This window comes from Novosphingobium sp. UBA6272 (genome assembly GCF_002440635.1).
GTDB lineage: Bacteria > Pseudomonadota > Alphaproteobacteria > Sphingomonadales > Sphingomonadaceae > Novosphingobium.
This window is the reverse complement of the sequence record NZ_DJUW01000015.1, coordinates 1-113,259: the sequence shown is the minus strand read 5'-3', so window position 1 is coordinate 113,259 and position 113,259 is coordinate 1. Positions and strand designations below refer to the sequence as shown.

The window sequence follows — 113,259 nt, the reverse complement described above, 5'->3', positions numbered from 1 at the left end:
GAAGGGCAGCTCTATTCGGGCGATCCGCTGCAATTCAAAAAAGACCTGGAACGGACCGCCAGCCTGACCCCGGGCGAAGTCCAAAGCGCGATGCAGCGCTGGCTGGGCCGGCCTGTCTTTGCGCTGGCCGTCAGCCCGGGCGAACGGACCGAGCAGGGCGACAAGATGGGCGGCTGGGGCGATGAGGCCCTGTCTCCCCCGCCCAAGCCCGACGCGAAGAAGCCCGCCGCCAAGCTGGCGACCGGGCCCAAGCGCGAATTTCCGCCGGTCGATCCGGTCGGCGATCTCGATTTCCCCAAGGTTGAGCGCGCTTCCTTGTCGAACGGGATCCCGGTGGTACTGGCCCGGCGCAGCAGCGTGCCGACGGTGCTGGTAAACCTGAGCTTCGATGCCGGTTATGCCGCCGATGCGCAGGATGCCCCCGGCACCCAGCGCTTGCTGCTCGACGTGCTCGACGAAGGAACCGAAAGCCGCGACGCCACCCAGATCGCCGAGGATCAGGAGCGGTTGGGCGCAAGGATCAACACCAGCACCGGGATCGACAGCTCGACCGTCTCGTTGTCCGCCTTGTCGGCCAATCTGGCCCCGTCGCTCGATCTGCTTGCCGATGTGGTCCGTCGGCCAGCTTTGCGCGACGCAGATGTGGCCCGGGCGCGCGATCAGCAACTGGCCGATATCGCCCAGGCCAATGCCAGCCCCTCGGCGCTCGCCAGCCGCTCACTCACCCCGATCCTGTTTGGCCCCGACCATCCCTATGGCCAGCCGGCCGACGGGCTGGGGCAAGCGGGTTCGGTCAAGGCAATCAATTCCGCCAAGCTGAGGATCGCACAGGCCAAGTGGCTACGACCTGACAACGTTACGATCACCGTGGTCGGGGACATTCCGATGGACCGCCTGCTGCCGATGCTCGAAGCCTCCTTCGGAGACTGGAAGGCCCCGCTCAGCCCGCGTGCGGTCAAGTCGCTCGATGCGGCAATCCCCGCTCCGCGCCCGCGGGTGGTACTGATCGACCGGCCCGGTTCGCCGCAATCGGTGATCGTCGCCGGGCGGGTCCTGCCCTTCACCGGACGGCAGCAGGGGATGGAAGCCCTTGACCTCGCCAATGAAGTGCTGGGCAACAACTTCCTGAGCCGCCTCAACCTCGACCTGCGCGAGGACAAGGGCTGGTCCTATGGCGTACGCAGCCTGGTTCGCAGCCCCAGGGGACCGCGCAGCCTGGTGGTGATTGCCCCGGTGCAGAGCGACAAGACCGGCGCCGCAATCACCGCGATCCGCGGGCAGATGGCCGGTTTCCCCAACAAGAAGGGGGTCGACCAGACCGAGTTCAACCGCGCTACCGACGGCAATATCCGCGGCTTGCCCAACCGCTATGAAACCAACAGCCAGGTGCTGGGCGCGCTGGTTTCCAACCAGCAACCGGGCCGTCCGGACGATTACCAGGCGACCCTGCCGAGCCGCTACCGCGCGGTCGACGCCAAGGCGATGGACGCGGCGGCGGCGCAGTACTTGCAGCCCGATGGTCTGGTCTATGTCGTAGTCGGCGATCGCAAAAGCGTCGAGCCGCAGCTGCAGCCGCTCGGCCTGCCGATCGAGGTCGTAACCCCCGTTGACAGCGAGGCGGCAAAGGGCGAGTGATTGGACAACTTACCCCACTGTAAGTTGCACACGATTCAGGAGAGAAGACATGTCTGTTGCCGGCACTTACGAATGCGTGACCAAGACCCCGATGGGCGACCAGAAGAGTGACGTGACCATCGTCGTCGATGGTGACACCTTCAGCGGCACCAACGCCGGGGCGATGGGTTCGATGGAAATGGAAAACGGCAAGGTCGATGGCAACAAGCTGACCTGGACGATGAAGATGACCGTCCCGATGCCGATGACGCTGGAAGGCGAAGCCACTGTCGATGGCGACACCATCACCGGCACCGTCAAGGCCGGCGCGTTCGGTTCGTTCCCGCTGAGCGGCACCCGCAAGGGCTGAGCCCGGACATCCGTCAATGCAAAGGGGCGCCGGAGGATTACTCCGGCGCCCCTTTTTCGCTTTCGCTCCCTTCCTCTCAGGGGAAGGGCTATTGGCAATTCAGAAGGTTCGCGCTGCCTTCAGCCCAGCTTCGCCCGCAGCACCTGGTTGACCAGCTGCGGGTTGCCCTTGCCCTGCATCGCCTTCATCGTCTGGCCGACGAAGAAGCCGAACAGGTTCTCCTTGCCGGCCTTGTACTCGGCGATCTTGTCGGCATTGGCGGCCAGGATCGCGTCGACTGCGGCCTCGATCGCGCCGGTATCGCTGGTCTGCTTGTTGGCCTCGATCTCAGCCGCAAGGTCGACATCGCCGGTCAGATAGGTCTCGAAAATCTCCTTGGCCTTGGAGCCTGAGATCAGCCCGCTTTCGGTCGCGACGACGATCGCGGTGTTGGCTTCGATCGTGTTCTTGGCGTGATCCGAACCGACCCCGGCGGCGCTCAATACGCCCGGCTGTTCGGACAGCATCCAGTTGGCCACCCGCTTGGCCACGTCGGCTTCGCCCTTGCCACTGGCCGCGGCGACCGAGGTCAGCAGCGCCTCGAACTCGCGCGCGGTCTGGACATCGGCGGTCAGCGCATTGGCATTGTAAGGCGAAAGCCCCAGCGCGGTTTCATAGCGATGGCGCTTGGCATCGGGCAGTTCGGGCAGGCTGGCGCGGCAATCTTCCAGGAAGGCGTCGTCCAGTTCCAGCGGCAGCAGATCGGGATCGGGGAAATAGCGGTAATCGTGCGCGTCTTCCTTGCTGCGCATGCTCCGCGTTTCGTTCCGGTCGGGATCGTAAAGCCGGGTTTCCTGCACCACCGTGCCGCCGTCCTCGATCAGATCGACCTGGCGGCGCGCCTCGCTTTCAACCACGGCCATCACGAAGCGGACCGAGTTGACGTTCTTGGTCTCGGTCCGGGTGCCGAATTCATCGCCCGGGCGGCGCACCGATACGTTGACGTCCGCGCGCATCGAGCCCTGGTCCATGTTGCCGTCGCACGAGCCGACGTAGCGCAGGATCTGGCGCAGCTTGGCAAGGTAAGCCCCCGCCTCGGCCGGCGAACGCATGTCCGGGCGGCTGACGATTTCCATCAGCGCCACGCCTGAGCGGTTGAGGTCGACATAGGACATGGTCGGATGCTGATCGTGCATCAGCTTGCCGGCATCCTGCTCAACGTGGATCCGCTCGATCCCGATGGTCTTGGTGCTGCCTTCCGGGTCCTTCTCGTCCAGGATCACCTCCAGCGCGCCCTCACCCACCAGCGGGTGGTAAAGCTGGCTGATCTGGTAGCCCTGCGGCAGATCGGCGTAGAAGTAGTTCTTGCGGTCAAACCGCGACCATTTGTTGATCTGCGCGCCGACCGCCATCCCGGTGCGGACCGCCTGGCGGATGCATTCGCGGTTGGGCACCGGCAGCATCCCCGGCATGGCCGCGTCGACCAGGCTGACCTGGGTGTTGGGCTCTGCCCCGAAAGCGGTCGCCGCGCCGGAGAACAGCTTGGAATTGGAAGTAACCTGCGCGTGAACTTCAAGGCCGATGACGACCTCCCACTCACCGGTTGCGCCCTGGATGCGATAGGCCGTGTTGCTCATTTCAAAGTTTCCTGGCGCCGTGCCGACGCACAAATCCGCTGAACATTCTGGCAAGGGCAATTGGTAACCCAAGAAAGGCCATGGAGTATCGAGGACCGGCCATTGCACGAATTACATCGTCGCGTTCGAGTTCCGCATCAACTTGTTCGCCGAGTCGGCGATCGCGATGCGTCTCCAAAGGTTCAGTCACCACCACCGCTCCGGCTTGGCCGAGAAATGCGCTCGCTGCTCGATCACCAGCCCGGCATTCAGCACGCCCTGCTCATCGAACGGACGACCGACGATCTGCAAGCCCAGCGGCAGCCCTTCGCGGTTCAGCCCAGCCGGAACCGACATCGCCGGCAAGCCGGCCAGCGAAGCCGGTACCGCAAACACATCGTTGAGGTACATCGCCAGCGGATCGTCGCTCTTTTCGCCGAGGCCGAAGGCGGCAGTCGGAGCGGTCGGGGCCAGGATCACGTCGCATTCGGTAAACGCGTTCTTGTAATCGTGGCTGATCAGCGTGCGGACCTTCTGCGCCTGGGTGTAATAGGCGTCATAGAAGCCGGCGCTGAGCACATAGGTGCCGATCAAGATCCGGCGCTTGACCTCTGGCCCGAACCCGGCAGCGCGGGTGGCGGCGTACATGTCCTGCAGGCCGGCCCCATCGGGCAGATCGCGCAGGCCATAGCGGACCCCGTCATAGCGGGCGAGGTTGCTTGAGGCTTCGGCCGGCGCGATGATGTAATAGGCCGGCAGTGCATATTTGGTGTGCGGCAGGCTGATTTCGACGATCTCGGCCCCGGCATCCTTCAGCCAGGCGATCCCCTGATCCCAGCTGGCGGCGACATCGGCGTCCATTCCGTCCATCCGGTATTCGCGCGGAATGCCGACCTTCTTGCCCTTCATGTCGGCGCTGAGCCCGGCTTCCCAGGCGGGCACCGGCAGATCGAGGCTGGTCGCATCCTTGGGATCGAACCCGGCCATCGCCTCCAGCATGATCGCGCAATCGCGCACGTCGCGCGCCATCGGCCCAGCCTGATCGAGGCTGGAGGCGAAGGCGACGATGCCCCAGCGGCTGCAGCGGCCGTATGTCGGCTTGATCCCGGAAATGCCGGTGAAGGCGGCCGGCTGGCGGATCGAGCCGCCGGTGTCGGTCCCGGTCGCGGCCGGTGCGAGCCGCGCGGAAACGGCTGCGGAGCTGCCGCCCGAGCTGCCGCCCGGGGCCATCGCCGCATTGCCGCCATCGTTGCGGCGCCAGGGGCTGATCACGTTGCCGAAGTAGCTGGTCTCGTTCGACGAGCCCATCGCGAACTGATCGAGGTTGAGCTTGCCCAGCATCCCCGCCCCGGCATCCCACAGCTTCTGGGAAACGGTGCTTTCGTATTCGGGCACGAAGCCTTCGAGGATATGGCTGGCCGCGGTGGTCTGCACGCCCTTGGTGGCGAACAGGTCCTTCATCCCGATCGGCACGCCGCCCATCTTGCCGAGCGGCTGGCCCGCTGCGCGCCGGGCGTCGGTGGCCTGAGCGGCCTCGATCGCGCGTTCCGGGGTGGTGACGATGAAGGCATTGAGCGCAGCCGCGGCGGCGACATTGGCGTTGAACGCCTCGGCCACTTCGACGGCGGTGAAGTCTCCGGCGGCGACCCCGTCGCGGATCGCGGCGACGCCCAGATTGGTGAGATCAGTCATGCTTTCTCCCCTCCCGCAGGCGGGAGGGGTTGGGGGTGGGCCTTGCGGCCCAGCGAGACCTGCGGCCTCGCGCCCACCCCTAGCCCCTCCCGCCTGCGGGAGGGGGACTTGAAGGAAGCCTGCGTCATCATCACTCAATCACCTTGGGCACGCCGAAGAACCCGTCCTGGCGGGCCGGGGCATTGGCCAGAACGCCTTCGCGATTGTCTCCGCCGGTCAGCGGATCGGCATTGATCACGTCATCGCGCAGCCGCAGCTGGTTTTCGATCACCGCGGTCATCGGTTCGATCCCGGTGACATCGACTTCGCCCAGCTGTTCGACCCAGGCCAGAATCCCGTTGAGTTCGGGCACCATCGCTTCCAACTCGGCCTCGCTCACCTTGATGCGGGCCAGCGCGGCGATTTTGGCCACCGTGGCAGTATCGACCGACATTGTATCAATTCACCTCGATTGGATTATTCGGGCTTGGCCGGGGCTTCCCCGCTGGCATCCTTGGGCATGCCGCCCGGAGGAACGCCGGTGCCGCTCTTCTTGCCGCCCTTTTCGGCGGCAGCAGCGGCTTCCATCGCCTTCATCTGTTCGGCCTGCATTTCCGCTTCGGCCTGGGCGCGGCCCTGAACCTTGATCAGTTCGATTTCGAAATTGAGATCGGTGTTCGGGGCGATGCCGGGCGCGCCTTCCTTGCCATAGGCCTTGGCCGCCGGGATCATCACCTTGTACTTGCCGCCCGGCTTCATCTGCTCAAGCGCCTCGACAAAGCCCGGAATGATGCCCTGCATCGGCAGCTTGGCGCCCTGGCCTTCGTCGAACACTTTACCGTCGGGCAGCGTGCCCTTGTAGTTGATCGTCACGACATCGGTTTCGGTCGGCGAGGCGCCGGCGCCTTCCTTGACCACTTCGACATCGACGCTGGGGGGCAGGCTGGACCAGACGACCGCGCCGGCGGCAAGCGCGGCGGCGGCAACGCCCAGCCAGAGCTTGGTCAGCGCGCCCTTGGCAATCGGCTGGAGCGGTATGCGAGTGATTTCGGTCATCGGGATTCCCTGTCTGGTAGAAATGCAAAAGGGCGCGGAAGCCTTCCGCGCCCTCATGGCTTATCGCAAGCCGAGGTTCAAGCTTGCAGACCGCGTTTTACTTGACGCCGTCACGCTCCATCCGCTTGCGCTCCATCTTGCGGGCGCGGCGCACGGCGGCAGCCTTTTCACGGGCGCGCTTTTCGCTGGGCTTTTCATAGTGGCGACGCAGCTTCATTTCGCGATAGACGCCTTCACGCTGCAGCTTCTTCTTGAGCGCGCGCAGGGCCTGCTCCACATTGTTATCGCGAACCATGATTTGCATAAATTAAGCCACCTCACATGCAAAAGGCCAGAACCCCGCTGTTGTCCGTTGCGGGGGAGCACCTTTTAATCCGAAAACCGAAAGTGCGCCGAATCCCTTGGGACACGGCTCGAACCGGCGGGCGGCTAGCAGAGTCGCGCACCCAAGGCAAGTAGGCAATGGCCAAGTCCGGGCCAATTGCCTCCCCCGTCGATCTGTGGTGAGTGGCTAGCCGAAAGGGGGCCGCTTGCACACCAGTTTCACCACGATCGATTGGGCCGTGCTGGGCCTCTATGTGTTGTTGCTGGCCGCAGCTGGCTGGCTGACCACGCGGCGGGGCATGAAGAGCGAGGACTATTTCCTGGCCGGGCACCACGCCCCGACCTGGCTGGTCGCGGTCTCGGTGCTGTCGACCGTGCAGTCGGCGGCGACATTTCTGGGAGTGCCGGACAACAGCTATCGCGGCGATTACACCTATATCGGCGGGGTACTGGCGGCACTGATCGCGGCCTGGATCGTCGCCAATGTGCTGATCCCGCGGTTCTACGCGCTGCGCGTGACCACGGTCTACGAACTGCTCGAAGCCCGATTCGACGCCCGCGCTCGCCGCGCGGCGGCGGCGATGTATCTGGTCGGGCGGATCTTCGCCAGCGGGGCGCGGCTCTATCTGGCGGCGATCGCGGTCTCGATGATCCTGTTCCTTGACGTGACGCCCCAGCACATCGCGTTTGCCGCGTTCGGGCTGCTGATCTTCGGGCTGGTCTTTACCTTCATGGGCGGGCTCGAATCGGTGATCTGGAGCGATCTGGTCCAGGTAGTGCTCTATGTCGGGGCAGCGCTGCTGGTCGCCTGGCACCTGTGGAGCGGGCTCGACATGACCCTGGGCGAGGCCATGACCGCGCTGGGCCCCAAGCTGTCGCCGGTGAACCCGACCCTTGATCTTTCCGCGCCCTGGGGGCTGTTCGCGGTGCTGAGCGGCGTGATGCTGCTCAACCTCGCCAGTTCCGGACTCGATCAGGACATCACCCAGCGGCTGCTGGCCTGCGAGGACGCGAAGAAGGGCGCTCGCTCACTCTACGCCTCGGTCTGGATGAGCCTGCCGGTGATCCTGCTGTTTCTGGTGATCGGTTCACTGCTCTATCTGCATTACCAGGGCGCGGCGGCGGGATCGTTCCGGGGCGAGAAGGTGACCGTGTTCATGCATTACATCCTGACCGAGATCCCGCCCGGGCTGCGCGGACTGGTCACCGTGGGGGTAATCGCGGCGGCAGCGATCAATTCGGGGCTGATCTCGATGTCGGCGGTGCTGGTCGGCGATCTCTATCGGCCCTTTGCAGGGGATAAGAGCGAGGCGCACTTCGTCCGGATGGGCCGGATCGCCAGCCTGGTGCTGGGCCTCGCGCTGTTCGCCATGGCGATCCTCTCGTACTATTGGCAGCGCTATGCCGACTCCGCGCTGCTCGACTTCGTGCTGGGGGTGATGGCTTTCGCCTATTCCGGGTTGATCGGGGTTTACGGCGTGGCGCTGTTCACCCGCCGCGGCAATTCCGCCAGCGTGATCGCCGCTTTCGCCGCTGGGTTCCTGACCGTGCTGGCCTTCCAGCCCTATGTGATCGACAGCCTGGCCCTGCCCGCTGCGCTGAAAGCCGTGGCCTTCCCCTGGCAACTGGTGCTGGGCAGCGCGGTCGCGGCGCTGGTCTGCCTGATCCCGGCTGGCAAGGGAGTGGCGCCCGCAGGCATCAGCCGCTAAGGCGCGAACCATGACGACCGGTTCCTTCTTTCAACATTCCGCCCTGGTCGCGCTTGGCGGCGCGGTCGGAGCCTGGCTGCGTTATCTGACGGGGCTGGTCTGGCTGCGCGCGATCGGCCCGGTCGCCGCCACGGCATTCCCCTGGGCGACGCTGAGCGTCAATCTGCTGGGCAGTCTGGCGATGGGCCTGCTGGCCGGCTGGCTGGCGCGGCACGGGCATGATGGGGAGCAGTGGCGCCTGCTGCTCGGCGTTGGCGTGCTGGGGGGCTTCACCACCTTCTCTGCCTTCAGCCTGGAACTGGTAAATCTGGCCCAGCGCGGCAGTCTGACCGGCGCGGCACTTTACGGCGCGCTGTCGCTGGCCGGCGGGATCGCAGGGCTGATCGCCGGATTGGCTCTGGCAAGGAATTTCGCATGACATCGCGCGGCATCATACCGGCGGATACCGTCCGCCAATTCACCGTCGCTGCCGACGATGACGGCGTCCGGCTCGATCGCTGGTTCAAGCGCCACCTGCCGCAGGTCGGCTTTGCCACGGTCAGCCGCTGGGCCCGCACCGGGCAGATCCGGATCGACGGCAAGCGCGCCGACGTGGCCGACCGGCTCAGCACCGGCCAGGTCGTCCGCGTGCCGCCCGGCGGCGACACCCCGGAGAACCAGGTCAAGACCCGCAAGCCGCTGACAGCGGAGCAACTGACGCTGGCAGAATCGATGGTCATTTCGAAAGACCGCGCCGCGATCGTGCTCAACAAGCCGCCGGGTCTGGCGACCCAGGGCGGCAGCGGCACCTTCCAGCATGTCGACGGACTGCTCGATGCCTATGCTGACGAGGGCCCGCGCCCGCGGCTGGTCCATCGGCTGGACAAGGATACCTCGGGTGTCCTGCTGATTGCCCGCACCCCGGGCAGCGCGGCTTACTTTTCGAAGCGCTTCTCCGGCCGCTCGGCCCGCAAGATCTATTGGGCGCTGGTAATCGGGGTGCCCGATATCGACGACGGGATGATCGACCTGCCGCTGGCCAAGCAGCCCGGCAGCGGCGGCGAAAAGATGATGGTCGACAAAAGCGGTGAAGGCCAACCCGCGCGCAGCCGCTACCGGGTGATCGACCGCGCCGGCAACCGCGCCGCCTGGGTCGAGCTGCAACCGCTGACCGGGCGCACGCACCAGCTGCGCGTTCACATGACGGCGATCGGCCATCCGATCGTCGGCGACGGCAAGTACGGCGGGCCCGAGGCCTTCCTTTCAGGCAGCATCAGCCGCAAGATGCACCTCCACGCCCGCCGCCTGATCATCGACCATCCCGATGGCGACCTGATCGATGTCCGCGCTGACCTGCCCGAGCACTTCGCCGCCAGCCTTGAGCAGCTGGGCTTTGACGAAGCCGACGGCGATGCGCTGGAAGTGGTGCTGGCCAAGCCCGAACCGGACCGCGAGGTCAAGAAGGCCATCGCCAAGGCCCATGCCAAGCAGGTCCGCAAGGAACGCCGGGGCGAGCGCCGTGGCCGCGCTACCGGTGCCACCCCGACCCGCAAGCCCTCGACCAAGCGCGGCCCGACCAAGGGCAAGGGCAGCGCAAAGCCGGCCACACCGAAGAAGCGCTGATGCATCCCAATCCCGCGTTCCGCAGCGACGACCGCGCCCTGCTTGAAGCGCTGATCGAAGAGATCGGCTTCGGCATGGTCTTTGCCACAACGCCCGAAGGGCCGCGGGTGGCGCATACGCCGTTGCTTTCGACCGGGGACGGCGCGGTGCAGTTCCATATCTCGCGCGGGAATGCGCTGAGCAAGTTCCTCGACGGAATGACCGCACTGGCTCTGGTCAACGGCCCCGACGGCTATGTCTCGCCGCGCTGGTATGCCGACACCACCCGGGTCCCGACCTGGAATTATGTCGCGCTCGAACTCGAAGGGCGAGTCCGGCGGATGGATGCCGATGGGCTACTGGCCTTTCTCGATGCGCTCGGCGACCGGCATGAAGGCGGGATCACCGAAGGCACCTTCTGGAAGATCGACAAGGTGCCCGAGGCAAAGCTGCGCGGGCTGCTGGCCGGGATCGTCGGGTTCGAACTGGAAGTGCAGGCCTGGCGGCCGACCTTGAAGCTCAGCCAGAACGCTCCGGCCGATGAGCGCGAGCGGGTGATCGCCGGGCTCGAAGCGCAGGGCAGCTTCGGCATCGCCCGGCTGATGCGGGACCTGGCGGAATGACCCTGCGGCTGGCGATCTTCGATTGCGACGGGACGCTGGTCGATGGCCAGGCCGGGGTGGTCAATGCGATGGAAGCGGCCTTTGCCGGGCTCGGGCTGGCTCCGCCCGACAAGCACACGGTGCGCCGCGCGGTTGGGCTGAGCCTGCCCCAGGCGATCCGCCTGCTCGCCCCCGATGCTGCCGAACAGACCCGCACGGCGCTGGATGCCGCCTACCGCGACGCCTTTCGCAGCGCGCGCGAATCCGGCTCGCTGGTCGAACCACTTTACGATGGGATCGCCGAACTGGTCCGAGGCCTGTCAGCTGCCGGATGGCTGCTGGGGGTCGCCACCGGCAAGAGCCAGCGCGGGCTTGAGCATTGCCTCAATATCCATGGTCTGGCCGCCCATTTCTGCACGCTCCAGACCGCTGACAATCACCCGTCGAAGCCGCATCCCTCGATGATCGAGACCGCGCTGGCCGAATCCGGCGGCGATCGCGCCGCAACGGTGATGATCGGCGATACCCAGTACGACATGGCCATGGCGGTCAACGCCGGGGTGCGCGCAATCGGGGTCGACTGGGGCTATCACACCGCGCAGGAACTGCGCGAAGCCGGGGCCGAGGCGGTCGCCCGCGATCCGGCCCATCTGATGGAGTTATTGGGATGAACCAAGCAGACGAAGCCCTCGCCAAGAAGCGGTTCATGGCGATTTCGCTGATCCGCCTGAGTGGCGCCGTGTTCATGACGCTGGGGTTGTTGGTCCTCGGCGGCAAAGTGGACCTGCCCCAGGCCGCTGGCTTGGCCTTTGTGGTGATCGGCTTGATCGACCTGTTGGTCGCACCGGTCTTCCTCTCACGCCGGTGGAAATCGCCCCGGCCATGAAGCGGTTCTACAAGCAAGTTGCCGTCGCGACCGAGGCGGCGGGCTGGCGGGTCACGCTCGACGGGCGCGGGGTCAAGACCCAGGGCGGATCGCCGCAGGTCGTTCCCAGTGAGGCGCTGGCAATGGCGCTGGCAGCGGAATGGGCGGCGCAGGGCGAGGAGATCGATCCCGCCGGCTTCCTGCTGCGCGACATGGCCGACTATGCGATCGACGTGATCCCGCCGGACCGGGCGGCCGCGATCGCGGGCGTGCTGCGCTATGCCGAAACCGATACGCTGTGCTATCGCGCCGATCCCGACGAGCCGCTCTATCCGCGCCAGCGCGCGGTGTGGGAGCCGCTGCTACTGGCGGCCGAAGCCCGCTGGCAGGTGCGCTTCGTTCGGGTTTCGGGGATCATCCACCGCGCACAGCCGGTGGATACGCTGAGCCGGATCGAAGACATACTGGCGGCGCATGATGATTTCGCGCTGGCTGCGCTCAACACCCTGGCCAGCCTCTCCGCCTCGCTGGTAATCGCGCTGGCTGCGACCGAGCCCGGGGCCGATATCACCGCACTGTGGAACGCGGCCGAGCTGGAGGCCGACTGGCAGGTCGAGCAATGGGGCGAGGACTATGAAGCCACCGCCCGGCGCGAACGGCGCCTTGCCACCTTTGTCGCTGCGGCACGGTTTGCCGCGCTGTCAGCTGCGACCTAGGCCCCCATCCACGCCGCGACCTGGGCCGCGACGTCGTTTGCGGCCTTGTTGAGCGCCGGGCCGACGGCGACCGGATCGGGGGTTACGCCGGGAACCACGCTTTCGAACCGCTTGGTCTGAACATCGCCCTTGGGACCTGTCCGGATCGCATCATAGCGGACCACGACCGAACCGGTCCGAGCATCGTAACCCATCGCGATCAGACGGCCCGCCAGCCGCTCTCCGCCGACCGGCACCGTCGCCTGGCTGTCTTCCAGCACCAGCCGCCCGCCCTTGGCGCGCAGGGTTTCGGCGAGCAGAGCTCGGAACAGCCGCGCCGGCTTTTCCACCCACAGCGCATTCTGGAGATAGGCGATATTGGCGTCGTCGACCTGGACCGGGACCCGCAGCGCGGCCAGCGCCTGATCGGTTTCCGGTTCCATCACCATCAAGGCCTCGGCCGCGCTGGCACTGGCGGTGCTGCCGGCCGGGGCGCTGACCGCTGGCGTCAGCGTCAGCAAGGTGGCCGGGACCTTGCCCCCGCCGCCCAGGCTGACACAGGCCGAAAGTGCCAGCGGCAGGGCGGCGATCGCGCCGATGCGCAGCAGGTTGCGGAGCATCATCAGTTCCCCCGTGGCTTGTAATCGGGCAGCTTCTGGCCACCCAGCAAGGATCCGGCGCCGCCGCTGTTGACCTTCTCGGTCAGGTCGCGCAGCGACTTGGTGGTGGCGCGCAGATCGCGGATCGCGGCTTCGGCCTGCGGCAAGGTGTTGGCCTTGAGCTCGCGCGCGGCCGGCCGGGTATCGCCGATCAGTCCGTTGAGATTGTCGGCGGCGACTTCGATCGATTTGAGCGACTGGCGAAACTGCGCCAGCATCTGCCGGGTTTCGCCGTTGAGCACGTCGTTGGTGGTGCCCGCCACCTGCTCGAACCCGACCAGCGCCTTGCGCGCATCGGCGAGGGTCAGCTGCAGTTCGGCCAGGGTGGCGCGCATCTGCGGGGTGGTGTCGGCCAGCCCGGCGCTGGCGCGGTTGGTATTGGCCAGAATCCCGTCGATCGCAGCCAGATTCTTGTCAGAGAAGACCAGGCTCAGCCGCTCGGTCAGGGTTGCCAGCCGTTCGAGCAGGACCGGCGCGGAATTGAGCAGTTCGCCCAGCCCGCCGCGCTTGGTCGGGATCACCGGCACACCTTCGGGGCAGGCCCCGGCCTGTTCGCCCTTGCAGGTCAGTTCGGGTGCGTCCTTGTTCGCCCCTTCGAGCTGGATGTTGGACACCCCGGTAAAGCTTCCCTGCATCGTCGCGGTAGTGCCGACCCGGATCGGCGTGCCCTTTTCGACCGCGATCCGAACCCGGACGAAGCCCGGGTCCTTGGTCCACAGTTCGATTTCGGTGACCTGCCCGACCGCGACGCCCTGGAACGAGACCGCCGAACCCTTCGACAGGCCATCGACCGATTGCTTGAAAAAGATGTCGAACTCCCGCTTGTTGCCCTCGTTGAGCCGCGCGATCCACACGATCACCGCCAGGATCAGCGCCAGCAGGCCCAGCGTGACCGCCCCCACCCAGACATGTTTGGCCTTGGTTTCCATCGCCTGCGCTTATGCCCCCCTGCCCGCCGGATTGTCCATCGCCTTGACCCGGTCTTGTGCTGCCTGTGCCGCCCGGCCGCGCGGGCCGTTGAAATATTCCTGGATCCACGGGTGATCGAGCTGGAGCAGGTTCGCGATCGTATCAACCGCGATCACCCGCTTGTCGGCCAGCACCGCGACCCGGTCGCAGATTTCGTGCAGCGTATCGAGATCGTGCGTGATCAGGAACACCGTGTGCCCCAGCGTCTCCTGCAATTCGCGGGTCAGCTTGTCGAAAGCGGCCGCGCCGATCGGGTCGAGCCCGGCGGTCGGCTCGTCGAGGAACAAAAGTTCGGGATCCATCGCCAGCGCGCGGGCCAGCCCTGCGCGCTTTTTCATCCCGCCCGACAGTTCGGACGGAAACTTGTCAGCGGCTTCTTCCGGCAGGCCCGACAGCATCACTTTGTAACGAGCGATCTCGCGCCGCAGTTCCGGCGATATCTCCGGATAGAACTCTTTCAGCGGAACCTCGATGTTCTCGGCCACGGTCAGGGTCGAGAACAACGCCCCGCCCTGGAACAGCACGCCCCAGCGGCTGCGGATGTCGATATCGTCATCGGCATGAGCCCCGGCGATCTCCTCGCCCAGCACCTCGATCCGCCCTTCGGAAGGTTCCTGCAACCCGATGATCGAGCGCATCAGCACCGATTTGCCGGTGCCCGATCCGCCGACCACGCCGATGATCTCGCCGCGCCGGACCTTGAGGTCGAGGTTCTCGTGAATCACATGCTCGCCGAAGGCATTCTTCAGCCCCTCGACGATGATCGGATAGTCGCCGGTATAATGCGGCGTCCGTTCGAACTGGCCGGATTCGCTCATCCCCAGCCCACTTCGGTGAAGAACACCGCGAAGAAGGCATCGAGCACGATCACCGCGAAGATCGCCTGGACGACCGCCATGGTGGTCTTGATCCCGACCTGCTCGGAATTTCCTGAAACCTGCATGCCCTGATAGCAGCCCGCCATCGCGACGATCAGGCCGAACACCGGCCCCTTGATCAGCCCGACCCACAGATCGTGGTCCGGCACCACTTCCTGGATCCGGCTGAGGAAGGTCATGAACGGAATATCGAGCGAATACATCGAGATGAACGCCCCACCGAAGATCGCCAGGATCGAGGCGTAAAAGCCCAGCACCATCAGCATGAAGGTTGCGGCCAATATCCGCGGCACGACCAGCGCCTCCATCGGCGATACCCCGATCGTGCGCATCGCATCGATTTCCTCGGTCAGCTTCATCGTCCCGATCTGCGCGGCGAAGGACGAGCCCGAGCGGCCCGCGACCATGATCGCGGTCATCAGCACACCCAGTTCGCGAAACGAAAGCCGCCCGGTGAGGTTGATCGTGTAGATCTCCGCCCCGAACTGCTCGAGCTGGACCGCGCCCTGCTGGGCGATCACGATCCCGACCAGAAAGCTCATCAATCCGACGATCGGCAGGGCCTGGACCCCGACCAGGTCAAGCTGGCGGACCAGCGAGGTCCAGCGCATTCGCCCCGGATGGCGGATCAGCGTGCCCAGCGCAGTCAGCAATTCGCCCAAAAAGCCAAGGAATCCTGCAATCCCCTTGCCATAGCCGATCACGAAATTTCCGGTTCTTTCGGCCAAGCCCTCAGGCGAAAGCAACTCCGCCTCGCGCTCGTCCTCGTCCTCTTCCTCCAGTTCGGAGCGGTGGACCGCAGCGATCAGGCGCTGGGCCTTGTCGCTGGCCCCGACGATATCGGCCCCGGTATCGCGGGCAAAACGCCAGACTGTCCAGGCGCCGACCGTATCGACTTCGCCCACCGCGCTCATGTCGATTTGCGCCAGCGAGCCGTCGAAGCCGCGCCATTCGGTGTCGATCCGCCCGATCGAGGATACCACCAGCGTCCCGCTCAGCCGCGCGGTGCGGGCGCCGTCTTCGCCTTCGGCAATCGTGAATTCGGCCCATTCGCGCATCACGGGCTGTCTGCGGGAAAAATGCGGCTACGGCAAGGCGGGGCAGATTGGGTTCACGCAGAGGCGCAGAGAAGAAGTAGAGGCGCAGAAAGGTTGCGCCTGCGGCGAAGCCGCTTTCCAATCCTGGAGGGGTGACAGAGGCAAAATGCCGGATTACATCCGCCAAGAGCACCCCAGAGCGCGCTACTGAACTCTATCTCTATGAATGCAGGCCAAAATTCCGGATAGGAACTACGCCAGAGCACCCCGTTTGTGGCCGGTCATTTCTTCCCGCCCGCTTACATTGTGCGTACATTGCCAAGGACTCCGGCTTGTGTAAGCAAAATGTCCGAAAGGACAAGCCGGCATGGCCAAGCTCACCAAGACTGCAATCGACGCGCTCGCGATCCCTGCGAAGGGACAGGCTTTCCTGTGGGATTCAGAGCTGCGTGGATTTGGCGTCCGCGTCATCCCGTCAGGTCTCAAGGCCTTCGTTGTCCAATACCGGAACGAGGAAGGGCGCAGCCGCAGGATCGTGATCGGACGGTATGGCGTGCTCACCGTGGAGCAGGCGCGCAAGCAGGCGATCCTGAAGTTGGCGGCGGTCGTCGGCGGTGCCGACCCGGCCGAGGAGCGGGCGCAATCCAGGGCGGCCATCACCATCCGCGAAGTCTGCAACTGGTATCTTGAGAACGCTGAAGCCGGGATGATCCTCGGGCGCAAGCACAGGCCGATCAAGGCTTCTACGCTGGCCATGGATCGCAGCCGGATCGAAACCCACATTGTCCCGCTGATCGGCGCTCGGCAGGTCCGTGCCTTGCGCATCGCCGACATCGAGAAGATGCAGATGGACATCGTTGCAGGGAAGACTGCCAAGCCGCGGAAGGAAGGCGGGCGCGGGGGCAAGGCTGCCGGTGGTCCCGGCGTTGCCGGTCGCGCTGTCTCAACGCTGCAAAGCCTTCTGTCCCACGCGCTTCGCTATGACATCGTCGAGAACAATCCCGCGGCGGGCGTTCGCAAGATCGCCGGCAAGCCACGCACGCGTCGGCTCAGCGCGACTGAAATCCGCGCCCTTGGCGAAGCGATGGAAATCGCCGAGCGGAACGAAGAGAACCCGACGGGCCTTGCCGCAGTGCGAGCCTTGCTCCTGACCGGCTATCGCATCTCCGAGGTCATAGGGATGGAGCGGTCCTGGCTCCATGCCGACCGCGGATATGTCCACTTCCCCGACACCAAGACCGACGGGCAAGTGCGCCCAATCGGTCAGGCAGCGATCCGGTTGCTCAAGGCGCTGCCTGAGAAGCGCGGCCTATCGCTGTTTTTCCCATCGGACTTTGTAGACCGGCCATATTCGGGCGTTCCTGAAACCCTGCGTGCCTTGTGCGCAATCGCAGGGATCAAGGGCGTCACGCCGCATGTGCTGCGGCACACCTTCGGCAGCGTCGCCGGCGACATGGGCTTTTCGGAACTGACCATCAAAGCGCTGCTCGGCCATGGCGCGCGGGGCTCGACGCAGAATTACGTCCACATCGATGAAGCTCTACGTTTGGCCGTTGAGCGCGTTTCGTCGAAAATTGATCAGCTGCTCAGGCGCGAAACCGCTGTCATCCTGGACTGGGCCGCCTGATGTTGAAGTCGGGTAGCTAGGCTGGCCGGACTTCTGCGAGACCTACCCTCAGACCAAGCGGGACGAGGACGGTCGAGATGAGCCGCGCCTGGCTTGCGTGCATCGAGTCGCCGGGTGCCTTGACCTCGACAAAGCGGACTTCATCATCTCGCCAAAGCGTCAGGTCCGGCCATCCAGCGCGAAGGTCATAAGAAGCCGCCGCGAACAGCTCGGCAATCGGGCGCAGACCTGAACCACCCAGACAATTGAACAGCCCAACTACGTGATCGCGTTGCACCTGCGGGTAGAACCTTGGAGTGTCGCCGGCGCTTGCAGCGATGACCGCCCAATTGCGCTCGATCTGCTCCGGTGAAGCCTGCTCGATCGCTGCAAGAAGTTCGCTGTGCTCAAATCGATCCTCGGGGAAGGCCACGTTCTTGGCGTAGAGCGCTTCGATAAAGGTGTCGGCATGGCGGACCGGCAGCGCCTTGAACGATGCGGCCTTGATCAAAGTCAGAATGAGGCCGCCCTCGGCGGCACAACCGTGCCAGCCATCGGCTTGGTAGTGGTCCAGGACAGCTAACTCGACCGGCTTGTAGGCATCCGACCGATGGAAACGCCAGTCCTTCCCGCCGCCGTCCAACTGAACCACTTCGTGCTCGATGCCAAATCGCTGTGCCTGCTTTTCGAAGCGGCTGCTCTTCATGATGGAAGGCTTGGAACCCTTCGGCGATTTCGGTTGCTGGAGCTTTGCCAATTTCCTGGCCACTCCGACCTGAGGATCGAGCGTCAGCGCTTGGTCGTAGGCATTAATCGCGGCCTCCAGCTCCCCGGCCTGTTCGTGCATCTCTCCTCGAATTCGTAGTGCTCGCGCCTGCCTCCAGGCTTCGCCAGAAGCCAAGGCAACATCGAGCCCAGCGAAGAGGGCGGCACGCAGGTCCGGTGAAGGATTTTGGTCCAGCGACCCTGCAACCGAACGAATGACATCGATGTCGCCGATTGCGATCCTGCTGCGCTGCCACCCTTCGCGGTCGAGCATTTCGCCATCGAAGCCGTATCCTACGCGCTCATCGTCCTGACCGACCAGGACGACACTCCGGTTGGCAGAATCGATCTCGTAGGAACTGGTCCAACCGGTCTCCTGCATCCAACTCGCGATCTCTTGCCCCACCTCGAGATCGAACAGAAAATGGCGATTGCTGTCAGGGCTACCGGGGGCATGGGCGGTCTGGCAGATTGCGAAACGGCCATCGCTTGAAATCCCGCTGGATCCCAGGTTCGCCGAAAACTCGCGCTCGAGGAGCTTTTGTCCGTCGGCACGGAAGGCGCAAAGGCGGCCATTCAATCCATCACCGAACATCCAATCGCTGAGGATGAACGTGCCGTTGTCGGCAACATGACCATCCTGCGGTCGCTCGAGACGACCCGTAGCCGATGTCGCGCCACCATCGCCCAACAGAGTCCATGTCCCATGTCCCTCATACCGATGACCGCCAGTTGTGCCCTCGGGGTTTCTGTCCAGCCAAATGAGGTGAAACCTGCTATTTGACGATGCGGCGTGGGGGCCAAAGAAGTCGAGTGCAGGGATCCTTACCAGGCCATGGGAAAAGGGTTTGATTTCCAGCGGACTGGCGAACCCTAGCTGCGCAGGCGTCTTGTCACTCGGACCATCGCCGCCGAACAAGCGCTGGAGGAACCGCTTCATGCGGCCGCGTTCAAAGAATTTTGCAATTCGGCAATCGTCTCGACGACCGCATCAAAGGGCGGCGGCTCGCCGAATATCATGGTGCTCATGGCGCGATAGTCCTGGCGCAAGACATCCGTCATCCCTCCTTCCGGGCACAAGGCAAATGTCGGGGCCTGCGCGGTGGCCAGATCGAAGTCCGGGCGATTGAAGAACATGCGGGCATGGGCGACGCAGTCTTCACCAAGCGCGCGGTTTGCCAGGGCCGCTTGGCCGATCTCCGATTGGAGCAGGCGGAACAGGTCGTAATAGTGGCGAGAAATGCGCTGACCGTCGCCCCGCAGCTGCCCTCGGATTTCGAACCACCGCCTCAGGCCATGCAGGATGACGACCTTGTCCCAGAAGGTCCGTTCGGCATCGGCAACTGTAATACCCGGGACGGCGAGGTCGAGGTCGACGGCGTCAGCGTCGACATAGGGCACGATGGTTCGGACCGAATTGGGATCGAGCGCCGACTTTGCACCCGACTCAATCTTCACCGACTTGGCGATGTAGGCGTCCTCGGGCGTGATGCTGGGATAAACTAGGAGCAAGGTCTGGGCATCCCGGGCGTCGGCCTCGACCCGAATTGACTGCGCTTCGAGGCCTGCGCGCGCGCAGGTATCGGCGCAGATTTGCGCGAGGCCCGCACTCATTGGTCCGTTGATATGGGTTTCGCAGGCATCCTTGATTGCATCGAGCGCGGCCTCCCGCTTCTTGCGGCTCAGCGCAGCCAATTCCGCGATGGTCGCCGGAACGCCAAGATCATCGCGGAAGACCGTAACGTCGATGTCTTCGGAGAACCGCTCGATCAGCCCGAACCCCTTCGACAGCGAAGTTCCGCCTTTGAACAGCAGCCGGGGTCCGTCCTCGATCCCGTTGAACAGCGCATCGAGGGTCCAGCAGACCCAGAAATCCTTTTCGACGTTCTGTGGGGTCGTGCCGAGGCGTTGCGCAGTCGCCGTATAGAGCCCCGTGCGGGTGGTCGTGTTTGCGCGCAGCACTTCGTCGAAGGCGAGGTTCATTCGCCGGACGCTTCCGAGATGAGCGGACGGAGCAGCTCCTGCATCCATGCCGGGAGTGTTGGCAGCCCCTCGGCAAGGTCAGCGCGCAAAGCTGCGCCGTGGGTGGGATTGCCGAGAAGGACCGCAAGGCGCTGCCGCCATTGTCCCGTGTCGTCTGTCGACATTGTGTCACGCAGCCAGTGCAGCGCCTGGACGATCCTCATGGCCGGGCGTCCCGCCCAATAGAGTTTGCTTGCCGCGGTCATTTTGAACTCGATGGTGAGATTACCCAGCTTGATCGACTTGGGCCGCGCTTCGCTGTGCACCACGATCTTCGCCGGTACGGCATTGGTGAAGCCGAGATCGTTGGCGGCCGTCATTCCGTCGACCAGGACGCGGATCTGATCACGCCGCGCGACGGCGTCGATGACCGCGCGTGGATCGGCGGCATTGTTTTGGTGGGTCAGGCTGTTGAACTGCGGTTTGTCATAAAGTCCGCGATCGATCCGGCGCAGTTCGCCCCATTTGACCAAACGCTGGAGGGTCTTGTCGACCGCATCACGACCGGCGAGGTCGAGGAAGTCGGCCGGTGTCCAGACAGTGTTCGCCGCCGCTCGGCTTACGCGGTCGAGAATTTGCGCTTTCAGTCCGGGCGGGATTTTGTCCATGTCCGAAATATGTAGCATAACTTCGGACACGATCCAAATCGCCTTTGTCCGAAAAATGTAGACGGATTTCGGACCTGCCACATCGTGGATCTAAGTTTGGGAGAGAGGGACCAGCGCAGCGTTATCACCTCGCACTGGTAACCCTGCCGGATCATGCCTTGCGCCACGTCCGAGCAGTTGACACGAAACTCTTTAACGATTAAACGAATTTGTGCTTCGCAGGAAAAATGACCAAGGGCCAGATTCGCATGGACGCTTATGAACGCCTTCGGGCAACGGCAATCACCATGATTGTCCGGGACACGCCGGCCCAGTTCTGGATCGACCTGCGCGAATTGTCGAAGATCACCTATGCTGATGTGTTCGCAGATGTAGCAACCGACCGCAACGTCCTGCCGGATCAGAAGATCGATGACCTGCTCCAGCGACGGCATTTTCGCATGGAAAAGCTCTTGATCGATCTCGCCGCCAAGTACGGCATGTCGCATTCGATGAGCTTGATCGTGCAGAACAATCGCCGCCATGCCTATGTCTTCAAGGACGAGGTCGCCATGACCCAGTCCTACGTCCAGGCTATCGGCTCGATGCCGCAGCCCGCCAAGTTCCGCGAACGCCTCGCCAATGCAATGGATCTGCCGCGCCTTGATCTCGGTGACGAACCCGACGGGGCATTCATCATGCCGAACGTCTATGGCGTCATCGCCCACAATCCGGTTGGCCGACGATTCAATGCGGACGAGCAGAAGCTTGGGACGATCCAGCTCTGCGTGCCGGCACGCGATTTCAAAGCTTGGGCAGTCGAATTGAGCATCACCGAGATTCTTGCGGCTTATCCTGAAGCGCCCAAGAAGAGTGCGCCGAAGCGTTCGCTGCGCTGGAAAAAGCCCAAGGATGATGAAGGTACCGGAACGGACGGCCAAAAATGAGCATCATCGCCCAGGGATTCGTGGGTGCGCGTCTGACCGAGGCGCGCAAGGCGCGGGGAATCAGCGCAACCGACCTCGCTGATATGGTCGGCGTTAGCGTACAGTCGATCTCCAAATATGAGAATGACAGGCAGAGTCCCAAGCTGGACGTCGTTCACAACCTCGCCGCCACCCTCAAGTTTCCACACGACTATTTCCTGCGGCCTGCGCCGGAACGCGACGAGCGGCCGATCTTTTGGCGCGCTCGGCTATCAGCGCCGCCGCTTGCGCGCGACCGGGCTGAAGTGCGTCTGGAATGGATGAAGGAACTCGTCGATTATCTGGCCTCCTTTTTCGAGCTTCCTGCTCTGAACATTCCGACAATCGAATTTTCTGAAGAGAGTTTTGGCAGCTTCGATTTCGTTGAGCGGGTGGCTAAAGAAATCCGCGAGTTCTGGGACATTCGTCCTGGCCCAATGCCGGACACGGTCGAGCTTTTGGAAAACAATGGCATTCTCGTATCCCGGATTCACGTGCGCGCAGACAAACTCGACGCCTTTTCGCAATGGTCCGATCGCTTCGGAATTCCTTTCGTCGTCCTCTCGCGTGACAAGGCTAGTGCCTGCCGTCAGCGTTTCGACGTGCTCCATGAACTGGTTCACATCGTTTGCCATGCCAACATCCCGCAGCGGCGGCTGAATGACCGTGCCTTCTACAAGGCGGTCGAAAAGCAGGCCGATCAAATCGCATCCGCCATGCTTCTGCCGGAGGCTGATTTCACGGGCGAGCTATATGCACCGTCGCTGGACGGCTTCCTGACGCTGAAGGAGCGCTGGGGTGCTTCTGTCGGTGCCATGATCATGCGCAGCAAACAGCTGGATCTTATCGACGACGACGATGCTCGCCGTCTTTGGATCAACTACAATCGCAGGGGATGGAGAACCGGCGAGCCGTTGGACGGCAAGCTCGAAGTCGAGGAACCCCAGCTCATCCGCCGCAGTTTTGAAATGCTGATGGAAGAAGGGGTGCAATCGGCGAGCCAAATTCTAAAAGCTCTGCCACTTCCCGTCGCCGACCTCGAAGAGCTGGCGGACCTGGAACCAGGCGCACTTTCAGGAATCAGTGAGCGTAGGGCGGCACCGGTCCTGAAGGATGAGTTCAGGCAGCAGTCCAACGTGGTGTCGATCTTCGGTGACAAGGTCTGAACGGCCCAGGAAGCTTGACCCAAATGGGGGAGCACCTTTGCGACGTTATGGAATCAGGACCAGCCCGTGGCACAAACTGTATTCTGGTCCTGGCAAAGTGACCAACCGTCCCGCGAGACCAGAAGCCTGATTCGTGACGCACTGATCGCGGCGCTGGACCGCATCGCGGTCGACCTGGAGGAGGCTGATCGACCGGAGATCGATCACGACACCAAAGACATGCCCGGTTCGCCAGATATCGTGGCGTCGATCCTGGCAAAGATCGAGGCGGCAGCGGTCTTCATCGCTGACGTCACTCCAATTGCTGTAACTGATGGCGGAAAGCACGTCGCTAACCCGAATGTATTGATCGAGCTTGGCTACGCCAAACGCGCCCTGGGAACCGAGCGCGTTATCACGGTGTGGAATACGGCACTGACAGGTGCCAAGCCCGAGGACCTGCCCTTCGACATGCGGCATCGCCGCGGCCCGGTCGCGTTCCACTTGCCAATCGGTGCGCCCACTGTCGAGCTACGCAAGGTGCGCACTGATGTTTCGTCTGAACTCGAACGGCGTATCCGTGCGTCGCTTCAGGCTGCAGGCCAAGCTGCAATCGAGCGCAACGACTGGAAAGATTCAGAGCCTGATATTCCGGGCATCTGGAAAGACGGAGGCACCCCGTTACCCGTAAACCTTGGTTACGGCGAAGGCGCCAAAATTCGACCCGAGGGGGCGCCGTTCGGATTCGCAAGGCTTCTTCCAACGGTTTGGGTCTGCGCGGACAATTGGGCAGCAATCATTGATAGCCCGACGGGCCATCCTCTTCCACTCGGTCGCTGCAGCGGTATGGACTACGGTTCTACGACCGGCGGCTTCCTCATTTTTCGTTCAAGCGAGACTGTTCGGGAAAGCGGCGTGACGCCGACCGCAACCCGCTGGTTCAAGGACACCGGTGAACTTTGGGGTGTTGCCTCGAGTTTCTTCAACAGCGGCAGCGCGAAGTCGGTGTTCGCAACACAATATGCGATTCAGCGATGGTCTGGCTGGATCGCCGGCAATGCTCGCGTCGCTATGGCCCTTGGCGGAAAAGGACCATGGCGCTTTCGGTTGGGTGCAGAAGGTCTATCCGAGACAAGTTGGCCGAATCGCTTTGGAAGCGACGGCGGCGCGTTCGCCCTCGAAGGCAGGGTCGAACGAGAAATCGAACTTGCCGAGATCAACGAGGACACGGTGGCCGCCGCGGTTCGAGAGGTCTTCAATGCGATGGCCGAAGCCTACGGGCTGCCGCCATTGACAATCGAGCAGTTCAGAATTGCCGCTGGACAATAGCCCAACAACTCGATTGGATCCGCACTTCCGGCTTGAATTTATTGCGGGACAGCGGATGGTCCTTTGATATTCGCTGCGCAGGGAGAGCCGCTTGTCATCGTTATTTGCTAATGCCGTCGCTTCGATCCGCATGGGCGTCGAAGACTTTCAGCAGCAGGACCATGATCGCGACATTTCGGCTGTGCGGAATTTTTATGCCGGCGTGCTGCTGCTTGCCAAGGAAGCACTGGTTCGTGCCGCACCAGGGGCGGACCCCAACGTCGTCATCGGTGCGAAGCTCAAGCCGATTCCCGATGGTCGGGGCGGCATTGCAATGGAGCAGATCGGCCACACCACGGTTGATTTTCAGCAGATCGGCGATCGCGCCCGCGACTTCGGCATTGCGATCGACCACAGCGCCCTCAAGAGCCTCAACAAGATCCGCAACGATATGGAGCATCACTATACGTCCGAGTCCGCGGCAGCCATTCGCGCCGCGATCAGCAAGGGCTTCCCGGTCGTGGCTTCACTCTTCCGTCAGTTGGATGAGGACCCGCTGGCGCTGCTTGGCAATGCCTGGACAGTCATGCTGGAGACGAAGGATCTCTACGATCAGGAATTGCAGGCAGCCCGGAAGACACTGGCGGACGTGGCCTGGCACTCGCCCTCGGTTGCTGGCGCAGGGCTGCGATGCCCGAGTTGTCAGTCAGAACTTATTGAGCAGGTCGATGGAGATAATGAGGCGCAAGATTGCATCGAGTTTCGATGCCGCACCTGCGGCGCCAAGCCGGAAGCAGGCGATGTCATCGAACAAGCACTCGACGACCTCTACGCTTCCAGCGCCTATGTTCGGTACAAGGAGGCAATGGAGGACGGTCCTCTCTACCAGTGCCCGGCTTGCGACAGGCATACCTTGGTTGAGGGAGAGGATTGCTGTGCAAATTGCAGCGAGCCACTCGACTATCGATCCGAATGCTTCCGGTGCGGCACCGGGATCGGCATTCAGGACTATCTGGACGGGCTGGACGAGGGGCTCTGTTCCTACTGCGCCTATGTCGCCCAAAAGGTGATGCGGGAAGATTGATGCCAAATCCAGATCCGATCCAAGCTGTAAACCCATGGTCTGGCGCCCTCTTCGAATGGAAGGCGCAATCAACCTGGATCGGACGAACGGCAAAATGGCTGGAGCCGCGACTGACTGCGGATGCTTGCACCATTTTGGCTACGCCGAGCACGACAATCGATGCCATTGATGATTCAGCATGGGTAGACAGAGTCTGCTCAGTGGTTGGCGAGGATGCCGAACAACTGACGGAAAATCTGGCGGCCGCGATCGAAGAAGCCCGGATAGTCGCCTATCACGGTTGCAGACCTGTCGACGCGGGAGTGTTCCACGCTGAGGGCATCAAGTGCAATGATCCGGTCGTTCTTGCTGAACATGCCCGCGGCCTAGTTGCCGATTTGCCCGGCCTTGCGATGCTTCGCCCCCAAATCGAAGCACGCCTGGCTGCATTTGATGATCGAGATCGGGACGCTGGTCAGGTCTACCTCATCGCCGACGACAGGTTACTTCCCAATGGATGCGGGCACTATCTTCTCTACGGTAGTGAATGGCTTCAAGTTCTACTTGGCTGGGAAGCACATGCCGCCCTCAGAATGCATGGCGCGCCGACGATCATCGAAGTGCATCTCCCGTTGAGCGCAATCGCGCCTGAAACCCGCAAGGAACTTGCCTGGTGCCTGCTTCGTGAATGGAGCCGTCAGATGGCGACCAGGGATAACCTTGTTCCAGAACTCGATTTTTCTTTTGTATTGCGCCGTGACATTCCACCTGAATGGATCGCAGGACATACCCACCCAAGCGCGATCACAGACCCGTTCTATAGCAAGATCGTTCGACAAAACCCTTTTCGAACCTGTCCGCACTGCGACGACCCGGTCTTGACCGGATCTCTGGTATAACAGGGGAAAGCCTTCCTCTAGGCTCTGCGCTGTCTCCGACTACAGCCTCTACGAAACGGTCAATGTTACGCGGGGCTACTCATGGTCTATCCGCGAGCAGGCATATAACTCGCATCGAGACGGCGATGGATCAGCGAAACCAGCGTCAAAAGGTCCTGCGCGTCCCCCTTGGATATCGGCCAACAAATACGGGGCTCGTGGGCCGTCGGATTGCGGAACATGCCGAAAGTTCCCTTCACGAGATTAGCGAAGCCGCGTTGTTCGCCCCGTTCGCTTTCGCTTGAAAGCGGGTTGATCGCGATCATTGGAGGAGTCCCGCATAGGGCGCGATCCACCAGCGTCGCACCATCATCGGTCAAGCCGGTCTTCGTTCGCATCTTTGCCGCGACGCTCTTCACGGCCTCCTGAACCGCATGAAAATAGTCGTCCGCCACCAGTTCGGCGCGGCAGAAAACGAGCACATCCGCATGGACACCTCGCGTTTCAAGGTCGCACCGCAATTCGTTTGCCCGGCGCTGGGCTTCGGTCAGTGTCGTTGCGACAGGGACGGATTCGAGTGCGCCGGCCTCGGATACGACTAGCCCGGCAAACGCCAATGCGAAGTTCAATTTTGTCCGCATCGGCTCGAAGCGCTCGGGTTCGCGAATATAGCGCGCCGGCTTCATGGCATGCCGAATGAACCCGAGTACCCGTGTGCGATCCCGTCTCTGGTTCTGGCTGTCCGCAAATGCGTTGTAGATTCTTGTGCGCTTGGTGATCGGTCCAGGATCGATCATGCCGCACGTGGCAATCAGCAGTTCGATCTCCGCGCCCTTCAAGCCTGTGTCGGTATCGCCGAGCGCACCGGCGATCGCTTCGAGTTCCGCCTGCGAGAACAGCGGCTTCATTGCGCGGCCGCCAGGTCGACGATCGGCACTTTGGCGCTTGGAGATGCCCAACATGGCAACTGCCCCAGATCGTCAAGCTCCGCCCTGACCAGGCCATCCAGCACTTCCGGGAACAGGCGTGCCATGGCTCGCCACAGCGGATGATCCTCATTGACCTGAACGTCCGTCGCCTGAGCTTCTGCGATTATCCGCTTGAGCGAGGGCTTTTCGAGCAAATCCGACAATGCCGTTGCTCGAACGAAGGTCTCGATCAGGCTGGCGCAATGTTTGAAATCCGCCCCACTGAGCTTGCTGTTCAGCATCGACAACACAGCGCTGTCGCCGGAGAACTTGGTGATATGAAGGATAGGTCGCCCGGCCTCCGCGCTGTGCGCAATCGAACACAAGATCGCGTAGAGCACTGCGGTATGGGCTCGGGCACGGTGGGACCGCTCTGTCCAAAAATCTCGCTCCCACTGCCACAGACCGGGAACAGCGGCCTTCATGTCGGCCCAGCCATCTTCATGGTGTTCGCTGTATTCCGGCGAGTTCGGCCGTTCCTTGCCAGCCTTTTTCATGGCATCCCACCAACGCGACCGATGCTGCTTGCAACGCTGTTTCAAGGCCTCTGACCGACAGTCCTCCACAAAGGCTGACCGTCCTGCGCCCGTCTGCAACTCATCCAGTCCGATCATTCTCGGCTCACGCCAGCCGCCAAGACCATCTTCCAGGAAGCATTTCAGGACCAGCGTCCCACGCTCGATCGATGCCGCCTCTGCCTCGTCGTCGAAAACGAAAGCATTGCCGCGCTGCATGACGACGACATCATGGAATCCTTGTGGCATAGGGTCTTCAAGGGAGTTGAATATCCATACCAGGGCGACGCCTTCGGCATCATAATGGACATGGCGGGCCGCGATTTCCGGTGCAAACGGCTTCGACAGCTGCACTTCAAGCGCAAAGCGCCCGAGGTCGCTCAGGTCAGCGTAGACATCCGGCCAGCGACCACGTTTGTGGATTTCGGGGCGCAAGTATGTGTTCACGGCAGTGTGCGTGCAACGCGGATCGGCTTTGACCAGTTGCTCGATTGTTGAGCAGAGTCGGCGGTGCAGCGCGGATTCCTGATGACCCTGGTATTGAGCCGCTCGAGCGTCATCGGGGCGCAGACTATTACCTTCGTACCAGGGGCACTCCCTGTCCGCTTCCGGGTAGTGCGCGTACATCGGGATGTGTCCATCCCTGGTCGCTTGCACCCTGATGAAAACGCCGCCCTCGCAAATCCTGCACCGAGCTAACGGTCTGGAACGTTCCTCGCGTCGCCGCACGTTGATCTGTGATCGCAGGTGTCCCCATCCGGCGCGGGGCATTGCCATCAACTGCTCGATGGTGACCGCACCTCGAGGCAGCTCGAAATCGGCGATCAGGATGGTGCGCTGATGACGGCTCACGATCACATCATTCAGGGAGTTCGGGCTTGGCAATCCAGTCCAAGGCCTCAAGACCGGATGCGACTTCACCTCCAAATCGCCGAATTCGAACCACGCGGTAAGTGTCGACCTGCTCCAGTCGAACCAGCCCGTCCTTTTCAAGGCGATCCAGTAGATCGGCCATGGCGCGGCTCGCCGCCGCGAGGCCAATCGTAGCGAGCCATGTCTCCAGCAACCTGCTGTTCGCTCCGCCTTCTTTGGCAAGCACATCGAGAATCGCCCTGGCCTGAAGACTCGTGCGTATGGCTTCGAGCGATGAGGGAAGATTGGGCCGACTTGTCATTGGGCAACCATAATTGAATGACACAAGAAGGCAAACATAACAGGAACGAAATCCCCAAACGGAGGGGAAAGCTTTCCCCTGAGCCGGAGCCGCTACGCAATCTCCGTCTACCCCTTCTGCGGGGACACCCCGCAACGCCCCGTGAAGCGGAGCGGGGCTGTTGACGCGCTCGGTCCCGCACGCCCTTCCGGCGCGCTCCTGCGGGCGCGGCGTTCGATGGGGCAGGCCCCGCACGCACATTGAACCGGCGGTCATGGTTTCATGCGCAGGCTCGGAAAGCCGACAAGCCCCGTCTTGCCGCCTGCATGCGCAACGTCGGGAATCCCCGCCTCACTTCAGGGTGCGATTTCTGGTCGTGGCAAATTCGCTGGCCGCTCGTGCGACCTGTAGTGGGAGCACGGGAGAGTGAGAGGATGGCGGGCTTCGCCGTGACGGGATGAGGGTCGAGAGAGAGGCTCCCGGCCGCCCGTCATGGAGATTTCCCATGAACATGCAGGTTCTCGATGCGCGCCGTGACGTCAGCGGCAGCTACAAGGTCGACGTTTCTCGCGGCGAGCGCGTAGGTCGGGTTTCGTCGGAGTGGTTCTCGCGGCCCGACGATGAGCGTTTTCTCTCGCTTGGCGATCTCGCCCGCTCGGTTCGCGGGCGGTCGGAGCGCAGCCGGACCCGCGTCGTCGAAAGCGCGCTGATCCACGTCGAAGCAAACCGCAACGATCCCGAACGCCTGGCACTGGTGCTGCCCGGTGCGGATGCACCGGTGACGCCGACCCACTGGAGCTTCGGCCAGCTCGCAAGCCAGGTCGGCGCGCCTGCGGCTTACCTCCGCCAGCTTCCGGCACCACTGGCGGCAATCAACCTGCAGTACGGCCTGACCTCGAACCGGACCGAGCAGATCAAGACCCTGGAAACCGGCGATGCTGGTTCCGGGGGCCGTGTCGAACTGCGCGCCGTCACCGGCCCCGATTATGGCCGCATCTACGACCACGAACTGGTCGAAGCCGTGCAGAAGATCGCCGGAAACGGCACCGGCGACACCCGCTGGAAAGTGCCGGGCGTGCTCGACTGGTCGACCGGGATCTACAATCCGCGGGTCGATATATCGAAGGATACGACCACGCTCTACGCCTCGGACCGCGACGTCTTCCTGTTCCTGGTCGACGATCTCAACCCGATCGAAGCCGGGCGCCTGCCCGACGGATCACCCGATCTCTTCTTCCGCGGGTTCTACTGCTGGAACTCCGAGGTTGGGGCCAAGACGCTGGGCATGGCGAGCTTCTACCTCCGCGCCGTATGCCAGAACCGGAACCTGTGGGGCGTGGAGGATTTCGAGGAAATCTCCATCCGGCATAGCAAGTATGCCGCAAACCGCTTCGCCCACGAAGCAGCGCCGGCGCTGGAAGGCTTCGCCGACTCCTCCCCGCTGCCCTTCGTCAATGGCATCAAGGCGGCGCGCGAGCGGATCGTTGCCCGCACCGACGAAGATCGCAGCGACTTCCTGCGGGCGCGCGGCTTCTCGAAGGCCGAAACCGGCAAGATCATCGAGACCGTGCTCGCCGAGGAAGGGCGACCGCCGGAATCGATCTTCGATTTCGTGCAGGGGATCACCGCGCTTGCTCGCGATAAGACCCACCAGGACGCCCGGCTCGACATGGAGGGCAAGGCGAAGAAGCTGCTCGACCGGGTCCACTGAGCTTGGGTCATCCCGGCATTGCTCAAGCGTTGCGCTGCCTTCTCAGAGTGAGAGGGCGGCGCTTCGCTTCGTGACGGGTGGAGGTTCGGGAGAGAGGCTCCCGGACCGCCCGTCATGGAGAATTGCCATGTCGAAGTCCCTTCCCAAGCTCGTGCTCAGTTCCTCGCGCGACATTCCCTTTTCCCAGCTAGTGCTGAGCCAGAAGAATGTGCGTCGCTTGAAAGCGGGCCTCTCGATCGAGGATCTCGCCGAAGACATCTACCGTCGCACCCTGCTCCAGAGCCTCAACGTCCGCGCCATGGTGGACGATGATGGCAAGGAAACCGGCCAGTTCGAGGTTCCCGCCGGTGGCCGCCGCTTCCGCGCTCTCGAACTGCTGGTGAAGTCGAAGCGGATGGCCAAGGACCAGCCGGTCCCCTGCGTGGTGCGCGAGGCCGGCATCGCGGAGGAAGACTCGCTCGCCGAAAACGTCATGCGCGAGGGGCTCCATCCGCTCGACCAGTTCCGCGCCTTCAGCGCGCTGGTCGAGGCAGGTCTGTCCGAGGAGGACATTGCGGCCCGGTTCTTCGTCTCGGTTTCGACCGTGCGCCAGCGCCTACGGCTTGCTTCGGTCGCGCCCAGTCTGCTCGCCGTCTATGGCGAGGACGGCATGTCGCTCGAACAGCTCATGGCTTTCTCGGTCACCGACAACCATGCGCGGCAGGAGCAGGTATGGGAACAGGTCAACCAGGGCCAACACGTTCCCGCCTATCACATCCGCCGTCTGCTGACCGAACAGGCCATTGCCGCCAGCGACCGCCGCGTGCGGTTCATCGGTATTGACGCTTACACCGAAGCCGGCGGCTATGTGATGCGAGACCTGTTCTCGACCGACGATGATGGCTGGTTGCAGGATCCGGCCTTGGTCGAACTGCTGGTGAACGAGAAGCTCAACGAAGCGGCACAGGAAGTCGGCGCCGAGGGCTGGAAGTGGGTCGAGGCCGCCATCGACCTGCCCTACGGCTGCGAGCGCGGCAAGCGCCGGATCACCGGCACGACGGTTCCCCTGACCGACGAGGAACAGGCGCGGCTCGATGCACTGGTCGAGGAATACGATGCCATCGGTGACGAATACCGCGATGGCTGCGACCTGCCCGATGAAGTCGATACCCGACTGGCCGAGATCGACGCCGAACTGACGACATTGAACTGCCGACCTGTGACCTTCGATGCGGAGGAACAGGCACGCGCCGGCGTGTTCGTCTCGCTGGCACATGACGGGCGGCTGCGAATCGATCGCGGCTATGTCCGGCCCGAGGACGAGCCAGTTGTCGAGGGCGAAGTCGTGCCGGTCGATGCTGAAGCTGGCCAGCAGGGAACTGGCCCGGCGATCAGCGTGGGCGGGCAGGTCCAGGATGAGCATCAGGCGGACGACGAGGACGATGCCATCCGACCGCTGCCCGACCGGCTTGTCTCCGAACTGACGGCGGTGCGCACGGTGGCGCTGCGCAATGCTCTTGCCCAGGATGCGGGGGCGGCGTTTATTGCTGTTCTCCACGCGCTCACCCTGTCGGTGTTCCGTTCGCACGGCACCCACGGCTGCGTGCAGATCGGCGTCACCCAGGCCTGGCTCGGCAATGTCGCCCCGGATCTGCGGGAAACGCCGTGGAGCCTGGCGATCCAGGAACGGCACGAGCAATGGGCGGCGCGCCTGCCTGACGAGCCGGGTGCGCTGTGGGACGCGCTGGCGGCGCTGGCGCATGAAGACCAAATGGCGCTGCTCGCCCACTGCGTCTCGCTCGGCGTCAATGCGCTGTTCGAACCGGTCAAGGGCTACGGCGGGCAGATTTCGGCACACGGCATTGCCTGCAGGATCGCTGCGGCCGACGCCCTGGCGTCCGTCGTCGGGCTCGACATGGCCGAAGCGGGCTGGACGCCCACCGTCGACAACTACCTCGGCCGCGTGACCAAGCCCCGCATCATCGAAGCCGTGCGCGAAACCAGGGGCGATGCCACCGCCGTGCTGATCGAGCACCTCAAGAAGGGCGACATGGCCCGCGAGGCCGAACGGCTGCTAGAAGGCACGGGCTGGCTCCCCGAACCGCTGCGGCTACCGGTTATCGAAGTTGCCGAGCAGGAAGCGCCCGACACTGACCTGCCCGACTTCCTCAACGATGAGGATGGCGAGTTCGATCCGATGGCGATCGCAGCTGAATGAACCGGCGCGCGGGGCGGCTCCGGTCGCCCCGCAACCCGCCAATCTCTGACACATCAGTCGCTGCGCCTTAGCGACCCAATTCCGAAGGAAATCGACATGACCACCGACCAACCGGCCCTCCCGGAACCTAACGTCACGCCTTATCGCTTCGACCATGAAGCATGGCTCATCGAAGTCGCCAAGCGCCGCGCGGAATTTGCCGAGGAAATGGCTGCGCTCAAGACCCGCCTGTTCGACACCCTCGCATCGCACGGCATTGTCCGCGTGACCGTCAATTTCGACGGCTGTGGCGACAGCGGCCAGATCGAGGACATCATCGCTTTCGATGAGCACGGGCAGGTTGAATTGAAGGGCCTCGTGCTGCCTGCGTCAGACAGCGGGCCTGGCATTCCCGACACTGAAGCGCCTGAACCAATCGAGGATGCCATAGAATCCCTCGCCTATGACCTACTCGAAAGCGAGCATGGCGGGTGGGAGAACAACGACGGCGCCTACGGCGAGTTCACCTTCGACGTCGCGACGCGGAAGATTACGCTCGAACACAACGAGCGCTTCACCTCGTCCGAACTTTACACGCACGAATGGTGAGGGAGGCGACGATGGGACATTGTTATCACCATGCGCTCTCAAGCGTGCGGCAATGGGGCGGCGAGCCGAACGACTATCTCGCACTCCATCAATGGTTCGACGAATCCAAGTCGATCACCGCCGATTTCCGCCACCGGGCATTGCGCCACCATGCCGAGGGCATCTTCATGCTCGAACGCTTCTTCGGCGCGACGATCACGGTGTCGTCGGGGCGCGTCGTTCCGGTGAGGCTGATCGGCGAACGCCATGTGATCGAGGACCTGGGCTTCATCCCGAGCTTTGCCGACTGGGTGCGCTGCATCCGGCCGGAACCCTGGATGGGCCGCGCGCAACCGATCCACAAGCTGGTCGACCCCTTCGAGGCTGTCGCGGCCTGATCGCCAGACCACCACTCGTTTCAATCAACCCGACGCCCCGGCCGCAAGCTGGGGCGCATTGCCATCAATGAGCCATGTCATGGCCGATTATTACACGCCCACTGTCGTCGATCCGGTGATCCCGGTCTCCGCAATTCTGCCGGTAGAGGCGATGTTCCTCGCCCAAGTCTTCAACGAGGACGTCGAGAACGGCATCGCCTATTATTACAGCGAGGATGGTGCGAGCGACCTGGTCTGTTTCGATCCGGCGGAACTGCGCGAAGCACTCGAAACCGCCGACCATTCCTCAAGCCGATTGGTCGCCAAGCTGCTCGATGAACACGCAGAGGCGATCCAGGGCGCCGAGGAAATCGAGCTCGATATGGCCGGTGACCTCTGGCCCGACGTGCTGCAGGATATCGTGCGCCGCGCGCCCGATTTGCAGGAACTGACGGTCACGATGGCGTTCACCTGCTCGAAGATGCGTCCCGATGGCTTTGGCGGGCTCGCCATGCTGATCACTGCAGACAAGATCCGGTCGGAATCGACCCACATGCTGTTCGACCGCTTCTACAAAGAAGCCGCGGCCGAGGGGGAGATCCATCATGGCGATTCCTGACTATGCCCGCACTAATTTCAACACTCTTCTCAGGGCTGCCAAGGACGGCAACCTGGCGCTGATGGAATGCACCGAGGTCGGCAGCGGCGAGACCCGCTACGTCCTGTGCGCCGTCGGCCGTGGCACCGATGAAGATGTGGGCGATTACGTGATGACGCCGTTCGGTCATCTCGCTCCGGGCAACCCCTATGAGGCCTACATTCCGCCCGCCTGAACGCTGGCAGGCCTCTCCACACCTCCAATCGAAGGATCAAATCCATGACCAACTCGCCTTTGGCGGGTGCCGCCGTGCGCTCGCTTGCTTCCGCTCGTCCGGAGCAGACTGCCCATTTCATCATCGAAGCCGCCCAGGACTTGCTCGGCCACCTTGCCGCCGGTCGCCGGATCGACAGCAACGCCATCCGCACCGCGATGCAATCGGCATTTCGAGGCAGCGATGCCGGCGGCGCCTGGGACTGGAAGACCGCCTACGAAGCGGTCGAGGTCGCCCAGTTGCTGTTCATGCGGCGCTATGGCCCTGCGATCCATGCCAGGACGACCGATCCGTTCGAACGGCTGAAACTGGTCGAGCGGATTGCCCGACTTGCACCCACCCAAACCCGGCGCAGCGAGGACATGGTGCAATACCAGCAGTTCTCGACGCCGCTTGGCCTCGCCTGGGTCGCGGGCTTTGCTGCCGCCGTCCAGCCCGGCGAACTGGTGCTCGAACCATCGGCGGGCACGGGACTGCTCGCCATCCAGGCCGAACTGTGCGGCGCACGGCTTGCCCTCAATGAAGTCGCCGACACGCGGCACGCATTGCTCAAGTCCCTGTTCGGCGACGCAAACATCACTAACCACGATGCGGCGCAGATCCACGACCGGCTCGATCCCAGCTTTGCGCCCAGTTGCATCGTGATGAACCCACCGTTTTCGGCCGCGCTGGGCGTCGAGACCCGCGTTGCCGATGCGGCTTTCCGGCACATTGCATCGGCCTTGGCCCGGCTTGCCGAGGGTGGACGGCTCGTTGCGATCACGGGGAGCAGCTGCGCGCCAGATCATGCGGCCTGGCAGGGCAGCTTCGTTCGGTTGCAGGAAACAGCGCGCATCGCGTTCACCGCGCCGATCGCAGGCAGCATCTACGCCAGTCACGGGACGACCTTCGAGACCCGACTGACGGTGATCGACAAGGTGCCTGCAGACGATGTCCTCTGCTTTCCCCCATCGCACGAGATGGCCACCGATCTGCCAAGCATGCTGCGAATGCTGGTCGATGCACTGCCAGCGCGGGCACCAGCAGCCGTGTCGCCCGCCATCGCACCTTCAGGAACGGCGGTCAGCACCAGTCGCCGCGCCGCAGCACCCAAACCTCGCCTGGTCGCCGTGCCGTCGGTTGAACCTGCCGGAGCCGTGCTGGATTACGAGATCGCCGACTGGACCGCGACCGCGAATAGCCAGCTGAACGACGCGCTCTACGAACCCTATGCGCTGCAATCGCTGCGCATCCCCGGCGCGCAACCGCACCCGACCCGTCTCGTCCAGTCCGCCGCCATGGCATCGGTCGCGCCGCCCAAGCCCAGCTACCGGCCTCACCTGCCCGAGGGCCTGGTCGAACAGGGTCTACTCTCCGACGCCCAGCTCGAATCCGTTATCTATGCGGGTGAAGCCCATTCGGCCCACTTGGCGGGGAACTGGGCCGTCGATGGCACATACGACAAGGTCGAAACCGCACCCGACGATTGCGATACCGCCGTCCGCTTCCGCAGGGGCTGGTTCCTTGGCGATGGCACCGGAGCGGGCAAGGGACGACAGGTCGCTGGTGTGCTGCTCGACAACTGGCTCAAGGGCCGCCGCCGTGCGGTCTGGATTTCGAAGTCGGACAAACTGCTCGAAGACGCCCAGCGCGATTGGCGCGCACTTGGGCAGGAGCCCCTGCTGATCCAGCCGCTCGCCCGGTTCCGACAGGGCACGCCGATCCGTCTCGAGCAGGGTATCCTTTTTACGACCTATGCCACGCTACGCTCCGACGCGCGCGAGAACCGGGTTTCGCGGGTTCAGCAGATCGTCGATTGGCTTGGGACCGACTTCGACGGGATCATTGTCTTCGACGAGAGCCATGCCATGCAGAATGCCGGTGGCGGCAAGTCAGACCGGGGCGATTCCGCCCCCTCGCAGCAAGGCCGTGCCGGACTGCGCCTGCAACACGCGCTTCCAGATGCCCGCGTGCTCTATGTCTCGGCAACCGGCGCAACCACGGTCGAGAACCTCGCCTATGCCCAGCGGCTCGGCCTTTGGGGCGGCGCGGATTTCCCGTTCGACAAACGCACCGATTTCGTCGCGGCCATCGAGGCGGGCGGCGTCGCGGCGATGGAAGTGCTGGCCCGCGACCTCAAGGCACTTGGCCTCTATGCGGCCCGTTCGCTCTCCTACGAAGGTGTCGAGTACGAACTCGTCGAACATAAACTCACCTCTGACCAAGTGCGGATTTACGACGCCTATGCCGGAGCCTTCCAGGTCATACACAACAACCTCGACGCGGCGCTTGAAGCTTCGGGCGTGACCAGCAGCAGCGAGGGCACGCTCAACCGCCAAGCCAAGTCGGCGGCGCGCTCCGCCTTCGAATCCGCCAAGCAGCGCTTCTTCAACCACCTCATTACCGCGATGAAGACGCCGACGCTGATCCGGGCGATCGAGCACGGGCTTGCCGATGGCCACGCCGCCGTGGTGCAGATCGTTTCGACTGGCGAAGCCCTGCTGTCCCGCCGCTTGGCCGAGATCGATCCGGGCGAATGGAACGACATTTCCTGCGATGTCACGCCTCGAGAATACGTTCTGGACTATTTGCAGCACAGCTTCCCGACCCAGCTCCACGAGACCTACACCGATGGCGATGGCAACCTCGCTTCGCGTCCGGCCTATGACGATGCCGGGAATATGATCGAATGCCGCGAGGCCTGTCAGCGACGCGATCGAATGATCGAGAAGCTGGCCGCGATGGAGCCGGTGCAAGGCGGGCTCGACCAGATCGTGCAGCGGTTCGGCAGCGATTTGGTCGCCGAGGTCACGGGCCGCTCGCGGCGCATCGTGCGCAAAGTCGATGCGGACGGTGAGCGGTTCGTCGTCGAGAACCGGCCCGCCCATGCCAATCTCGCCGAAGCGCAGGCGTTTATGGAAGACAAGAAGCCAATCCTCGTCTTTTCCGACGCCGGCGGCACCGGGCGCAGCTATCACGCGGATCTTGGGAGCCGGAACCAACGGCTCCGCCATCACTACCTGCTCGAAGCGGGCTGGAAGGCTGACACCGCGATCCAGGGACTCGGACGCACCAACCGTACCAACCAGGCGCAGCCCCCGCTGTTCCGTCCGGTCGCAACCGACGTTCAGGCAGAAAAGCGCTTCCTTTCTACCATCGCCCGGCGGCTCGACACGCTCGGCGCGATCACCCGCGGCCAGCGCCAGACCGGCGGCCAGGGGCTGTTCCGTCCTGAGGACAATCTCGAAAGCCCCTATGCCCACGCGGCTCTCAGACAGTTCTACCTGCTGATCTACGCGGGCAAGGTCGAGCACTGCTCGCTGGCGACTTTCGAGGCGATGACCGGGCTGTCGCTGACCGATGGTAGCGGCTGCATCAAGGACGAGCTGCCGCCGATCACGACCTTTCTCAACCGGCTGCTGGCGCTCACCATCGCGATGCAGAACGTGCTGTTCACGGTGTTCGAGCAGTTGCTCGGCGCCAAAGTCGGGAGCGCGATCGCAGCGGGCAGCTACGATGTAGGTTTGGAAACGCTCACTGCCGACAGCTTCGCCGTCACCAAGTGCGAGCCGATCTATATCCACCCCGCGACCGGCGCCGAAACCCGGCTGCTCACCATCGCCATGCGCGAACGCAATCAGCCGCTGGCGCTGGAGAAGGCGCTCGATCTGCGGCGCGAACCAGGCGCGAGGCTGCTGGTCAACTCCCGATCGAAGCGCGCCGCTGTCCAGCTTCCAGCACGCAGCGTCATGCTCGATGATGGTGAGGTTGAACGACGGGTCCGCCTGATCCGGCCGATGGAGCGATTGAACTTCGCGCTCAGTCATTTGCCGGAAACGGCCTGGGAGGAAGTGGACGAGCGGGACTTCGCGGCAACCTGGCAGGCCGAGGTGGCGCAGGTCGAGGAGTTCACGACAAGCGAACTGCACATCGTCACTGGGTTGCTGCTGCCGATCTGGAAGCGGCTGCCGGAGGAATCGACCCGCGTCTACCGGCTCCAGACCGACGATGGCATGAGCATTGTCGGACGGAGGGTGTCACCGGCATGGGCAGCAAGCGCCGCAGTCAGCACTGAAGCGCCCGAACTGTCACCGCCGCAGGCCCTCGCACTGCTGCGTGAAGGGCATACCGTGCTTGATCTCGCCGATGGCCTGCAACTGCGCCGCTCGCGGTTGATGCAGGTGAACCGCATCGAACTGACCGGGTTTGCATCGACAGCGGTCGACCGGCTGAAGGCGATGGGGCTGTTCTCAGAGATCGTCAGCTGGAAGCTGCGCTTGTTCGTCCCTGACGACAAAGTGGCAGGATGTCAGGTGCTCGAACGCCTGTTCGAACGCCATCCGCTCGCGCGCGTCCTTGACCGCAAGGCTGCCTGACATGGGCAGGATTTCCACGCGCGCGGCAGACCTGTCAGAGCGGCTCGCCCAGAACGCGCAGGCCGTTTGCCGCCACTATCTCCCCGCCGGTCGGCGAGAGGGACGATACTGGATGGTCGGTAATGTCGCCGGGTCACCGGGGCGCAGCCTCTATGTCCGACTGTTCGAGACCGAGCGCGGCGCGATCGGCAACTGGGTCGATGCGGCGACCGGCGAACACGGTGATCTCATCGACCTGATCCGGCTCAACCAGCGCCACGGACGACTTGCCGAGACCATCGACGAGGCCGAGCGCTTCCTGTCGCTTCCACCCTCGACTGACGATGAAGAGCGGAAGCACTCGTCCGGTCCACCCGCACGCGCAGGATCGCCCACGGCCGCAAGGCGACTGTTCGCAGCTTCCAGGCCCATCATCGGCACGCTGGCGGCGACCTACCTGCAATCACGCGGCATCACTCATCTCGCCGACCTGCCAGTATTGCGATTCCACCCCCGCTGCTACTATCGCCCCAATGACGACGATGTGCCCGGAACGCCTGGTGCATTTGCAGCTCTGATTGCTTCGGTCACCGACGATGACGGCACCCAGACCGGCGCACATCGCACCTGGCTCGATCCAACCGGCAGCATGAAAGCCGCAGTTGCATCGCCGCGCCGGGCAATGGGCAATATCCTTGGAAATGCCATCCGGTTCAGGCAGGCGCAGGATGTCATGGCCGCAGGCGAGGGCATCGAGACCATGCTGTCCTTGCGTGAAGTCTTGCCGACTTTTCCACTGGCCGCAGCCACCTCTTCGTCGCACTTGGCCGCCATCCTGTTCCCCCCGTCACTCCGCCGTCTCTATATCGCCCGCGACCGCGACGCTGCCGGAGACACGGCCTATGCGATCCTGGGCGAGCGGACACAGGCAGCAGGGATCGAGCTGCTCCCACTCACGCCTGCGCTGGGCGATCTCAACGACGACCTGCGGCAGCATGGACCATCGGCGCTGGGTGAACGGACTGTCGATCAGTTGCACGAGGCCGACCGGGCACGGTTTCATCGTCGCTGAGCTGGGCCGAGACGGGATCGGGATGATGGCCCTCGGCATGGGCAGATCCGTGCAGCCATGCCGGGCCCACCCGGCCTTCTTTAGGGCGATCCAAGAGACCGGCTGCGGCGCGGCCGCAATGGCAGTGCGGCGGCTATTTTCCGGCGGCGTGCGTGCCGCGCGCCGTTCCATCGCGAAGCAAAATAGCCGCCGCCCGCCATCCTCCGCTTCGCTGCGGCCTTGCAGGTGCAGCCACGCCCCAGCCGGTCAGAGGGATCGCCGGAAGGCCGGGCGAGGTGCCCGGCTCAGATCCTCAAGGACCGCAATCATGGCCGAGCCGTTCGAACCCGATCACGAAATGTCGCCCACAGCCCATCTCCTCGATGAAATCGCCCTCTACGGCTATCGTCCCTTCTCGGACGAAGCCGACCCGCGGCCACTTCCCGACGAACGTATCGCCGCCGGCGCTGTCGCCGACATGTTCGACGCGCTGATCGCAACCATGATCGACACCAGGCTTGAACCCGATCTTGAAGACCTGTGCTGGTCGCTCGCCAACCTCTTCCACCGCGCCGAGGGCCGGATCCAGCGCGAGCTTGACGACAACGAGGATGCGCAGAAGCACGGGCAGCGTGAACAGGATGGCTCGGAGGTCAAGTCGGTCGAGCTCGAACGACTGGTGGGCGAAGGCATCGGCCTGATCGAACGCCGCAACGCGATGGAGTTCATGCGCGAAGCCGCTTCCGACCAGTTTGAAGCGCATTTCCGCAAGGCTTGGACCCCGCGCACAGGATCACTCGTCAATCACCGCACCCTGACCGCTGCGATGATCGACAGCCGAGACTTCCTTGCCGCCAAGCGTCGTTCCGAAACCGAACCACTGCTACCGACCGGCACGCGGATCGCGTTCACCTCCGGCCCCGCCTACCAGGATCACAACCGCATCTGGGCCGTGCTCGACAAGGTTCTCGCCAAATATCCCGACATGGTCCTGTTCCACGGCGGCAATCCGACCGGCGGGGAGCACATTGCATCGCTGTGGGCGCGGAACCGCAAGATCGTCCATGTCCCGTTCCGGCCCGACTGGGAACGGTTCAAGAAAGCAGCCCCGTTCCGCCGCAACGATCAGATGCTCGAAGCGCTGCCCAAGGCCGTGGTCGCTTGTCCCGGCAATGGCATCAACGCCAATCTCGTCGACAAGGCCCGCAAGCTCGGGATTTCGGTCTGGGCGATCGAATGAGTGAAAGTTCAGACTTCTCGCGCTAAACGAGAAATGGTGCGAACCTTCAACACATTCAGGGAATTCGCTTGGCGATGACGACGCGCAATTCCCCATGCCCATGTGGGAGCGGTAAGCGCAACAAACACTGTTGCGGTAAAATCGATAACGCGTCCTCGCACCCTGAGATTTCTGATCATGACCTTCTCGCTGCACTGAAACGTGCTGACGATCATCATCTGGCCGAGGGTCTCGAACCCAGCGCCCGTCATCTCATGAATATCGGCAAGGCGCTTCAGGAATTCGGAATTCACGCGATCCTGATGGGACGAGGCACGCCACCGATCGTAGATCGGACACGCCAACTGTGCGACCTCCTGTTTATCCCGAAGGAACTCCAGTCCGGTGGCATGCATCTCGGCGCTTATCTTTTCCGCGACATGTTCTGCCGCCTGTACGCACCTGTCGCTTTCGGCACTGCCCACATCGACTTTTGGAAGCTCATCGACTTGAACGACGTCCAAAGGCAATGGCTGGCCTCTATCCCCGAAGAACTCGACCGTTTTACCGACCAAGCAGCGGATATCCTCGATTTCGGATATGGATGGCAGGAATTCGGACACGGCAGAACGCTCGACGCTCGCGGGCAGGATCTCATCTGGCGATCCCATACGCAGCTTGAAGCTGCTGCAGCAACCGCGACAAGCGCCTATGATTTTCGAGGAACTGTTCAAAGCGCCCTACTCGGTGCGGAACTCGCTCTGAAAGCGGGGCTAGCGGCTCTCGGCATTTCCGATGCCGAATTGCGAAGCCGAACAATCGGACACGACCTTGAAGCCGCTGCTAACAGATTGGGCAAACTTGTGACAGGACTTGATCTCGACCGCATCCTTCGAGTTGTCGCGTCGTTTCCGCCCTATGTCGCCAGCCGCTACGATACCCCGCCGCCAGGACGCGTTGATACCGGCCACATCCTAATGGGCGCGCAATTCATCGCGTCCGAGGTCACCAGGCAATTCTCCGACCGAAATTGCCGGGGCGACAATCCATCGGCACCTGCCCGAAAATATCCCATCTAGCCATCGTCGTTTTTGGGAGAACTGCTAACGGTGACTCAGATGGCCACCTTTTACGGTCGGCTTGTTGGCAGTGCAGCCTTCTGCAGTCATCGCTCATCTACGAGAAGCTCTGCCATCTAACCGGCCACCCCACTCTCCATGGCCAATCCGTTGGCCGACCCCAAGCCTCCTTCAATCAACCCGTGAAGGGTCCGCTACGCGTTCGCGTGCGGCCACTGCGGCCTGCTGCCTTCGTGGTGATTGCGGCTTTGCGCCGTCTGTCCGGGGCCTGTCGAGCGGGGATGGTCCCTGCTCCGAGACAGGAGCTCGAACATGTCACTCACCATCGCACAGCGTCACGCCTGGAGCCTCGCCCGCACCTTGATGGTCTGCGTCACCCTGTTCCACGCCGGCAACGGTTACGCCGCCGTCCCGACCTCAGAATTCGACGGCGATCCCAGCAGCATTGTCCACGAATATGACCCGTTCAATCCCTGAACGCGCCACACCGAGAAACGCGCGCTGGCCGGATGCCCATCGGGTATTCCGGTCTGCGCCCATGTCTGCTATAAATTTCAGGCACATTGCGCTGCGGTGGAGGAGGAGAGCGCGTCCCTTGCCCTTGGCTTCAAGGAGGACGCCATGCTGATCGGCCTTGCCCTGATAATCGTCGCAGTATTCCTGTGCTGCGCGCTGCTTTTCAGCCTCTCGATCTACGCCTTGCCGCTGTTCGTGGCCTTTCTCGCTGGGTCGGCAACCTACCGCGGCGACAACGGCATCGTCGCTGCACTTGCCGCAGCAGCAATCGCCGCGATCGTGCTGCTCGCTGCCGCCCAGTTCGCACTGGCCTTTGCCAAGTCCGACCTGACGCGGGTTGCGATCGGCATTGCCTTCGCAGGTCCTGCGGCCATCGCGGGCTATCATGCGGTCCACGGCATCGCGGCTGCGACCATGCCAAACAGCGCATGGCAGTTCATCGTTTCGCTGACCGGTGCCGCCGTCATTGCGACCGCTTCCTGGACGCAATGGAGCCGCGCCCGCCTTTAACTCCGGCGTCCTTCAAGGCCCCGCCCGGCAAGTGCCGGACGGGGCTGGCTTTCCGGTCAGATTGGCCGTGACGGGGCAGGCGATGGAATCAAGCGAGGTCTGCCTTCGTCGTTCCGGGTTGGAGCAAGGCGGGGCGGTCGCCGGGTCGAGCTAGCCATGACCATCCGGCCTCCCGGGATCTTGTGAGTGGCGGGCCGATTTCAGCATCGCGATGGACCGAGCGAAAACGCATCGAGGTCGCAAAGCTTCAGGATGCGGAATCGATCAGCAGTCACACGTGCGGTGAACATCGCCCAGATCGTTGCTCGGTCTGGCAAGTCCGAGAAGGGCCACGAGTTCTTGCTCAAGTTTGACCCGAGCCCAATGCCGCCTCTTCAATGGCTCTGGTTGGCAGGGGATGGCTGCGCCGCTTGATCCCTTGCTGCAACGGCGTCCAGCCAACTTTCTTCCCCTGCGTGTGCCACGCATTCCTCGCGGAACAAGAAAGCCGTCTGGTCGCCGTCCTCCACTCGCGTTCCGGCCGTCCCGGTGCAGCGGGCGCAAGCCCCTGCCTTCAACCAGCCATCGAGGCCGCGATGGGCGCGGGTTCGACCAACTTGAAGGAATGCATCATGGCCAACATCGGCACTTTCACCAAGACCGGCAACGAATACAAGGGCGAGATCGTCACCATGTCGGTGCAGCAGAAGAACGTCCGCATCGTCCCCGAAGCCAGCGACAACGAGAACGCGCCGTCGCACCGGGTCTTCGTCGGCCGCGCGGAAATCGGCGCCGCCTGGACCAAGACCTCGAACGAAGGCCGCGACTACCTCTCGGTCAAGCTCGACGATCCCAGCTTCACCGCCCCGATCTTCGCCAACCTGTTCGACGACGAGGACGGCAAGTCCTACAACCTGATCTGGTCGCGCGCGCGCCGCACCAACGGCGACTGACCGGAAAGCCAGCCCCGCCCGGCACCTGCCGGGCGGGGCTTCGGCATGTTCATGCCTCGCTGTCGGCGGGTGGGATTACCAAAAGCTGAGCTGCTTCGATGCTCAACGCCGCAGACAGGCTTTCGAGCATGTCGATCGACGCACTGTAGCGGCCACGTTCCAGACTGCTGACATAGGTTCGGTCGATGTCGGCGCGGTGCGCGAGTTCTTCCTGCGACAGGCCTGCCGCAAGACGGAAGCGTTTCAGGTTGGTGGCAAGGACTCCGCGCAATTTCATTGCACGCACTGACCACCGTTGCAGAGTATTTAACCACGGAGTATACTCGACATGAAAAGTAATCGGCTTCGATCAGTCACTTGAACATCGTTCGCCGGCTTGTGCCATGGCGGGCACTCCGCTCTGCCCGAGGCGGCATAACCGGAATCTTGACCATTCTGGAGCGGCTTCGTGCTATGTGTAACGTCATGAAAAACGAGTCGATACGAAGGCTCGGCCCATGATGACACCGCCATTTGAGGACCGCGCGCCAGCCGATGATCGCATCACGGCCTACGACGAGCGCCATTTTGTCACGTATTTACGGATACTTGATGCAGCCGATGAAAGAGCTGACTGGCGCGAGGTGGCAAGCATCGTCTTCGGCCTGGATGCCAACGCCGAGCCCGATCGTGCCCGCCAGGTCCATGACAGCCATCTGTCGCGGGCGCGCTGGATGACCGAGCATGGCTACAAGCATCTTCTTGATAAATCGCGAGAAGGTTGATTTTCGTCAGTACAATGCGGACGAACCCCTAGTCGCGCTCTCGGTTTTACTACGGAGGCCCGCACAAAGTTCCGCAAACTTGGTGACTAGCGAGTTCTCTTTACCGAACAAAGACTTGATGCTTGGCCTTCTCGCCTGTGCATTGCAGAGGTCTTTATGTCCGGTGGTTCGTCTTGGCGGTCACCATCGACCGCAGATCAGTATCGAGACCATGACTATGCGGATTTCGCGCAGGAATTTCTGAATCGCAACGCCGACTATCGCCAGGACCATGCCGATACCATGGCCCGTATAGCGGCGTTTCCCCAGACCGAGATTATGCAACAGGAGGGCCTGTCCCGGCGATGGGGCTTGAGCTTTCCCCACGGACCCGCTGGTAAACCCACGCGAGACCCCCGCGCTCTGGTCGCCCGACGCCGCGCCTGACGTGGTGATCATCGAGGCTGAGGATCCGGGACGGGCCATCCCGCTTCCGTCCGACACCGAACCGCTCGTCGAGATTGCCACCGACGAGGAACGCCATATCGTTGCCGCGCACGGCACCGCACGGCTTCGCCTGTGCGTGCGCCATGCGCCGTCGCGGCCCGTCCCGGCCTTCGCGATCTCCTGCGACGCAGCTTTCGCCTTGCGGCTCGCCGCCGCTTCCCGCTTGCAGCGGGTGACGCGCGGCGACCGCATCGCGGCCGACCGGGCTGCACTTCCCACCACCAATCAACGCGCACGCTACACAGGGCTGCTTCGCATCCATGACGCGCTGGAGGCTGGCGCCTCCTCGCGCGATCTCGCCTTCGGCCTCGTCTTTCCCAACCATCGCCCGCTTGCAGGGGCGAATTGGAAGGGATCGGGCGAGCGGCGGCACGTGCTCCGGCTGATCGCCGATGCGCGCCGCCTTATCGCGATCGGATATCGAAGGCTCCTGCTTCACCGCTGATCGCGCCCGGCAGGGGTGACAATTTCGCACCCCTTCATTCTGTCACTCCCTTGGCCTGCCTTCGCCACGCCAAAGCTCGCGAACCCCAGCGACAGCCCGCTGCCGCTGCCACTCTTCGCCGGAGCCTTGCCATGGATGCCAGACCCACACCCGTGACCGCCCGCTTCTTGCGGACGCCCGATGCCGCCGTGCATCTCGGACTGTCCGCCCGCACCTTGGAGAAGCACCGCTGCTTCGGGACCGGGCCGGTCTACCGCAAGCTCGGCGGTCGGATCGTCTACTCGGTCGCCGACCTCGACGCCTGGGCCGAACAGGGCCTGCGCCGTTCGACCAGCGATCCCGGCAAGGGCGTGGTCCATCCGGCCAAGCGGCTCGATGGTTACACCCCGCCGGTGCGGCGCTGAGTGCAGCTATGCGCCGCATGTCCGCCTTTCCTGCCGGTGCGCAGCAGCTCGACCTGTTCGTTAGCCAGGGCGGCGACATCGCCGCTCGCGACGCCCAGGACCTGATGGCCTGGCCGTTCTTCAGCCTCGCCAAGTCGAAGCGGGTGCGGCCGATCGACTTCCGGATGGGCGAGGTTTCGATACTGGTCGAGGCGACCGCCGAACATGGTATGGCGACCATCTGGGACGCAGACGTGCTGATCTGGGTCGCGAGCCAGATCGTCGAGGCGCGCGACATGGGCCGCCCGACCTCACGGCTGATTGCCGCGACCCCGCACGAGATACTCGCGTTCACGCGCCGCGGCACCGGCAAGGCGAGCTACGAGCGGCTGAAGGCCGGGCTCGACCGATTGCAATCGACCACGATCGCGACCTCGATCCGCCAGCGTGACGCGCGGCGGCGGCATCGCTTCTCATGGATCAACGAGTGGAAGGAACGTCTCGACCACTCGGGCCGTGCGCTCGGGATCGAGATGATCGTGCCCGACTGGTTCTACGAAGGCGTGATCGATCAGGCGCTCGTCCTGACCATCGACCCTGATTATTTCGCGCTGACCGGGGGGCTGGAGCGTTGGCTTTACCGCCTGGTGCGCAAGCACGGCGGCAAGCAAAAGGGTGGCTGGAGCTTCGACTTCCAGCACCTTCATCTAAAGTCCGGCGCGCTGTCGCCGCCTAAACGCTTCGCCTTCGAGCTCCGCGACATCGTGCGGCGGCAGGCGCTCCCCGGATACCAACTCACCATCGAACACGCGCTCGGCCGCGAGCGGCTCAACTTCGTCTCGCTCCCGGTCGATCCGTTCGACGCGGCCATGCGGCGCGTAGGCCTCCGCAGCGTCGATTTATGCTCTGGGGATAAGTCGTGATTCAACACGGACTATCAGGAACCGCCGGACTCGGACGATCAGGAACCCGAAGTTCGGACTATCGGGAACCGAAATGGCATTCAAACCCGCAGAAAACTGCGCCTAATTTCGCCCTTAACTATCCTAACAAAGAATCCTTCGGATTCTTGCTAACGGAATCGCGCCTGTGGACGAATGGCGGTGCGCCACCGCGAAGGCCAGCCGAGACGGGGTTGAGCGATGCGCCTCAGCTGACTCACGTCACGCTGGTCTGGCGTGAGGGCGAACGCGAAGATTGGCTCAAGTTCGGCAAGCCGGTCGCCGAAAGGATCGTCGACCGCAGGCAGCGCGTCGAAAGCTATGCCTCGGACCAGGTGTTCGGCCTGGTGCGCTGGGCTGCCAACGATTACGGCACGATCCGCTCGGCGCTCGACGTGGTGCGCGCTGTCGGAGCGCACGAGTCCTGCACCCCGATCGCGCAGGTCGATCCCGGCGGCGACCTTCTGCTCTCCGTCCGGGGCTGGCCCAAGGTCAACCAGGTCTTCTGCCTGATCGACGCGATCGAGGCGTCGGGCATAGACCCGTGCGAGGTAGCGCCCGACCACTGGCGGCACATCCACAACCGGATGGCCGGGCGCGAACGCCCACGCGACTACAGCCTCGCGCGCCACCGCGCCTGGCTCCAGCGCAAGGTGCTGCTCGCATGACGCGGCGGCGATTCATCCTCGCTGGCATCGTCGCCGCCGCCACAATCGCGACGCTGACCGTTCGGCCCACGCGTTACGCGGTGTGGAACGCGACAGCCTCGGTGCCGACCGGGCTCTACGCCATCCGCGGTAAGGCAAGCTTGCACGTGGGGGAGCGCGTGGCCATCGAGCCGCCGCAGCGGCTGCGCCGCCTGCTCGCCGAGCGGCACTATCTGCCAACCGGCGTGCCGCTGCTGAAGCGCGTCGCCGCCGTCAGCGGTCAGCGTATCTGCCGCTTCGCGCATGGCGTCACCATCGACGGCGCATATGTCGGCGCGGCGCGCGCCCGTGACCGGCTCGGACGCCCGCTCCCCGTCTGGGCGGGCTGCCACGTTCTCAAATCGGGCGAGCTGTTCGTGATGAACCCTGCCGCGCCCGACAGCTTCGATGGCCGCTATTTCGGCGTGCTGCGCCTCACCGATGTGATCGGCCGCGCGACACCCGTCTGGACCGATGAAGCGGGGCAAGGCGACCACACCTGGTTCGCCGATCCCCGCGAGACCCCTGCCACCAGTTCAACAACCGAAGGAGACTGAACGATGAAGATTGGCTATTTTGTGAGCGGTGAGGACGGCTTTGCCGGACATATCACGACGCTGACACTCGATATTGGCGTGGTGCTGCTACCTGCAGAACCGTCCGACAACGAGAACGCGCCCGACTACCGGGTGATTGCCGGCGAAGATGACGAGGCGCGCGAAATCGGTGCAGGCTGGAAGCGCACCGGCGAGAAGGCCGGCGACTATGTCGCGCTCCAGATCGACGATCCCACCTTCGTCCAGCCGCTGCGGGCCAACCTGTTCCACGACAACGGCACTGGCCATGTCCTGGTCTGGTCGCGCCCGTCCCGGCACGACAAGGTGGACTGAGTCGATGCGCTGGAATCGCCTGGGCCTTGCCGCGATCCTCGCAGCTGTCCTGTTCGGTGACGCGCCTGCCTTCGGGCAGGCCGCTGCCGAACAGGCGCAGCCGCGCTCCGTCGACATCGCTTCGCACGTCGCCGAAGCCTCGCAGCGCTTCGGCATTCCCGAAGGCTGGATCTATGCCGTGATGCGCACCGAGAGCGCGGGCCGGATCGGCGCGATCTCGTCAGCCGGAGCGATGGGTCTGATGCAACTCATGCCCGGAACCTGGGCGCGCCAGCGCGCCCGGTTCGGCCTTGGTGCTGACCCGTTCGACCCGCGCGATAACATTCTGGCGGGAACCAGCTACCTGCGCGAAATGTACGACAGCTACGGCGCCACCGGCATGCTCGCGGCCTACAATGCCGGACCGGGGCGCTACGAACAGTGGCGCGATCGCGGGCGACCACTCCCAGCCGAGACCCGCGCCTACGTCGCCAGGATTGCGCCGATGCTTCAATCGGGCGGCGCGGCAACCGTCGTTGCCAGCGCGTCGCCCGTGCAGCCGGTTCGCATCAGCTGGACTCAGGGTCAGCTGTTCGCCGTGCGCAGCGATGCAGCGGCAGGCGCACCCGGCAGCTTCGCAGCCGCCGCGCCGCCGACCTCCATTCCCGCTTCGCCCGCTCCCCTGAATGGCCTCTTCGCGCCCGTCTCGGGGGGCCGTCCGCAGTGATCGCCTGTTCGATCCCTGATCGTGTCATGGCATCGATTGGCGTGGGGAAATGCGGAAAGGCAGCAGGAGAAGGGGCAGGTTCAGGAGGATGGCAAGATGAAAGCGGAGCCAGCCGCCGGGGTGTGGGGGTGCGGATTTGCGTGGTTTTCAGAGCCAGCCGCCTTGCACCCCGGCTGGCCCCTTTCCCGAGAATGCACGCAATTCCGCCACGCGCAGAGCCAGCCGCCATTCCGCACCGCAGCCGTCCATGAGCGACGATGACTTCGAGATCAAACCGGGGCGTATCCGCGATCGCGCCGCCGGTCAGCGCAAGGCTCGCACTCTCAAGGCCCAGCTTCGCGCCTTGTCCAACCGGGCCGGGCACGGCGGTCGATCCGGTCGCTCGGGTGCCAGGCGCGGAACCGGACGTCTGGCACGGGGCCGGATTGCCAGCCTGCGGGCGACCGCACGCGCCAGCCAGCGCCGCGTCATCGTCAAGGCGCGCATCGTGCGGCACCGGGGTTCGCGTTTCACCGCAGCGCCGCTCGCCCAGCACCTGACCTACCTCAAACGCGACGGAGTCACCCGAGACGGGAACAATGCCGAACTGTTCGGTGCCGATCGGGAACCGGTTGACGCTAAGCTCTTCGCCGAACGCTGCGCCGACGACCGGCACCACTTCCGGTTCATCGTTTCGCCCGAAGATGCAGGCGAGCTTGCCGATGTCCGGATCTTCACGCGCGAGCTGATGACCGACATGGCGGAAGATCTCGACACGCGGCTCGACTGGGTGGCGGTCGATCACTGGAACACCGACAATCCCCACATCCACATCCTGATCAGAGGCAAGGCCGACGATGGCCGTGATCTGGTGATCGACCGGGCCTACATCAGTGAGGGGATGCGCGCCCGCGCCGAGCAGCGGGTAACGATGGAACTTGGCGCGCGTAGCGAGCAGGACATCGAGAGGACGCTGAACCGCGAGATTGATGCCAATCGCTGGACAAGCCTCGACCGCCGCCTCCAGCGGATGGCCGATGACCTGGGCGGCGTGGTCGATCTTCGCCCTGATCCGCACCGGACTGCAAACCCCGGCAACCAGCATCTTATCGGCCGCGCCACGAAGCTTGAACGCATGGAGCTTGCCGACAGGATTTCGTCCGGGTGCTGGCGGCTGAAGCCAGGGTTCGAACAATCGCTCCGCGACCTCGCGGTCAGGGGCGATGTGATCAAGACCATGCACAGGGCGATGACCAGCCAGGGCCTCGCTGCGGAGACTGGGCGTTTCGCCATGCACGATGGAGCCGCGCCGGAGCCGGTGATCGGGCGACTGGTCGAGCGCGGGCTGCACAACGAGTTGACCGGCGAGGCCTATGCCGTGATCGATGGCGCCGATGGCCGTGTCCATCATCACAAGTTCAGTGACATCGACATGACCGGCGATGCAGCGCCCGGCGGAATCGTCGAGCTCAGGACCTGGACCGACCGGCGCGGCCGCGAGCAATCGTCGCTCCGGACCCATTCGGATCTCGATCTTGCCGCACAGCAGACCGCGCGGGGATCGACCTGGCTCGACAAGCAACTTGTCGCCACCGAACCGCTGGCGCTCGGTACCGGGTTCGGGGCCGAGATCGAAGCAGCCAAGACCCGGCGACTGGAGTATCTCGAAGCCGAGGGTCTGGCGAAGCGGCAGGGCAACCGTTTCGTGCTGTCCCGCAATCTGCTCGGCGCGCTGCGCGACCGCGACCTTGCCGAGGCGGGAACCGCGCTCTCCCGCGAACACAACCTGCCCTATCGTCAGGGCAGGCCGAGAGGCGAGGTGTCGGGCGTCTATCGCGGGCGCATCCAGCTTGCCTCGGGGCGCTTTGCGATGATCGACGACGGCCTCGGCTTTTCACTCGTGCCCTGGTCGAAGCAGCTCGACCGGCACCTGGGGCAATATGTCAGCGGCGCATCGCGTTCGGGCGGCGGAATCGAATGGACGCTCGGGCGCTCGCGCGGGATCGAGATCTGAACATCAGCCCTATCGGCCAATCTTGAGCGGCCAGTCAAAATCGCCGCGCCGGGCTTTGCGTTCGGCCACCTCCCGCTCGAACACCTCGCCAGCGCGCGTGACCCCATAGTCGTCGTCGAACAGCGGCACTTTGCTGGACATGGCTTCGGCGGCATCGGCGTCGCGGAACACATCGTAGCGGCCGAGCTGGCGCATTATGCTGACCTCGGCATCCTTGCTCTGCCCGCGCTTGCCGGTGACGGCAAGGCCCACGGCGATGCAGCGGGCGAGTTCGGTATCGCTGATCCGGACCTTCATGGGCGCTCAGATCAGTAGAAGCTGATGCGTGGCGTCACCGTTGAGGCAGGCGTCGGCTTTGAGCGCGGCATCGACGGCATTGCGGTAATGGACCGTGCCGAACCGTTCGGCCTCGTCGAACGGGACGGGCGTCCATTCCTCGCCCGGATAAACGCTCTCGTAGATCGCGCGCGCGGCTTCGCGCAGCGCCACATCGTGCTGCATGATGATCATTCCCGTGCTGAAGCCGAATCGGCGAGGCGGTTACGATATTCGTTCTATTTATGTTCTTCAAGCTGGAGCAATCGGCGCGGCGGTCTGCCGGGCGATTCCGCCACCCCTTCCGATCGCCCGCCAGCCTGCGATCGCTGCCGCGCCGGCCTTGCAATTGCGAGCTTGCCGCATCGACATGCCATTTCGAAACGGAAAGGAGCATGGCCATTGTCCGCAGCGAAGATCCTCTGGGGCCAGGTGCTGGCCGTATTCGTGATCATCCTGATCAGCGTCTGGTCGGCGACCCAGTGGACAGCCTCGGCGCTCGGCTTCCAGCCCGAGCTGGGCACGCCCTGGTTCTCGCTGTTCGGCCATCCGGTCTACCGGCCCTATGACCTGTTCTGGTGGTGGTTCTCCTACGACGCCTATGCGCCGCAGATTTTTGACAAGGGCGGGATGATCGCAACATCGGGCGGCTTCGTCGCCATCGTGGTCGCCATCGCCATGTCAGTCTGGCGCGGCCGCGAGAACCGCAATGCCAATACTTATGGCACCGCGCGCTGGGCGACCCGCGAGGATATCCGCAAGGCAGGTCTGTTTGCCGACAGCGGAGTGGTGCTCGGGCAGTTCAACAACAACTACCTGCGTCACGACGGCGCCGAACATGTGCTGTGCTTTGCGCCGACTCGTTCGGGCAAGGGCGTCGGCCTCGTCATCCCGAGCCTGCTCACCTGGCCGGGCTCGGCCATCGTTCACGACATCAAGGGCGAGAACTGGGACATCACCGCGGGCTTCCGCAGCACCTTCAGCCGTACCCTGCGCTTCGATCCGACAAGCCTCGACTCCGCTGCCTACAACCCGCTGCTCGAGGTGCGCCGCGGCATCAACGAAGTGCGCGACGTCCAGAACATCGCCGACATCCTGGTCGATCCCGAAGGCAGTCTAGAAAAGCGCAATCACTGGGAGAAGACCAGCCACGCCCTGCTGGTCGGCGCGATCCTCCATGTGCTTTATGCCGGAACCGACAAGTCGCTCGCCGGCGTCGCCGCCTTCCTCTCCAACCCCGACGAGACGATCGAGAACACGCTCCATGCGATGATGGACACCCCGCATCTGGGCGAGGCTGGCCCCCATCCCGTGGTCGCCAGCGCCGCGCGCGAACTGCTTAACAAATCCGACAACGAACGGTCGGGCGTGCTCTCAACCGCGATGTCGTTCCTCGGGCTCTACCGTGACCCCGTAATCGCCAGGGTCACCAGTCATTCCGATTGGCGGATCGCCGATCTCGTGGAGGGCCGACCGGCGTCGCTGTATCTGGTCGTGCCGCCATCCGACATTAGCCGGACCAAGCCGCTGATCCGGCTGATCCTCAACCAGATCGGACGCCGTCTCACCGAAGAGTTCGATCCCAAGACCAAGCGCCAGCGCGTTCTGCTGATGCTCGACGAGTTCCCCGCTCTGGGCAGGCTCGACTTCTTCGAAAGCGCGCTGGCGTTCATGGCGGGCTACGGCCTCAAGGCCTTCCTGATCGCGCAATCCCTGAACCAGATCGAGCGCGCCTACGGCCAGAACAACGCCATCCTCGACAATTGCCATGTCCGCGTCGCCTTTGCGACCAACGACGAGCGCACCGCCAAGCGCGTCTCGGAATCACTCGGTACGACCACAGAGCAGCGCTCGATGAAAAACTATGCCGGGCACCGCCTGTCGCCCTGGCTTGGCCACCTGATGATCTCGCGCTCGGAAACAGCGCGGGCACTCCTGACCCCTGGCGAAGTTCTGCAGCTGCCCGAGACCGATGAGGTCGTGCTGATGTCCGGCGCCCCGCCGATCAAGGCCAAGAAGGCGCGATACTATATGGATCGCCGGCTTCAGGCCCGTGTGGTCAAAGCACCGGCCAGCTGCGGCCAGGCAAAGGCTCCTCGCTCGCCCGACGACTGGAGTGCGCTTCCCCCGATCGAGGCCGACCCCGAGTTGGCCGCAGAACATTGGCGTAAGCTCGATTCTGCCAATGGCGGATTGCGGCGCGAACCGGAATTGCCCGAGCATGTCGAGATTACAGCCAAGCCGAAGGCACCAACGGCGGAGTTCGAGTTCTCCGATGCCGATGGTGCCGAAGACGATCAGGCCGCAGCCAACAACGAGCGGATACGCCGCACCATGGAGCGCAGTGCCCGGCAAGCCTCGCTCGATCTGGGTGACGGGATCGACATGTGAAGCTCAAACGGACCTTTCGTTTACCGCCCGATGTGATCGACCAACTCGCTGAGTTCGCATCGCGCAAAAGGGTGGGCCAGCCGGATATCGTCGAAGCCGCGCTTCGCTCGTTCATGTCACCCGACAATCCCGAGCAGCTCGAAGCCGCGCTGAGCCGACGTCTCGACCGCATCGACCGGCGCATTGGCGCACTCGATCAGCAGGCAGAGATCACGACTGAGGCCTTGGCGCTGTTCGTTCGGTTCTGGCTGACCGCCAATCCGCCGCTCCCTGATAGTGCGTTGGCGGCTGCGCAGGCACAGGGGAAGGAGCGGTATGACGGATTTGTCGAGGCACTCGCGCGACGGCTGGAAGGGCGGTCGCGGTTGAGGGATTTTCGGGGTTAATGGCGATGGCCCCGAACAAGTCGGAGGTTAACGGCCAAATCTGTGCGCCGAAATACCTGTCGCTCGTTCATCGTCCGTCGCGAGCAGCGGCGTTCGTTGTGGTCGGTTCACGCCAAGCAACCTATTTTTTCGGGAGGGAAAGACCAGCATAAGCCGCATCCAGCTTGCCTTCTAATTCCACCGTCAGAGAATCCACGACCTCCAAAACCGCGTCAATATCGGGATAAGTTGAAGGCAGGCCCTGGCGCACAAACATCCCAGGATGGCCGGTTTCTATGGGGTAGAGCCCCCTGAATGCTCGCGAAAAAAGCTCACGGCAAAAATCTACGACGCGGGCTCCAGAGTAACCCACTTCCGCCAGATCCGGCCGAAGTCCAACTGCCTTTCGATACGGCTTGTCGAGTTCCCAATAGCGATCACTGCAATGTTCAACGCGATCATAGAGTTCGCGTAGCCGCATGGCAGATATGTCCTGGCGCGTCTCGATGGACAGTGACGCTAGTGAGGTGACTTGAACGTTCGTAAGGTTTGCGGCTTCGACCGCCCCGGCCTGAAATCCTGCTTCACACAAGAGGATACCTCGATCGGCACCAAGATCGTTCACGATCTCGCGTAGGCCCAAAACATGAAGCTTGGAGACAGCTGATTTCCACCGCTTACATTCAACAAGCCAAAGCACTTCAAAGCCAACATGCTTCGACTTAACCACCACGTCGATATCATGCGTAGTTCGAACGCCCGTTAGCTTTACGTCAGTTTCAGCAGACAACCCGAGAGAGCGGAAAAACTCAGCCGTTTCTTCCTGATAGTCCTTCCAGTCATAAGCCATCCCGATCGCACCTTTGTCTAGTGATCTATTCAGCTTGGCACGAAGTTCGGGTGTCCTCCACAAAAAGCCAGCAACGGATATGTGGGGTACGTGCGCTGGAACGGCGCTTCGACCACCGGGCTTACCCGCTCCCCGTTCGAGTGATTGCCATTCAATGCCTCCTCATCTTCAGACCCTCGCCGCCGACATCCCGGTCGTTCATCAAATCGGGAACGCCAAATGCAAGCGGCGTCACTTTCATAGGTCAAACGCGGCGTTTCACCACCAATGCGGTTGCCAAATCAGCGGCGCCTTGTACCTATTTTAAAATTGAATTTTGATCTGATTTATGATTTAAAATTTGTATGCCGAAGGTAAAAGACGCCCTCAATGGTTTCAGCGTGACCGAGGTTCAATCGATTAGCGGGTTGTCCATGCCGATGATCGATTATCTGAAGCGCCACGGATTCCTGCAGCCCGCTTATTGCTCCGCCGACAATCCACGCGGTCGTGTCCGCTATTATTCCTATCGGGATCTTCTCGTCGCGAGGATGATCCAGTGTTTTCGCGACACGGGTGTTCAACTCGCCCGCCTGAAGAGCATAGCACAGCGTCTCTCGAACGATAGTTTCTGGGCGGATGGGGAGTCTCCTGCCGGCGGCTTGAATTGGGTGGTCAGCGACGGCAGCGACGTGGGCTTTCGCAACCGTGAGCAGCTGCACGAACATCTGCTGGGTAGCGGGCAGCAAGCTTTCGCCTTCGTGCTCAATGTCGGCGAACTTCTTCGCGATATTCGCTCGAACATTCCTAGCGAAAAGCAGCCGCACTTTTCCATGGCCGTCCACGACTTGCAATTTGCAGCACCGGGAAAGGCGAGCGCCAGATGACGCTGCCCTTGCCCCAGCAAACCTTGGCCTGCGCGGGCGGCCTGACGCGCGGCGGATACGGTCTGACTCGACGCCCGTCACTTTTGAGATGAGCACTCTAGCGGCGACCAACTTTCGGAGGGACGCATGAATTATCATCCGGGGGCTATCGTACCGGCAGCCCGTCCCACCCATGCCCATGCCGACGACACGCTGGTCTGCTGGTCACGGATGCAGGCTGAGGCCGGTCAGTCCCTAGACGCGATCATTTGCCGCAAGGAGCTTGAGCGCCAAGCGAACGGAGGCCTATTCCTCTGGGGGGTTGGCAATGCACCGTCGCGGCTCGCCCCTGTATTCGCAATGATGCAGCAGCCCGTCAGCGCTATTTTCTCGGTGATGAAGTCCAAGCCGAAGCAGATCGATGCAGAGGCGAAGGACCTTCTTCTTTGGCGCGCTTATTACGACGCCGCCGGGACGCCTCGCCGGTTGCCGGCGGCATCGGTCGTCACCAGCCGGGCGGGCAGCTCGGCAGGCCGCAAACGTTCGCACTATGCCCTCATGTGCCGCAGTGATAATCCCCTGCGGATCGACCGTGGCGGTGCACGCTTTGACCCCCAGGCCTTCCGCAATGTCGGAGAGCGCGGTGGGCCAGTGGGCGCATCGCAGGTCACCGCACTCCTCCGTCAGGTCGCGGCCCAACGGGATGATGCATCCTACGAGGTCAGTATGACTGCCGATCTCGTTGAGGGATACTGGGTCCGCCTCTGCGATCCGGTCCTGATCGGACCAAAGGAGAAGATCGAACTCGACAATCTGTCGTCGTCATCCGCGACCGCCTGGGAACTGCTGGCCGCCCGCCTGAAGGACCGACCAGCGCTCTTCCATGATGATGAGCTGCCGGTATAACTTCACGGTTCCCTTTTCGTTCTCTTGGTGCTAGGCATCCACCAGCAATGGATTGGCAGGGCGATTGGACGCGGAACGCAAAAAGCTGACAGAAGAACTGCGCCGCGCAGGCATCAGCAAGGCCGCGATCGACGCAGCGTGGCCGACCTGGTGGGACGGCGCGCTCGCGGCTTCGCCTTCTGGCCGCGCCGAACTCAGGTTTGCGCTAGCACGCCGGCTCGGTCTACGTTCCCAGCCCCTGCTCGGCGAGCGCGTCGAATTTGTCTGGAACGACGAGGCACGGTTCAAGCATCTGACCGCCGAGGACGAAGCTGCTCGGGCCGCCATGACCTCGTTCGGGATGGCGATCGGCAAGTCGTTACTCCAATCAGTTGCAGAAGGTCCCGCGATGGGCGCGATCGACGCCGCGCGGCTGCGCGAGGCATTGCTCGCCAGGCGCCCATTTGCGGACCTCGCCGGGTTGGTTTCGACCTGCTGGGCACTTGGAATTCCGATTATCCATTTGCGGGTCTTTCCCCTCGATGCCAAACGAATGCATGCGATGGTCGTCCACTCGAACGGGCGTTTCGCAATCCTACTCGGGCATGAAGCACGCTTTCCCGCCCAACTTGCCTTCACCCTAGCCCACGAGCTTGCGCATATTATGCTCGGCCATCTCGTGGGTGCCCCTGCGCTGGTCGACCTTGAAGATCCAGCAACGGCTGCTGAACGCGACGGCCAGGAGCTTGAGGCCGACGGTTATGCGTTGACCGTCCTGACTGGTAGTTCCGACCCCACGATCGAGACAAGCATCGATGACTTTAACGCGCCAACGCTAGCGCAGGCGGTGCGCCGTGCGGCACCGGTTTACCGGATCGATCCTGGCACGCTCGCACTTTGTCTTGCCTACCGGCGGCAAAGCTGGCCCGTCGCAATGGCCGCGTTGAACATGCTATACCCTGATATTGGCCCGCTTTGGCAGGAGGTCAACGGCGTCGCTGCGCGACAGATCGGATGGGATGCTCTCACCGACGACGCGTCAGACTATCTCCGCAGCGTCATGGGGCTTCCGGATGCGTGAGAGAGTGTTGCTCGACAACGATGTTCTCATCAAGATGTCGGCGTGGCAGCTCGGTGGCCCGCTGACGGTGTGCCTGACAACTGCGTCCGGTCCGCCAGCCATGCTAGGCGTCGCCTCCTTCGTTATTCGGCGCAAGCTCCGAAAGATCGGCCTCCTGGATCCTGCGGCGGCCGAGGCCGCCTTCACCAGCCTGTGCGAATCGCTCATGCTGGTTGAGCCGACCGAGGAAGAGCTCGAAGCGGCTGCGGCACTTGAAGAGGCGGCCAATCAGGCAGACCTTCAGTTCGACACTGGCGAAAGCCAGCTCGCCGCTATCCTTTTACACCGTGGCGCTGCGCTGCTGGCCACAGGTGACAAGCGCGCCATAGTCGCGCTGGCTGCGCTCGCGCCCGATAAGTTGGCAGGCCGCGTCGCATCTCTTGAGTCGCTGCTGCGGCATATCGGGACGCGGATTGGCATCGGTCAACTGCGTTCACATATCTGCTGCGAACCCGGTGCCGACCGGTCTGCCGCGATTTGCTTCGCCTGCCATCGTGAGGGAACCATTCCGGCCGCGGAGGTCGATGCCTGTCTTGCGAGCTATCTTGGCGACCTCGCAAAAATCGCAGGACAGCTCCTGATCAGTGATGCCGCGCTTTCAGCGCTGGCCGCGTAGGAACACCGCATAGGGTTTACGCAGTGTCGCAACGAGGCTGATCGGAATGTTGCGAAGCGGCACATCGTTCGGAATTTCGGGGCGATCGAGCATCTCAAGACATGCCTTGTCGACGCGCCCTTTGATATACCGCCCGCCATTACGCCCCATGCTATTGCCGATCGGCACTTGCGTCTGGTTAAGCGGCAGCTGGAATTCGGCCTTGCGCAGATCGTCGATCCATAGCGCGTAGCGCGAGCCACGAACACTGATCGCCTCAGGGATTTTGTGCCACTCGGTACCATCGATCGAATATTCTGCTGCGCTGACAGGGTCAGCGAAGTGCTTGGAATTGATTTCTTCCATGCACAGTTCGATGACACCGCCTCGCGCTCCGATCGCCTCGCCGAAAGGCTGAACCATGGTGCTCGGATGACAAGTGCTTCCGCCATAGCCCCACAGGGCGTAGCCTGCGTCCCGGATCTCCTTGTCCTTGCGCTCGATGATGTCCTCAAGGCTCTCGCGGGCATGCACGCCGACCTTCATGAACAAGATGCCGTCGCCGGGCCTATAGGGTGCGTTCATGGGCGATCTCCGAACAGTTTGAGCTCATATTCGTCATCATGCGCCTTGCCGTAATTGACCCGATGGCGCTCTAGTACATAGTGAACTCGGGCTTCCTTCGAGCGACCATAGAAATGCTCGAGACGGACAGGATCGTCGATCGCGCTGCTTGGGTGCGCGGGCGCTTGATTGCCTGGGAGCGCCGAAATGTAGAGATTGCAGGACCGCAGGTCAGGCGCGTCGTCCAGATGATATTCGTGGAGCTTGCGCTGCATCTTCGAGACATAATAGCCCTTCTCGGCAGCACGACGCTGTACACTTGCGAGGACCTGCTTCGGCCAGTCAAGTTCATCGTCGTCGGCGATCACGATCATGCCTTCACCGCCGTGACGGCACGCCTCTATTCCGCGCTCGACGAATATGTTGACGCTCTCGCCGTTGTTCGAGGCGCCCCAAGGCGGGTTGGTATAGAAGCAGTCGAACTGTTCGAAATCGGGCAACGCGTCGAGGACATTATAGAGCTGAGCGTCGAGATTAGTGATGCCCGCGGCTTCCGCAAAGCGAGTTACAGCGTTGACGGTGCGCTCGTCGAAATCGAAGACCGTGATGTGCGCGGGTCCGAAAGGCAGGACCTCGCTTGCGTGTAAGTAAGCAACACAGACGCTAATCGCGTCGCCGTCACCAATGAATGCGAGCCGCTTGCCATCAGCCCAATCGGCGACGATCTCGCTCTGGAAGACCATGTCGCCGGATTTCATATGAATCTGGTCGAATTCACGCAGCGGACGCGGGCGGTTCTGCACAACGTCTGAAATGGCGTTGATGGCGCGCCGCAAATCCACCTGATGCGGTGGGCGCGGAGGCGCTGGATTCGCAGCAGCGGGCGGCGTGCGCTTCCGCCTCAACCAAGAAAAGAACGGAATCATATGATTTCCGTCCTGAATTGCTGACGGGCGTACGCCTGAGGGCTGTTGTTGATCGTTGCCGGGAACCTCCTGATCTGATTGTCAACGTTATCGAACTAGCCCTTCTTGCGCAAGGTGTTCCGTTTTAGTTCCCCCCCCCACCATTAAGTTCGCCCACTGACGTCGCCAGGGATCTCGCTTGCTACCTTCCCTCTCCGCGAGCTGAACGGGAGCTTACCGTAATCGTATATTCTAAGCCGCCGTTCCGGACCGTCCGCAAAGACTGGCGATACGCTAATCTTTCTGCCTTTTCGCCACACTACACTGACTGCAACAACCTATTGCCATTGCCCATTCTGATGTCTCTTTGATCTGCCTCGCGAGTGCAGTCGGCGGTCGGTTGCCTCATTTGAACGGGGCATCCCATGAGCGTCATTCCGATCCGGTCCGAAGCATCATCGCGCGGAGCGCGCATGCTGCGCACGGCGCTTGGGCCGGAGATCGCCGCCTGGCTTGAAGACGCCTCGGTCATCGAGGTTATGCTCAATCCCGACGGGAGGCTGTGGATCGACCGGCTGGGTGCCGGGATCGCCGTTACAGGCAGCAGGATGTCCGCAGCCGATGGCGAGCGGATCATCAGGCTGGTCGCGCACCATGTCGGGGCTGAGGTTCATGCCAAGGCACCGCGCGTTTCGGCGGAGCTTCCCGATACGGGGGAGCGGTTCGAGGGGCTGTTGCCGCCGGTCGTGGCCGCGCCGAGTTTCGCGATCCGCAAGCCCGCCGTCGCGGTGTTCACGCTAGCTGATTACGTCGCCTCCGGGATCATGGCGCAGTGGCAAGCTGACGCGCTGGCCCGCGCGGTTGGCGACAAGAAGAACATCCTGGTCGCTGGTGGCACCTCAACTGGCAAGACCACGCTTACCAACGCCCTGCTCGCCGAAGTCGCCACGACCGACGACAGGGTAGTCCTGATCGAGGACACCCGAGAGCTCCAATGCGCCGCGCCCAATCTTGTTTCGCTGCGCACCAAGGACGGCGTGGCAACGCTTTCTGACCTGGTTCGCTCCGCACTGCGCTTGCGGCCTGATCGCATTCCCATCGGCGAGGTGCGCGGCGCAGAAGCGCTCGACCTGCTCAAAGCCTGGGGCACCGGCCATCCGGGTGGGGTCGGTACGATTCATGCCGGATCTGCACTCGGCACGCTTCGGCGGATGGAGCAGCTGATCCAAGAGAGCGTGGTCACCGTGCCGCGCGCGCTGATTGCCGAGACCATCGACGTAATCGCCGTGCTGGTTCGCGACGGCACCGGACGGCGGCTTGCCGAACTGGCCGAAGTCACCGGGCTCGATGAGCGCGGCGATTACCGCATCTTGTCCCTAACCCCCCAAGTAAAAGGAACTTCCAAGTGATCCAGTCCATTTCGCGCGCCCGTGCTCGCCTGTCCGCCGCTGTGCTCGGCGGCTTCGTTACCCTCAGCCTCACCGCGCCCGCCCATGCCGCCGGCTCGTCGATGCCGTGGGAAGCACCGCTCCAGTCGATCCTCGAATCGATCCAGGGGCCGGTCGCCAAGATCGTCGCAGTGATGATCATCATCGCCACCGGCCTCGCGCTCGCCTTCGGCGACACCTCGGGCGGCGCGCGGCGAATGATCCAGATCGTCTTCGGCCTGTCGATCGCCTTCGCCGCCTCCTCGTTCTTCCTCTCGTTCTTCTCGTTCGGCGGCGGAGCGCTGGTCTGATGGAGACCGCACCGCCCGAGGCTGTCCCCGGCTACGTGGTCCCAGTTCACCGCGCGCTGACCGAGCACATCCTGCTCGGCGGCGCACCGCGCGGCCTCGCCATCGCCAATGCGACGCTGGCCGCCGCGATCGGGCTCGGCCTGCGTCTGTGGATTGCCGGCGTTGTGATCTTCGCGCTCGGCCATGCGGTCTCGGTCTGGGCGGCGCGGCGCGATCCCCAGTTCGTCGATGTCGCGCGGCGGCACCTGCGTTTTCCCACCTATCTGAGGGTTTGAGCCGATGCTCTCGCTTCGCGAATACCGCAACAAGGCCGACCGGCTCGCTGACTTCCTGCCCTGGGCGGCTTTGATTGCACCCGGCGTGGTGCTCAACAAGGACGGCAGCTTCCAGCGCTCGGCCCGCTTTCGCGGTCCCGATCTCGACAGCGCGACGCCCGCCGAACTGATTGCAACGACCGCGCGGCTCAATTCTGCGCTGCGCCGCCTGGGCTCGGGCTGGGCGATCTTCGTCGAGGCGGTGCGCCGCCCGGCGCAGGGCTATCCCGACAGCGACTTTCCCGATCCTGCCTCGGCACTGGTCGAGCGCGAACGCGCCGCGCAGTTCGCCGAGGAAGGCGCACATTTCGAGAGCGGCTATTTCCTGACCCTGTGCTGGATGCCACCCGCCGAAGATGCGGCCCGCGCCGAAAGCTGGCTCTACGAAGGCAAGGCCGAGAAGGGGATCAACCCCAAGGAACTGCTCGACCAGTTCACCGACCGCACCGACCGGCTGCTGCGACTGGTCGAAGGCTTCGTGCCCGAAGTCGCCTGGCTCGACGACGGCGAGACGCTGACCTACCTGCACAGCTGCATCTCGACCCGCAGCCACCGGGTCCACGTTCCCGAAGTGCCGATGCATCTCGACGCGCTGCTCGCTGACGAGCCGCTGACCGGCGGGCTCGAACCGCGCCTGGGTCGCGCCCACCTGCGCACGCTGACCGTGGTCGGCTTTCCCAGCAGCACCTTCCCGGGTCTGCTCGACGAACTCAACCGGCTCGCCTTCGCCTATCGCTGGTCAACCCGCGCGGTGATGCTCGACAAGACCGATGCGACCAGGCTGACCGCCAAGATCCGTCGGCAATGGTTCGCCAAGAGGAAGTCGGTCGCCGCGATCCTCAAAGAGGTGATGACCAACGAAGCATCGACGCTGCTCGACAGCGATGCCTCGAACAAGGCCGCCGACGCCGATGCGGCGCTGCAGGAATTGGGCGCCGATCATGTGGGGCAAGCCTATGTCACCGCCACAGTTACGGTGTGGGACGAGGATGCCAGCCTCGCGGCCGAGAAACTCCGTCTGCTCGAGAAGGTGATCCAGGGCCGCGATTTCACGGTGATCGTCGAAGGCATGAACGGGGTCGAAGCCTGGCTCGGATCGCTCCCCGGACACGTCTACGCCAATGTCCGGCAACCGCCGATCTCTACGCTCAACCTCGCGCACATGATCCCGCTCTCGGCGGTGTGGGCCGGGCCGGAACGCGACGAGCATTTCCGCGCCGCCCCGCTGTTCTATGCGCGCACCGAAGGTTCGACCCCGTTCCGCTTCTCGCTCCATGTCGGCGATGTCGGCCATACGCTTATCGTCGGCCCGACCGGTGCGGGCAAGTCGGTGCTGCTCGCGCTGATGGCGTTGCAGTTCCGGCGTTACGATCGCGCTCAAGTCTTCGCGTTTGATTTCGGGGGCTCGATCCGAGCTGCCGCGCTCGCCTGTGGCGGTGACTGGCAGGACTTGGGCACCAGTCTCTCAGAAGACAGTGCAAGCGCTGTGCTGTTGCAGCCGCTCGCGCGCATTGACGAAGCCGCCGAGCGTAACTGGGCGGCGGAATGGCTCCAGGCAATCCTCGCCTCTGAAGGCGTCACCGTCGATCCGGTCACCAAGGAGCACTTGTGGTCGGCGCTGACCTCGCTTGCCACCGCACCCGTTTCCGAACGGACGCTGACCGGGCTCGCCGTGCTGCTGCAGTCGCAGGCACTGAAGCAGGCGCTCGCGCCCTACTGCATCGGCGGGCCGTTCGGTCGTTTGCTCGATGCCGAGGGCGAGCATCTCGGCGAAGCGAGCTTTCAGGCCTTCGAGACCGAGGGGTTGACCGGCTCGGCCGCGGCGCCCGCCGTACTTTCCTATCTGTTCCACCGGATCGAGGGACGACTCGACGGCTCGCCGACGATGATCATCATCGACGAGGGCTGGCTGGTGCTCGACAGCCCGGCTTTCGCCGCGCAGCTCCGCGAATGGCTCAAGACGCTGCGCAAGAAGAACGCGAGCGTGGTGTTCGCGACCCAGAGCCTCGCAGACGTCGAGACCTCGGCGATCGCGCCCGCCATCATCGAAAGCTGCCCGACCCGGATATTCCTGCCCAACGAGCGCGCGGTTGAGCCGCAGATTCTGTCGATCTACCGCCGCTTCGGGCTCAACGACCGGCAGATCGAGATCGTCGCCCGGGCGACCCCCAAGCGCGACTACTACTGCCAGTCGGCACGCGGCAATCGTCTGTTCGAACTGGGCCTTGGCGAAGTCGCGCTCGCCTTCACAGCCACCTCATCGAAGGCCGACCAGCTGACGATCGGCGAAATCACCGAAGCACACGGCACCGCCGACTTCGCGCGCCAGTGGCTGCGCCACCGCGGTCTCGCCTGGGCCGCGGACATGCTGCCGATCCCCGATCCCGTTCCCCCCGCCCAGATGGGCCAACCCAAGGAGTAGCCGCCATGAAGTCCCGTTTTCGCCACCTTTTCGCCGCTGGCGCCGCCGCGCTGTCGATGACCGCGACCGCGCTGGTGCCCGCACCGGCCTACGCCCAGTTCGGCGGAATCGTCTACGATCCCTCGAACTATGCTCAGAACGTGCTCACCGCGGCGCGCACGCTCGAGCAGATCAACAACCAGATCCGCCAGCTCCAGAACCAGGCGACCTCGCTGATTAACGAAGCCCGCAATCTCGCGAGCCTCCCGACCACCATTCTCGACCCGCTCCAGCAGCAGATCCGCCAGACCCAGCAGTTGCTGGCGCAGGCCCAGCGCATCTCGTTCGACGTGCAGGCGATCGAGCGCGAATTCGCGCGGCAGTATTCCGCCCAGAGCCTGACCGGCAGCCAGCGCGAGATGGTCCAGGGCGCCGAGGAACGCTGGAAGAACAGCGTCGCCGCCTTCGAGGATGCACTCAAGGTCCAGGCCGGCGCGGTGAGCAACATCGAGGGTGCGCGCAGCGCCGTGCAGACGATCGTCACGGCGAGCCAGTCGGCGACCGGCGCGCTGCAGGCCGCCCAGGCCGGAAACCAGCTGCTCGCGATCCAGTCGCAGCAGCTTGCCGACCTTACCGCCACCGTCGCGGCGCTTGGCCGCGCCCAGTCGCTCGATGCCGCCAATGCCGCAGCGGCCAAGGCGCAAGCGCGTGAACAGCTGCGCCGGTTCCTCGCGCCGGGTCGCGGCTATGTGCCCACCACCGCCCAGATGTTCCGGAACTGAGGCGATGGACACCAAGCACTTCGCGCGGATCGGAGCCGGGGCGTTCGTCGCCATCGCGCTGACCATGTCCGTGCTCCAGCTGCGCGAAGAGCGCCCGGATCCGCTGCCCGAAGTGATCACGGTATTCGAACCGGACGGCGATCCGCTTCCAGCCCAGCTACGGGCCTGCGCGGCCATGGGCGAACGCGCGCTGTCCGCGCCCGATTGCCAGGCGGTCTGGGCCGAGAAGCGGCGGCGATTCCTCGGGCAAGGCGGCGAAGCGAGCGCACCTGCCAGCGATCCCGCCTTCGATGCCGGTGAGGCCCCGGCTCCGGCACCCGAACTCCAACCAGCAAAGGGCCTCTGACATGGGTGGCACCGGCGTCGTCGACCGCTTCCTCGACATCTTCTCGCGCTACATCGACAGCGGCTTTGGCCTGCTCTCGGGCGAGGTCGCGTTCATCGCGACCACCCTGATCGTGATCGACGTGACGCTCGCCGCGCTGTTCTGGTCCTGGGGCGAGGCCGACGACGTGCTCGCCCGGCTTGTCAAGAAGACGCTGTTCGTCGGAATTTTCGCCTACATCATCGGCAATTGGAACAACCTCGCGCGCATCGTCTTCGAGAGCTTCGCCGGGCTCGGCCTCAAGGCCAGCGGCACCGGGTTCACAGCCGCCGAGCTGTTGCAACCGGGCCGGGTCGCGCAGGTCGGCATGGATGCCGCACAGCCAATGATCGAGGCGATCTCGGACCTGATGGGGTTCGTCAGCTTCTTCGAGAACTTCCTCCAGATCGTGATCCTGCTGCTCGCCTGGGCGATCGTCATCATCGCCTTCTTCATTCTCGCGATCCAGCTGTTCGTCACCTTGATCGAGTTCAAGCTGACGACGCTGTGCGGATTCGTGCTCATCCCGTTCGGCCTATTCGGCAAGACCGCGTTCATGGCTGAGCGTGTGCTGGGCAATGTCGTCTCATCCGGCATCAAGGTGCTCGTGCTCGCCGTCATCGTCGGCATCGGCTCGACCATCTTCTCCGAGTTCACCAGCGCGATCGGGCCTGAACCGACCATTGAGGACGCGCTTTCGGTGGTGCTTGCGAGCCTGTCGCTGCTCGGGCTCGGCATATTCGGCCCAGGTATTGCCAATGGCATCGTCTCGGGCGGCCCCCAGCTTGGCGCTGGCGCAGCCGCTGGAACCGCGCTCTTGGCCGGTGGTGCAGCGGCCGGCGCCGTGGCCGGTGCCCGCATGGCGGGTAGCGCGGTCGCCAGTGCTGCATCCAACGTCGCTCACGGCACATCGCGGGCCGCTGGTGGCGCGACCATGGCCTATGCGCTCGGCTCGGCCGGCAAATCGGGCGCATCCGCGGTCGGTTCCGGCATGGCCGCTGTCGGCGACGCTGCCGTCGGTGCGGCCACTTCGCCGCTGCGCAAGGCAGGCGATTCTATGCGCCAATCGTTCCGCGAAGGCAGCCGCGCAGCGATCACCAACACCGGCGGCACGATTACGCCCGGACCCAACACGCCGACCGCGCCGCCATCCGATCCCGACCAAGGCCAGCCCGCCTGGGCCAAGGCGATGAAGGACCGGCAAACCCTAGCGCATGGCGCGACCATCGCCGCCCACACGCTCAAGTCCGGTGACAGCCACGGCGGCGGGGCTTCCATCGACACCTCCGAAAAGGACTGATCCATGTTCCGACGACCCTCGATCCGCTACGGCAAGACCCCCGAACCCGAGACACCCTATCAGCGCGCCGCGCAGGTCTGGGATGACCGGATCGGTTCGGCCCGCGTCCAGGCGCGCAGTTGGCGGCTTGCCTTCTTCGGCGCGCTTGGTCTTTCGACCTGCCTCACCGCCGGGATCATCTGGCAGGGCGCACGCGGGTCGATCGTCCCGTGGGTTGTCCAGGTCGACAGGCTCGGCGAGGCCCAGGCCGTCGCGCCCGCCGATACCGGGTTTACGCCGAGCGACCCGCAGATCGCATTCCACCTCGCGCGGTTCATCGAGCAGGTCCGCGCCGTGCCCGACGATCCGATCGTGGTTCGGCAGAACTGGCTGCGCGCCTACGACTTCGCCACCGACAAGGGCGCGCTCGCGCTCAACGACTATGCCCGAACCAACGATCCGTTCGCCCTGATCGGCCGCGAACAGGTCGGGGTGGACGTGACCAGCGTTATCCGCGCCTCACCAACCAGCTTCCGCGTCGCCTGGGCCGAGCGCCGTTACCGTGACGGTAGCCTCGCCGAAACCAGTCGCTGGACCGCGATCCTGACCATCGTCGTCCAGGTCCCGCGCACGCCCGATGCCGTCCGCAAGAACCCGCTCGGCATTTTCGTCAACGCCATCAACTGGTCGAAGGAACTCGGATCATGATCAGCAATCAGTTCGCGGCAAATCGCCGCTTCGTCGTGGCCTTGTTGGCCGCAAGCACTGCAATCGCTTCTCCCACGCAGGCCAAGGACCAGCCTGCATCGCCTGCGGTACCCAACGAGGCACTGCAGGCGACCTATCCCAAGCCCGAGGTGGTTGCGATCCCCGTGCCGCTACCGCTTCCCGGCCAGCTCCAGTCCCTTCCGCGGCGCCTCCCTCCCCACGCCGCGGGCCGCTCCCGCCCGTCCCAGAGTCGCCCCACTCTCCAGGACAGGGTGGGGGCGGCGATGGAGGCCGCAAGAATTCAGCCCGAGCGCACCGGGTTCGTGAATGCGATCCAGGTCTTCCCTTATACCGAAGGCGCGCTCTACCAGATCTACGCCAAGCCCGGTCAGGTGACCGACATCGCGTTGCAGGAGGGCGAGCAACTGGTCGGCTCCGGCCCAGTTGCCGCCGGCGACACCGTGCGCTGGATGATCGGCGACACGGTGAGCGGGATCGGTCCCGCCGCCCGGGTCCATATCCTGGTGAAACCCATCCGCCCCGACATCGCCACCAACGTGGTGATCAATACCGACCGGCGGACCTATCATCTCGAACTGCGTGCCAATCCGTCGGTCTATATGGCCTCGGTCTCCTGGACCTATCCGCAGGACCAGCTGATCGCGCTGCGCCAGGCCCGCGCCGAAGCCGAGCGTGCTGCGCCGGTCGCGGCGGGCGTGGATCTGTCGCTGCTCAACTTCCGCTATGCGATCGAGGGTGACCGGCCCGAGTGGCGGCCGCTGCGCGCCTTCGACGACGGGGTGCGGGTGTTCGTCGAGTTTCCGGAAAGCATCGCCCAAGGCGAGCTGCCGCCGCTGTTCGTCATCGGCGTCAAGGGCGAGGCCGAACTGGTCAATTACCGCGTCTCGGGCCGCTACGTGATCGTCGACCGGCTGTTCGCCCGCGCCGAGCTGCGGCTCGGCGGACGCAAGGGCCAGCAGACGGTGCGGATCGTCTCCAATCGCAGGGGGCGGGCATGACCGTCGAGGACAAGGACGAACGCCCCGAAGCGCCGTCCGTCGATCCCGGCGATGCAGTCAAGCTGCGCGGCGATCCACCGCGCGTGATGCGCCTGTCGCGCAAAGCCATCGGCATTGCTTCGGCCTGCGGCTTTGCGCTGGTTGGCGGCGCCTTGATCTACGCGCTCCAGCCTGCTGGACGAAAGGGTACGGAAGAGCTTTACAACACCGACGGCGTTGCGGTGGCCGACAATCTCGCGGGCGCGCCCAAGGACTACGGCCAGGTGCCCAAGCTCGGTCCGCCGCTTCCCGGCGACCTCGGCAAGCCGATCCTCGATGCCCAGCGGCGCGGCGATGTCGCAGCCTTGCCGCCGATCGGCGCGCAGCCGCCAGTCTCGCCGTCGAACCCGGCAGCCACTGCCGCCGATGCAGCCCGCCAACGCGCCGAGCAGGAACGCGAGGCCGCGCGCGGCAGTCGCCTGTTCTTCGGTGGTGGATCGCCAACGAACGGTGGTGTGGCAGGACTGGCCGGACTTCCGCCCGCCGCCGATGGTGGAGCGGCCGCACCCGCTGCCGCGCCGCAAACCGAAGCGGGCCGAAAGCAGGCATTTCTGGAACGGGCCAGCGATCGGCGCACGGTGTCGGCCGAACGGCTGACCGGACTCGCATCATCTTCGATCCTGCAGGCAGGCTCGGTCATTCCCGCTGCGCTGATCACCGGCATCCGCTCCGACCTGCCGGGACTGGTGACCGCTCAGGTCACCCAGAACGTCTACGACAGCCCGACGGGCCGCATCCTGCTGATCCCGCAGGGCTCACGCCTGATCGGCGATTATGACGCCGATGTCGCGTTCGGACAAAGCCGGGTGCTGCTTGCCTGGAACCGGCTGATCCTGCCCGATGGTCGTTCGATCGTGCTCGAACGCCAGCCAGCTGCCGACCCGCGCGGCTTTGCCGGACTGCAGGACGGCACCGATTACCATTGGGGCGGCGTGCTCAAGGCCGCGCTGGTCTCGACGCTACTCGGTGCCGGTTCAGAGTTCGGTTCGGGTGACGACGGCAACCTTGCCCGCGCATTCCGTCGCGGAACGCAGGACAGCATCAACCGTGCAGGCGAGCAGATCGTTTCGCGCGAACTGAACGTCCGACCGACGCTGACCATCCGGCCCGGATACCCGGTGCGGGTACTGGTCACGCGTGACCTAGTGCTGGGTGATGGGCAATGACCCGGCTGAAACTGGCTGATCTCGCAGACGAGAAGCCGGTCCGGTTGACGGTCGAGGTGTCGGTGCGGCTGCACCGTGAGCTGCTGGAATACGGAGCCGTACTGAATGGCGGCGATGCCAAGGGCGCGCCGACTCCGGAACGCCTCATCCCGCCGATGATCGAGCGGTTCATTGCGACCGATCGGAGCTTCGCGAAAACCCGCCGCTCGGCTCAGCCGGGATAACGCTCGCTGATCATCGAGAAGAACTGCTTGAGCGCCGGATTGGCATTGCCGTCGCGCCAGTAGAACGCATAGTCGAGCCGGGTTGGGCCATTGGCGTCGAATATCTCGCGGAACTCGATGTCGGACCAGTTCACGCCCTGCGAAGCTTCTGTCGCGATCGTGATGAAGCGTTTGGCCGCCACGATGCTGATCACGCTCTCAAGGCTGGTGTTCTGGCGGATGATCGCGGGACTCTTGCTCTGCTCAGTCAGTCGCGCAGCGATGAGGTTGCCGAACGACGGACCCAAGCCGCCAGCCTGCACAACGAAAACCTCCCGGCGAAGATCCTGCCAGTAGATGCGATCCCTTGCCAGCAGTTCGTGGTCGACTGGGAGGGCCACAAGTATTCTCTCGGCCCAGGCTGGACGCGATGCCAGACCTTCCTCTTCGAGGCCGATCGGGCAAACCGCAAGATCGATTGTCCCTAGGTGCAGACCGTGCCGCAATTCATCCGGGCCGGCCTCTTCACCGTCGAATTGGACGTCCGGAAACTTCGTCAGATAGTCCGAAATCGCCAGCTTGAGTTTGCCAGACATTAGACTCGTGCAGAAACCGACCGTGATCCTGCCCTGCAGGCCATAGCTGACGTTACGGGCTATGGTCTTGAGGTTATCGACATCGGTAATGATTCGCCGCGCAAGTTCGACGCAGACCTGACCATGTTCGGTCAGCTCAGCGCCGCGTGTCGATCGCTCGAACATTTTGACATTGAGGTAGTCCTCAAGCTGTTGCACCCGCCTGCTGAGGGTGATCTGTTTGACGTTGAGCATTACCGCCGCCCGCGCGAAGCTCTTCGCGTCGGCCGTTGCTACCGCGTAGCGCAACTGACGAACTTCTATTGTCATTACAAGATAATCTGAATTATTATGGTGTTAGTGTAAGATCAAAAAACGATTGCATCTCCGTGCTTTTATTAAAGCAGTGAATTATACACGGGATTATAGCAATTTTCTGTAGTATATTGTTGGAACTTTCTATTGAACGTCCACGATCTGCAACTAGGTTTGAACCAGTCTTATTTCAGAGCCATCTCCTTTGAGAAGTAACATTGGCTCAGTGAGTTCGTCCATCGCCCCAAGATCGTGTCACTGGACGTGGTGTATCTTGGGAGTGGCACCATGCATTCCGGCGTCAGCCCAAGTAGGTCATGTTCAGGGCACTGCTGGGAGCATGACGATTGGATTATCTCTGAGTGGGGCCATAGCTTCCACGGGTCTTGTACCGTGCGCTCTGAACGCCAAGGGGCTCGGACCGAAGTCAAAGCGCATTCTGAAAAAGGGCCGAGGTGCCATCGGCAGCACCAGCGCTGTCGCATTGGATAGTCCAACCGCAAAGTCGGTCACGGGCCATGCCAAACGATTTCAACGCACTGATGTCGCTATGGCCACCTCGGCAGGGGTGGAACACATATCTGGCCGATCTGCGTCGTAACCCGAGCGCACTCATGCCCACGGCCAGGACAACGCCTCAAAATTTGTAGGAGAGGTCTACACCGAACCGGCGTAAAGCCCCACCAGCGATGAAGTCGCCTCCGAACTCCGGCGCAATCACGACGTCTTCCACGAACTGCTTGTTGAACAGGTTGGTTGCGAAGGCAGAGATCGAGAAATCACCGATATCAAGGCCGATGCGCGCATTAACAGTCGCAAAGGTGTCACGCGTGGAATTATCGTAAGTGGCTGGAAGGCCAAAGATGGTAGGCGTTGTGTTCTTCTGAACGGTATGAAACGGCGTCGGTCCTACGACGCGGAAGTCCACGCGGCCAATAAGGCTGACAGCGTTCGAAACAGGTGCATTCAACTGCATGCCGCCGTTGAGAGTGAAGTCTGGCGTTGCCGGGGACTTGTTGCCAACCGTGTAAGGACGACCTGAATTCTTCTTGATCTCGCTTTGCGTGTAGTTCCCGTTCAGGAACACCTTTAACACTGGCGAGACCTTGTAGTCGAGCGATGCCTCGACACCGTAGATCCGGACCTTGTCGATGTTGGACGTGCTCCGGAGCAGCCCAAAATCACCGACAAAGAATTCGAAGAACTGCATGTTCGAGACGTTTGTCAGAAAGCCGGCGACTTCAAAGTTCAGTGCATTGAAGGCGCGCCCCTTCAACCCGACTTCAAAGGCGCTGTTGGTCTCCTTTTTGATTAGATCTGGCACCGAGATTCCGGCGCTGATCCCGACCGGCGGCGGCGGATTGAAATAGCCATTGATAATCGCTTCCGTTCCTGCAGGATTGAATCCACCAGCTTTGAAGCCGATACCCCAGTTCCCAAAAATCGTGAGGTCGCTGTTCGGCTTGTAAGTAATAGTGATCTTCGGTTGAAGCTGCTTGAACGTAGCCGAAATAGGCGCAATCACGCCGGTAGGATTGTAGGCCGGATCGAGGCCAGGATTCAGGAAATAGTTCGAAGGGGTCGTCGCAGTCCCGATCGGGTAGCCGGTCCGGGGGTTGCCAACCCAGCGTGTCCTAGCATTTACTGGGACGTTGTTGATGCGATCTCGCGCCTCGATATCATAACGCAGTGCCACACCCAGGCGAAGCTTATCACTCGCATCCCAATCTGCGGCGGCAAAGACCGCGTACACGTTGGTGCGGTAGTTGTCGTCGGTAAGATTTTCGGTCGGGAAACGTGGATCTGTCGTAAAGCACTGGCGCGTGCCGCCGAACCCGGTGTCAAGGGTCAGGTTCACACAAACTCGGCGGTCAATGAAGATGTAGCTTCCGCCCAATTGCCAGTTCAGCGAAGTCCCTTCGCCGCCGGTCAATCGAAGCTCTGACACCACGTCGGTCTGCGTCCGGCGATTGCCCTGAATCCCGTCGCAGGTTGAGGGCGAATATGGCATCGCAAAACCAAAGGCCGCGTTATACTGCGTAAAGGGTGCCTGATTGACCACTCCAGCTGTGGCAGAACGAGTCCGCAGGCAGGTCGGTTCATTGTTGAAGAAACCGAACGCGCCGCTCGTTCCGCCGGCAATGTATTCATTCTTATTGTTGTTGTAGGCCACGACACCGATCAGCGTGCCGAAATCAAACCTCTGCCGCAGCCTCATCGATGCACCATAGGTTCGTTGCCAATGTTTGGCCTCGGTGTCATCTGTAAAGATGAACTTGTGATCGCTGACCTTTGCATTGAATATCGGATCGTTGAACGCTTGGGCGAGCGTCGGGATTTGGAAAACTGCGTTGAAGCTCAGTGCACCGCCGTGGCTCCTGCCATAGTTGGCCTTCAGGTCGATTTCGGTATCATCCGAAGGTTCCAGCAGGATTCGCCCGAAGAGGTTCAGCTTGTTGTAGCTATCAACCGAAGCAGGATTGCCACGATAGCCATATACATTCTGATGCAAATCCGATCCGACGAACGTGTTGCGATAATAGCCGTCCGATTTGGTCCACTCACCGTTAAGTACAAACCCGACGCCGTCGGTGATGGGGCCACTCAACAGTCCAGACACGAGGTACGTGTTGTCGTTCGCCACACGCCCCTTGATCTGGCCCGACAATTCCAAAGTAGGCTTCTTCGTGGTGATCACGATCGCACCCGCCGATGCATTGCGCCCGTAAATGGCGCCCTGGGGGCCCTTTAGGATTTCCACCTGAGCTAGTGCGCCTTGGGGCTCGTTGGTCGAGGCGATACTCGTCTTGAGCACACCGTCGACCACCAAGGCAATGTTGTTCTCTGCATCGCGCGGGCTGTTCAGGCCTCGGATGTTGATCGACACGTCCGATGGATCGGTCGTCGCGGTTTGAATGGTTACACCCGAAGTCAGGCTTACGAAATCGACCGCGACGCGTGCTTTGGTGTTTTCGATCGTGTCTGCAGACAGCACTGAGACCGACGCGGGGACATTCTTCAAGGATTCGTTCTGCTGCCGTGCCGTAACAATGATTTCCTCAACGCCGCTTTCAGTGGACGCCTGATCGGTCCGGCCACTATCGTTGCCCGTAACAGTCTGTGCACTCACATACCCTGGTATGAGCGCGATAGCCCACGTGCAGCCACACATGAGCCGTGTCAATGCCTTCACATTCATCTATCCTCTCCCTTCATTGCCAAGTTCGACTGTGCGCGCCGTCACAACTGCACACAGGTATCCAGACTTGGTTTCCCGCTGCGGGTTAGAGCCGAAAAGGCGTATGAGTCTTGGAGATCCTTGCGAACGAGGATTGAACAATCCTGCGAGGATTAGCCAAGAAGACCTGCCGCAATCACTGTGCGTTCCGCTTTAAGAAGTGGGACTTAATTGCGAACGGGTGGCCCTGTAGGAAAATCTTGCGACGGGCCGGTTAGACAACGCAAGGCGTTGCTGTCACTCGCGATACTGTCACTAGGGGGCGACACCCTATGCTTTTGAAAGTGCCGCGACACACCCTTCCGGATGCGCCTAACCTATCGTTAGGTTGACGATGCCGCGAAGCCGATGCGTTGATTGCTGACAATCCCCTCAGCGACGGGGCAGCAAGCAGCGTGTCCCCTGCTCGACTGAACCTATCACGACCTTGCAGGGGACGACTGAATGAATAGTCTGGTCGTCAGACGCGGGCGAATTCCGGCAACTCGTTAGAGCGCGGTGGTTGCCGTCTGCCGATCAAATATCATCGTCTCGTAGCCTGAATTCCGTACCGATTGAAGCTCTGAACGGTAATTCCCGAGACCGCCAAGATAAAACATAACCGCATTTTTCTTGCCAGGAATATTCGCCCCGAAAATCCACGACTCCGCTTTAGGGAACAGTGTCATTTTGGCAATATTCCGGCAGGTTTCCACCCATGTATCTACGGCTTCCTGCTTGGGCTCGATAGTTGAGCGACCGCCAGCTTCCATGGCTTCAATCGTATCGGCAATCCATTCCACCTGACTTTCGAGACTGGGAGGAAGGTTCGTGAAGGGACCGTTGGGGCCCAAGATCATGAACATGTTAGGAAAGCCAGCTTCCATCATCCCGAGGTAGCCCAGAGGACCATCGGCCCACTTGTCTCGAATGGCGATGCCATCGCGCCCCCGAATATCGATCTTCGTATAGTTTCCATCGACCGCATCGAAACCCGTAGCGAAAATTACCGTGTCAAATTCGTGCTCGGTACCACCGGCCAAGCGGATGCCTCTTGTCGTGAATTCTGCGATCGGATCTTCCTTGACGTCTACCAGCGACACGTTCTTGCGGTTGTAGACGCCGTAATAATCCGTCGCGCACAGCGGGCGTTTGGCATAGATATCGTCTGGAGTTAGTTTCCGGGCAATTTCTGGATCTTTTACGATCTTGGCAATTTTCCGTTTGATGAAGTTTGCCGCCGAGGTGTTGACTTCTTCACTAACCGCTACATCGTTGAAGGTCTCGAACATGAAGCGGAATCCGCCACCGCGCTGCCACGCCTCTTCAAAAATACGCTCCCGCTCCGCTTCAGGGACGTCTCTTCCCGCAAGGGCGCTTTCGACAAAGCCGAAAGCGACATTTGAACTCTTTATCTGCTTCCAGATTTCGTCATAATTGGCTTTGTAGGTATCGATCGTCTCGGTGTCTTCGGGCCAGTTCCCGATCGGAACAACGTATTGGGCAGACCGTTGGAATACGGTCAGGTGCTTCACCTGTGGCGCCAAGGCAATGATCACCTGGATTCCAGTCGAGCCCGTCCCGATTATGCCAACACGCTTCCCACTGAGATCAACCCCTTCAGGCCACGCGCCTGTATGGTAAATCTCGCCGGCATAGTCGTCGATGCCACGAAACGAGGGTTTGTTGATTGCCGAAAGAAGCCCCAATCCAGTAATTAAATACTTTGCTGAGGCCGTCTCTCCCTTGTCGGTTACCACGTACCACAAGCCAGCTACGTCATCGAATCGGGCTGATGTAATCTTGGTGTTGAACTGATAGCTGCTGCGTAGATCGAAGCGGTCGGCAACACTATTCAGATACTCAAGAATCTCAGGCTGAGTGAGATAACGAGTTTGCCAGTGGCCTTGATCAAGTAGCTCTTTGTCGAACGAAAAGCGATAGCAGAAGCTCTCGGTATCAGAGAGTGCTCCCGGGTAGCGATTCCAGTACCACGTCCCGCCAACGTCGTTTGCATTATCGTAGGCCTTTACGTGCAGACCCTGCTCGTTACGCAGCTTGTGTACTGCGTAGAGCCCTCCGAAGCCCGCGCCGATTACAATTGCGTCGAAGTCCGCGCCAGCGGTTTTTGTCGCGGTCACGTTTCTGATCATGTTGATTCTCCTGAGCGGGTTTTCCGCACAAAACCGTTGTTTCAAAATACGTTTCTCGGAACGTCAGATTGAGCGATACCAAGCGGCGACTCTTTGCAATTCGTCGTCCGCCTCTCGCGCGCGCCCAGCGAGCGCCGGAAAGACATGCTGCATTCCGGGAACCACCGAAAGGGAGACGGAAACACCTGCGCCGCGAGCTTTTTCGCACAAGGACTGGGCGTCGCTCAGTAATGTCTCGGCACCACCAGCATTGACATAAAGCGGCGGGAAGCCCTCAAAATCATTCTCGAGTGGATTGGCCAGCGGATTTAGCGGGTCCGTACTACCGCCGCCTAGAAACATCGAGATCATGCCTTCGAGTATCTGCCTGCCGACAAGAGCGTCTGTTGCCGCATTGGCTTCCAGTGTCACGCCCCGCAGCGACATGTCCAACCAAGGAGAAAAAGCTATGACGCTGCCAGGAAGTTCCCGGCCGAGCTCCCGGAGTCGAAGCACAATAGCAATGGCAAGATTCCCACCCGCGCTGTCCCCCGCGGTCGTGATAAATCTGGGCTGGAAACCTCTTTCTACCAAGCCGAGATACGCAGCAATTCCATCTTCGATCTGGGCAGGGAATGGAAATTCGGGGGACCGCCGATAATCGGGTATGAACGCTGTCACGTCCAAAGCGCTTGCAAGATGCCCTGCGAGCTTGCGATGACTGTCTGCCGAGCCCACAGCGAATCCTCCGCCATGGGTGTAAAGAATCACGCGCGAGGGTTCGGCCTCTTGGGGCAGTACCCATATGCCCGGGACTCCGCCAACCTCACCTGATTTGTAGCTTACACCCTCCGGTTCACGTGCGGGCTTTCCCCACTCGTCGAACATGCTACGCAAATCGGCAATCGACATTCCGGGGTTGGCAACCATTCGGCTGCTCCAATCCTCGTACAGTTCGCGCAGGAAATCTGCTTCCCGATTGTCTGCCATTGGCCTCTCCATCGGCTTTTTTTGAACACCCAATTCGATCATTGCCCGAAAATCGGGTGACTGAGGGCTGGGTTAGTGGAGAAGCTATGTCGTGCTTAGCGGCAGGTCTTGAACTTTACTGCGCGTTTCGTTGTCGTTTTTTGCGGCCATCCAGTGACAGGATACCTAGACCCGCTCGAGCAGCAGTGCACTTCCTTGTCCGACGCCCACGCACATTGAAATGAGCGCGTAGCGCTCCGTCCCCTGAGCAAGTTCTAGTGCCGCGCTGCCGGCAATCCGTGCCCCGGACATTCCCAGCGGATGACCGAGCGCGATTGCGCCGCCGTTGGGATTTACGCGATGATCGTCGTCATCCAGACCAAACGACCGCAGGCAGGCCAAAGCCTGGCTAGCAAAGGCTTCGTTCAATTCGATCAAGCCGATGTCGCTTATCGTCAGGGAATGCCGCGCGAGCACCTTCCGAATCGCAGGAACCGGGCCGATACCCATGATTCTGGGGGCGACGCCGGCTGCCCCGGCGCCAACCACTCGGGCAATTGGCGTGAGCCCATAGCGTTGAATTGCCTCCTTTGACGCCAACAGCAACGCTGCGGCACCGTCGTTCACCCCCGATGCGTTTCCTGCGGTGACGGTCCCGTCGGCGCGCACGATCGGTTTTAGCCGAGCCAAGTCATCCATGGTCGTCTCCGGCTTCGGGTGTTCGTCTGCGGCAGTAATCGTCGGTTGCCCCAGTCTCACTGGCGAATTGACCGGCACGATCTCTTGCGCCAGTCGTCCGTTACTGATTGCTCGGGCGGCCTTGCCTTGTGATCTTAGGGCAAATGCATCCTGATCGGCCCGCCCGATCGAATGTTCCATCGCCACGTTTTCGGCTGTTTCGGGCATCGAATCGACGCCATAGATTTTCTGCATCGCTGGATTGATGAAGCGCCATCCTATGGTCGTATCTTCCATTGTAACTGTGCGTGAGAATGCGGTTTCGGCCTTTAGCTGAACGAACGGGGCTCGACTCATGCTCTCCACGCCGCCAGCGATTACAAGCTCGTGTTGACCGCATTGTATTGACCGAGCACCGGTAATGACCGCCTCAAGACCTGAGGCACAAAGGCGGTTCAGGGTTATGCCCGGAACTTCCTCAGGAAGGCCTGCGAGGAGGGCAGCCATGCGGGCAACGTTTCGGTTATCTTCGCCTGCCTGATTTGCGCAGCCAAGCAAGACCTCATCGATCTCGAGCAAGTCGATCGACCGATTTCGTTCAACCAGTGACTTGATCGGAACAGCGGCCAAGTCATCGGCGCGCATTCTTGCAAGGGCTCCGCCGTGGCGGCCAATCGGCGTCCGGATGAAATCACAGACGAATGCATCAGGCATGTATTGTGACCTATCTAAAGATACCCGTTGCAGCAAACGATTTGCCGTCGCGCACCAGTTTCGTGATCAGTGAAGGGACTCTCCAGCTCAGTGGATCCACGGATGAGAACTCGGTTATCCGTTCAGCCACGTATGCCGGCGACAGAGAATCGGCGTGGTACATCAGTCCCCCACGCCAGCGGGGAAATCCGTAACCGTGAACCAAAACCAGATCGACGTCTTGTGCCGAGCTGGCGATGCCCTCTTCAAGAATGAGGCAGGCTTCGGCGATCATGGCGATAACCATCTGATCGATAATCTCGTTCTCACTCAAAGCTTGGCGCGCGATGCCTTCCTTCGCCGAAATCGTCACTATGAGGTCTTCAACCAAAGCGGACTGTCGGGGCCGACCCATCTCATCGTAGTCATACCAGCCAGCCATCGACTTACGTCCCAGTCGCCCGTGCTCTTCCACCAAGCATTCAAGTATAGGAATAGTTCTTGCGTGTGCACGGCCGTCCGAGAGTTGTCGCTGACGGTTGGCATATGCAATGTCGAGTCCTGACATGTCCTGAGCTTCGTAGGGGCCCATGGCCATGCCGAATCCCCGCATTGCTGCATCGATCGTCGACGGTGTTGCACCCTGCGCAAGAAGAATGTCCCCGATTTGGCGATATCGGGTCAGTATTCGGTTTCCAATGAAACCATCGCAAACACCGGCCACAACTGGTACTTTGCCTAGCATTTTGGCAAGCGCAAAGCCTATGCCAATAGTTTCCGGAGCCGTCTTGGCGCCACGCACGATCTCGAGCAGTTTCATAACATGAGCAGGACTGAAGAAGTGCAGTCCCAGGAAGCGCTCAGGCACAGCAACACTTTCCGCCAAGAGGTCGACATCCAGGTACGATGTGTTCGTTGCGAGAATTGTCGAAGACGGCAAAATATCGCCAAGGGCCGCAAGAATGGACTGTTTGACTGCGAGATCTTCAAACACGGCCTCAATTACGATGTCAGCCGCTCCGAGATTGTCCAACCCCACCACCACGTTAATCAAACTGCTTATATTGTTGGCCTCTTTCTCGGTTAACCCCCCTCTCGTACTGCCTTGTTCGACCAGACCCGACAGGCGCCGCCGGGCATCTGTAGCGCGCTGGACATCCATCTCCACCAGAGTCACCGTTATCGAGACACGGGCTAGGGCATAGGCTATGCTCGCGCCCATATTCCCCCCGCCTACGACAATCGCCCGTTCGATCGCGCGGTCCGATCTTGGGTAACATGACCGGGATGAAGCCGCACGCTCGGCGAAGAAGATGTGACGCAATGCCTTGGCCTGTTCCGATTCGCGAAGTTCGAGGAAGGCCTCTCGCTCGCGATTCATGCCGACATCGAGGTCCCACACGGCAGTGCCGGCCACCAGTTCCAGCGCCCGCACCGGGGCCTTCTGCCCTCGAGCGCGGCGAGCAGAGTCCTCTGCAATGACTGAGACCACATGTGCATGTGCTGCTGGCGCGGGACGCCGGTCGGCCACAAGCATGGTAGCGAGGTATTTAGGCTCAATGTCGAAAGCGGCGGCAACGGGATCGGTTGCAACACGGTCGACAAGTCCGATATCATGCGACTCCCGTGCCGATAGCAGCGTTCCGTGTAAGATCATGTCGAGCGCATGTGGGATGCCCACAATGCGGGGCAGGCGCTGCGTTCCACCAGCACCCGGCACCACACCGAGTGTCACCTCCGGTAGGCCCAGCCTAGCCGAAGGTGCAGCAATCCTGCACTGGCAGGCTAGGGCAATCTCGAGGCCCCCACCAAGCGCGCTCCCATTGATCGCAGCGATGGTCGGAACGGATAGTCGCGCGATTACCCGCAGTACGTCGTTCAAATGCGGCTCGATCGGTGCATCGTCGAACTCGCGCGCGTCGGCCCCGGCCACAAAGGCCCTGCCGGCCCCAGTTATGATAATTCGCTCAGGGCTGCTTGCGGCGGCCGTCCTTATTGCCGCAAGCAAGCCCGACCGTACTGCGGCGTTCAGCAGATTGAGTGGAGCATTGTCGATGATCAGAAGCGCAGCACGACCTCGCCACTCTATCCGCACCAGTTCCCCATCGCTCACGCAAAAACTCCTGCGAAACGCGAAACAAATTTGGTGTTGAGGTAGCCGTCGAAAGTCTCACTGCCGCCTTCGGTGCCGTATCCGCTGTCACGGACCCCTCCGAAAGGGGTTTCCGGCAACGCCAGTCCGAAGTGATTGACGCTGACCATGCCGGCCTGAAGGCATGCCGCGGCGCGGTCCGCGCGTTCAAGCGAGTTGGTAAACACATAGGACGCTAGCCCGAATGGCAATGCGTTTGCCCGATCGATGGCATCGCTCAGGTTATCAAAGCGGGACACCACCGCAATGGGCCCAAAAGGCTCATCCCGCATCAATGCAATACGATCATTCAGGGTATCGACAATCGTCGGTGCGAAGAAGTAGCCGGCATTTCCCTGTCTTGTGCCACCAGAAAGGATAGCAGCTCCACCCGCGCGCGCGTCCTCGACCAATCTCTCCATTTCAGCAATCCGCCGAGCGTGACAGACTGGTCCCATTTGGTTGTCAGGTTCTAGGCCGTCCCCCACTTTGACCGTAGCAAAGGCATCAACCAGAGCTGTGACGAAGCGGTCGTGAGCACTTGCCTGCACAAAGAACCGGGTTGGTGATATGCAGACCTGACCGGCGTTACGCAGCTTGTTGCTGGCCAGCGCCCTTGCGGTCGCTTCGGCATCGGCATCATCGAAAACCAGGACGGGCGCATGACCGCCAAGTTCCATCGTGGCGCGCTTCATGTGGCGACCCGCGAGTTCAGCGAGATTCTTGCCGACTTCGACCGATCCGGTGAAGGTAATCTTGCGCACATCTGGATGGGCCACCAATGTTTCTGAAATCATTGCCGCATTGCCCCATACGAGATTGAGGCATCCATCGGGTAATCCTGCTTCCTGCAGATAGCGGCCGATGGCCACACACGCAGACGGAGCTTCTGCGGGGCCTTTCAAAATCATTGTGCAACCACAGGCCAATGCTGCAGCGACTTTTCGTACCGCCTGGCTCAATGGAAAGTTCCAAGGCGTGATTGCCAGGCAGACACCAACGGGCTCACGCACAACCTGTTGCTGTACAGCAGAGGTTCGTGAAGGAATTATGCGGCCATAGATACGGCGCCCTTCTTCTGCGTGCCAATCAACATGATCGGCCGAAGATCGCACCTCGACCAAGGCCTCGGCCAATGGCTTTCCCTCATCGAGAGTGATGGCGGTCGCAATTGCTTGTTCGTTTTCACGAAGCAGATTTGCAAATCTGCGTAAGATGGCGCTTCGATCAAGCGGCGAACGCTGCCGCCATCCTTCAAATGCTGCGCGGGCCGATCTCACCGAAGCCTCAAGATCATCGGGAGTCGCTTTAGCAATAAGTCCGATCTGCTGCGAGCTTGCGGGGTTTATGACGGGCTGCGTTTCTCGCTCTTCCGGGCCAATCCACCTACCTGCAATGAACAGTGCGATGTCTGCGTAGTCATGTTGAGTCATAAAGTTCCTCTTCCCATCGAGTGCTGGCATTCCTCGGGAACCGGATAGGTCCAGTACGGTAATATTCCGCTATGCGGAAATATATTCCGCAATATTGACAGCCCTCCTACAACCAGTGTAGAGGCATTTCAAGTCGGCAATGGTCTGGGCGAGAGGAGTATTGCGATGCGACCGCGCAAGGGTCTTGCAAGGCCGGAAGGTTCAGACCGCGACTTCGTGGTCGCTCTAGGGCGCGGGCTCGAGGTTTTGCGTGCTTTTCGCAGGGAGGGTGAGGCGCTGGGCAACGGCGATTTTGCCGCTCGGACCGGCTTGAGCAAATCGACCATATCGAGATTGACTTATACGCTGCACTGCCTTGGCTACATTAGCTTCAACCCGGAGACAGCCCGATACCGCCTCGCCCCGCCGGTGCTTTCTTTGGGTTATTCATGCCTCGCTGGTTTGCCGGTCATACAGCTGGCCAAGCCGTACATGCAGGAGCTTGCAAACTATTCGGGAATGCCTGTTGCGCTGGCAGGCAGAGATCGCCTGACGATGATATACTTGGAGCGCTGCCGCGGCTCTAACCCCATTACACTCGCAATCGAAGTGGGGGCCCATATCAAGCTGGCGACAACGGCAGTAGGCCGCGCTTTTCTGGCCGGGATATCCGAAGATCGTAGAACTGAAATCCTCGAGGACATCCGCAAGCACGAAGGTCAGGCGTGGCCGGTAATCGAGAGAGGAATAAATGATGCTCTCGAGAGCTACGCCAAACATGGATACTGCCTCTCGATCGGCGAGTGGAAGGCGGATGTAAACTCTGTCGCCGTACCTTTTATCCCTGCAAATGGAGCGCCCGTTTTGGCCTTTAATTGCGGCGGCGCGGCATCTCATCTTACTCGCGATTGGATCGAAACCGACATTGCTGCTCGGCTGATTGAACTTGTCCGCAACGTCAGCGCGATTTCGCCCTGAGCTTTAGAAAGCCCCTCCATGCCATTGGACACCGAAACCCTCTCACAGTTCCTCAACACGCTTGATCGCTTTGTCCGCGAACGGCTCATTCCGTGCGAATCTGAGGTAGCCGAAACTGATGAAATTCCCTCGTATCTCGCCGAAGAAATCCGTAACATGGGTCTGTTCGGCATGTCGATACCCGAGAAGTTTGGCGGTCTCGGCCTAACCATGTCGGAAGAGGTAAAGGCAGCGTTTGTTCTTGGTCAGGCATCCCCGGCATTCCGTTCCCTGTTCGGTACGAACAATGGCATCGGATCGCAGGGAATCATAATTGACGGCACGCCCGAGCAATGTGAGCACTACCTGCCACGCCTAGCCACGGGAGAATTGATTTCATCCTTTGCTCTGACCGAACCAGATGCGGGCTCTGACGCGGGCTCGCTTTCCACATCTGCAAAGCGGGAAGGTGCACATTTCATAATTAATGGCACCAAGCGCTATATTACCAACGCCCCACTAGCAGGCTTATTTACGGTTTTCGCCCGTACCAAGGCTGGATCCACCAACTCCTCGGGGGTCACCGCCTTCTTGGTGGACGGAACTACTGCCGGTATCTCGTTCGGTGCAAGCGATCGCAAGATGGGACAGAAAGGATCGCGGACCTGCGATGTGATCTTCCAGGATGTCTGTGTGCACGAATCGTCGATCATCGGCGGGCCTGAGTTCGAAAACAAGGGGTTTCGGACCGCGATGAAGGTACTCGATCGCGGCCGCTTGCACATATCGGCCATTTGTGTCGGGGCGGCCGAGCGCTTGATCAAGGAGAGCCTTGGATACGCCATGGAGCGCAAGCAGTTCGGTGAGCCCCTCGCGGAAAAGCAGCTCATTCAAGCCATGTTGGCCGACAGCAAGGCGGAGGCATTTGCCGCAAGATGCATGATCGAAGAAACTGCTCGTAGGCGCGATGCAGGCCAGGACGTGTCGACCGAAGCGGCGTGTTGCAAGATGATCGCCAGCGAAATGGTCGGTCGGGTCGCGGATCGCGCAGTCCAGATCCATGGCGGGGCGGGCTATATGTCTGATTACCCGGTGGAGCGGTTCTACCGCGATGTACGCCTGTTCCGTATCTACGAAGGCACCACCCAAATTCAACAATTGATAATTGCACGAAATATGATCCGGGAAGCTGCCACCTGATCAGTGAGACTTCCTCACAGGAGAAACGTATGGACCTCAACTTCTTGTCTTGTCCGCGCATCATTTGCAAAGCGGGATCACTGTCCCAAGTCGGCGAGCTCGTCAGCGAGCTGGGCGGGAGTAGGGTCATGCTCGTCACCGATCCGGGAATCGTGGCTTGTGGATTTGCAGAACTGGCGATGTCCAGCCTGAGCGCGGCAGGGATTGCAGCCGAAATCTTTGACCGCGTTGCGGCGGATCCGCCTATGGAAATCGTCTCGGAGGCCGTCGAATTTGCGCGGTTATTCGGGGCCGACACGATTATCGGCCTCGGCGGGGGAAGCTCTCTCGATACGGCCAAGGTCGTCGCTCTGGCATCTACGAGTGGTCAGGAAATCGAGGGTATGATCGGTGTTGGCAAGGCCACCGGCCGAAGGCTGCCGCTCATTCAGATCCCGACAACCGCAGGCACGGGTTCGGAAGTAACTTGGGTTTCAGTCCTGACCAGCGCCAAACAGGAAAAACTGGCTGTCTACGCGCCGCAATTGCTTCCAGACATTGCGCTGCTGGATGCAGAACTCACCTTGGGTATGCCGCGCAAAATCACTGCAGCGACCGCGCTCGATGCAATGGTTCACGCCATCGAAGCAGCTACCAGTCGGACCCGCAAGAATCTGATTTCCGATGGTCTAGCAGATAAGGCCCTTTCACTCTTAGGGCAAAACTTGCCGCGCGTGCTTGATACCCCATCGGATCTAGCCGCACGCGAAGCAATGCTGATGGGCGCAACCCTTGCTGGCATGGCATTCATAAACGCTAGCGTTGGTTCGATCCATGCGCTCTCCTACCCATTGGGAAGCCACTTTCACGTACCACACGGTCATGGTAACGCTCTGGTTGCTGCACCCGTGATGCGCTTCAACCTAATTGCCGCGGAGAATGAGTACTCGCGCCTTGCAAGGGTGTTCTTGCCGGACAGAATATTTTCAAACAACGCGGAGGCCGCCAATGGTCTCATTTCAGCGATCGAAGGGATGTTTGCAGCAAGCGGTCTGGAAACACGACTATCGCAGTTGGGGATTTCTGCCGAAGCCATTCCGGCGATGGCGCAAGAGGTTTCCACAGGCCTTACTCGCCTGATAGCCAGCAACCCCTGCGACATGACTTACGATGACGTGGTCGCTCTGTACGAAGACGTGTTGTGAATTTTGGCCCACTCACCGGAATCCGTGTAGTTGACCTCAGCCGTGTTCTCGGCGGACCATACTGTACGCAAGTTCTCGCCGACTACGGTGCCGACGTCATCAAGATCGAACCACCGCAAGGAGACGAGACACGAAGTTGGGGCCCTCCATTCAAGGACGGTCTCAGCGCCTATTTTTCCGGCGCAAATCGCAATAAGCGATCGATCGGCATCGACGTTGCAAGGCCCGAAGGACGCGCTGTCGTGCTCAAGTTGCTGGAAAGTGCGGATGTGCTCGTCCACAACTTCAGGAGCGGGACTTTGGAAAAATGGGGGCTGGGCTACGACGATGTGCTTCAATCGCTTTTCCCGGAGCTTGTCCTTTGCCATGTGACTGGTTTCGGTGCTGACGGTCCCTTGGGCGGACATCCGGGTTATGACGCGGTTGTGCAGGCAATGACCGGACTCATGAGCATCAACGGCGATCCCAGGAACGGGCCGGTCCGCATGGGCACCCCGGTGGTTGATATTGGGACAGGCCTTATTGCCTGCAATGCAATCCTTGCCGCATTGATCGAACGTGGTAGATCGGGGCTTGGCCAGAAGATCGAGGTTCCACTTTATGATTGTGCGATCAGCATGTTGCATCCTCAGGCAGCCAATGCCTTGATGTCAGGGAACATCCCAGTAGCAACGGGCAACGGACACCCGAATATCGTTCCGTATGATATGTTTGAAACGCGAACTGGGAAAATTTATCTTGCCGTTGGCAACAACGGCCAGTTCGCCAAACTTTGTGCAGTTCTTATGCGTCCGGATATTGCCGCAGACGACCGCTTCGTCGACAACGCCGCAAGAATTGCGCATCGCGCGGAACTTCGCGAGGTGCTGGCGAAATGCCTAGCCGAGCTTGAGGCGGAAACTCTTGAGGATATGCTGCTAAATGCCGGTGTCCCCGCAGGCGTTGTGCGCAACGTGAGCGAGGCGTTGGCGCATCCCCATACCATTTACCGCAACATGGTGGTGGAAATGGGCAAGTACAGCGGCACTGGTATTCCGGCAGTGTTCGACAGGACACCTGGGTCTATTCGTCGCGCACCGCCAAGATTCGGGCAGGACAGTCGGAAAATACTGCTTGAATCTGGGTACAGCGAAGCTCAAATTTCGCAGATGGAAGAGCACGCCATAGTGTTTGGTGCCGGGGAAGTTGATTCTGGCCAATTGTGAAAGACCGGTTTCGATTCAGGACTTTTCAGTCACCAAGCACATTGGGGGGTGGGAGTAAAACATGAACGACCTAATTCCGCCAGAACATATCAAGGAATGGATTCCTGGACGCAAAACGATCGACAGCACTGCACAAGGCTGGCGCGGACTAACATTGATGGGATACCGATACGCTGGACTTGAAGTAGAGATTCCGCCGATGCGGGACTACATGATTGTAGTTTATCAAGATGCCGACACTTGCATGCGCCGCCGTTGCAACGGCCCTTGGCAATCCGAGAGGCTTGGGTCCGGAGCCGTTTCGCTGCTCACCCGGGGTGAACAATCGACCTGGCAATGGGACAATGCGATCAATGTCAGGCATATCTATCTTGGCCATAGTGCGATCAGTGAAACCGCAGCTCAAATTTTCGATAGGGACGTTGCGAGCATAGATATTTCAGATCGCATATCTATCGCAGATAATATGATTCCATTATGTCTAGGCTTTCTTGAGCAAGAATACCACGGAATTGGAGTAGGGGAGCATTTATTCATCGACGCATTGCGAACCCAGCTCGCCGTGCACATTATCAGAAACTATGCAAATATCTCAATAAAAGAATCCCATGTCGGCGCCTTGGGGACAAACTTGCGGAAGTCTATTTGTGAGTACATTGAGGAATCGCTAGGAGATCGGATACACCTCGAGGATCTGGCATCGATCGTGGGATTAAGCCCGTTCCATTTTTCCCGTAAGTTTAAGATCGAGTTCGGCCTGACACCACATGCTTATGTTATTCAGCGAAAAATTGAACGAGCAAAAGCTATGCTTTTGATGAAAAATACGCCCCTTAAAGTGATTGCTGCCGATTGCGGCTTTTCTGATCAAAGCCACTTGAACAGAACATTTCGAAAAGCACTTGGGGTAACGCCAGCCGAATTTCGGCGATGTGCATGAGAAAGGCTGAGTGATCACACATTACACTTTGAGTCGCCTTGATTGATATTTACGCACATCCTGAGCCTTTGATTTAGTGCGGTTTTCGACTGCCTTCAATCGCCGCGGGATTACCGCCGTACGTGATTTCTGATTCAGAATCCGTGCTGGTGAACGAGACCAGCATGGATAGTTCAACCTCTTTTGATGGATTCACGTTCCCGACCTTCTAGCTGCGGTTGATGGCGGGCTGAGCTGCCGCACTGCGGCGCTCCTGTTTGGCGTTGCGTCTTCGACGGCGATCCGCTGGGAGGCGCAGGGGATCGAGACGGGCGATTTTGCCCCGAAGTCATAGGACTGCGATATGCGCTCGCGCCGGGCGGAAGGGCGTGCGGCAGCATTCTTGCCATCTGGGAGGCGCGCAAGGACATGTCGCTTGAGGAATTGCGCGCAGGGCTGGCCGAGATCGGCTTGATCGTCTCTGTTGCCGAGTTGCATCGCTTCCTCATGCGTCGGGGAATGACGCGCAAAAGATGACTGGCCATGCAATCGAGCAAGACCGCCCCTACATCCAGAAGTAGCGTCGGGAATGACTCGATGGCCAGATCGATCTGGAACCCGAACCTCTCGTCTTCATCGAAGCGATCTGGATCGCCACCAACATGACCAGCAGCCATGGCCGCTTCCCAAAGGGCGAACGGTTGCGGATGGGCTTCCCGCAAGGCCATCGCAAGACCGCCATGCTGGTAACAAGACTGCGAATGACCGGCAGTAGCCATCCGGTGAAGGCCGCGGCGTAGATTGGATCAGGCTGCGATGTCGCGCCCTTGCTGCTGCCAGTTCCATGGCAGCAGTTCATCAAGCCGATTGATGGGATGGTCCGCGATACGGGCGAGGACGTCGGCCAGCCAAGCCTGCGGATCGACATCGTTGAGCCGCGCAGTCTGGATGAGCGTGTAGAGCACGGCGGCACGTTGGCCGCCACGGTCGGAGCCGCAGAAGAGCCAAGCTTTGCGACCAAGAGGCACGCAGCGCAGAGCCCGTTCAGCGGCGTTGTTCGTGATGCAGATGCGTCCATCGCCAAGGAAGCGGGTGAACGCATCCCAGCGGCGCAGCATGTAGTTTATGGCCTGTCAATGGGCACCGAAGTTTCCGCAGATGTGGGCGCTTAAAATTCCCTATGTTGGCGGGTCTGGCGGGTTCATCGCCAGCCATGGATGCGCCGCCGCCCGGAACGGCTGGTGTTCGTCGACGAGACCGGCACCACCACCAAGATGACCCGGTTGCGCGGCCGAGCGCGGCGCGGACAGCGGCTCAGGATGAAGGCGCCGTTCGGTCACTGGGGAACGCAGACGTTCATTGCCGCGCTGCGTCATGATGGCCTCACCGCGCCATGGGTGATCGACCGCCCGATGAACCGGCAGATCTTCGAGGCCTGGGTCGAGACCCAGCTCGCCCCGACGCTCAAACCGGGCGACATGGTGATCCTCGACAACCTCTCCAGCCACAGGAGCGAAAAAGCCAGCGCCATCCTCAAGCAGCGCGGCGCATGGTTCCTCTACCTGCCGCCCTACAGCCCCGACCTCAATCCCATCGAAATGGCATTCTCAAAGCTCAAGGCCCATCTGCGCAAGGCAAAGGCCCGAACCATCGAGGCCCTGTGGCAGGCCGTCGGATCGATCTGCGACCTCTACTCACCCGGCGAATGCTGGAACTACCTCAAAGAAGCAGGATACGTTGCAGATTAATCGCAGAATGCTCTAGGCCCAATCCGGGGCGCGGCTACGGCAATCTCGACCCCCCCATGCTCTTTGCCTTTGGGTGGGAAGGTGGTTCAGTTTCATCCAACGATCGGCGTCATTGCCAGTCAGTGCGGGCCGTCAAATTGCACTGACAGAAATGTACACTCTGGCTTTTGAGAAGGTTCGCCGAAGAGTGTAGCGCCACACACGTCATTCAAGCGGCCTTAAGAACCAAGTGAAACAATTCAGCGCACAAGCGAAACGGTTCGCCTCGCTTACATCCTGTTTACAGCTATCGCTCCAAAGGTGAGTGTAAGCAATCGAAGGCCCTTTCGGAACCTTATAACACATTTATTTTTAATGAAAAAACTGGAGCGGGCGAAGGGATTCGAACCCTCGACCCCAACCTTGGCAAGGTTGGAATCGATTGCCTGCGGCGCTTACAGACTCTCTGCGCCTCCCTTTTCTTCTCTGCGCCTCTGCGTGAACCAAAAAGTTGCACCAGCCTCGCCCCGCTGGCAAAGGCCGCCTCGATATGACCGACAACATGCTCGACAAGACTTTCGACCCCGCCGCGATCGAGGCGAAGTGGTACGCACACTGGGAAACGAACGGCCTGTTCCGCCCGGAACGTCCGGATGCGCAGCCGTTCACCATCGTCAACCCGCCGCCCAACGTCACTGGGTCCTTGCACATCGGCCACGCGCTCGACAACACGCTGCAGGACGTGGTGATCCGGTACGAGCGGCTGCGCGGCAAGGATGCGCTGTGGGTGGTCGGCACCGACCATGCCGGGATCGCGACGCAGATGGTGGTCGAACGCCAGCTCGAAGCGCGGCAGGACAAGCGCACCAATTACAGCCGCGAGGATTTCGTGGCCAAGGTCTGGGAATGGAAGCACGAAAGCGGCGGCACGATCACCCGCCAGCTGCGCCGCCTCGGCTGCTCGATGGACTGGTCGCGTGAACAGTTCACGATGGACCCGCACTTCACCAAGGCCGTGGTGAAGGTCTTCGTCGATCTCTACAATCAGGGCCTGGTCTACCGCGACAAGCGGCTGGTCAACTGGGACCCCAAGCTCAAGACCGCGATCTCCGACCTTGAGGTCGAGACCCACGAGGTCAAAGGCGGCTTCTGGCGCTTCCGCTATCCTTTTGCCGACGGCTCCGGCCATGTCGAGGTGGCGACCACCCGGCCTGAAACGATGCTGGCCGACATGGCCGTGGCGGTGAATCCCGAGGACGAACGCTACAAGGCAGACATCGGCAAGGAGATCCTCCAGCCGATCACCGGCCGCCGCTTCAAGGTGGTGGCCGACGAACACGCCGACCCGGAACTCGGCAGCGGCGTGGTCAAGATCACCCCGGGGCATGACTTCAACGACTTCGAAGTGGGCAAGCGCGCCGGGATCAAGCCCGCCGACATGCTCAACATGTTCGATGCCGAAGCCCGCGTGGTCCAGACCGCCGACGGGCTGGTCCCGGAAGAGTTCCTCGGGCTCGACCGCTTCGTCGCGCGCGATCTGGTCGTGAGCCGCATGAAGGAAGCGGGCTTCCTGATCCCGCACGTGACCAGGGACAAGGATGGCGAAGAGGTTCAGGCCGATTTCGAACCGCGCACCATCGCGACCCCGTTCGGCGATCGCGGCGGGGTGGTGATCGAGCCCTGGCTGACCGACCAGTGGTACGTGAACGCCGAAGTGCTGGCCGCCAAGCCGATCGAGGCGGTGAAAAGCGGCGCGGTGGAAATCGTGCCGAAGAGCTGGGAAAAGACCTTCTTCAACTGGATGGAAAACATCCAGCCGTGGTGTGTGAGCCGCCAGCTGTGGTGGGGCCACCGGATTCCGGCGTGGTATGGCCTTGGCGCTGATTGCATCATTGCCGGAAAAGGCGATCCGAACTGGCAGGTGTTCGTTGCCGAAACCGAAGCAGAAGCAATCGAACAAGCGAGCCGCTACTACGGGCAGTTCAAGGATGCCAATGGCGAACCGTTGGGTCCGGTCCGGGTCTTCGATAGCGAGACAAGTGAGGAGGAACTGAGAACCCCGGATCGAGGTTCTGACGCAAATGGCCACGGACCGCACATTTTCCGGGATCGCGACGTCCTCGATACCTGGTTCTCCTCCGCACTGTGGCCTTTCGCCACACTCGGCTGGCCGGAAGAATCCCCCCTCCCGCTTGCGGGAGGGGTCGGGGGTGGGCCAGTCGGCGATGGCGCGATAGGCTCTGACTCACCCACCCCAAACCCCTCCCGCAAGCGGGAGGGGCTTTTGGCCCGCCACTTCCCCAATGACCTGCTCATCTCCGGCTTCGACATCCTGTTCTTCTGGGATGCGCGGATGATGATGATGGGGCAGGCGATGACCGGGCAGAACCCCTGGCCGCGGCTCTACCTGCATGGCCTGGTCCGCGCGCCGGACGGGCAGAAGATGTCGAAGTCCAAGGGCAACGTGGTCGATCCGCTCGGCCTGATCGACCAGTATGGCGCCGATGCGCTGCGCTTCTTCATGGCGGCGATGGAAAGCCAGGGCCGCGACATCAAGATGGATGAGAAGCGGGTCGAAGGGTACCGCAACTTCGCGACCAAGCTGTGGAACGCGGCGCGGTTCTGCCAGAGCAATGGCATCGGCGGCAGCAGTTCGATCGCCGCCCCGGTTGCGACCGCAGCGGTCAACAAGTGGATCATCGGCGAAGTCGTCGAAACCCTGGCCGAGCTCGACAAGGCCATGGCCGACCTGCGCTTCGATGCGGCGGCCAATGCGGTCTATCACTTCGTCTGGGACCAGTTCTGCGATTGGTATCTGGAGCTGGTGAAGCCCGTCCTCTCTCCCCTCCCGCAGGCGGGAGGGGTCGGGGGTGGGCCAGTCGGCGACGATGCGCCAAGTTCTAACACACCCACCCCTAACCCCTCGCGCCTGCGGGAGGGGGACCTGGCGGACGAAACCCGCAAGGTGGCCGGTTGGGTGCTCGACCAGATCCTGGTGATGCTCCACCCGTTCATGCCGTTCGTGACCGAAGAGCTGTGGTCCAAGCTGGGCGACCGGGCGAACTATCCGCTGATCACCGCGAAGTGGCCCGAGCCGGGGGTTGGGGTTGATGCCGAGGCGAAGGCTGAGGTGGAGTTGTTGATTGAGTTCGTTACTTCGGTTCGGTCTATCCGAACAGAATTCGGCATTCCGTGGAGTGCTACTCCCGCTGTCACCACCGCCTTTGCAGACTTCAACACCGTGGCGCTGCTGGAGCGCAACGAGCCAGCCATTTTCCGGATGACAAAGGTGTCGCTGAACGTTGAAGCTACCCGGGCGAGTGCGGCAGATCCTGACAAGTCGTGGGTCTTGGACGAAGCCGCAAAACGCGGTGCGGTGGCGATCGTCGTCAAGGGAACGACTTTCAATATGCATCTTGAAGGCGTGATCGACATCGAAGCCGAAAAGGCCCGCCTCGCCAAGGCATTGGAGGCCTCGACCAAGGAGGCCAAGTCGCTCGAAGGGCGGCTGTCCAACCCCAGTTTCGTCGAAAAGGCCAAGCCCGAAGCCGTCGAAAAGGCCCGCGCCGACCATGCCATGCACGCCGCCGAAGCTGAGCGGCTGGCGGCGGCGCTGGCGCGGTTGGGGTAGTTGGGATTCGCCTATATTCGCTTTCATTGGTAGAACCGGCTTGTCGCGATGCGGAAGGGGATACCATGAAGACACTCGTCATCGCCGATTTTCCGGCAAAGCAAGGTAAGTTCAGCGAGCTTGAGGCTGCCCTGCGCGCTGCCCTGCCCGATACACGCGCATTCGACGGCTGCCACTCTCTCGAAACGCATCTGCATCCTGAGACTGATACCCTTACCTTGGTCGAGTACTGGGAATCGCCCGAGCATTATCAGCGATATCTCGCGTGGCGCGCGGAGAATGGCCTGCCCGAAGCGCTCGACGACCTGCTCGAAGGTGGCTTTGCCGCGTTCAAGCCGCGCACCTTCGTCGCAACCGATATTTAGGCTAACGCAAGTCCCCTATTTTAACAGCCGAAACCGAGTGGCTGGCAGCGGCGCTGGCGCGGTTGGGGTAAGCCGTCCTTCCAAAACAATCCAACCGTCGCCCCGGGCTTGATCCGGGGCTGGGCTTGTTCTTCGGGACCTCTCGCCCTGCGGCTGCGTCGGAGAAGGCAGCCAAGCCCCGGGTCATGCCCGGGGCGACGAGGAAGGGTAGGCGCGGCGGTGCAAGCACGGGGACTGTCCTATGCGCATCAAATCTGCCAAAGACCCCGCGCCATGCTAACACTCGCCACCACCACCCCGGGCGATCCGGAAATCTTCGCCTCGCTGCAGGGAGAAGGGCCGAGCCTGGGGCGGCCGGTGGCCTTTGTGCGGCTGAGCCGCTGCAACCTCGCCTGCACCTGGTGCGACACCGCCTATACCTGGCGGTTCGAAGGCGATAATCGCCCGCACCGCGATGGCACGGCCTTCGATCGCAAGGCCAATCAGGTCACGCTGGACGAAGCCGAGGTGGCCGCGCGGATCGCGGCACTGGGGCAGGACCGGCTGGTGATCACCGGGGGCGAACCGCTGCTGCAAGGCGCGGCGCTGGCGCGGATGGTGGCGCTGCTTCCCGGGATCAGCGTGGAGATCGAGACCAACGGCACGGTCGCCCCGCATGCCGCGCTCGATCCCTTGGTGGCCCAGTACAATGTCAGCCCCAAGCTGGCCCATTCGGGCAATCCGGCCGATCTGGCCCTGCTTCCCGAGCGTCTGGAGGCCTGGGCTAAAGATGTCCGCGCCTGGTTCAAATTCGTGGTCGCCGAGCCGGATGACCTGGCTGAGGTCCTCGCGCTGATCGAGGCCCACGGGATCGACCGGGCGCGCACCTTCGTCATGCCCGAAGGGACCGGCAGCGCCAAACTGCGGGAGCGCGAGCGCTGGCTCGCCCCGCTGGCGCTGGAACATGGCCTGCGCCTTTCGGACAGGCTGCACATCCATCTTTACGGGGATACCCGCGGAACATGAGCGACGAACTCCCCAATTCCGGCCCCTTGCGCGGCGATCTGACCCAGGGGCCGCTGGCGCGGACCCTGCTGGTCTTTGCCCTGCCGCAGCTGGTCGGCAACGTGCTGCAAAGCCTCAACGGCTCGATCAACGCGATCTGGGTCGGGCAGCTGCTCGGCGATCAGGCGCTGGCGGCGACCGCCAATGCCAATATCATCATGTTCCTGCTGTTCGCGCTGGTGTTCGGCTTCGGCATGGCCGCAACCGTCAAGATCGGGCAATCGTGGGGCGCGCATGATGTGATCGCGGCGCGGCGGGTGCTGGGCACCGCGCTGGGGCTGACCGGGGCCATCGCGCTGATCACCACGATTGGCGGGATTCTCTATGCCCATGTGCTGCTCGACTGGCTGGCAACTCCGGGTGCGGCGCGTGGGCAAGCGCTGGCCTATCTCCAGGTGGTGTTCATCGCCAACCCGCTGGCAACGATCACGACGATGATCGCGATGGGGCTGCGCGGAGCCGGGGACGCTGCGACGCCGCTGCGCTTCATGATCCTGGCGACGGTGCTCGACGTGGCACTCAACCCGCTGCTGATCCTGGGCTGGGGGCCGTTTCCGGCGCTGGGCATCGCCGGATCGGCCTGGGCGACGGTGATCGCCACCGCGATCGGCTTTGGTGCGATGATCGCGTGGATCTATGGCAAGGACCTGCCGCTGCGGCTGCGCGGGGCCGAGCTGCGCTGGCTGATCCCGGCGCGCGAACAGACCCGCTACCTGCTGGCCAAGGGCCTGCCGATGGGCGCGCAGATGCTGATCATCTCGGGCGCGGGGGTGATCATGATCGGGCTGGTCAACCGCGAAGGCGTGGTCACCGCCGCCGCCTATGGCGCGCTGCTGCAGGTCTGGAACTATATCGGGATGCCGGCCATGGCGATCGGCGGCGCGGTCAGCGCGATGGTCGCCCAGCATATCGGGGCAATGCGCGAAGACCGGGTCGATGCGATCAGCAAGGCCGGCAGCCTGGCCAACCTGGCGATGACCGGGGTGATGATCGCCGCGTTGGTGCCGTTCGACCGGCCGGTGCTGGAACTTTTCCTGGGCGCGGGCAGCCCCTCGGTTCCGGCCGCGCTGCATATCCAGGACCTGGCGATCTGGACCTATCTGCCGTTCGGGATCACGATCGTGCTGTTCGGCACCCTGCGCGCCTATGGCGTGATCTATGCCCAGCTGCTGGTGCTGTTCGCGTCGATGTACGGAGTGCGTCTGGGGGCCTATTACCTGCTCTACCCGCTGATCGGGCCGGACGCGCTGTGGTATTCGTTCCTGCTGAGCTCGGTCCTGTCGATGCTGCTGACCCTGGCGGTGTACTTCCTCGCCCCGTGGCGCAAGCTGATGAGAGCGCGGGTCGGCGCGGCGAGCCTGGGCAACGCCGTGGTGTTGTAGATGTTTGGCGCCTCACGGCGGTGCGGAAAAGCCATCCGGCTTTTCCTGGCCTGGCCGGCCAGGCTAAGCTCATTGCGGATGCAATGAGCGCACCGGCAAAAGTTAACGCCCCTGGGCGCGCCAGCGCTGGACGGTGCGCAGGACCATTTCCTCTTCGCCGCCGCTCGATTGCCACAGCTCGGAAATGCTGGGGTCGGCCGAGGCCGGACGCTTCATTTCCTCCAGCTCGTCAAAGGCCACGCGGATCGGGATCGAGACGCCTTCGCCGCAGATGATGCATTCGCGGTTGCGCAGCGCCGGGATCGAATCGAGGAAGCCGCGCGCGCCTTCGGGCATGGCGGCCTTGACGAAGGCCTGGTCGCGGTCGTTGTTGAGGCGCATCGAGATGATCGTGCCGCACTGCGACAGCACGCCTTCGGCAAGGTCCGACGGCCGCTGTGTGATCAGGCCCAGGCTGACGCCGTATTTACGGCCTTCCTTGGCGATCCGGCTGAGAATCCGGCCGACCGAGGAACCATCCGCGTTCTTCTCGTTCGGGACATAACGGTGCGCTTCTTCGCAGACCAGCAGCACGGGCCGGGTCTTCTCATCGCGCGCCCAGATCGCAAAGTCGAAGACCATGCGGCTGAGCACGGCGACCACGGTGCTGGTGATGTCCGACGGGACGCCCGAAACGTCGATGATCGAGATCGGCTTGCCGCGGCTGGGCATGCGGAAGATCTTGGCGATGAATTCGGCCATCGTATCGCCGACCAGCATGCCCGAGAACATGAACTGGAAGCGCGGATCGGCCTTGAGTTCGTCGATCTTGTTCTTGATCCGCATGAACGGCGCAGAGCTGGTCGCCTTGTCGAGCTTGCCCATCTCGGTCTGGATCATGTTGGTCAGATCGGACAGCAGATAGGGGATCGGGCTGTCGACAGTGATCTTGCCCATGGTTTCGGCCAGCCGGTTCTTGGAACGCGCGGCGAGCAGGCACTTCGAAAGAATGTCCATGTCCTCCTGGCGGTCATTGCCGCTCGAGGTCAGGAAGACTTCGCAGTGCTCTTCAAAGTTCATCAGCCAGTAGGGCATGTTGAGGTTCGACACGTCGAAGATCATGCCGGTCTGCTTGAACGCCGCCGAATATTCACCGTGCGGGTCGATCATCACGATGTGCCCTTCGGGGGCATGCTCGCAGATCCGGTGCAGGATCAGCGCCGCGCTGGTCGATTTGCCGGTACCGGTCGAGCCGAGCAGCGCGAAGTGCTTGCCGAGCATCGAATCGATGTAGAGCCCGGCGCGGATGTCCTTGGTCGGGAACACGGTGCCGACCTGGATCGAGGTCCGTCCGTCGCTGGCATAGATCTGGCGCAGATCGTTGCTGGTCGCGGGATAGATCAGTGCACCCGGGATCGGATAGCGCGTCACACCGCGGCGGAAGCTGTGGATCCGGCCAGTCAGCCGTTCTTCGTCACCTTCGCCAAGGAAGTCGATCTGGGCCATGATCCCGCCCGGGGTCTTGGCATCCTGGCGCTGGGTGCGGACGGAGGCGAGCAGCCAGCCTTTGCCGACCCGGATCTTGATCTGGCTGCCGACCTGGCCGGCCAGCGCGATCGAGGGATCAAGGTCGCCGCCGCATTCCTGCAGGCGCTGAAGGTCGAGCGCGATGGCCGATCCGGAGCCGGCGATTTCCAGCACGATGCCGATCGGTTCGCGGGCATTGTCGAACTGCTGGGCCGAAGCCGCAGCCTGCGCGGCATCCGCCGGAATCTCGTTCGGCTGTGCCGCCCGTGCTGCCCCGAAACCGCTCGCGTTCATATCGTTCATCGCAGAAATCGACCCCTTCGCACCTGCTTTGTGCAGGCTGCATCTGCTTATGCTTAAGGGGTTAAAATAGGGCTAAATCGCGCTAGACCAGCGCGAACAGCCGCCCGGCCAGAAAGCCCATCGCAACCGACAACGCGACCGCGATCAGTCCATAGAAGAAGCCGTTATATTCAGCGAACTGGGCAACCGCTCGCTCGAACCCCTGCTTTTTGACTTCGACCCGGCTGATCGCCGAGGCGACCACCCGGCCCTTGGTGATGGCAAAGGTTTCGGCGGTATAGGTCCCGGTCTGGACATTGGAGGGCAGCGCGATCCGCGCCTGATACAGCACCTGCTCGGATACCTTCACCCCGCGCGGATCGTCCTTGTAGAGCCCCTCGCGCTGCATCAGGTCGACCAGCCCGGTCGAGAAGCGCGCCTGCTCCTTGGGATCGAATGCCCCGATCGGGGAAAGCTGCAGCCAGGGCAGGCCCAGTTCGTAAATTGCGGCGGTCTTGTCATCGACGATCTTGGGGATCGGCCGCGACGAGGCGACCGCAAAGAAGGACGGAGCCGAACGGAATTCGGTGCTTTCGGCGTTGACCCAGATTCCGGCGATGCGCTGCTTCTCGCGCAGCACAATCGAATTGGTCGGTCCCTTCAACACCACTACGATATCATAATCCTGACCGGCGCGGGTCCCTTCCGGGGTCAGGATCGCGCCGAACAGCAGCAGCTCGGTGCCGCGGAAGCCCTGCCGCACCTGCACTTCATGCTGCGAGACTTCTGGCACCAGGATCGGATCGCGCGCGCCGGTCAGCACCAGCAGGCAGAGCAAGGCGATCAGCGCCCTCATGACAGGTTCACCGTATAGATCTCGTCCGGTTGCCAGCCGAGCCCCAGCGCCATCCGCAGTGCGACCAAGAGGACGACCGCCGCGAGGACAAAGCGCAGCTTCTCCGCCGGGATCTTCTGCGCGATCTGGGCACCGATCTGCGCCCCTGAAACCGAACCGATCAGCAGCAAGGCAGCGAGGACGATATCGACCGCGCGGGTGGTCATCGCGTGCATCATCGTGGTGGTCATGGTCACGAACAGGATCTGGAACAACGACGTGCCGACCACCACGTTGGCGCTCATCCCCAGAATGTAGAGCATGGCCGGGACCAGTACGAAGCCACCGCCGATCCCCATCAGCATGGTCAGAATACCGGTGAATACGCCCAGCAACAACGGCGCAAGCGGAGAGATGTAGAGCCCCGAGCGGTAGAACCGCCAACGCAGCGGCAGGCTGGCGACCATCGGGTGATGGCGGCGCTTGCGCGCGGGCAGCGGAACGCCGGTTTTCTGCGCCTGCAGAACCTGCCAGCTTTCCTTGGCCATGACATAGCCGATCCCGCCCAGCAGCGCGACATAGAGCACGTTGATCACCACGTCGATCTGGCCCAGTTCCTGCAGCAGGCGGAACAGCACGGCGCCAATCGCGGTGCCGATGATCCCGCCGGCGACCATGACTCCACCCATCTGGTAATCGACACCGCCGCGCTTGGTGTGAGCCAGAACGCCGGACACGCTGGCCCCGGTCACCTGGCTGGCGGCAGAGGCGGCGGCGACCGTTGGCGGGATGCCATAAAAGATCATCAACGGCGTGGTCAGGAACCCGCCGCCCACGCCGAACATGCCCGAGAGGATGCCCGTCAGCGCGCCAAGCGCGACGATGACCAGGCCGTTGACCGCAAGGTTGGCAATCGGAAGATAGACGTCCATCTGTTGCCGAGAGGTCTAGACCGCCCAGACGGCCAAAAAAAGGCCTGTGGACCTAGAAACCCGCAGAAAAGGTGACGGCTACGCCTGAACCCGGCGCCGCATCACCGGCAACGCGGAAGCGGTAGTCAGCGCTGAGCCGGGTCCGGACGCTTCCGACCGGCAAGTCGAAGCTGGCACTTGGGCCCATATCGAGCCGAGATGCGCCCTTCTGCGCCCCGCCCCAGGCCCCGCCACCCAGCCGGAATTCGCCTTTGTCGCTTCCTGCAACTGCCTTGTCGATCCGCAGCTGGCCATCGATAAACGGGGTCTTGTCCTTGCCGCCAACCCAGCCAGCCTGACCATAAGCCTCACCGCGCAGACCAAGCGGAAGCCTGGCCGGCGGCAATTCGGTCACCGCAGCAAAGGCCGGTCGCACGTCATCGCCGATGGCCGTGCGGGTGACTCGGCCTTCGGCCATCAATGCCACTGGCAGCTTAGACAAAGGTCGTACCGCCAGCCCAAGTGCCAGCTCCTCGCCGCGCGGACGATAGAGCCCACTGCTGGCGCGCAAATACAGTGTCGGGCGCAGGTTGCTGTCGGGACTGAGCCGATAGCGCAGGACTATACCTACTTGACTAGAGCCATAGGCCCCCGATGGCAGGCTGGCGCCGGGCAGACCCGCGCCGGGAAGGTTGAAACCGTTGCCTCCTTCGCGCCACAGGATCCAGCCATCGGCCGACCAGTGTTGTGCCTGACGGCGTGCTGTCGGCAAATAGGGAACCGGCGGTGAAGCCGTCATCTGCCCTTGGTCAGCAGCGACCGCATCGTCTGGCAGCGGCATGTCCGCCATCGCAGCCATGTACAGCAACTGATGACCAGCCGCGATCCGCGGCGGGACCGGCTCCTCGATCTGGGTTTTCGGTGCGGCAGACGGATCGAGCGGAATGCTGGTGACCGGCAGTGCAGGCGGTTCAGCCGCATGGTGTTCTTTTTGCGGGGTAATCCGCCGTTGCATAGCTTGCGGCGCAGCGGGCGCCGCTTTTGCGGAAGCGCCCGGCTGGCCCTCCACCGGCTCGATCAAGGCGACCGGCTCAGCGGCATCCTGGGGCAGCGCGGCCCAAAGCGCGGTTCGTGCCCCAACCCAGCCGAGCAGCAGGATCGCCAGCGCCGTTAAGGGTTGGCCGCGACGAGCGCTGCGTGATGGCAGCTTCATGCCTGCACCTGTCGCAAGGCCGAACTGGCCGGATGCAATTCGTGCGTGGTCTTGTCCCACACCACCTTGCCGGTGCGGAGTGAGCGGAAATAGGCGACGAGAGCCCGCCGACCGGCCATGATCGCGATGATATTTGCGACCGGAATCCGCATCACCGCCAGGCAGCCTTCGGCCAGGCCGTATTCCCGTGCGGTAAACAAAAATCGAAGCACCGATCGCCACAGGAACCCGGCAAAGCTGGCCCCGAGCATAACAGTCAGCGCCAGCGACAGGCTGCGCGGCGAGCCATATCCGGCAAAGGAAAAGCCCAAGAGCACCGCATCGATCACCAACAACAAATAGGCTGCGGCCAGCACCACCGCGGTAAGCGGACCGCGCCGATCGCGCAGCGCCATCCAGCGCTCAACGAAATTGTTGCCCCAGCCCATTCGATCCCAGCCTTGCAAGGCAATTCCGTGGATCCAGCGGGTTTTCTGGCGAACGGCGGAATCGAGCTTGCAGGGGAAGAAAGATCCGGTGGCAACAAGCGCACCCGAATCATCGCGCACCCGAACGAAGGCACTACCGCGTCCGCCTTGTGACATGACCAGACCAAGCTCGTAATCCTCGGTCAGGCAATCCGGTGCAAAGGGTCCAGCCTCTCCGTCGGCGGTTCGGCGCGCGGCAAGTTCGCCCAAGGCATTTCGCGAAACCCCGCATCCGACCCCGGCTGCAGGCAGCGGGGCATTCATCGCCGCGCGCACCACCATGCCTTTGGCATGGCTTTCGGCAAACTCATCGGAATAGTGTCCGGCGATCCAGCGGGATTCGGGCTGCGGCTCGGGCCGGACCGGCAGCTGGACGAAATCACGCATGACCAGCGCCGAATCGATCGCCTGCAAAGCGGCGGGGTGAACCATGTCTTCGGCATCGTGCAGAATCACGCTGGCAAAGCGGCGCCCATTTCGGGCTTCGTCATCTTCCAGCGCGCGGTAGAGCCGGTTGAGGCAATCTGCTTTGGTGGTCGGCCCAATGGCACCGTGGACCACGATCCGCACCCTGGGATCACCCTCTGCCGCAGCACTGGCAGCCAACAGGGTTGCCGGATCGTTGCGGTAGCAGCCGACATAGATCCTCAGTTCGCGCTGCGGCCAAGAGGCCAGCATATGCGCCACTGTGGTCCCGATCACGGCCGATTCCTGGAACGCCGGGATCATCACCGCGGCAGGGCCTGACAGCGGCTCCGCGCCATAACCGACAGGCAGCCGTTCTGTCCTGATCTTGCCGGTCAGGCGCAGCCACAACCAGGTAAGATCGATCGCGAATTCATCAATCAGGCCGATGCAGAACCAGAACGCAGCGAAGGCCAGCAGTTCATGCTCGAAGAGCATCAGCCCCTCGACCAGGGACTGCCATCCCGATCCCGCCCCGTTCATCGTGTTCTGCGGCCCCTGTAGCTTGCCAAAGAAGAAATCAGCCTATCGCCATGCTGACCGGCATGCAACGCACAACAGCGCGAACAAATCGAATTCGGATGCGGTTTTTTGAATATTTACGAAATAATAGTGTGTCGGCGCAAGTTGTGCGAATTCGGGACACCGATCTGACCGACCTGATCCGATCCGGATTCGATTGCAAATCGCTGTCTGCTCGGCAATCAGGCGGGCATGAACCGCATCCGCCGCCCCTTTGCACCGTTGGCCAGCCTTTCCATCCGTCTGTTTGGGGGCGAGGCGGGCGCGGGCGTGCTTTTGATCATGGTCGCCATCGCAGCAATGATCGCGGCCAATTCGCCGCTTGCCCATGGCTATCACGCGCTGTTCCACGATCCGCTGGGGTGGAGCCCGATAGCCAAGCTGAACACGCTGCACCTGTGGATCAACGATGCCTTGATGGCGCTGTTCTTTTTCGTGGTCGGACTGGAGATCAAGCGCGAGGTGCTGGACGGCGAACTCGCCAGCCCGGCCCGCCGCCGCCTGCCAGTGCTGGCCGCGGCTGCCGGGATGGCGGTTCCGGCGCTGGTCTTTGTCGCCGTGACGCAGGGCGATCCCGCGCTCCAGCCCGGCTGGGCGATCCCTGCGGCGACCGACATCGCCTTTGCGCTGGGCGTACTGGCGCTGATCGGCAAGCGCGCGCCGCCCAGCCTGCGGCTGTTCCTGCTGACCGTGGCGATCGTCGACGATCTGGGCGCGGTAGCAATCATCGCGCTGTTCTACACCGCGACGCTCAAGCTCGGCTGGTTGGCTTTGGCCGGAGCGATCCTTGCCGGGATGGCCTTGCTCAACCGCACGGGCGTTAATCGCGGCTGGCCTTACGTTCTGGCCGGAGCGGCGCTGTGGTTTGCCGTGCTCCACTCGGGCGTCCATGCCACGGTCGCCGGTGTGCTCGCTGCGTTGACTGTGCCGATCAGGCTCGATCGGCAGGGCGACAGCCTGCTGCTGCGGATGGAGCATGCGATGGCGCCGCTCAGCGCCTATCTGATCGTGCCGTTGTTCGGCTTTGCCAATGCCGGGGTGGCTGTGACCGGGCTGGCGCTGACCGATGTCCTCGCGCCGCTGCCGCTGGGCATCGCGCTGGGGCTGTTCCTGGGCAAGCAAGCCGGAATCCTCGGCGCGATCTGGGGCGCGCAGCGGTTTCGCCTGGCGCAGCTCCCCGCCGGGGCCAGCTGGACCCAGCTGTGGGGCATGGCACTGCTGTGCGGGATCGGCTTCACGATGAGCCTGTTCATCGCCCAGCTTGGCTTTCCGGCCAGCCCGGACTTGGTCGATGAGGCCAAGTTGGGCGTGCTGCTCGGCTCGCTGCTTTCGGCGTTGGCGGGCTATGGCGCATTGCGGTTTGCGGCGGCGCGACAATGAGCGACCGGCCTGCCTGGTTCGGCAAGTACTGGGTCCCGCGGCGCAAGCGCTTTCGCTATGTGCCGATCACCTGGCAGGGCTGGCTGGCGCTACTTGCCGCAATCGCTGCGCCGCATCTGGTCTGGCTCGTCCCTTCCGAACTTTGGCCGCATCCCTTGCTGAAATTGCCCGTGAGCATCGGCTTGCTTTTGTTGGCGATCGCGTTGCTGTTTCGGCTGGTCAAGGCCCGCAGCATCGAGATTGCGCCAGGCTAGCCCTTACCAGCTCCCGACGTTCTCCATGCTCGCCCACGGTTCCTGCGGCGGCAGGTTGCCGTCCTGCAGCAGCTCGACCGAAATCCCGTCGGGCGACTTGACGAAGGCCATGTGTCCATCGCGCGGAGGGCGGTGGATGATATGGCCCGCCGCCTGCAACGCAGCGCAGGTCTCGTAGATATTCTCGACCCGGTAAGCGAGATGGCCGAAGTTGCGGCCACCGGTGTAGCTCTCGCCAGCACCATCCTCGGGCGGCCAATTGTAGGTCAGCTCGACCTCGGCCACCCCTTCCTCGCCGGGTGCGGCCAGAAAGATCAGCGTGAAACGGCCTTGCGCGCTTTCATAGCGTCGGACTTCCTTCACCCCGATCAGGTCGAAGAAGGCGATGGTCGCGTCCGGATCGGTGACCCGGATCATGGAGTGGAGGAATTTGGTCATGCCGCCTCCTACCGTGAAAAGGCCCGCCCCGGCAATCCGGAGCGGGCCTTTCGTTGTGATGGGGCGTGCAGCCTAGAACGCGTACTTCAGCTGAGCGACGACCGCATCGTTCGAGAAGCTGTCGATCGAGGTGCCGTCGACGCCAACATAGGTGACGCTGGCCGACAGGCTCTTGGTGATCGCATAGCTGGCTCCGACCGAGTAATCCCAGCCGCCACCCGGGCCGGCGCCGGTCAGCACCTTGGGCGAAAGCGCGCCATCGGAATAGCCGAGGTGCGCAGCGATCGAAACCGGGGTGTTGGGCACGCCCAAAGTCCAGTCGGTCGCGACGTAAACGTTATCGTCACCGCCCAGCGAATCCTGCTTCCAGGCATAGTTGACGCCAACCTTGGCCGAGACCGGGCCGAGCGTCTTGGTCAGCGAGGCATAGGGTTCGAACACGTTGCCATCGCCAACGTTGCCGTTGGGATAGACGTAGTAGACCAGGCCGACATCGGCGGTCAGCCCATCGGCGACCGGACCGGTCCAGCCGGCGTAGAAATCGGTTTCAAGCGAACCATAGACGGCCGAATCTTCGAGGTTCGAAGCCCAGACGCCGGCATAAAGGCCGCTCTTGTGGTTGATGTTGATCGAACCCTGCACGGCCGGATCGCCAGCGGTGTAGGAAATGCCGCGGAAGCGGTAATCGGTCACCATTGCAACGTTGCCAGTGATGGTAACTTCGGCTGGTGGATCGGTTTCGTCAGCAAATGCGGGAGTGGCGGCCAATCCGCAGCCAACGATCAGAGAAGCGGCGAGAAGGCCGCGGACGGACGTGAGCATGGCAATCTTCCTTCGATTGTTCTTCAAGCTTCGTCCCACCTGCGCCCACCGCGTGATCCCTCATTGCCGGGGAGCATCGCCTTGGACGAATTTGCTTCAGCACACTTTTGCTGCACTGCACAAGACCGAATGTGACATTTCATTGCGCAGAGCGGCCCGACTGTGACATTCCCGCAACGCCGGTGCCACTGCCCCGCCACTGCCATTGTCCGTTAACAATGCCGGGTCTATAGGCAGCGCCGAAACGAGCCTGCCCGATGTTATCCAAGCTTCGCAATCTGTTCGGCGCCGCCGAGAGCGCTCCGCCTGCCGCGGTCCCGGCCGGGCAGCGGGTCTATGCGGTGGGCGACGTGCATGGCCGGGCCGACCTCTTCGCCGCGCTATCCGCCGCGGTCGATGCCGACGACGTGGCGCGCGGAAATGCCGAAACCACCGTGGTCCTGCTGGGCGATCTGGTTGACCGCGGACCGGACAGCGCCGGGGTGCTGCGGCTGGCCCGCGCCTGGCAGGAGCGCCGCCCGCTGCGCGCGCTGATGGGCAATCACGAAGAAATGTTCCTCGACGCGCTGGAGAAGGAAGACGTGCTGCGCCACTTCCTGCGCTATGGCGGGCGCGAAACGATCCTGTCCTATCCGGTCGATGCCCAGGCCTATGCCGAAGCTACCCTGGCCCAGACCCAGGACCTGATCCGCGCCGCCCTGCCGGCCGAGGACCTGTCTTTCATGCGCGGCATGGAGGACATGATCCGGATCGGGGACTATCTGTTCGTCCATGCCGGAATCCGTCCGGGCGTGCCGCTGGAAGAACAGCGCGTCGGCGATCTGCGCTGGATCCGCGAACCCTTCACCACCGCCCGCGACAATCTGGGCGTGACCGTGGTCTATGGCCACACGATCTACGATGATGCCGAACTGGCCCCCAGCCGGATCGGGATCGATACCGGGGCCTATGCCTCGGGCAGGCTGACCGCGCTCGGCCTCGAAGGAACCAGCCGCTGGCTGATCGAAGCCCGCGAAGAGGGCGGCACGGTGTCCGTGTCGCAAAGGAGTTTGTCATGAAGATTGCGATGGTCGGCTCGGGCTATGTCGGGCTGGTTTCGGGGGCCTGCTTTGCCGATTTTGGCCACGACGTGGTCTGCATCGACAAGGACCCGGCCAAGATCGAAAGCCTGCAGGCCGGGGTCATGCCGATCTATGAGCCTGGCCTCGCCGAACTGGTCGGCTCGAACGTCAAGGCCGGGCGGCTGACTTTCACCACCGACCTTTCCGAAGGGATCGATGGCGCCGCCGCGATCTTCATCGCGGTCGGCACTCCCAGCCGCCGCGGCGATGGCCATGCCGACCTGTCCTATGTCTACGCCGTGGCCGAGGAAGTCGGTGCAAATTTGAAGAGCGACGCCGTGATCGTCACCAAGTCGACCGTCCCGGTCGGCACCGGCGACGAGGTTGAGCGGATCCTGACCGAGGCGGGCCCCGGCGCGAAGTTCGCGGTTGCCTCCAACCCCGAATTCCTGCGCGAAGGCGCGGCGATCGGCGATTTCAAGCACCCGGACCGGATCGTCGTCGGCACCGAGGATGAATGGGCACGCAGCGTGATGACCGAGGTCTATCGCCCGCTGTTCCTCAACAAGAGCCCGATCCTGTTCACCAGCCGGCGCTCCAGCGAGCTGATCAAGTACGCCGCCAATGCCTTCCTCGCGGTCAAGATCACCTTCATCAACGAGATGGCCGACCTGTGCGAAAAGGTTGGCGCGGATGTGCAGGACATCAGCCGCGGGATCGGGATGGACGGGCGGATCGGCTCCAAGTTCCTCCACGCCGGTCCCGGCTATGGCGGATCGTGCTTTCCCAAGGATACGCTGGCCCTGCTCAAGACCGCCGAGGACTATGAGGCGCCGACCCGGATCGTCGAGGCAGTGGTCAAGGTCAACGATGCCCGCAAGCGCGCAATGGGCCGCAAGGTGATCGAGGCGCTGGGCGGCATGGACGCGGCGCGCGGCAAGAAGGTCGCGCTGCTCGGCCTGACCTTCAAGCCCAACACTGACGACATGCGCGACGCGCCCAGCATCGCGATCGCCTTGGCGCTCAGCGACGCCGGGGTGGAAGTGGCCGGCTATGACCCCGAAGGAATGGAGCTGGCCGCGCCGCTGATGCCCGAAGTGGCGATGCAGAAGAACGCCTATGCCGCGATTGAAGGCGCCGACGCGACCGTGATCGTCACCGAATGGGACGCCTTCCGCGCGCTCGACCTCGACCGGATCAAGCGGATCGCCAAGGCCCCGGTGCTGGTCGACCTGCGCAATGTCTATGACCCCGCCGAAGTGCGGGCCAAGGGGTTTACGTACGTGAGTGTCGGGCGGCCTTAGGGCCTCTTATCGGCATTTGATCCGGCTGGTCAGGTGAAACTGCCAGCAACGTTCGCAGCGGTAGGCCCGCAGCGGCAATTCCGCTTCGGCGGCAACCAGCTGCGCGGCTTCGCGGCTGGGGTAGCGGGCCTTCCTGGCGCAGATGCTTTGCCGGGTGCGCATGGGTCTGCTCGGGCCTTTCAGGTATTCGCCAGGGGGCCTGTAAGCCGGGTTCTGTAGCGCGGACGGTATCCCACAAGAGACCGTATCCCCGCTGGCAGCCATTCCTCTAGGCCTTGTGTCGCCACAAGGCTCAAGCGACCAACCCGGGCGGTCGATGCGAAACACACCAACTGATCCTTGCGAACCAGCGCGCCGCCCCTATTCGGTCTTGCTCCGGGTGGGGTTTGCCGTGCGAGCCCTGTTACCAGGGCCCCGGTGCGCTCTTACCGCACCCTTTCACCCTTACCTTCCGCGACCCGCTCATCCTGAGCCTGTCGAAGGAGGCGGTTTGCTCTCTGTGGCACTTTCCCTGGGCTTCCCTGCAAGCAAGTCGCCCGGCGGGCGTTACCCGCCACCCTCGTTTCGTGGAGCCCGGACTTTCCTCGCGGTTCAAACGAACCCCGCGGCTGCCCGGCCCCCTGGCGGTCATGAGACTAGAGCAACGATCTTAGAGCCGCAAGCGAACTGGTTGAAACAATGTTCGACGCGTGCCTAGCCTAAGCTGCACCTCTCTCGCTCCAAACCTTTATGACGAAAACAAAATACTCTGGTCCGTGCACCTTCACCGTCACGAACGATGGCACCAAACTGTCTCCCACAAATGAGGGGATAGCTTCATAGGAATTTATCTTCCTTTGCATAATCAAGTCTCGAATTGTATTGCTATCGAGCTCCTCTTTTTGATCAACGGCAAAAGGCGGAACAAAAACTACGTTTTCCTTACGGTCTTCGCCACCAAATATCTCAGGCAGCAGGAACATCTTCACGAGACTTCCTGTCTCGACGTGCCCCAAAAGGTCATCACGAGTAGCGACATTGGAATAATCGATGTGCACCGGTGCTTCCTCTAGTGTTGCTACCGCGTCTTCCCGCTGTCGCGATCCAACAACAAAGAAAACAGGATCGCCGAACACTCGCCGTCGACCACCCCGTCGATGATGTGCGGCCGCCAGCGGCGCTGGAACGCGCGCATCGCGGCCTGGGGGTCGGAGATGTCATAGCCCCAGCGCTCAAGCCCCAGGAAAAACGCGCCGTCATTCTCGAACGGGCTGGGCATGGTCACGCGCGGAGTGCGCAGCGCGAGGCGGTGGGCGGCGAGCAGGTCCCAGTCGAACAGTTCGCCGGGATCGTCCTTGCGGGTCGGCGCAATGTCAGAATGGCCGACCACGTTGGCGCGGGGGATGTCGTGGCGCTGGACCATGTCGGCCAGCAAGGGCAGCAGCGCTTCCATCTGCGCGTCGGGGAACGGGCGATAGCCCCACTCGTGCCCGGGATTGACCAGTTCGATCCCGATCGAGGCCGAATTGATGTCGGTGATCCCGCGCCAGAAGCTCTTGCCGGCATGCCAGGCACGGCGGTCTTCGCGCACCAGGCGGTGGACGGTGCCGTCCTCGTCGATCATGTAATGTGCGGAAACCCCGCCTTCCTCGCTGCACATCCGCTCCAGCGCTTCGGCCCCGCTCGGCATGCCGGTGTAATGCAGCACCACCATCGAGATCGGCAATTCCCGCTCGTTCCAGTTGGGCGAGGGATTCTCGAAGTGGATCAACTCGGTCATGCCGTGCGCCTCGACGGTCCTTCGAGACGGGCCTTCGTCAAGCTCAGTCCCTCCTCAGGATGAGCGTTCAGCCCAGGTCCGCTCATCCTGAGGAGCGACTGAGGAGCCGCGCAGCGGCGTCGCGAAGGCGCGTCTCGATGGATCACCCCGGCAGCACCGCACCCATCACCAGGGCATCGTCGGACAGGGCATATTGCAGGCCGCCGCCGATCCCGGCCGCAAGCTGCTGGATCATGTGCGCGGGTGCCGTACGACTGGTCAGTTCGCCCGCTTCGAGCACTCCGTCGATCGCCCGGCCGATCACCGGATCGAAGGCGATCTTGGGCCCGGATGCGCGGATCACGATTTCGCTCGCCCCGTCGCGCAGTTCTGCGCCGATATCCAGCGTTCCGCCGCGGACCAGTGCCTCGATCCCGATGTGGGCGAGGTTGAGCAGCACCTTGACCGCGGGCTTGGGCAGGACCGGCACCCCCAGCGACCAGTTGAGCTTGATCCGCTCGTTCCCGGCGACCAGCGCGTCGATCAGCGCCTTGGGCTCTTCGACCGGCACCGTATCCCCGAAGCCCCCGGCCGCGCCGAAGGCCAGGCGGAAGAACTTGAGCTTGTCTGCGCTGGTCCGGGCCGACTGTTCGAGCAGTTCCATGCAGCGCTTGCGCATTTCCGGGTCGCGCTCTTCCGCGAGCAGTTCAAGCCCGTTGGAGAGCGCGCCGACCGGGCTGAGCAGGTCGTGGCACAGGCGCGAACAGAGCAGGCTGGCAAGATCAAGCGAGGTGTCGGTCATCGGGGCCCCTGATACAAGTTGAGGCCACCCTTAGCCGTCCACGACTCGGCTGGAAAGGCGTTCGAATCCATTGGCTCCATCGCGCCACCACAGCACAGCGCCATTGGCGATAATTGCCCAAAAGCGACCTGCCCGCTCGGCCATGGCAAAATCTTCGTCCGAAGGCCCGGCCCGGCCGTTGGGGTGCGAGTGGTAATAGCCCAGCACCTGCGGCCCGCCCGCCCGCGCCGCGCGGTGCGCCGCGATCAGCACGGCGGGATCGATCTCGAAATGGCGGGCCGGATCGGGATGGACGTTCGCGGCGGGCAAGGCCTGGCCGATCCGGCTTCCCTCACCCAGCAGCACGCCGCAGCATTCCAGCGGATCTGCCCGCGTCGCTTCTTCCAGCAGTGTGGCAATCGTGCCACTTGTCACTTCAAGGTCCATCCCCAACTAGCTAGCAATGAACGGGGGAGAATCCATCCTTTCCGGCGTTATCGCCGAAGGCGGGCTGCGGCTCGACAAGGCGCTGGCCGATGCCAGCGGGCTTTCGCGTGAGCGGGTCAAGGCGCTGATGGGCGAAGGCCGGGTGCTGCTGGATGGCAAGGCCTCCAGCCAGCCCAGCTTCAAACCCAATGCCGGAACCGCGTTCGAGATCCGGGTGCCCGATACGATCCCGGCCGAAGCGGCGGCGCAGGATATCCCGCTGAGCATCGTTTACGAGGACGCCGACCTGGTGGTGGTCGACAAGCCAGCCGGGCTGGTCGTGCACCCGGCTGCGGGCAACCTCGACGGCACTCTGGTCAACGCCTTGCTGCACCATTGCCGGGGCCAGCTTTCGGGAATCGGCGGGGTCGCACGGCCGGGTATCGTCCACCGGATCGACAAGGAAACCTCGGGCCTGCTGGTCGTCGCCAAGACCGACAAGGCACACGAAGGGCTGGCCGCGCAGTTCGCCGACCATTCGATCGAACGCGCCTATCTGGCGGTTGTCGCAGGCATGCCGGTTCCACCCTCTGGCACGGTCAAGGGCCAGATCGGCCGGTCGGACCATGACCGCAAGAAAATGTCCGTGCTGCACGACCTCAACAAGCGCGGCAAACATGCCGTAACCCATTACAAGACGATCGAAACCTTCGCCGGCGCCGCGCTGGTCGAATGCCGGCTGGAAACCGGGCGGACTCATCAGGTTCGCGTTCACATGTCGTCAATCGGCCATCCGCTATTGGGGGATCCTGTTTATGGACGCACTCCCTCGCGGCTTCGGCCGATGCTCAACCAGCTTCACTTCGCCCGGCAGGCGCTGCACGCCGCAGTGCTGGGCTTCATCCACCCGGTCACGGGGGCAGCCTTGCGTTTCGAAAGCAAGCTGCCTGCCGATATGGCCGGGCTGTTGGTCGAATTGAGGAGCTAAAGCACAGCTATTGTGTTATCACTTTAATCCATGTGGCTGCCGCCGGGGAACGCCTCTAAAGGGTTCCTCAAGGGTGAGCCGACGATGAAAGGACGAATTGATCAGATGTCCAAGGCCGAACCTAAACTGCCCGCAAAGGGCGGAACCAGCCTCCCCAGCCTCAGCGGCGAGCAGGGGCTGAACCGCTATCTGGCGGAGATCAAGAAATTCCCGGTGCTGACGGCTGAGCAGGAATACATGCTCGCCAAGCGCTATGCCGAACACCAGGATCCCGAAGCCGCTGCCCAGCTGGTCACCAGCCATCTGCGGCTCGTCGCGAAGATCGCGATGGGTTACCGCGGCTATGGCCTGCCGGTCAGCGAGCTGATCAGCGAAGGCAACATCGGCCTGATGCAGGGCGTCAAGAAGTTCGAGCCCGAGCGCGGGTTCCGCCTCGCGACTTACGCGATGTGGTGGATCAAGGCTTCGATCCAGGAATTCATCCTGCGCAGCTGGTCGCTGGTCAAGATGGGCACCACCGCGGCGCAGAAGAAGCTGTTTTTCAACCTGCGGCGGATGAAGAAGAACCTCGACGCTTACGAGGATTCGGATCTCCATCCCGATCAGGTCAAGAAGATCGCCACCGATCTCGGCGTGTCCGAGCAGGAAGTGGTCAACATGAATCGCCGGATGATGATGGGCGGCGATGCCAGCCTCAACATCTCGTTCAACGACGAAGGCGAAGGCCAGTGGCAGGATTTGCTGGAAGACAACGGCCCGCTGCAGGACCAGATCGTCGAGGACGCGCAGGAAGCCGGCAATCGCCACGCCCTGTTGGTTGAAGCGATGGACAGCCTCAACGATCGCGAACGCCACATCCTGACCCAGCGCCGCCTGACCGAAGATCCGCGCACGCTTGAGGAACTGAGCCAGGAATACAACGTCAGCCGCGAACGCGTGCGCCAGATTGAAGTGCGCGCCTTCGAAAAGCTGCAAAAGGCGATGTTGCGGATTGGCGGGGAAAAGCGGCTGCTTCCCGCAGCTTGACGATCAGCCGCTGATTCAGTTGCCGTATCACCCGATGGGGGCGGAAGATTCCGCCCCCATTTTCGTTCCGATTCGGGGCGCAAAGGCTTACAGCGCTCGGAAAAATTTGACCGCTTATGTGCCACAAGGGCAACACCTTGGCTTAATTCCAAACTTGCCTAATGTGGGTGCTAGAGTTAGACCTAGGAAGATTTCTGAAGGCGAATCCTTAACAAAGGGGAAGTTGAACATGCGTAAGACGATCATAGGGCTGGCCATGGCCACCACCATGCTCGCCACGCCCGCTATGGCGCGTGACGATTCATGGTACGTGGAACTCGATGCCGGCGGCATGAAGTTGGAAGACACCCACTTCGATGTCGGCACCACCCCCAACGCAACGACCGTTGATCACGATATCGGCGCGGATGCCGGTTTCATCGTCGGTTACGATTTTGGTGCCTTCCGGCTTGAAGCTGAAGGTGCCTACAAGGGCACCAGCCCGGATGGCATCAGCACCGCGGTTCGCATCCCCAACGCCGGCACCCTGACCCAGCCGACTGCTTACAGCTTTGTCGGTCGCCAGGAAGATCCGAACGTCGGCGGCAAGAACAGCGCGCTGAGCTTCATGGTCAACGGCATGGTCGATTTCGGTCCCGATGATGGCCTGCAGGGCTTCGTTGGTGGCGGCGCCGGCTACGCGACCGTCAAGCACGAAGTTTCGATCAATAGCGCCGGTCCGGGCTGGCTCGACGATTCGGATGGCGGTTTCGCCTGGCAGGCGATCGCCGGTGTTCGCACCCCGATCAGCAAGCACTGGGACCTGGGCCTCAAGTATCGCCTGTTCAACGTCAACAATGTTGACATGGTCGACAGCGCTGGCCGCGCCGTCAGCTCGCGCTGGCGTTCGCACTCGCTGCTGATGACGCTGGCGTACAACTTCGGCGAAGAAGCGGCTCCGCCGCCCCCGCCGCCGCCGCCTCCGCCGCCGCCTCCCCCGCCGCCCCCGCCGCCCCCG

At 62.4% G+C, this 113,259-nt stretch carries 111 protein-coding genes, 1 other RNA gene and 4 pseudogenes (1 of these 116 only partly in view); 74 read left to right on the top strand and 42 right to left on the bottom strand.

Annotation, left to right across the window (positions count from 1 at the left end):
• Both B2V17_RS07465 and B2V17_RS07460 read left to right on the top strand, forming a co-directional pair.
• On the top strand, nt 1–1,635 hold the 3' portion of the coding sequence (locus B2V17_RS07465) for a M16 family metallopeptidase (RefSeq protein ID WP_292996708.1). It extends 1,266 nt beyond the left edge of the window; 1,635 of the gene's 2,901 nt are visible here — the last part of the coding sequence; its start codon lies beyond the left edge, outside the window; it ends in the stop codon at nt 1,633–1,635.
• Nucleotides 1,636–1,684: 49 nt separating this feature from the next.
• Nucleotides 1,685–1,984, top strand: a complete 300-nt coding sequence (locus tag B2V17_RS07460) for a hypothetical protein (RefSeq protein WP_292996707.1) — start codon at nt 1,685–1,687, stop codon at nt 1,982–1,984.
• 119 nt (nt 1,985–2,103) lie between these two features.
• Here the strand turns inward: B2V17_RS07460 and gatB are convergent, their stop codons facing one another.
• From gatB to rpsU, 5 genes are all read right to left on the bottom strand, one after another.
• Entirely contained in the window at nt 2,104–3,600 is a 1,497-nt protein-coding gene (gene gatB, locus B2V17_RS07455) for an Asp-tRNA(Asn)/Glu-tRNA(Gln) amidotransferase subunit GatB (protein ID WP_292996706.1), read from the bottom strand.
• Nucleotides 3,601–3,786: 186 nt separating this feature from the next.
• Nucleotides 3,787–5,271, bottom strand: a complete 1,485-nt coding sequence (gene gatA / locus B2V17_RS07450; protein ID WP_292996705.1) for an Asp-tRNA(Asn)/Glu-tRNA(Gln) amidotransferase subunit GatA — start codon at nt 5,269–5,271, stop codon at nt 3,787–3,789.
• 130 nt (nt 5,272–5,401) lie between these two features.
• Nucleotides 5,402–5,704, bottom strand: coding sequence for an Asp-tRNA(Asn)/Glu-tRNA(Gln) amidotransferase subunit GatC (gene gatC / locus B2V17_RS07445; protein WP_292996704.1), 303 nt, complete (start codon nt 5,702–5,704; stop codon nt 5,402–5,404).
• 23 nt (nt 5,705–5,727) lie between these two features.
• Nucleotides 5,728–6,306 carry an FKBP-type peptidyl-prolyl cis-trans isomerase gene (locus B2V17_RS07440; protein ID WP_292996703.1) on the bottom strand — a complete coding sequence of 193 codons (579 nt, stop codon included), beginning with the start codon at nt 6,304–6,306 and terminating at the stop codon, nt 5,728–5,730.
• A gap of 97 nt (nt 6,307–6,403) precedes the next feature.
• On the bottom strand, nt 6,404–6,610 hold the full coding sequence (gene rpsU / locus B2V17_RS07435; RefSeq protein ID WP_292996702.1) for a 30S ribosomal protein S21: 207 nt from the start codon (nt 6,608–6,610) through the stop codon (nt 6,404–6,406).
• A 226-nt stretch (nt 6,611–6,836) separates the two neighbouring features.
• Between rpsU and B2V17_RS07430 the strand changes: the two genes are divergently transcribed.
• From B2V17_RS07430 to B2V17_RS07400, 7 genes are read left to right on the top strand one after another with little or no spacing between them, the layout of a single operon-like run.
• Nucleotides 6,837–8,339 (top strand): sodium:solute symporter family transporter, encoded by a 1,503-nt coding sequence (locus tag B2V17_RS07430; protein ID WP_292996701.1) that lies wholly within the window; start codon nt 6,837–6,839, stop codon nt 8,337–8,339.
• A 10-nt stretch (nt 8,340–8,349) separates the two neighbouring features.
• The gene (gene crcB, locus B2V17_RS07425; RefSeq protein WP_292996700.1) at nt 8,350–8,757 is read left to right on the top strand and encodes a fluoride efflux transporter CrcB; all 408 of its coding nucleotides are present in this window, start codon (nt 8,350–8,352) and stop codon (nt 8,755–8,757) included.
• Nucleotides 8,754–9,941 (top strand): RluA family pseudouridine synthase, encoded by a 1,188-nt coding sequence (locus B2V17_RS07420; protein WP_292996699.1) that lies wholly within the window; start codon nt 8,754–8,756, stop codon nt 9,939–9,941. The genes crcB and B2V17_RS07420 overlap by 4 nt, the downstream gene beginning before the upstream one ends.
• A complete protein-coding gene (locus B2V17_RS07415) occupies nt 9,941–10,543 on the top strand; it encodes an FMN-binding negative transcriptional regulator (protein WP_292996698.1) in 603 nt (200 codons plus the stop codon). The genes B2V17_RS07420 and B2V17_RS07415 overlap by 1 nt, the downstream gene beginning before the upstream one ends.
• On the top strand, nt 10,540–11,193 hold the full coding sequence (locus tag B2V17_RS07410) for an HAD-IA family hydrolase (protein WP_292996697.1): 654 nt from the start codon (nt 10,540–10,542) through the stop codon (nt 11,191–11,193). Before B2V17_RS07415 ends, B2V17_RS07410 begins: the two co-directional genes overlap by 4 nt.
• A complete protein-coding gene (locus tag B2V17_RS07405; RefSeq protein ID WP_292996696.1) occupies nt 11,190–11,408 on the top strand; it encodes a hypothetical protein in 219 nt (72 codons plus the stop codon). The genes B2V17_RS07410 and B2V17_RS07405 overlap by 4 nt, the downstream gene beginning before the upstream one ends.
• Nucleotides 11,405–12,103, top strand: coding sequence for an ATP12 family chaperone protein (locus B2V17_RS07400; protein WP_292996819.1), 699 nt, complete (start codon nt 11,405–11,407; stop codon nt 12,101–12,103). Before B2V17_RS07405 ends, B2V17_RS07400 begins: the two co-directional genes overlap by 4 nt.
• On the opposite strand, the gene B2V17_RS07395 is transcribed toward B2V17_RS07400, so the two are convergent.
• Genes B2V17_RS07395 through B2V17_RS07380 form a run of 4 tightly spaced genes read right to left on the bottom strand, consistent with a single transcriptional unit; the run spans nt 12,100 to nt 15,646 of the window.
• Complete coding sequence (locus B2V17_RS07395) at nt 12,100–12,705, bottom strand: ABC-type transport auxiliary lipoprotein family protein (protein WP_292996695.1); 606 nt, start codon at nt 12,703–12,705, stop codon at nt 12,100–12,102. The two genes, B2V17_RS07400 and B2V17_RS07395, sit on opposite strands and share 4 nt — an antisense overlap.
• The gene (locus B2V17_RS07390; RefSeq protein ID WP_292996694.1) at nt 12,705–13,670 is read right to left on the bottom strand and encodes an MlaD family protein; all 966 of its coding nucleotides are present in this window, start codon (nt 13,668–13,670) and stop codon (nt 12,705–12,707) included. The genes B2V17_RS07395 and B2V17_RS07390 overlap by 1 nt, the downstream gene beginning before the upstream one ends.
• A 9-nt stretch (nt 13,671–13,679) precedes the next feature.
• On the bottom strand, nt 13,680–14,528 hold the full coding sequence (locus B2V17_RS07385; protein ID WP_292996693.1) for an ABC transporter ATP-binding protein: 849 nt from the start codon (nt 14,526–14,528) through the stop codon (nt 13,680–13,682).
• A complete protein-coding gene (locus B2V17_RS07380) occupies nt 14,525–15,646 on the bottom strand; it encodes an MlaE family ABC transporter permease (RefSeq protein WP_292996692.1) in 1,122 nt (373 codons plus the stop codon). The genes B2V17_RS07385 and B2V17_RS07380 overlap by 4 nt, the downstream gene beginning before the upstream one ends.
• Nucleotides 15,647–15,992: 346 nt before the next feature.
• On the opposite strand from B2V17_RS07380, the gene B2V17_RS07375 reads away from it, so the two are divergent.
• Nucleotides 15,993–17,252, top strand: coding sequence for a tyrosine-type recombinase/integrase (locus tag B2V17_RS07375; protein ID WP_292996691.1), 1,260 nt, complete (start codon nt 15,993–15,995; stop codon nt 17,250–17,252).
• 16 nt (nt 17,253–17,268) lie between these two features.
• On the opposite strand, the gene B2V17_RS07370 is transcribed toward B2V17_RS07375, so the two are convergent.
• The 3 genes from B2V17_RS07370 to B2V17_RS07360 are packed head-to-tail and all read right to left on the bottom strand — an operon-like array spanning nt 17,269 to nt 20,626.
• Nucleotides 17,269–18,936 carry a VRR-NUC domain-containing protein gene (locus tag B2V17_RS07370; protein WP_292996690.1) on the bottom strand — a complete coding sequence of 556 codons (1,668 nt, stop codon included), beginning with the start codon at nt 18,934–18,936 and terminating at the stop codon, nt 17,269–17,271.
• Nucleotides 18,933–19,979 (bottom strand): nucleotidyl transferase AbiEii/AbiGii toxin family protein, encoded by a 1,047-nt coding sequence (locus B2V17_RS07365; RefSeq protein WP_292996689.1) that lies wholly within the window; start codon nt 19,977–19,979, stop codon nt 18,933–18,935. The genes B2V17_RS07370 and B2V17_RS07365 overlap by 4 nt, the downstream gene beginning before the upstream one ends.
• Nucleotides 19,976–20,626, bottom strand: coding sequence for a DUF6088 family protein (locus B2V17_RS07360; RefSeq protein ID WP_292996688.1), 651 nt, complete (start codon nt 20,624–20,626; stop codon nt 19,976–19,978). Before B2V17_RS07360 ends, B2V17_RS07365 begins: the two co-directional genes overlap by 4 nt.
• 227 nt (nt 20,627–20,853) lie before the next feature.
• Between B2V17_RS07360 and B2V17_RS07355 the strand changes: the two genes are divergently transcribed.
• From B2V17_RS07355 to B2V17_RS07335, 5 genes are all read left to right on the top strand, one after another.
• Complete coding sequence (locus B2V17_RS07355; RefSeq protein WP_292996687.1) at nt 20,854–21,552, top strand: hypothetical protein; 699 nt, start codon at nt 20,854–20,856, stop codon at nt 21,550–21,552.
• A complete protein-coding gene (locus tag B2V17_RS07350) occupies nt 21,549–22,736 on the top strand; it encodes a helix-turn-helix domain-containing protein (protein WP_292996686.1) in 1,188 nt (395 codons plus the stop codon). The genes B2V17_RS07355 and B2V17_RS07350 overlap by 4 nt, the downstream gene beginning before the upstream one ends.
• Before the next feature lie 66 nt (nt 22,737–22,802).
• The gene (locus B2V17_RS07345; protein ID WP_292996685.1) at nt 22,803–24,044 is read left to right on the top strand and encodes a hypothetical protein; all 1,242 of its coding nucleotides are present in this window, start codon (nt 22,803–22,805) and stop codon (nt 24,042–24,044) included.
• Between the two features lie 130 nt (nt 24,045–24,174).
• Nucleotides 24,175–25,107 (top strand): hypothetical protein, encoded by a 933-nt coding sequence (locus tag B2V17_RS07340; RefSeq protein ID WP_292996684.1) that lies wholly within the window; start codon nt 24,175–24,177, stop codon nt 25,105–25,107.
• Complete coding sequence (locus B2V17_RS07335) at nt 25,107–25,985, top strand: hypothetical protein (protein ID WP_292996683.1); 879 nt, start codon at nt 25,107–25,109, stop codon at nt 25,983–25,985. The genes B2V17_RS07340 and B2V17_RS07335 overlap by 1 nt, the downstream gene beginning before the upstream one ends.
• Before the next feature lie 86 nt (nt 25,986–26,071).
• Here B2V17_RS07335 and B2V17_RS07330 read toward each other — a convergent pair whose 3' ends face one another.
• Genes B2V17_RS07330 through B2V17_RS07320 form a run of 3 tightly spaced genes read right to left on the bottom strand, consistent with a single transcriptional unit; the run spans nt 26,072 to nt 28,645 of the window.
• Entirely contained in the window at nt 26,072–26,872 is an 801-nt protein-coding gene (locus B2V17_RS07330) for a TIGR02391 family protein (protein ID WP_292996682.1), read from the bottom strand.
• Complete coding sequence (locus tag B2V17_RS07325; protein ID WP_292996681.1) at nt 26,869–28,299, bottom strand: hypothetical protein; 1,431 nt, start codon at nt 28,297–28,299, stop codon at nt 26,869–26,871. The genes B2V17_RS07330 and B2V17_RS07325 overlap by 4 nt, the downstream gene beginning before the upstream one ends.
• A gap of 7 nt (nt 28,300–28,306) precedes the next feature.
• Nucleotides 28,307–28,645, bottom strand: a complete 339-nt coding sequence (locus B2V17_RS07320; RefSeq protein ID WP_292996680.1) for a hypothetical protein — start codon at nt 28,643–28,645, stop codon at nt 28,307–28,309.
• A 460-nt stretch (nt 28,646–29,105) separates the two neighbouring features.
• Between B2V17_RS07320 and B2V17_RS07315 the strand changes: the two genes are divergently transcribed.
• The 14 genes and pseudogenes from B2V17_RS07315 to B2V17_RS07255 all read left to right on the top strand — a co-directional run bounded on the left by B2V17_RS07315 (nt 29,106) and on the right by B2V17_RS07255 (nt 43,965).
• On the top strand, nt 29,106–30,311 hold the full coding sequence (locus B2V17_RS07315; RefSeq protein ID WP_292996679.1) for a DUF932 domain-containing protein: 1,206 nt from the start codon (nt 29,106–29,108) through the stop codon (nt 30,309–30,311).
• Nucleotides 30,312–30,438: 127 nt separating this feature from the next.
• Entirely contained in the window at nt 30,439–32,508 is a 2,070-nt protein-coding gene (locus B2V17_RS07310; RefSeq protein WP_292996668.1) for a ParB/RepB/Spo0J family partition protein, read from the top strand.
• A gap of 96 nt (nt 32,509–32,604) precedes the next feature.
• Nucleotides 32,605–33,096 (top strand): DUF6878 family protein, encoded by a 492-nt coding sequence (locus B2V17_RS07305; protein WP_292996667.1) that lies wholly within the window; start codon nt 32,605–32,607, stop codon nt 33,094–33,096.
• An 11-nt stretch (nt 33,097–33,107) separates the two neighbouring features.
• Nucleotides 33,108–33,473 (top strand): DUF6915 family protein, encoded by a 366-nt coding sequence (locus B2V17_RS07300; protein WP_292996666.1) that lies wholly within the window; start codon nt 33,108–33,110, stop codon nt 33,471–33,473.
• A 79-nt stretch (nt 33,474–33,552) separates the two neighbouring features.
• Nucleotides 33,553–34,071, top strand: coding sequence for a hypothetical protein (locus B2V17_RS07295; protein ID WP_292996665.1), 519 nt, complete (start codon nt 33,553–33,555; stop codon nt 34,069–34,071).
• On the top strand, nt 34,058–34,285 hold the full coding sequence (locus B2V17_RS07290) for a DUF6117 family protein (RefSeq protein ID WP_292996663.1): 228 nt from the start codon (nt 34,058–34,060) through the stop codon (nt 34,283–34,285). Before B2V17_RS07295 ends, B2V17_RS07290 begins: the two co-directional genes overlap by 14 nt.
• Before the next feature lie 44 nt (nt 34,286–34,329).
• Nucleotides 34,330–38,679 carry a strawberry notch family protein gene (locus B2V17_RS07285; RefSeq protein ID WP_292996661.1) on the top strand — a complete coding sequence of 1,450 codons (4,350 nt, stop codon included), beginning with the start codon at nt 34,330–34,332 and terminating at the stop codon, nt 38,677–38,679.
• 1 nt (nt 38,680) lies between these two features.
• Nucleotides 38,681–39,730: a DUF7146 domain-containing protein gene (locus B2V17_RS07280; protein WP_292996659.1), complete on the top strand. Its 1,050-nt coding sequence runs from the start codon at nt 38,681–38,683 to the stop codon at nt 39,728–39,730.
• Between the two features lie 307 nt (nt 39,731–40,037).
• Nucleotides 40,038–40,949 carry a DUF2493 domain-containing protein gene (locus tag B2V17_RS07275; protein ID WP_292996658.1) on the top strand — a complete coding sequence of 304 codons (912 nt, stop codon included), beginning with the start codon at nt 40,038–40,040 and terminating at the stop codon, nt 40,947–40,949.
• Between the two features lie 74 nt (nt 40,950–41,023).
• A pseudogene (locus tag B2V17_RS16525) lies at nt 41,024–41,089 on the top strand (SEC-C metal-binding domain-containing protein); the annotation flags it as partial.
• A 114-nt stretch (nt 41,090–41,203) separates the two neighbouring features.
• Nucleotides 41,204–42,007 carry a hypothetical protein gene (locus B2V17_RS07270; protein WP_292996656.1) on the top strand — a complete coding sequence of 268 codons (804 nt, stop codon included), beginning with the start codon at nt 41,204–41,206 and terminating at the stop codon, nt 42,005–42,007.
• Nucleotides 42,008–42,319: 312 nt separating this feature from the next.
• A complete protein-coding gene (locus B2V17_RS07265; protein WP_292996654.1) occupies nt 42,320–42,484 on the top strand; it encodes a hypothetical protein in 165 nt (54 codons plus the stop codon).
• 144 nt (nt 42,485–42,628) lie between these two features.
• Nucleotides 42,629–43,033 carry a hypothetical protein gene (locus B2V17_RS07260; protein WP_292996652.1) on the top strand — a complete coding sequence of 135 codons (405 nt, stop codon included), beginning with the start codon at nt 42,629–42,631 and terminating at the stop codon, nt 43,031–43,033.
• 611 nt (nt 43,034–43,644) lie between these two features.
• Nucleotides 43,645–43,965, top strand: coding sequence for a DUF736 domain-containing protein (locus tag B2V17_RS07255; RefSeq protein WP_100868183.1), 321 nt, complete (start codon nt 43,645–43,647; stop codon nt 43,963–43,965).
• A gap of 49 nt (nt 43,966–44,014) precedes the next feature.
• On the opposite strand, the gene B2V17_RS07250 is transcribed toward B2V17_RS07255, so the two are convergent.
• Nucleotides 44,015–44,242 (bottom strand): helix-turn-helix domain-containing protein, encoded by a 228-nt coding sequence (locus tag B2V17_RS07250; RefSeq protein WP_292996647.1) that lies wholly within the window; start codon nt 44,240–44,242, stop codon nt 44,015–44,017.
• A 220-nt stretch (nt 44,243–44,462) separates the two neighbouring features.
• Here B2V17_RS07250 and B2V17_RS07245 point away from each other — a divergent pair, with 220 nt between their 5' ends.
• From B2V17_RS07245 to B2V17_RS07200, 10 genes are all read left to right on the top strand, one after another.
• Nucleotides 44,463–44,729 carry a DNA -binding domain-containing protein gene (locus tag B2V17_RS07245; RefSeq protein ID WP_292996645.1) on the top strand — a complete coding sequence of 89 codons (267 nt, stop codon included), beginning with the start codon at nt 44,463–44,465 and terminating at the stop codon, nt 44,727–44,729.
• Nucleotides 44,730–44,885: 156 nt separating this feature from the next.
• A complete protein-coding gene (locus B2V17_RS07240) occupies nt 44,886–45,155 on the top strand; it encodes a transcriptional regulator domain-containing protein (RefSeq protein ID WP_292996643.1) in 270 nt (89 codons plus the stop codon).
• Between the two features lie 4 nt (nt 45,156–45,159).
• Nucleotides 45,160–45,660, top strand: coding sequence for a DUF2285 domain-containing protein (locus B2V17_RS07235; protein WP_292996641.1), 501 nt, complete (start codon nt 45,160–45,162; stop codon nt 45,658–45,660).
• A 131-nt stretch (nt 45,661–45,791) separates the two neighbouring features.
• Nucleotides 45,792–46,064, top strand: coding sequence for a helix-turn-helix transcriptional regulator (locus B2V17_RS07230; protein WP_120221793.1), 273 nt, complete (start codon nt 45,792–45,794; stop codon nt 46,062–46,064).
• Between the two features lie 8 nt (nt 46,065–46,072).
• On the top strand, nt 46,073–46,966 hold the full coding sequence (locus B2V17_RS07225; protein ID WP_414690776.1) for a replication initiator protein A: 894 nt from the start codon (nt 46,073–46,075) through the stop codon (nt 46,964–46,966).
• Nucleotides 46,967–47,178: 212 nt separating this feature from the next.
• Nucleotides 47,179–47,652, top strand: a complete 474-nt coding sequence (locus B2V17_RS07220) for a DUF2840 domain-containing protein (protein WP_292996634.1) — start codon at nt 47,179–47,181, stop codon at nt 47,650–47,652.
• Complete coding sequence (locus B2V17_RS07215) at nt 47,649–48,227, top strand: S26 family signal peptidase (RefSeq protein ID WP_292996632.1); 579 nt, start codon at nt 47,649–47,651, stop codon at nt 48,225–48,227. The genes B2V17_RS07220 and B2V17_RS07215 overlap by 4 nt, the downstream gene beginning before the upstream one ends.
• 3 nt (nt 48,228–48,230) lie before the next feature.
• Nucleotides 48,231–48,560, top strand: coding sequence for a DUF736 domain-containing protein (locus B2V17_RS07210; protein ID WP_292996630.1), 330 nt, complete (start codon nt 48,231–48,233; stop codon nt 48,558–48,560).
• A gap of 4 nt (nt 48,561–48,564) precedes the next feature.
• The gene (locus tag B2V17_RS07205; protein WP_292996628.1) at nt 48,565–49,266 is read left to right on the top strand and encodes a lytic transglycosylase domain-containing protein; all 702 of its coding nucleotides are present in this window, start codon (nt 48,565–48,567) and stop codon (nt 49,264–49,266) included.
• A gap of 247 nt (nt 49,267–49,513) precedes the next feature.
• The gene (locus tag B2V17_RS07200) at nt 49,514–51,259 is read left to right on the top strand and encodes a relaxase/mobilization nuclease domain-containing protein (RefSeq protein ID WP_292996626.1); all 1,746 of its coding nucleotides are present in this window, start codon (nt 49,514–49,516) and stop codon (nt 51,257–51,259) included.
• Nucleotides 51,260–51,268: 9 nt separating this feature from the next.
• Here the strand turns inward: B2V17_RS07200 and B2V17_RS07195 are convergent, their stop codons facing one another.
• Nucleotides 51,269–51,556 (bottom strand): hypothetical protein, encoded by a 288-nt coding sequence (locus B2V17_RS07195; RefSeq protein WP_292996624.1) that lies wholly within the window; start codon nt 51,554–51,556, stop codon nt 51,269–51,271.
• Between the two features lie 6 nt (nt 51,557–51,562).
• Nucleotides 51,563–51,760, bottom strand: coding sequence for a hypothetical protein (locus tag B2V17_RS07190; protein ID WP_292996622.1), 198 nt, complete (start codon nt 51,758–51,760; stop codon nt 51,563–51,565).
• Nucleotides 51,761–51,976: 216 nt separating this feature from the next.
• Here B2V17_RS07190 and B2V17_RS07185 point away from each other — a divergent pair, with 216 nt between their 5' ends.
• Nucleotides 51,977–53,965 carry a conjugal transfer protein TraG gene (locus tag B2V17_RS07185; protein WP_292996621.1) on the top strand — a complete coding sequence of 663 codons (1,989 nt, stop codon included), beginning with the start codon at nt 51,977–51,979 and terminating at the stop codon, nt 53,963–53,965.
• Nucleotides 53,962–54,351, top strand: coding sequence for a CopG family transcriptional regulator (locus B2V17_RS07180; RefSeq protein ID WP_292996619.1), 390 nt, complete (start codon nt 53,962–53,964; stop codon nt 54,349–54,351). The genes B2V17_RS07185 and B2V17_RS07180 overlap by 4 nt, the downstream gene beginning before the upstream one ends.
• 121 nt (nt 54,352–54,472) lie before the next feature.
• Here the strand turns inward: B2V17_RS07180 and B2V17_RS07175 are convergent, their stop codons facing one another.
• Nucleotides 54,473–55,180, bottom strand: coding sequence for a restriction endonuclease (locus B2V17_RS07175; RefSeq protein WP_292996617.1), 708 nt, complete (start codon nt 55,178–55,180; stop codon nt 54,473–54,475).
• Nucleotides 55,181–55,524: 344 nt separating this feature from the next.
• Between B2V17_RS07175 and B2V17_RS07170 the strand changes: the two genes are divergently transcribed.
• The 4 genes from B2V17_RS07170 to B2V17_RS07155 all read left to right on the top strand — a co-directional run bounded on the left by B2V17_RS07170 (nt 55,525) and on the right by B2V17_RS07155 (nt 58,646).
• Nucleotides 55,525–56,046, top strand: a complete 522-nt coding sequence (locus B2V17_RS07170) for a MerR family transcriptional regulator (protein WP_292996615.1) — start codon at nt 55,525–55,527, stop codon at nt 56,044–56,046.
• 126 nt (nt 56,047–56,172) lie between these two features.
• The gene (locus B2V17_RS07165; RefSeq protein ID WP_292996613.1) at nt 56,173–56,931 is read left to right on the top strand and encodes a hypothetical protein; all 759 of its coding nucleotides are present in this window, start codon (nt 56,173–56,175) and stop codon (nt 56,929–56,931) included.
• A gap of 64 nt (nt 56,932–56,995) precedes the next feature.
• The gene (locus B2V17_RS07160) at nt 56,996–57,991 is read left to right on the top strand and encodes a hypothetical protein (RefSeq protein WP_292996611.1); all 996 of its coding nucleotides are present in this window, start codon (nt 56,996–56,998) and stop codon (nt 57,989–57,991) included.
• 7 nt (nt 57,992–57,998) lie between these two features.
• Entirely contained in the window at nt 57,999–58,646 is a 648-nt protein-coding gene (locus B2V17_RS07155) for a hypothetical protein (RefSeq protein ID WP_292996609.1), read from the top strand.
• Here the strand turns inward: B2V17_RS07155 and B2V17_RS07150 are convergent.
• The gene (locus B2V17_RS07150) at nt 58,629–59,210 is read right to left on the bottom strand and encodes a hypothetical protein (RefSeq protein WP_292996607.1); all 582 of its coding nucleotides are present in this window, start codon (nt 59,208–59,210) and stop codon (nt 58,629–58,631) included. The two genes, B2V17_RS07155 and B2V17_RS07150, sit on opposite strands and share 18 nt — an antisense overlap.
• On the bottom strand, nt 59,207–60,031 hold the full coding sequence (locus B2V17_RS07145) for a bis-aminopropyl spermidine synthase family protein (protein ID WP_292996605.1): 825 nt from the start codon (nt 60,029–60,031) through the stop codon (nt 59,207–59,209). Before B2V17_RS07145 ends, B2V17_RS07150 begins: the two co-directional genes overlap by 4 nt.
• A 488-nt stretch (nt 60,032–60,519) precedes the next feature.
• Between B2V17_RS07145 and trbB the strand changes: the two genes are divergently transcribed.
• The 11 genes from trbB to B2V17_RS07090 are packed head-to-tail and all read left to right on the top strand — an operon-like array spanning nt 60,520 to nt 70,128.
• Nucleotides 60,520–61,503: a P-type conjugative transfer ATPase TrbB gene (trbB, locus tag B2V17_RS07140; RefSeq protein WP_292996603.1), complete on the top strand. Its 984-nt coding sequence runs from the start codon at nt 60,520–60,522 to the stop codon at nt 61,501–61,503.
• Between the two features lie 8 nt (nt 61,504–61,511).
• Nucleotides 61,512–61,832 carry a TrbC/VirB2 family protein gene (locus B2V17_RS07135; protein WP_414690780.1) on the top strand — a complete coding sequence of 107 codons (321 nt, stop codon included), beginning with the start codon at nt 61,512–61,514 and terminating at the stop codon, nt 61,830–61,832.
• A complete protein-coding gene (locus tag B2V17_RS07130; protein ID WP_292996599.1) occupies nt 61,832–62,107 on the top strand; it encodes a VirB3 family type IV secretion system protein in 276 nt (91 codons plus the stop codon). Before B2V17_RS07135 ends, B2V17_RS07130 begins: the two co-directional genes overlap by 1 nt.
• 4 nt (nt 62,108–62,111) lie before the next feature.
• Nucleotides 62,112–64,568 carry a conjugal transfer protein TrbE gene (gene trbE / locus B2V17_RS07125; protein WP_292996597.1) on the top strand — a complete coding sequence of 819 codons (2,457 nt, stop codon included), beginning with the start codon at nt 62,112–62,114 and terminating at the stop codon, nt 64,566–64,568.
• 5 nt (nt 64,569–64,573) lie between these two features.
• Complete coding sequence (gene trbJ, locus B2V17_RS07120; protein ID WP_292996595.1) at nt 64,574–65,329, top strand: P-type conjugative transfer protein TrbJ; 756 nt, start codon at nt 64,574–64,576, stop codon at nt 65,327–65,329.
• Nucleotides 65,330–65,333: 4 nt separating this feature from the next.
• Nucleotides 65,334–65,675 carry a putative entry exclusion protein TrbK-alt gene (gene trbK-alt, locus B2V17_RS07115; RefSeq protein WP_292996593.1) on the top strand — a complete coding sequence of 114 codons (342 nt, stop codon included), beginning with the start codon at nt 65,334–65,336 and terminating at the stop codon, nt 65,673–65,675.
• 1 nt (nt 65,676) lies between these two features.
• A complete protein-coding gene (gene trbL, locus B2V17_RS07110) occupies nt 65,677–66,993 on the top strand; it encodes a P-type conjugative transfer protein TrbL (RefSeq protein WP_292996591.1) in 1,317 nt (438 codons plus the stop codon).
• 3 nt (nt 66,994–66,996) lie between these two features.
• Nucleotides 66,997–67,680 (top strand): conjugal transfer protein TrbF, encoded by a 684-nt coding sequence (gene trbF / locus B2V17_RS07105; protein ID WP_292996589.1) that lies wholly within the window; start codon nt 66,997–66,999, stop codon nt 67,678–67,680.
• Nucleotides 67,677–68,699 carry a P-type conjugative transfer protein TrbG gene (gene trbG / locus B2V17_RS07100; protein ID WP_292996587.1) on the top strand — a complete coding sequence of 341 codons (1,023 nt, stop codon included), beginning with the start codon at nt 67,677–67,679 and terminating at the stop codon, nt 68,697–68,699. Before trbF ends, trbG begins: the two co-directional genes overlap by 4 nt.
• Nucleotides 68,696–69,904: a TrbI/VirB10 family protein gene (locus B2V17_RS07095; RefSeq protein WP_292996585.1), complete on the top strand. Its 1,209-nt coding sequence runs from the start codon at nt 68,696–68,698 to the stop codon at nt 69,902–69,904. Before trbG ends, B2V17_RS07095 begins: the two co-directional genes overlap by 4 nt.
• Nucleotides 69,901–70,128 (top strand): DUF2274 domain-containing protein, encoded by a 228-nt coding sequence (locus B2V17_RS07090; protein ID WP_292996583.1) that lies wholly within the window; start codon nt 69,901–69,903, stop codon nt 70,126–70,128. The genes B2V17_RS07095 and B2V17_RS07090 overlap by 4 nt, the downstream gene beginning before the upstream one ends.
• On the opposite strand, the gene B2V17_RS07085 is transcribed toward B2V17_RS07090, so the two are convergent.
• The 7 genes from B2V17_RS07085 to B2V17_RS07055 all read right to left on the bottom strand — a co-directional run bounded on the left by B2V17_RS07085 (nt 70,116) and on the right by B2V17_RS07055 (nt 82,250).
• The gene (locus B2V17_RS07085) at nt 70,116–71,012 is read right to left on the bottom strand and encodes a LysR family transcriptional regulator (protein ID WP_292996581.1); all 897 of its coding nucleotides are present in this window, start codon (nt 71,010–71,012) and stop codon (nt 70,116–70,118) included. The genes B2V17_RS07090 and B2V17_RS07085 overlap by 13 nt on opposite strands.
• 622 nt (nt 71,013–71,634) lie before the next feature.
• Nucleotides 71,635–74,196, bottom strand: coding sequence for a TonB-dependent receptor (locus B2V17_RS07080; RefSeq protein WP_292996579.1), 2,562 nt, complete (start codon nt 74,194–74,196; stop codon nt 71,635–71,637).
• Nucleotides 74,197–74,723: 527 nt separating this feature from the next.
• A complete protein-coding gene (locus B2V17_RS07075) occupies nt 74,724–76,367 on the bottom strand; it encodes a flavin-containing monooxygenase (protein WP_292996577.1) in 1,644 nt (547 codons plus the stop codon).
• A gap of 63 nt (nt 76,368–76,430) precedes the next feature.
• Complete coding sequence (locus B2V17_RS07070; protein WP_292996575.1) at nt 76,431–77,378, bottom strand: alpha/beta hydrolase; 948 nt, start codon at nt 77,376–77,378, stop codon at nt 76,431–76,433.
• Between the two features lie 123 nt (nt 77,379–77,501).
• Nucleotides 77,502–78,707, bottom strand: a complete 1,206-nt coding sequence (gene pcaF / locus B2V17_RS07065; RefSeq protein ID WP_292996573.1) for a 3-oxoadipyl-CoA thiolase — start codon at nt 78,705–78,707, stop codon at nt 77,502–77,504.
• Between the two features lie 10 nt (nt 78,708–78,717).
• The gene (locus B2V17_RS07060) at nt 78,718–80,799 is read right to left on the bottom strand and encodes an FAD-dependent oxidoreductase (RefSeq protein WP_292996571.1); all 2,082 of its coding nucleotides are present in this window, start codon (nt 80,797–80,799) and stop codon (nt 78,718–78,720) included.
• On the bottom strand, nt 80,796–82,250 hold the full coding sequence (locus tag B2V17_RS07055; protein WP_292996569.1) for an NAD-dependent succinate-semialdehyde dehydrogenase: 1,455 nt from the start codon (nt 82,248–82,250) through the stop codon (nt 80,796–80,798). The genes B2V17_RS07060 and B2V17_RS07055 overlap by 4 nt, the downstream gene beginning before the upstream one ends.
• A gap of 165 nt (nt 82,251–82,415) precedes the next feature.
• Between B2V17_RS07055 and B2V17_RS07050 the strand changes: the two genes are divergently transcribed.
• The 6 genes and pseudogenes from B2V17_RS07050 to B2V17_RS07025 all read left to right on the top strand — a co-directional run.
• Complete coding sequence (locus B2V17_RS07050) at nt 82,416–83,207, top strand: IclR family transcriptional regulator (protein WP_292996567.1); 792 nt, start codon at nt 82,416–82,418, stop codon at nt 83,205–83,207.
• Nucleotides 83,208–83,225: 18 nt separating this feature from the next.
• The gene (locus B2V17_RS07045; RefSeq protein WP_292996565.1) at nt 83,226–84,386 is read left to right on the top strand and encodes an acyl-CoA dehydrogenase family protein; all 1,161 of its coding nucleotides are present in this window, start codon (nt 83,226–83,228) and stop codon (nt 84,384–84,386) included.
• Nucleotides 84,387–84,415: 29 nt separating this feature from the next.
• The gene (locus tag B2V17_RS07040) at nt 84,416–85,570 is read left to right on the top strand and encodes an iron-containing alcohol dehydrogenase (RefSeq protein WP_292996563.1); all 1,155 of its coding nucleotides are present in this window, start codon (nt 84,416–84,418) and stop codon (nt 85,568–85,570) included.
• Nucleotides 85,567–86,775, top strand: a complete 1,209-nt coding sequence (locus B2V17_RS07035; protein WP_292996561.1) for a CaiB/BaiF CoA transferase family protein — start codon at nt 85,567–85,569, stop codon at nt 86,773–86,775. The genes B2V17_RS07040 and B2V17_RS07035 overlap by 4 nt, the downstream gene beginning before the upstream one ends.
• A 61-nt stretch (nt 86,776–86,836) precedes the next feature.
• Nucleotides 86,837–87,715 (top strand): helix-turn-helix transcriptional regulator, encoded by an 879-nt coding sequence (locus B2V17_RS07030; RefSeq protein WP_292996559.1) that lies wholly within the window; start codon nt 86,837–86,839, stop codon nt 87,713–87,715.
• A gap of 190 nt (nt 87,716–87,905) precedes the next feature.
• Nucleotides 87,906–88,479, top strand: a pseudogene (locus B2V17_RS07025) (IS630 family transposase); the annotation flags it as partial.
• A 21-nt stretch (nt 88,480–88,500) separates the two neighbouring features.
• Here the strand turns inward: B2V17_RS07025 and B2V17_RS07020 are convergent.
• Nucleotides 88,501–88,827 (bottom strand): annotated as a pseudogene (locus B2V17_RS07020) (transposase domain-containing protein); the annotation flags it as partial.
• A 60-nt stretch (nt 88,828–88,887) separates the two neighbouring features.
• Between B2V17_RS07020 and B2V17_RS07015 the strand changes: the two are divergent.
• The 5 genes and pseudogenes from B2V17_RS07015 to B2V17_RS06995 all read left to right on the top strand — a co-directional run.
• Nucleotides 88,888–89,442: pseudogene (locus B2V17_RS07015) on the top strand (IS630 family transposase); the annotation flags it as partial.
• Between the two features lie 529 nt (nt 89,443–89,971).
• Nucleotides 89,972–93,052 (top strand): valine--tRNA ligase, encoded by a 3,081-nt coding sequence (locus tag B2V17_RS07010; RefSeq protein ID WP_292996557.1) that lies wholly within the window; start codon nt 89,972–89,974, stop codon nt 93,050–93,052.
• 65 nt (nt 93,053–93,117) lie between these two features.
• Nucleotides 93,118–93,417 (top strand): putative quinol monooxygenase, encoded by a 300-nt coding sequence (locus B2V17_RS07005; protein WP_292996555.1) that lies wholly within the window; start codon nt 93,118–93,120, stop codon nt 93,415–93,417.
• A gap of 273 nt (nt 93,418–93,690) precedes the next feature.
• The gene (locus tag B2V17_RS07000) at nt 93,691–94,422 is read left to right on the top strand and encodes a 7-carboxy-7-deazaguanine synthase QueE (protein ID WP_292996553.1); all 732 of its coding nucleotides are present in this window, start codon (nt 93,691–93,693) and stop codon (nt 94,420–94,422) included.
• Entirely contained in the window at nt 94,419–95,843 is a 1,425-nt protein-coding gene (locus B2V17_RS06995; RefSeq protein ID WP_292996551.1) for an MATE family efflux transporter, read from the top strand. The genes B2V17_RS07000 and B2V17_RS06995 overlap by 4 nt, the downstream gene beginning before the upstream one ends.
• 102 nt (nt 95,844–95,945) lie before the next feature.
• On the opposite strand, the gene B2V17_RS06990 is transcribed toward B2V17_RS06995, so the two are convergent.
• The 5 genes from B2V17_RS06990 to B2V17_RS06970 form a co-directional block, all read right to left on the bottom strand.
• Nucleotides 95,946–97,652 carry an ATP-binding protein gene (locus tag B2V17_RS06990; RefSeq protein ID WP_414690773.1) on the bottom strand — a complete coding sequence of 569 codons (1,707 nt, stop codon included), beginning with the start codon at nt 97,650–97,652 and terminating at the stop codon, nt 95,946–95,948.
• An 82-nt stretch (nt 97,653–97,734) separates the two neighbouring features.
• Nucleotides 97,735–98,487, bottom strand: coding sequence for a TIGR02186 family protein (locus B2V17_RS06985; RefSeq protein ID WP_292996550.1), 753 nt, complete (start codon nt 98,485–98,487; stop codon nt 97,735–97,737).
• Nucleotides 98,484–99,398, bottom strand: coding sequence for a sulfite exporter TauE/SafE family protein (locus B2V17_RS06980; protein WP_292996549.1), 915 nt, complete (start codon nt 99,396–99,398; stop codon nt 98,484–98,486). The genes B2V17_RS06985 and B2V17_RS06980 overlap by 4 nt, the downstream gene beginning before the upstream one ends.
• Nucleotides 99,399–99,450: 52 nt before the next feature.
• A complete protein-coding gene (locus tag B2V17_RS06975; protein ID WP_292996547.1) occupies nt 99,451–100,590 on the bottom strand; it encodes a hypothetical protein in 1,140 nt (379 codons plus the stop codon).
• A complete protein-coding gene (locus tag B2V17_RS06970) occupies nt 100,587–101,960 on the bottom strand; it encodes a glycosyl transferase family protein (protein WP_292996545.1) in 1,374 nt (457 codons plus the stop codon). Before B2V17_RS06970 ends, B2V17_RS06975 begins: the two co-directional genes overlap by 4 nt.
• A gap of 276 nt (nt 101,961–102,236) precedes the next feature.
• On the opposite strand from B2V17_RS06970, the gene nhaA reads away from it, so the two are divergent.
• Complete coding sequence (gene nhaA / locus B2V17_RS06965; RefSeq protein WP_292996543.1) at nt 102,237–103,424, top strand: Na+/H+ antiporter NhaA; 1,188 nt, start codon at nt 102,237–102,239, stop codon at nt 103,422–103,424.
• Nucleotides 103,421–103,678, top strand: a complete 258-nt coding sequence (locus B2V17_RS06960) for a hypothetical protein (protein ID WP_292996541.1) — start codon at nt 103,421–103,423, stop codon at nt 103,676–103,678. The genes nhaA and B2V17_RS06960 overlap by 4 nt, the downstream gene beginning before the upstream one ends.
• Nucleotides 103,679–103,681: 3 nt before the next feature.
• On the opposite strand, the gene B2V17_RS06955 is transcribed toward B2V17_RS06960, so the two are convergent.
• Nucleotides 103,682–104,116 (bottom strand): VOC family protein, encoded by a 435-nt coding sequence (locus tag B2V17_RS06955; RefSeq protein WP_292996539.1) that lies wholly within the window; start codon nt 104,114–104,116, stop codon nt 103,682–103,684.
• A 72-nt stretch (nt 104,117–104,188) separates the two neighbouring features.
• Entirely contained in the window at nt 104,189–104,938 is a 750-nt protein-coding gene (locus tag B2V17_RS06950) for a TorF family putative porin (RefSeq protein WP_292996537.1), read from the bottom strand.
• Between the two features lie 257 nt (nt 104,939–105,195).
• Between B2V17_RS06950 and B2V17_RS06945 the strand changes: the two genes are divergently transcribed.
• The gene (locus tag B2V17_RS06945; RefSeq protein ID WP_292996535.1) at nt 105,196–105,996 is read left to right on the top strand and encodes a metallophosphoesterase family protein; all 801 of its coding nucleotides are present in this window, start codon (nt 105,196–105,198) and stop codon (nt 105,994–105,996) included.
• Nucleotides 105,993–107,303: a UDP-glucose dehydrogenase family protein gene (locus B2V17_RS06940; protein WP_292996533.1), complete on the top strand. Its 1,311-nt coding sequence runs from the start codon at nt 105,993–105,995 to the stop codon at nt 107,301–107,303. Before B2V17_RS06945 ends, B2V17_RS06940 begins: the two co-directional genes overlap by 4 nt.
• A 6-nt stretch (nt 107,304–107,309) precedes the next feature.
• On the opposite strand, the gene B2V17_RS06935 is transcribed toward B2V17_RS06940, so the two are convergent.
• The 6 genes from B2V17_RS06935 to B2V17_RS06910 all read right to left on the bottom strand — a co-directional run bounded on the left by B2V17_RS06935 (nt 107,310) and on the right by B2V17_RS06910 (nt 110,269).
• Complete coding sequence (locus B2V17_RS06935) at nt 107,310–107,465, bottom strand: hypothetical protein (protein WP_292996531.1); 156 nt, start codon at nt 107,463–107,465, stop codon at nt 107,310–107,312.
• A gap of 24 nt (nt 107,466–107,489) precedes the next feature.
• Nucleotides 107,490–107,927: RNase P RNA component class A (rnpB, locus tag B2V17_RS06930), an RNA gene on the bottom strand.
• A gap of 74 nt (nt 107,928–108,001) precedes the next feature.
• Nucleotides 108,002–108,340, bottom strand: a complete 339-nt coding sequence (locus B2V17_RS06925) for a hypothetical protein (RefSeq protein ID WP_292996529.1) — start codon at nt 108,338–108,340, stop codon at nt 108,002–108,004.
• A 20-nt stretch (nt 108,341–108,360) separates the two neighbouring features.
• A complete protein-coding gene (locus B2V17_RS06920) occupies nt 108,361–109,062 on the bottom strand; it encodes an N-acetylmuramoyl-L-alanine amidase (RefSeq protein ID WP_292996527.1) in 702 nt (233 codons plus the stop codon).
• A 142-nt stretch (nt 109,063–109,204) separates the two neighbouring features.
• The gene (locus B2V17_RS06915; RefSeq protein WP_292996525.1) at nt 109,205–109,843 is read right to left on the bottom strand and encodes a histidine phosphotransferase family protein; all 639 of its coding nucleotides are present in this window, start codon (nt 109,841–109,843) and stop codon (nt 109,205–109,207) included.
• 30 nt (nt 109,844–109,873) lie between these two features.
• Nucleotides 109,874–110,269 carry a M67 family metallopeptidase gene (locus tag B2V17_RS06910; protein ID WP_292996523.1) on the bottom strand — a complete coding sequence of 132 codons (396 nt, stop codon included), beginning with the start codon at nt 110,267–110,269 and terminating at the stop codon, nt 109,874–109,876.
• A 16-nt stretch (nt 110,270–110,285) separates the two neighbouring features.
• Here B2V17_RS06910 and B2V17_RS06905 point away from each other — a divergent pair, with 16 nt between their 5' ends.
• The 3 genes from B2V17_RS06905 to B2V17_RS06895 form a co-directional block, all read left to right on the top strand.
• Nucleotides 110,286–111,236: an RluA family pseudouridine synthase gene (locus tag B2V17_RS06905; RefSeq protein WP_292996521.1), complete on the top strand. Its 951-nt coding sequence runs from the start codon at nt 110,286–110,288 to the stop codon at nt 111,234–111,236.
• Between the two features lie 105 nt (nt 111,237–111,341).
• Nucleotides 111,342–112,262, top strand: coding sequence for an RNA polymerase sigma factor RpoH (gene rpoH / locus B2V17_RS06900; RefSeq protein ID WP_292996519.1), 921 nt, complete (start codon nt 111,342–111,344; stop codon nt 112,260–112,262).
• A gap of 229 nt (nt 112,263–112,491) precedes the next feature.
• Nucleotides 112,492–113,259: outer membrane protein (locus B2V17_RS06895; RefSeq protein WP_292996517.1), on the top strand; the 768-nt coding region annotated here is incomplete at its 3' end.

Coding starts and splice junctions, on each gene's coding strand:
- B2V17_RS07360 (WP_292996688.1), bottom strand. CDS start 20,626: ATGGACAAAATCCCGCCCGGACTGAAAGCGCAAATTCTCGACCGCGTA.
- B2V17_RS07240 (WP_292996643.1), top strand. CDS start 44,886: ATGTCCGGTGGTTCGTCTTGGCGGTCACCATCGACCGCAGATCAGTAT.
- nhaA (WP_292996543.1), top strand. CDS start 102,237: ATGAACCGCATCCGCCGCCCCTTTGCACCGTTGGCCAGCCTTTCCATC.
- B2V17_RS07255 (WP_100868183.1), top strand. CDS start 43,645: ATGGCCAACATCGGCACTTTCACCAAGACCGGCAACGAATACAAGGGC.
- trbK-alt (WP_292996593.1), top strand. CDS start 65,334: ATGGACACCAAGCACTTCGCGCGGATCGGAGCCGGGGCGTTCGTCGCC.
- B2V17_RS07215 (WP_292996632.1), top strand. CDS start 47,649: ATGACGCGGCGGCGATTCATCCTCGCTGGCATCGTCGCCGCCGCCACA.
- B2V17_RS07410 (WP_292996697.1), top strand. CDS start 10,540: ATGACCCTGCGGCTGGCGATCTTCGATTGCGACGGGACGCTGGTCGAT.
- B2V17_RS06995 (WP_292996551.1), top strand. CDS start 94,419: ATGAGCGACGAACTCCCCAATTCCGGCCCCTTGCGCGGCGATCTGACC.
- B2V17_RS07210 (WP_292996630.1), top strand. CDS start 48,231: ATGAAGATTGGCTATTTTGTGAGCGGTGAGGACGGCTTTGCCGGACAT.
- B2V17_RS07130 (WP_292996599.1), top strand. CDS start 61,832: ATGGAGACCGCACCGCCCGAGGCTGTCCCCGGCTACGTGGTCCCAGTT.
- B2V17_RS06970 (WP_292996545.1), bottom strand. CDS start 101,960: ATGCTCTTCGAGCATGAACTGCTGGCCTTCGCTGCGTTCTGGTTCTGC.
- B2V17_RS07460 (WP_292996707.1), top strand. CDS start 1,685: ATGTCTGTTGCCGGCACTTACGAATGCGTGACCAAGACCCCGATGGGC.
- B2V17_RS07205 (WP_292996628.1), top strand. CDS start 48,565: ATGCGCTGGAATCGCCTGGGCCTTGCCGCGATCCTCGCAGCTGTCCTG.
- B2V17_RS07335 (WP_292996683.1), top strand. CDS start 25,107: ATGCCAAATCCAGATCCGATCCAAGCTGTAAACCCATGGTCTGGCGCC.
- B2V17_RS07090 (WP_292996583.1), top strand. CDS start 69,901: ATGACCCGGCTGAAACTGGCTGATCTCGCAGACGAGAAGCCGGTCCGG.
- trbJ (WP_292996595.1), top strand. CDS start 64,574: ATGAAGTCCCGTTTTCGCCACCTTTTCGCCGCTGGCGCCGCCGCGCTG.
- B2V17_RS07405 (WP_292996696.1), top strand. CDS start 11,190: ATGAACCAAGCAGACGAAGCCCTCGCCAAGAAGCGGTTCATGGCGATT.
- B2V17_RS07055 (WP_292996569.1), bottom strand. CDS start 82,250: ATGACTCAACATGACTACGCAGACATCGCACTGTTCATTGCAGGTAGG.
- B2V17_RS07030 (WP_292996559.1), top strand. CDS start 86,837: ATGAACGACCTAATTCCGCCAGAACATATCAAGGAATGGATTCCTGGA.
- B2V17_RS06980 (WP_292996549.1), bottom strand. CDS start 99,398: ATGGACGTCTATCTTCCGATTGCCAACCTTGCGGTCAACGGCCTGGTC.
- B2V17_RS07370 (WP_292996690.1), bottom strand. CDS start 18,936: ATGAAGCGGTTCCTCCAGCGCTTGTTCGGCGGCGATGGTCCGAGTGAC.
- B2V17_RS07395 (WP_292996695.1), bottom strand. CDS start 12,705: ATGATGCTCCGCAACCTGCTGCGCATCGGCGCGATCGCCGCCCTGCCG.
- B2V17_RS07285 (WP_292996661.1), top strand. CDS start 34,330: ATGACCAACTCGCCTTTGGCGGGTGCCGCCGTGCGCTCGCTTGCTTCC.
- B2V17_RS06955 (WP_292996539.1), bottom strand. CDS start 104,116: ATGACCAAATTCCTCCACTCCATGATCCGGGTCACCGATCCGGACGCG.
- B2V17_RS07175 (WP_292996617.1), bottom strand. CDS start 55,180: ATGGCTTATGACTGGAAGGACTATCAGGAAGAAACGGCTGAGTTTTTC.
- trbG (WP_292996587.1), top strand. CDS start 67,677: ATGATCAGCAATCAGTTCGCGGCAAATCGCCGCTTCGTCGTGGCCTTG.
- pcaF (WP_292996573.1), bottom strand. CDS start 78,707: ATGCCTGATGCATTCGTCTGTGATTTCATCCGGACGCCGATTGGCCGC.
- B2V17_RS06960 (WP_292996541.1), top strand. CDS start 103,421: ATGAGCGACCGGCCTGCCTGGTTCGGCAAGTACTGGGTCCCGCGGCGC.
- B2V17_RS07375 (WP_292996691.1), top strand. CDS start 15,993: ATGGCCAAGCTCACCAAGACTGCAATCGACGCGCTCGCGATCCCTGCG.
- B2V17_RS07340 (WP_292996684.1), top strand. CDS start 24,175: ATGGGCGTCGAAGACTTTCAGCAGCAGGACCATGATCGCGACATTTCG.
- B2V17_RS07290 (WP_292996663.1), top strand. CDS start 34,058: ATGGCGATTCCTGACTATGCCCGCACTAATTTCAACACTCTTCTCAGG.
- B2V17_RS07005 (WP_292996555.1), top strand. CDS start 93,118: ATGAAGACACTCGTCATCGCCGATTTTCCGGCAAAGCAAGGTAAGTTC.
- B2V17_RS07270 (WP_292996656.1), top strand. CDS start 41,204: ATGAATATCGGCAAGGCGCTTCAGGAATTCGGAATTCACGCGATCCTG.
- B2V17_RS07010 (WP_292996557.1), top strand. CDS start 89,972: ATGACCGACAACATGCTCGACAAGACTTTCGACCCCGCCGCGATCGAG.
- gatA (WP_292996705.1), bottom strand. CDS start 5,271: ATGACTGATCTCACCAATCTGGGCGTCGCCGCGATCCGCGACGGGGTC.
- B2V17_RS07440 (WP_292996703.1), bottom strand. CDS start 6,306: ATGACCGAAATCACTCGCATACCGCTCCAGCCGATTGCCAAGGGCGCG.
- trbL (WP_292996591.1), top strand. CDS start 65,677: ATGGGTGGCACCGGCGTCGTCGACCGCTTCCTCGACATCTTCTCGCGC.
- B2V17_RS07070 (WP_292996575.1), bottom strand. CDS start 77,378: ATGATCGAATTGGGTGTTCAAAAAAAGCCGATGGAGAGGCCAATGGCA.
- trbB (WP_292996603.1), top strand. CDS start 60,520: ATGAGCGTCATTCCGATCCGGTCCGAAGCATCATCGCGCGGAGCGCGC.
- B2V17_RS07385 (WP_292996693.1), bottom strand. CDS start 14,528: ATGAGCGAATCCGGCCAGTTCGAACGGACGCCGCATTATACCGGCGAC.
- B2V17_RS07380 (WP_292996692.1), bottom strand. CDS start 15,646: ATGCGCGAATGGGCCGAATTCACGATTGCCGAAGGCGAAGACGGCGCC.
- B2V17_RS07265 (WP_292996654.1), top strand. CDS start 42,320: ATGTCACTCACCATCGCACAGCGTCACGCCTGGAGCCTCGCCCGCACC.
- B2V17_RS07315 (WP_292996679.1), top strand. CDS start 29,106: ATGAACATGCAGGTTCTCGATGCGCGCCGTGACGTCAGCGGCAGCTAC.
- trbE (WP_292996597.1), top strand. CDS start 62,112: ATGCTCTCGCTTCGCGAATACCGCAACAAGGCCGACCGGCTCGCTGAC.
- B2V17_RS06975 (WP_292996547.1), bottom strand. CDS start 100,590: ATGAAGCTGCCATCACGCAGCGCTCGTCGCGGCCAACCCTTAACGGCG.
- B2V17_RS07040 (WP_292996563.1), top strand. CDS start 84,416: ATGGACCTCAACTTCTTGTCTTGTCCGCGCATCATTTGCAAAGCGGGA.
- B2V17_RS07150 (WP_292996607.1), bottom strand. CDS start 59,210: ATGAACGCACCCTATAGGCCCGGCGACGGCATCTTGTTCATGAAGGTC.
- B2V17_RS07045 (WP_292996565.1), top strand. CDS start 83,226: ATGCCATTGGACACCGAAACCCTCTCACAGTTCCTCAACACGCTTGAT.
- B2V17_RS06935 (WP_292996531.1), bottom strand. CDS start 107,465: ATGCGCACCCGGCAAAGCATCTGCGCCAGGAAGGCCCGCTACCCCAGC.
- B2V17_RS07280 (WP_292996659.1), top strand. CDS start 38,681: ATGGGCAGGATTTCCACGCGCGCGGCAGACCTGTCAGAGCGGCTCGCC.
- B2V17_RS07295 (WP_292996665.1), top strand. CDS start 33,553: ATGGCCGATTATTACACGCCCACTGTCGTCGATCCGGTGATCCCGGTC.
- B2V17_RS07230 (WP_120221793.1), top strand. CDS start 45,792: ATGGATGCCAGACCCACACCCGTGACCGCCCGCTTCTTGCGGACGCCC.
- B2V17_RS06920 (WP_292996527.1), bottom strand. CDS start 109,062: ATGACCGAGTTGATCCACTTCGAGAATCCCTCGCCCAACTGGAACGAG.
- gatB (WP_292996706.1), bottom strand. CDS start 3,600: ATGAGCAACACGGCCTATCGCATCCAGGGCGCAACCGGTGAGTGGGAG.
- B2V17_RS07050 (WP_292996567.1), top strand. CDS start 82,416: ATGCGACCGCGCAAGGGTCTTGCAAGGCCGGAAGGTTCAGACCGCGAC.
- B2V17_RS07000 (WP_292996553.1), top strand. CDS start 93,691: ATGCTAACACTCGCCACCACCACCCCGGGCGATCCGGAAATCTTCGCC.
- B2V17_RS07200 (WP_292996626.1), top strand. CDS start 49,514: ATGAGCGACGATGACTTCGAGATCAAACCGGGGCGTATCCGCGATCGC.
- B2V17_RS07080 (WP_292996579.1), bottom strand. CDS start 74,196: ATGAATGTGAAGGCATTGACACGGCTCATGTGTGGCTGCACGTGGGCT.
- B2V17_RS07085 (WP_292996581.1), bottom strand. CDS start 71,012: ATGACAATAGAAGTTCGTCAGTTGCGCTACGCGGTAGCAACGGCCGAC.
- gatC (WP_292996704.1), bottom strand. CDS start 5,704: ATGTCGGTCGATACTGCCACGGTGGCCAAAATCGCCGCGCTGGCCCGC.
- trbF (WP_292996589.1), top strand. CDS start 66,997: ATGTTCCGACGACCCTCGATCCGCTACGGCAAGACCCCCGAACCCGAG.
- B2V17_RS06940 (WP_292996533.1), top strand. CDS start 105,993: ATGAAGATTGCGATGGTCGGCTCGGGCTATGTCGGGCTGGTTTCGGGG.
- B2V17_RS07245 (WP_292996645.1), top strand. CDS start 44,463: ATGATGACACCGCCATTTGAGGACCGCGCGCCAGCCGATGATCGCATC.
- B2V17_RS07330 (WP_292996682.1), bottom strand. CDS start 26,872: ATGAAGCCGCTGTTCTCGCAGGCGGAACTCGAAGCGATCGCCGGTGCG.
- B2V17_RS07350 (WP_292996686.1), top strand. CDS start 21,549: ATGAGCATCATCGCCCAGGGATTCGTGGGTGCGCGTCTGACCGAGGCG.
- B2V17_RS06905 (WP_292996521.1), top strand. CDS start 110,286: ATGAACGGGGGAGAATCCATCCTTTCCGGCGTTATCGCCGAAGGCGGG.
- B2V17_RS06910 (WP_292996523.1), bottom strand. CDS start 110,269: ATGGACCTTGAAGTGACAAGTGGCACGATTGCCACACTGCTGGAAGAA.
- B2V17_RS07300 (WP_292996666.1), top strand. CDS start 33,108: ATGGGACATTGTTATCACCATGCGCTCTCAAGCGTGCGGCAATGGGGC.
- B2V17_RS07190 (WP_292996622.1), bottom strand. CDS start 51,760: ATGCAGCACGATGTGGCGCTGCGCGAAGCCGCGCGCGCGATCTACGAG.
- B2V17_RS06950 (WP_292996537.1), bottom strand. CDS start 104,938: ATGCTCACGTCCGTCCGCGGCCTTCTCGCCGCTTCTCTGATCGTTGGC.
- B2V17_RS07225 (WP_414690776.1), top strand. CDS start 46,073: ATGCGCCGCATGTCCGCCTTTCCTGCCGGTGCGCAGCAGCTCGACCTG.
- B2V17_RS07165 (WP_292996613.1), top strand. CDS start 56,173: ATGAATTATCATCCGGGGGCTATCGTACCGGCAGCCCGTCCCACCCAT.
- B2V17_RS07400 (WP_292996819.1), top strand. CDS start 11,405: ATGAAGCGGTTCTACAAGCAAGTTGCCGTCGCGACCGAGGCGGCGGGC.
- B2V17_RS07415 (WP_292996698.1), top strand. CDS start 9,941: ATGCATCCCAATCCCGCGTTCCGCAGCGACGACCGCGCCCTGCTTGAA.
- B2V17_RS06990 (WP_414690773.1), bottom strand. CDS start 97,652: ATGAACGATATGAACGCGAGCGGTTTCGGGGCAGCACGGGCGGCACAG.
- B2V17_RS07310 (WP_292996668.1), top strand. CDS start 30,439: ATGTCGAAGTCCCTTCCCAAGCTCGTGCTCAGTTCCTCGCGCGACATT.
- rpsU (WP_292996702.1), bottom strand. CDS start 6,610: ATGCAAATCATGGTTCGCGATAACAATGTGGAGCAGGCCCTGCGCGCG.
- B2V17_RS07195 (WP_292996624.1), bottom strand. CDS start 51,556: ATGAAGGTCCGGATCAGCGATACCGAACTCGCCCGCTGCATCGCCGTG.
- B2V17_RS07095 (WP_292996585.1), top strand. CDS start 68,696: ATGACCGTCGAGGACAAGGACGAACGCCCCGAAGCGCCGTCCGTCGAT.
- B2V17_RS06985 (WP_292996550.1), bottom strand. CDS start 98,487: ATGAGGGCGCTGATCGCCTTGCTCTGCCTGCTGGTGCTGACCGGCGCG.
- B2V17_RS07365 (WP_292996689.1), bottom strand. CDS start 19,979: ATGAACCTCGCCTTCGACGAAGTGCTGCGCGCAAACACGACCACCCGC.
- B2V17_RS07170 (WP_292996615.1), top strand. CDS start 55,525: ATGCCGAAGGTAAAAGACGCCCTCAATGGTTTCAGCGTGACCGAGGTT.
- crcB (WP_292996700.1), top strand. CDS start 8,350: ATGACGACCGGTTCCTTCTTTCAACATTCCGCCCTGGTCGCGCTTGGC.
- B2V17_RS07250 (WP_292996647.1), bottom strand. CDS start 44,242: ATGAAATTGCGCGGAGTCCTTGCCACCAACCTGAAACGCTTCCGTCTT.
- B2V17_RS07420 (WP_292996699.1), top strand. CDS start 8,754: ATGACATCGCGCGGCATCATACCGGCGGATACCGTCCGCCAATTCACC.
- B2V17_RS06915 (WP_292996525.1), bottom strand. CDS start 109,843: ATGACCGACACCTCGCTTGATCTTGCCAGCCTGCTCTGTTCGCGCCTG.
- rpoH (WP_292996519.1), top strand. CDS start 111,342: ATGTCCAAGGCCGAACCTAAACTGCCCGCAAAGGGCGGAACCAGCCTC.
- B2V17_RS07075 (WP_292996577.1), bottom strand. CDS start 76,367: ATGATCAGAAACGTGACCGCGACAAAAACCGCTGGCGCGGACTTCGAC.
- B2V17_RS07275 (WP_292996658.1), top strand. CDS start 40,038: ATGGCCGAGCCGTTCGAACCCGATCACGAAATGTCGCCCACAGCCCAT.
- B2V17_RS07390 (WP_292996694.1), bottom strand. CDS start 13,670: ATGGAAACCAAGGCCAAACATGTCTGGGTGGGGGCGGTCACGCTGGGC.
- B2V17_RS07305 (WP_292996667.1), top strand. CDS start 32,605: ATGACCACCGACCAACCGGCCCTCCCGGAACCTAACGTCACGCCTTAT.
- B2V17_RS07260 (WP_292996652.1), top strand. CDS start 42,629: ATGCTGATCGGCCTTGCCCTGATAATCGTCGCAGTATTCCTGTGCTGC.
- B2V17_RS06945 (WP_292996535.1), top strand. CDS start 105,196: ATGTTATCCAAGCTTCGCAATCTGTTCGGCGCCGCCGAGAGCGCTCCG.
- B2V17_RS07355 (WP_292996687.1), top strand. CDS start 20,854: ATGACCAAGGGCCAGATTCGCATGGACGCTTATGAACGCCTTCGGGCA.